The sequence below is a fragment of the Nostoc sp. genome (assembly GCF_036917135.1).
Lineage (GTDB): Bacteria > Cyanobacteriota > Cyanobacteriia > Cyanobacteriales > Nostocaceae > Nostoc.
Genome location: NZ_JBALEA010000077.1, coordinates 1 through 115,343, shown reverse-complemented (window position 1 = coordinate 115,343; position 115,343 = coordinate 1). Strand labels below are relative to the sequence as shown.

Below are 115,343 nucleotides of genomic sequence, written 5' to 3'. Positions count from 1 at the left end.
TAATACCAGGTTATCTGCTGCTTGACTACTATATAACTACGTAATTTCCATGAAGATACTCTTTTGGGGGTAACATAGTGAAACAGCAACGCTGATTTGTACTACTTTACTTAGTCAAATTTTGTTTCACACGTTTTGGGAATATGAGTAAATTAATTCCAGCCATCAGAGTCAAAAACTTCAGCTTATATTACAACACTCAAGAGATAGTTGAAGGCGTGTCAATGGATATTTACCAAAACCAAGTCACGGCAATTATTGGCTCTAGTGGTTGTGGCAAGTCTACTTTTCTTAAATCGTTAAATCGCATGAGTGAACTAGAAGGAGAAGTAAGGGTTGAAGGAAAAGTAGAATTTTTTGGACAGAGTATTTATGAGCGTCGTGTCAACATCAGTCGCTTACGTCGCCAAGTAAGTATGGTTTTTCCGAAGCCAAATCTTTTCCCCATGAGCGTTTACGATAATGTTGCTTATGGGGTGAAGTTAGTTGGATGGCATCCGAAAGCAGAATTAGATGGAATTGTAGAATTTGCCCTCAAAGCTGCTGAACTTTGGGATGAAGTGAAAAATAAGCTGCACAAGTCGGCTTTAGAGCTTTCTGGGGGGCAACAACAAAGATTATGTATTGCCCGTGCTTTAGCAGTCAAACCGAAAGTTCTGTTAATGGATGAACCTTGTTCAGGTCTTGATCCTATAGGTAGCATAAAGATTGAGAATCTGATCAATAATTTGCGCTCTGAGTTGGCAATTGTGATTGTTAGTCACAATATGCAGCAAGTTACTCGCTTATCTGATTTTACGGCTTTCTTTTATAGTAATGAAAATCGCATTACTCAAATGGTTGAATTTGGTACTACAAATAAAATCTTTACTAACCCGGTGGATTCTCGCACCCGCGACTACGTTTACGCCCGTGGCATCCTGCCCGCCCGAACCCGAATATAGGACGGGTGAGGACACCCGTCCCACAAGAAAATTTGGGATGTTTTCTTTATTTGTCAGTCCCTTATATTTATACTCATGTATTTAGTGATCAACATCACGCTTTGCCAGATATTGGTACATCTGCCAACGGGCATCTACCTCAGATTGAGCTTGTTCTAATAAGTGTTTGGCTACATCGGGTTTACTCTTGGTGAGCATTTTGAAGCGATTTTCTTGATACATGGAATGTTCTACCGATTGCGTAGGCGATCGCATATCCAATTGCAATGGATTTTTACCCTGTTTGAGTAACTCTGGATTATGTCGATACAGCAACCAACGTCCTGATTCTACCAGAGTTTTTTGATGATTCATCCCTGTGGTCATATCAATGCCGTGGGCGATGCAATGGCTGTAAGCAATAATCAGTGATGGCCCATCATAAGCTTCTGCTTCCAAAAATGCCTTCAGGGTATGTTCATCTCTAGCACCAAGGGCTACACTCGCTACGTAGACATTTCCGTAGGTCATGGCAATCATACCCAAGTCTTTTTTTGGTGCGGGCTTACCACTGGCGGCATATTTAGCAACTGCTGCTCTGGGCGTAGCTTTGGAAGATTGACCGCCTGTATTAGAATACACTTCTGTATCCATTACCAAGATGTTGACATTTCGACCACTGGCGATTACATGATCGATACCGCCAAAATCAATATCATAAGCCCAGCCGTCACCGCCTACAATCCAGACGCTTTTTCTCACCAAGTAATCTGCAAGGGATTTGAGATTTTGGATACTTCGACTCCTTTCGACTTCTCTACGAGACGCTACGCGAACGCTCAAGGCAAGTCGCTCAGTACAAGTTTTGGATTTTAGATTAGGATCGAAAGTTACGATTTCATCTAATTTCTGCTGCAACAGTTCTATCCTTTCGCGCTGTTCCCAAATGTCAGCCTCAGATTTTTGTTCAGCTTTCAGGATCGACTGGGTAAGGTTTTCATCTATTTCACTCCCCAATTTTTGCAACAATTCCGCCGCAAACTCTGCTTGTTTATCGAGGGAAAGGCGGAAGCCAAAACCAAATTCGGCGTTATCTTCAAATAAATTATTAGACCACGCTGGGCCGCGTCCTTGGGCGTTGGTTGTCCAAGGTGTTGTGGGGAGATTTCCACCATAAATTGAGGAACAACCTGTAGCATTGGCGATGACGGCGCGATCGCCAAACAGTTGTGTTAATAATTTTAAATAAGGCGTCTCACCACAACCTGCACAAGCACCAGAGAATTCAAATAAAGGTTCTTGGAGTTGTTGTTGGCGAATCTGATTTAATTTTAGCGATCGCCTGTCAGGATTAGGTAAACTCAAAAAGAAATCCCAGTTTTTCCGCTCTTGCTCTTGTAATGGCAACTGCTTTGCCATATTAATCGCTTTCTGCAATGGCTCAGATTTACTTTTAGCAGGGCAGATATTTACACAAATAGTACATCCCGTGCAATCTTCTGGGGCAACTTGAATCGTAAATTTTTGATTGGCAAAATCTTTATCTTTTGCACTAGTTGATTTGAAGGTTCCTGGTGCATTGACTAACTCATCCGCTTCATAAGCCTTTGCACGGATGGCACTGTGGGGACAAACCATCACGCACTTACCACATTGAACGCAGACATCCGGCTCCCACACAGGTATCTCTTCAGCAACGTTGCGTTTTTCCCACTTGGCAGTACCAACGGGAAAGGTGCCATCAACAGGTAGTGTGCTAACAGGTAAATCATCACCTTCCCAGATCATGATTTTGCCGAGAACTTCCCGCACAAATTCGGGAGCAGAATCGAGCAATTTTGGATTTTGGACTTCGGCTTCGCTCAGTCGAACGATTTGAGATTTTAGATTATTGATTGTTTGTGGGACATCTACTTTATGCAAGTTGTCTAGGGTGTTGTCTACGGCTTGCAGGTTCATGCGGACAACTTCTACGCCTTTTTTACCGTAGGTTTTGTCAATGGCTTGTTTGATTTTAGCGATCGCTTCTTCCTGTGGCAAGACACCCGCTAAGGCAAAGAAGCATACTTGCATAATGGTGTTAATTCTGCCACCCATGCCACTGTCGCGGGCAACCTGGCTAGCATTGATTACGTATAACTTCAAATGCTTCTCAATAATTTGCTGCTGCACCTTCACCGGCAGATATTCCCAGACGGTATCTGCATTGTATGGACTGTTAAGCAACAAAGTCGCCCCAGGAATAGCAGCCTTCAAAATATCTATGCGTTCTAAAAATCCCCAGTGATGACAACCAATAAAGTTGGCTTGGTCAATTAGGTAGGTAGAGCGAATTGGTTTTTTACCGAAGCGGAGGTGAGAGACGGTTATTGAGCCAGATTTTTTGGAATCATAGACAAAGTAGCCTTGGGCGTAATTGTCGGTTTCTTCACCAATAATCTTGATAGAATTTTTATTAGCCCCAACAGTGCCATCAGCACCTAACCCATAGAACATTGCCCTAACAACGTCATCCGATTCTGTAGAGAAATTAGGGTCAAAGCTTAGAGAAGTGTAAGTAACATCGTCATTAATCCCGATAGTAAAATGCTTCTTCGGCTGGCTTTGCGCGAGATTATCGAAGATACCCTTCACCATCGCCGGAGTAAATTCTTTAGAAGAAAGACCATAACGACCACCGATGATTTTAGGCAGAGGGGAAAGAGGTAATTTTTCATTCTCTCCATGCCCCATTCCCCATACTTCATGGATAACAGCCACGACATCTAAATACAACGGTTCCCCGGCGCTACCGGCTTCTTTGGTGCGGTCAAGAACTGCGATCGCTTGTACACTAGTTGGCAATACTGCAACAAACCTTTCAACATCAAAAGGGCGGTAAAGTCGCACTTTCACTAGACCAAGTTTTTCACCACGGGCGTTAAGATAATCTACTGTTTCTTCGACGGTTTCACAGCCTGAACCCATAAGAACGATAACGCGATCGGCATCCTTGGCACCATAATATTCATAAATTTTGTAATGCCTTCCCGTGCGTTCTCCAAATTCATCCATGATGCGCTGGACAATTCCTGGACAGGCATTGTAGTAAAGGTTAGCGCCTTCACGTCCTTGGAAGTACACATCGGGGTTTTGGGCAGTACCGCGCAATACGGGACGATCTGGGGTGAGGGCACGGCTGCGGTGGGCGAGTATTAGATGATCGTGGATGAGCGATCGCAAATCATCATCTGAAAGCAATTTTACCTTCTGCACTTCATGTGATGTGCGGAAGCCGTCAAAGAAGTGCATAAATGAGACTCGCGTCTCTAGGGTAGCAGCATGAGCAATGAGAGCAAAATCTTGACTTTCTTGCACCGAAGCCGAACACAGCAGGGCAAAACCAGTCGCACGAGCTGCCATCACATCGCTATGATCGCCAAAAATTGATAACGCATGGGTAGCCAAAGAACGGGCGGCAACGTGAACCACAGCGCTAGTCAGTTCACCAGCAATTTTGTAGAAGTTGGGGATCATTAACAATAATCCCTGAGATGCCGTGAAGGTGGTACTCAGGGAACCTGTTTGTAATGCCCCATGCACAGCACCAGCCGCTCCCCCTTCGCTCTGCATCTGCACGACGCTGGGAATAGTACCCCAGAGGTTGGGACGACTTTCTGCTGACCAAGCATCTGCCCATTCACCCATTGCTGAAGAGGGGGTGATAGGATAAATGGCAATGACTTCATTTAATTTGTAAGCAACACGGGCGACAGCCTCATTGCCATCAATGGTTGCAAAGGTTTTGTTCATAAGATGATTTTTGTCCCCGCCTCTAAGCTGGATGATCAGAAGGTGTGAGTAGAAGAATTACAAATAACCAAAATTAGAAAGTGAGCGTATTGTATGCGTTAAAGATTTAGCGGTAGGATTTACTCCGTGATCAAAGGATAATTTATCTTTCAACAAATACTGCATCTATTAATATCTCATCTGCAATCTTGCATCTATTAATATGTATTAATAATGTACTCAACCGCCAAGGTGTGTGGTTGATAAGACTTTAAAGTGATTTATTCTTTTTTGTGGGGTATGGGGTCGGGAATCTCTGATATATTTTACTTAACTGTAAGAAGTCTTTTAGAAAACAATCCGCTTGGGTTAAGAAAAATAGTAGGTTGGTTTGAGCAATAGCGAAACCTAACAAATGGTTGATAATGTTGGGTTTCGTTCCTCAAGCTAACCTACATTAGTTTTAGTTTTTAGCCTTAACCAAAGCATATTTATTTAGAAAGTCAAAATAAAATTACTGTACGAGAAACAAGATGAGCAGTAGTTTATTATGTCCATCCTATTTAAGATTTACTAACAAAATTCAAACCTAATTTTCTATTCAAATATGAGTTCTTTTTTACTTTCTCTGGTAGCAATCTCAGTAATTGGTAGTATTAATCCTAATGGCTTTGCAGTGCAAATTTATCTACTGAGTACACCGAAGCCTGTTATCCGTGCATTAGCTTTTACACTTGGGGAATATATTGGCCTTTTGATTTCAGGACTGTTAATTGCTTGGGGGATGAGACAAGTAATTCAAGAAGTTTTAAATTCTGTTGGCGAGAGTATTTATGGATTACAATTCTTTGCCGGGATAGGACTATTGATTGTAGGATATAACGCACCAAAAATTTTTAACGCTTCTACAAAAACTTTACACCCTCATTCACTCAAGCCACTGCACACTTTTCTCTTAGGTTTTACCATTGTCGCTGTGGAAACTCCAACTGCATTACCTCATATTGCTGCCCTCAAGCAAATGAATGATGCCCATCTTTCAATCCCCATATTTATATTAATTTGGGCATTATACGATTTGATTTTTATCTTTCCATTATTGATAATGGTTGCTGTCTATCTGGTATTAAATGACAAGGCTATTAGTTATTTAGAAGGATTTTATTATCGAATAAATCGTTTGACCAGCAAAATCTTACCCTTTCTTTTGAGTGGAATTGGGGTTTTCTTTATTGTCAACAGTCTCATTCAGTTTTTTAGTTAGATAGTTTTTGTCGCAGTATAATTTAGTTCACTTTTTTGCATTGTCACCATAAAGTTTAACCAAAGGTAAACCTCTATTGGGAATACTACTAAGAAAAAGCTGCTTGATATCGTTAGATTTATATGATAAAAAACAACTCAGTACTGCAATCATGGTTGATATCAATACTAAACTTAGGTGAACACCTATCGAAATAAAAACCAATGTTAACAATGCAAAGATCACAATGCAAATATTAGCCAAAAATTGTACCTTTTCTAGAAAAACTAGAGAATTACGACAACTTGGACAATGCTTTGTATGTCTATGCCATCGGTCATATAGTTGCTCATCACTCAATTGTTTAACACTACCTTCTACACACCCTTGCCATGAAGGACTACCTCCAGCAAATTCGTCTAGCCATTTTCTGAAAGTTATAATACCCACGTCAGAGGGAGAAGGCATAAAGTATGCCTTTTGCCATTTTTTATCTAATGATGACTGATTCACTTCCTGAGAATGCATAGCTGATAAATCTTGGTCACTTAGCTTGTATGTAGATAAGTGCTGTAACCCAGTTTGTAAATCCTTTGGGAGCATCTCATCCCAAAAATTTCTTTTAACTAAACTTCCATCAGAAATAAACTTGCCAATGTATCTACAGTAACCTGGTTGTGTAGGAACAAAATACAACTGAAAAATAATAGTTTTGCCGTTGGGATAACGATATATGGTAGTATTACAAGAGGGTGGAGTAAACTTTCGCATCGCCTCCATATCTTTGTTGAAGAGATTGTAACCTTGATGTTTGAGAGTAAAACCTTCTTGAGCAGATATTTCTCCAACAGATTCAAAATATTCCATAGGCAGAGCTGTTTTAGGTGAAAAAACACCTATTCCTTCATGAAGAAATTCTGCATGAGAAGGATCAAAAGTACTTTCAATAGACACGGTGTAACCAACTGGAACTTCTGTCATGTGCCAGGAGGTGGCAGATATATCTAGTTTAGACTCAGGTATGGTAGCTGGCTGCTTTGAGTTACAATCTTCAAAAGCTGTTAAACTCTCATCTGGCCATACCCAAAGCAATTCTTGGATAACTTGTGTAGGATATGTTGTAACTCTTGACCTGAAACTATCACAAGCAGTTACTTCTGCTTGGCTACCAGCCAACATGGGAATTTTAGTGCATTTCCCTTCACCGTTAAAACACCAACCGTGATGTCTACACATTAAGTTCCCATCTTCAGTGATGGTTCCCATAGATAGTCGCGCCAACTTATGAGGACAAACATCATCCATTACTATCCACTTTTGATTTTTGTCTCTCCAAATCACCAGTTTTTTCCCCAGAAGAGTGATAGGAGTGGGATTCAAAATATCTAAGTAGCTTAAAGGAATAATAGGATACCACTGTTTAGTCCAGGAAAACTGAGTTGTCATAACCAGAGCTAGAAACCTAATTGATACGACTATATTAGTACAGCAAGCTGTTGAACGATTTTTGCTGAATGAATTGAAGGCGTAGGTGTAGCCCGTCGTAGACATCGCTTGCTAATGGATCAACGTAATAATGAGGGCTAGAGACAATTAGTGATAAGCTAATCGGCATTTAAGTTGCATAATAAAGGCGGCTAAGATGCCCACCCCAGAAGATGTTGAGAAAATTTTAATATGCAAATTAGATGTGTTTTAGCTTAGTATACCCCAGAAAAATCTTGATAATTAATTCATAAGGCACCTACTTTTAAACATTAGGATAAAGCTGGCAAAACCAATGAACCAATTCTTAATCTCACTAAACCACAAATACTGAAAATTACTTGCTCATATATATGAGGATGAAGGCGATATCTTTCTGCCGCTATCCGAAAAACCTTGATAGTTCTAATTATATGTTCAAAAAAAACGGAAAACCAGACAAATTGCTCAGAGCAACTTGCTAAAGATCGGTAAAGTTCCGCCACAGTCTACTAGATGTCACTAAATTTTTAATGAAGTTTAGCTATACTTCTTGCTACGTGTGTTAATCTGAAGTACTGACACTACGTTGCTATTTTTTGGTTTCTGTATCTAGCCAATTTTTATTATTAAACTGACATTAAATGTTGAGAGATTGAATTATGAAATCCTCTTCTATCATCTTAGTCGTTGTGATTAGCACACTCGCTCTCCCCCACAGGGCAGATGCCAACCAAGAGAATGTTCCCATGACAACAGGCGATGCTCTGAACGAGCTGTTTCACGATCGCAATCAAGCTGAAGTTTTATTAACACAACCAGCCACGATTAACACTACATGGAATAACTTTATTGGACAGACTAATAATCCAAAACAAACTGCTGAATCAGTTTCACTGGTGCGGGAGCAAGAATGCCCAAAGATTAACCCACTTGAGTTGATCAAGAATCCAGAGGCTTTCTTTAAGCAATGTCAGAACCCAACAAATACCCAAAGTTCTCAAAGTTCTGAGCCAGTTGAGTATCTCAAGGTTCCTAAACTCGATTCTGGTATTAGTGTGACAGTTACTAAGTTTTGATATTGGAACTTTTTTAACAAGAAGGAAATAACTAATTCAGGGTAGTGTAATTTATCTAGATAATTTACGCGAAAATATGGATGAAATATTTATGCTCGCTGCTTTAGCTCAAAGCAGAAAAGCTTTACCGGAATGTTTGCCTAACCCACCAGTCGGCTGTGTAATTACAGATGCCCAAAAGATAGTAGCTCAAGGATACACCCAAGCACCGGGAAAACACCATGCTGAGGCTAACGCACTTCAACAGATTCAAGGACAAACTTTCAACTTCTTGAAAATGTATGTAACTCTTGAACCTTGTTCTTTTCATGGACGCACACCAGCTTGTGCCTTAGCGATCGCTGAAGATAGTCGGATACATGAAATATATGTATCTATACTTGATCCAGACCTCCGCAATAATGGTCAAGGATTAGATATTCTCAGAAAAGCCGGAAAAACAGTTAATGTCGGGTTATGCGCCAATCAGGTGAATGCTTTTCTTAACCAATATCTGCTAAAGTAATGGTTAAAGAGTTAGATTAAAACTTCAAATAGTACCATTTTATCGAAAATCTTTGCTATAAGTCAATCATCTGCATAGATGTGCTTTCGTGTCAACTTAAGGTGAAAGAGAGTCAGCGATAAAGTTGTGAGATGTTGCTTATTTAAGAGTCCTTAAGAATCTCAGATAATTTCCGACTTATTCCAGAACTTAAGAATCTTGTTGGATCAACTACCTACTCCTAAAGGTAAATATTTTCGTTTCAATTAGGATATTAGTGGCGATCGCGGGCGTTCCTGTCTTGCCAAGTATTATCCTTGGTGATAATGTTACCACTGTCACTACTTTTAATTCAGAAAATGTATCCAGGAGTAATTACATTGATAATACCGTATTTAATACAGATGTCTGCGGACACCAGCGCAATTGTCGCAGATATCCGTGTACTAATCATCCTAAATCCCTAACTACAACTATTTGACCGGACTCCTAAAGAAAGCTGTTCTTAAGCAGGAGAGTAGGAAAAGTGCTTTCTTTGATGTTTAGCGATCGCCCACTGCGTACACAGCTTGATATGATTAGATGATCTAGCAAAAAATTAGAGGGAGAAAATGGACATTTTATATTTAATCAATTTCCATTTAATGAGAATTACATTGAACTAGAACCAGACTCTTGAAATTTCCACAAAATAAATATTCTGTGGGTTACTAATTCATAATTATGTTGGCATTGGTTATTTTTAATTGAGGTAATGAAATTGTTGCTTAGTCAATTTTTCGTTTTTCCTAGTAAATATATTGGATAACTAAAGTAAATATAATTGTGTTTGAAAATCTGCAAAGATCCAAGAAAAATAAGTGTAATTACTTCCAAAGATATGCTGATGATCCTTGAGGTAATTGATTTGTCACTGGTGATGATGTTAGTATTAAGGGGTGGGTTGATTTTGGGTTTATTATCTCCAACAATTGACTTGTAATGTATCATAGACCAGAATTCATCAGTATTGCCAATTGATTAGCAGTGTGAAATGGCTATGGGTCTGAATATCTAGACTTGATACCAATAAATTGATGACGTTACAGAGGAGCAAATAACCATGAGCAGCTTAACATCTCCACATACCGAAGTTCAAAAAACGAAGAAAAAAAGTTTAGTCGCAGATAAAAAGCCTCGAGCTACAGATGATATTGTGCGTAGTTATCTGCAAGAGATCGGGCGTGTAGATTTGTTGACTCGCGAACAAGAGGTTATTTTTGCCCAACAGGTGCAGCAGATGATGAATTTACTCGCTGCTAAGGAAGAATTGGCTGTGAAATTAAACCACGAACCCACCCTCGAAGAATGGGCAGTTCAGGTGGAGTTAAGTGTTGAGGTGCTAAAGCAACAGCTAAGTCAAGGACACCAAGCCAAACAGAAAATGATTCAGGCTAATCTCCGCTTAGTGGTAGCAGTAGCGAAGAAGTACCAGCACCGCAACCTGGAATTCATGGATTTAATTCAAGAAGGTACTTTGGGTTTAGAGCGAGGGGTGGATAAATTTGATCCCGCTCTTGGTTATAAGTTTTCTACCTACGCTTACTGGTGGATTCGTCAAGGAATCACACGAGCGATCGCTCAACAAGGACGTACAATTCGTTTACCGATCCACGTCTTTGAGAAACTGAACAAAATTAAGCGGGTGCAACGAGAATTATCTCAACAGTTAGGTCGCGTTCCCACCACTGCTGAAATTGCTACTGCGTTATCTTTGACACCCAGCCAAGTTCGAGAGTGTTTGTACTTGGCCCGTCAACCCTTCTCCTTAGAAGCGCGAGTTGGTGAACAACAAGATACAGAGTTGCAGGACATACTGGAGGATGATGGACCTTCTCCTGAAGACTATGCTGTTGAAGAATCTCTCCACCAAGATTTACAAGACTTGTTGGCAAAGTTGTCTCCCCAGCAGCGAGAAATATTAACCTTGCGCTTTGGTCTAACTGATGGCTATGAACTTTCTTTAGCACAGATTGGCGATCGCATGGGTATTAGTCGAGAACGAGTGCGTCAAATAGAGCAAAAAGCTCTTAGTCTCCTCCGCCGCCAAAAGGAACAAGTACGTAGTTATCTCGCTAGCTGAGGTTATTTTTTGATCATGTCGGGCAATTCAACTCAGGAAGTCACCATGATGACTGTATAAAAATCAGTCATTTTGGGCGAAAATAAACTTAAGTAATCTTTCTCCCAGATTTGATATGAGTACATCAAAGACAGTCCAACAATTACAGGCACAATGGGTGACTTCTGAAAACTTTCGGCCTTATGGACAGGTGATTTTTGCAAGTCTTGATGGCAAAGTTTATGATGGGGAAGATGCCCAATTAAACCTGCAAAACGGGATTCCCCGATTTTATGTTATGCGGTTGGAGAAGAGAGGGCGAAAGTTTCACAAAATTACTCGCCATCAGAAATGCACTCAATGTCTGGGTTCTTTAGAAGGTAAGGATTGGTTAATTGCAGTTTGTCCTCCTGATAATGATGTGAATGAACCAGCATTAGAGGATATTGCTGCTTTCCGTATTCCGGGCAATTGTTTTATCAAGCTACATGAGGGTACTTGGCACGCTGGACCCCATTTTGATCATACATCTGTGGATTTTTATAATTTAGAACTAGCTGATACAAATGTGGTGGATCATTTCACCCATGATTTTCTCAAGAGTCATCAATTAGAGTTTGAGATGGTTTAGGTGAGATTGGCTTATCCAAATTTCTTTGTCATATCATGTCCGGTTAATCAACCTGAATATAAAAATGTTCGTAGTAAGGACTTTAGTCCTGGCTTTCGGGACTGAAGTCCCCACTACAAACTGTTTATTATGGGTGATTTGGCGGACATCATATCATTGGCTAATATTGAGTCACCACCTTGGCATCACTGACACTTAAACATCGTTGAGTATCCCTTGCCGAAAGCAGTCAACTGGCAATTTTGGGTAGTTTCACTCATGCCGATCAAATATTATTATTCAATAATTTTACTAAACTAGGACTTACGCAAAAACCCTCTCAAACTCTCATTTCTCCGTGACCTCTGCGTCCTCTGTGATTCGTTTTCCGTTACCTTTAGCGGATTTGTGGTAGAGGTAAAGCGCGAATCTATCTACCATCAAAGTAATGATTAATAAAACCCGGAAATAACCTATCTTGCTAAAAGCACCCTAGGCCATAGCCTATGCCAATTTATTTTATTCATTGATGCTCCTTGATCGGGAACAATTACATACAGCTAATATCAGGCATTCTCATACATATTATATTATGCAGTTTGTCCTATAGTCTCATTTTTCGTAGTATTGAGAATGTTATAAAATGGGATTAAAAAAAAGAGACTTGTCTAAATACCAATTAGAGTTTATAGTTGTACGGTCTTTCCCTTTGAACTTTCTCGGCAGGTTTATACCATGATTTATTCTCGCAAATTACAGAAGTTTTTTGCAGGTTTTTCTTTATCTATATTACTAATAGCTGATTTAGTAATCATCCAAAAAGCTCCTCCAGCTTTCGCCGAAACTGTAAATTCATCTATCGGTAGTGGTGTGACATTCAGTTGCAATGATAGTGAAGCGACAATCAAAGCCAAAAATGGGTCTAGAGTAGTTAATGGAGCAACAAGCTTTTACATTGGTTATCAGCAATTCTCAAATAACAAAAACCCTATAACTATCCGCTTCAATAATGGCATAAAAACATGGTGCCATACTGATTACGAAACAACAAACGACGATGGTACAGGTTACGGATTGTATTGGGATGGGGGCAATGTTTTATATGGCGTTTACTCTTCTACTGGCAGTCAGTCTGGTAATGATTTTCGCCGCTTTGCCTCTGGGCGTTGGTTGTCTAGCTATGGTAGCGGAGGCGGGCCAAAAGTCGCAGTTATAGCCCGGATTAATCCAGATAATGGCGATGTTTCTTATGCCACATTTTTATCTGCTAAAAAGGCGGATAATGGACAAACAAACTCTTTAGTTGTCAACAACTTATCATGGGATGGCACAAATTTAACTGTGCAAGCAAAATCATGGTGGACTCCCCGTCGCACTGATACAAATTCGATGATTTGCTCTGGTTCATCACCTTATCAATACACAGCAATATTCACTGGTGATTTAACAAGAGTGAACTCAGCTTCGGCAAATACTTGTAGTTAGAAGGTTAGAATTCATCTGTAGGGGCAATTAGTGAATTTCCTCTACAGATGAAAATCAGGGTATTGGCTATTGTTTGCGTAAGTTTTGTAATTTAGCGGAGATAATATAACTTAACTGAGTGCTAATTTTTGCCATTGGGACGCTGAATAATTGTCTCCACTACCCGCCGCTTGGCTTTTGGATCAATACCTACTAAACGCACATACTCACCGCTATATTCTGTTAAAGTTGATTCCAAATTTGAGATTGCATCAGACTCGGCATCAATGTGGCTATGAACACAAGTTTGCCAAGCACCTGTACGGAAGCGGCGCTCATCTACGTGTTCAATGCTAATTTTGTAACCTTGAGATAATAATTGCCTAATTTGAGCTTGTGTATCTAAGCTTAAATGGGTACTCGATGCTTCCTGTTTCTGGAATCCATTAGTTTTTGTTTCTTGGGTTGCACCATTTGACGGCTGACTAATTGGGGTGACAGCAGCAGGTGGTGCAGATTGAGAATTTCTCCCTCGATTTAGTCGATTGTAATCATCAACCAAATGAGAATTTTCCACCCGTTTTTGCTCACCAACGAGGAAGTTACCAGACTCGATTAAGTGAGACAGTCTGAAATCGGGCTTTTTAAATTCTGGTGGCCCTTCAGTGCTGTTAACCACACTCAAGGATACCTGCTCAAAGCCGACTTTATGGATATAGTTGCGGATTTGTTCGTCATAAATGCGCGATCGCAAAGCGCTAAAAAAGTCAATGGATTGATTGACAAAAGTATCAACTAGCTGTTCAACTTCCTTTGCTGAGAGTCCATCTGGTTCAAAAATCCCCTTGACAATTCCCACCTTGTCTTCTCTATTGGGTTCCCAATAGAATTTATCCATCCGTCCATCCCGAATTAACGGTGCATAGAGGGTAGAAAAATCATTACCTGTGACAATAATCGGCACACGATTTAAAGGTGTGGAATCATAGCTTCCCGGTAACTGCACATCTGTGGGATTATCAGCAATATTCATCAGTGTGGCATTCACTAACTGGGTATTTACAGTATATTGAGTGCCTTCATCAAAGCGTCCAGCGCCGGCATCTAAATCGTTAATCATCAGTACACACATTTTGCCGCGTACTTTGATCAGTTCTGCGGTTTCTCGATAGCGCAGCCGAATCAACCGCGCTGGATCTCCCGCATCGGGACTTTCTAATTCGCCGCCTGATACGTGAGTCACTTCGATACCCATTTTCTCGAAGACTAACTCACATTGAAATGTTTTACCCTCACCTTTGCGTCCATGAATTCCCAAAATCAAGGGTACTCGCACGCCAGGAAGCTTTAAAAAGTTTTTAGTGATGTGGACAGCAAGTTTGTCCAAAAATCGGGGAGCGATGTAGTAACCCATGAGTTTGTATGATGAAAAATTAACACTTCTATGGTTAATGTTAAGTTTTTTTGGGGATAGCGATCGCTTTTATCTCTGGTTGAATTGGGGATTGGGGATTGGGGACTGGGGATTGGGCATTGGGGCGTGTTTTCAAACTACTCGTTTAGCCTCTTAATTTTTTAGATCCCCCTAAATCCCCCGATAAATTGGGGGACTTTAAGAGATTCTTAGAAGACTGACAAATAAAAAAATACTCAACTATTTCTTGTGGGGTGGGCATCTTGCCCGCCCACAGCTAAGGGCGGGCAAGATGCCCACCCCACAAGATTGGATAATTTATTTGTTGGAAGTCCCTTAACTGAACCTGATATTACTCATATTTTCTTGCCCAGTCCCCAGTCCCCAGTCCCCAGATAGTTAACCCAACGCGGACTTTAAATCACTTTCCGCGTGTGCTAATGCATCTGGTAATTTACTTGCATCGCGTCCGCCGGCTTGGGCTAAGTTCGGTCTTCCGCCGCCACCACCGCCGCAAATTTTAGCGATCGCACCGATAAATTTACCTGCTTGCAAACCTTTTTTATTGACTTCGGGACTAAAAGCTGCTACTATGCTAACCTTATCTTCTTCAGGAATAGAACCCAGTACCACTGCACCGTTACCGATTTTTTGCAATAAGCGTTCGGCTGCGGTTTTCAAGGATTCTGGATCAACATTTTCTAATTGGGCGACGATAATTCGATGATCGCCTACTGTTTCTGCTGTTTGTAACAAGCTGTCAGATTTGGCGATCGCTAACTGCACCTTTAAGGTTTCTAATTCTTTCTGGCTATTTCTGAGTTCGCTTTGCAGACTTGTGATTCTGTCTGGTAATTCTTCGGGTTTAACTTTAAAGCGATCGCTCAAATCTTTAACTACTTTATCCCGCAGATTGAGATAATCTAGGATTGCTGGCCCTGATACAGCTTCAATGCGCCGCACTCCAGAAGCCACACCAGCTTCTGAGATAATCTTAAAAACGCCAATTTCAGCCGTATTACTGACATGAGTCCCACCGCATAGTTCCATTGATACGCCAGGGAAGTCAATTACCCGCACTTCATCGCCATATTTTTCTCCGAACATGGCAACAGCACCCTTAGCTTTCGCCTCTGCTAAAGGTAATACTTCCACCTTTGCAGTATGTGCTTCGGCAATCCAAGTGTTCACTTGTTCTTCAATTTGTTGAACTTCCTCTGCTGTCAACGCGCGGGGACAGTTGAAGTCAAAGCGCAACCTGTCAAAGGAAACCAGAGAACCAGCTTGAGATATGCCATCATCAACGATTTTTTTCAAAGCCGCTTGCAACAGGTGCGTTGCGGTATGGTTAGCTTGGGCGCGACGGCGACAAGCCGGATCAATTTGGGCTGTAACATTATCGCCTACGCGCAGTGTACCGCGTTCTATGCGTCCGAAGTGAACAAAGAAATCAGATTCTTTCTTCATGTCTTCCACCCGAACAACGATCCCATCACCAGAGATATAACCGCGATCGCCAATTTGTCCGCCAGATTCAGCATAAAATGGCGTTTTGTCAAGAACAATTTGTACCTGTGTCCCTGCTTCTGCTTCTTCTTGGGAAACACCTTCTACTAAAATCGCTTCAACTTTCGCAGTTGCCGCCGATTGGATATAGCCTAAAAACTCGGTAACTTGGATGTGTTCTGCTAGTTTGTCGAGGGAACCTTGCACAGTTAAATCGATGGTTTCATGTGCTGCTTTGGCACGTTCCACCTGCTTTTGCATTTCGATATTAAATCCCGCCTCATCAACTGTCAGATTATTTTCCTCGGCAACTTCTTGAGTAAGTTCCAGGGGAAATCCGTAGGTGTCATAGAGGGTAAATGCACTTTCACCGCTAATTTGAGTTTCCCCTCGCTGTTTCACCTCTTGGATGATTTCTTCTAGAAGTTTTTCGCCTCTATCTAGAGTTCTGAGGAAATTGGATTCTTCCCGTTGCAACTCAGCTTTAATTGCTGCTTCGCGTTGGCGCACATTGGGGTAAGCTGATTCGGAAAGAGCGATCGCAGTTTCAGCAATTTGGGTAGTAAATTCGCCAGAAATTCCAATTAATCGGCCATGACGCACCACCCGCCGAATTAACCGCCGCAACACATAACCCCGCCCCACATTGGAAGCGCGGATTTCGTCAGCAATCATGTGGACAACCGAACGAACATGATCGCCAATGACTTTTAGGGAAGTTTTGGTTTTCTCGTCGCTGCTGTGGTAATCAACACCAGCAATTTGGGCTGCTGTTTGAATAATTGGGAAAATTAGGTCAGTTTCGTAGTTATTAGGCACTTTTTGGAGAATTTGCGCCATTCTCTCCAAACCCATGCCGGTGTCGATGTTCTTGTTTTGCAGTGGCGTTAAATTCCCGGAAGTATCCCGGTTATATTGCATGAACACCAGGTTATAAAACTCGATGAATCGGGTATCATCTTCTAAATCTATATTTTCGTCGCCGCGTTCTGGGTGGAAGTCATAATAAATTTCCGAACAAGGGCCGCAAGGGCCAGTGGGGCCAGATACCCAAAAGTTATCATCTTCGCCCAAGCGTTTAATTCTGGCTACCGGCACACCGATTTGATCGCGCCAAATTCCAAAGGCTTCATCATCCTCTTCAAAAACGCTGACGACGAGATTTTGGGGGGAAAAGCCAAACACTTGTGTAGAGATTTCCCAACCCCAAGCGATCGCTTGTTCTTTAAAATAATCACCAAAGCTGAAATTGCCCAACATCTCAAAAAACGTGTGATGCCGTTTAGTGCGTCCAACATTTTCGATGTCATTGGTGCGGATACACTTTTGCGAAGTCGTAGCCCGCTTAAATTCTGGTGTGCGCTGCCCCAAGAATATCGGCTTAAATGGTAGCATCCCCGCGATCGTCAGCAGCACGGTTGGATCTTCTGGCACGAGGGAGGCACTTGGAAGGATTTGGTGTTCCCGTTGGGCAAAGAAGTCGAGAAATATCTGGCGAATTTCGTTACCGCTTAGGTACTGGGGATTTGAAGACATAGGTGTTTTTAACTTGAGACTTGGGCGTAGCGGCACTAGATAAGTGTATTTTCATAAATAGCTTCATATATTCTTGCATTTTCTTTCATATTACTGCCAGCGAATTTTGCCATTCGGTGAGCAAAATGCAGCGATTAGGACGCTTTTACACCATAACCTGACTCTGGTAGGATGCGCGATTGCATTTCAAGGCTTAACATTAATCCTTAAGAAATACTGTCAAATTCACATACTGAGGTAACAAATGGCACTAAAACTGAAAGTATCAAATATTGCTTGTGAGGGCTGCGCTGAAACCATTACTGAATCTATCCACGTTATGGAACCTGATGCCAAGGTGGATGTCGATGTTAACGCTAAAACTGTCACAGTGGAATCCGCAGCTTCTGAGGAGTCAATCAAACAGGTAATTGTTGCTGCTGGTTACACAGTCGAAGGTTATTGATCAGGTTCTAGCTTTTCACAGAAGTTTACATTGTAGTAATATCTCAGGCGAAGCTCACAAGATTTTCTATATTTATTCCGCCCTTTCTACAGGCGGAATAAAAGTAATTTACCCACTTAGGGGCAGGTTTTGACACTTTTCCTCTTCGCTGACTTATAATTGGAAATTTTTGCCCGATAAATTCGATCTGTAATTGTCGGGGATGTTAGTGCCATCAGCCTACTATTCATAGTAGGTAATAGTCCTATTGTCTATTTGATCCGGATCTTTTTGGCAATTAAACTCTTACATTGATTATTGATCAAAGCCTAATTCTTAAAGAAAAAGGCTGAAATGTTATATGAAAAATAACATTTTTAATTCAATAAAAAAATGGTTTTGACAATTAGATGAAAATTTTTATGTTTTCTTTATTTTTCTACTTAGGAAGAAATTTAGCTCTCTGATGTGATGGTTATGAAAAACTATTTTTTTGGCAATTTAATTAGCAAAATAACACTTAAGAAACTCCAGTAAGGAGTTTTAGGCAACCAAATAATATTCAGTATTTTTACTGTTTTAAAAACAAACTGTAAAGAAGACATTAGTTGTCAGAAGAGGATATTTCAGAAATTGTAGTAGTAAATATAAAGCCTTACAAAGCCTTAAAAGGAGATTTAATTTGAAAAATAACTGTAGAATCTGCATTTGTAAAATCATATATCAAAAAATATAACTCAGCCTAGAATATCATATTTAGTATTAGGTAATAAGTGCAGTAAGTTAATCAAGTCAATCTCTTTAAAGTTGAAATAGGATAAAAAATAAACCAATGAATATTTCTATTCTGATCTTTGGAAAAAATAATTTTATCGCCACACTTCCAGATCAGATCCGTTATGGGACTGCTTATAGTGTAGAAGTTATAGACAATCTGAATCAGGCAGTGTCACGAATTAAAATCACACCTCCCGATATAATACTGGTACAGGCTAGCCTGGATTGCAGTATGGAACTGTGTAGTTGGTTGAAAGACCAGACAAAACTATCGTGGATATACTGTATTCTCTTTGAGGATCGTCCCCAGCTGATGACTGAGAGAAATAAGGGTTGGCACAGGGAATTGGAGATGAGTGCCGCAGCACTAAAGCAAGGAGCCGATGCTTATATTTGGCATCTTATTGAAGAAAAAACAGATCATAGCTTGACAGACTTGACTGCCAATCATGGACTAATACTTGCTCAATTGACAGTTGGCTTGCGGAAAGCACAAAAATACCGAGATTTGATTCGGGCAAATGATATGTTATCTGCGATCGCCTTAGCCGATTCCTTGACAGAATTAAATAATCGCCGTGCTTTAGAATGGGACTTACCCAGGCAAATTAAAAGAGCTAGGACTCAAGAAAATTCCCTGAGTTTGATTATTCTGGATGTAGATCATTTCAAAAAAGTTAACGATACTCACGGGCATTTAGTAGGCGATCGCGTTTTGCAAGTATTATGTCAGCGTTTGCGCCACAATCTGCGCTGTCAAGATACAGCATTTCGCTATGGTGGCGAAGAATTTGTAATTATTCTAGCTAACACTAGCGATGACGAAGCACTATTAGTAGCCCGTCGTCTCAATCGCATCATCAGCGACGAACCATTTGCACTCAACAATAAACTAACAATTAATATCACCATTAGCCTGGGCACAGCCTCTCTCCGATCTGAGGATGATGAGCAAGGAGAGAGTCTGCTGCATCGTGCCGATCAATGTCTGTTACAGGCTAAAAATACTGGGCGGAATCGGGTTATTGACTCGAACTACCTGTCTCATATCCCACATTTGAAAGCTGTTTCTTCTTGAAAGTGGGGAGTGGGGAGGATATACGCTTAAATTCAAGCTAAGACTCCTTCAAAACCTAGTTTGACAAAGTACTAAGCTAATCGGCATTCAAGTTACATAATCAGGGCGAGCTTTTCAGCCCACCCCACAAGAGTTAATTTGATATTTTTTTATTTGGAAGTCCCTTTAATGCTTTTATCTACTAACACAGATGGTCCAGCAGTGACAACCACGATTTTATCTGGGTGGAGTAACTCACGAGCGGCTTGATTAACTTGGTTAAGAGTGACTTTCTGGATTTTATCAGTTAAGGAGTGCAATTCTATTTTATCTAGTCCATATACCTCATTCATCAGAATTCTATCTGTTAATTCTTCTGGGTTTGCCAGAGAAACGTTGTAGTTGCTGATGAGAGTGCGTTTAGCTGTTTCTACTTCCAGTGCGGTAACGCCTTGTTGATGGATTTGCTGTAGTATTTGGCGGGTGCTAGCGATCGCTTTAATGCTATCTTCTGGACTAGTCTGCATTTCAATCAAAAATGTCCCGGCATTCTTCCCGGCTTGGAAGTAGCTATAAATTCCATAGCTCAAACCTTGGCGATCGCGCACTTCTGCACCTAGTCTACTAGATAAGGTATCGCCTCCCAAAATCTGATTCAAGACTAAGGCGGCATGAAACCGAGGATCATAACGGTTAATGCCTGTATAACCCATATATGTAACAGCTTGGGTTTTATCTGCTAAAACTGGGTTTATACTGACTATTTTCTCCGGCATTGCCACCGGGGGATATTTTAATGTGGGTGCTTGGCCGCTAACTTCCCAGTTACCAAACTTATTTTGAATCAGCGATCGCACTTTGTCTAGATCAAAATCTCCCACCAGCGCTAGCACTGTCGTATCTGGACGATAATGTTTAGCTTTGAACTCAATCACATCCTGGTGCTGAATCTGCTGTAAACTCTCCTCTGTGGGAAAGGTATGTAAGGGATGTTTTTTCGGATAAATTGACTGAACAAATATTCTTCTAGCTACTTCTGATGGCTCATCTAATTCCAGTTGCAGATCATTTAAAGTTTGTTGGCGATGCAATTCCAACTCTTTAACTGGAAAAGTACTATTTTTAACAACATCCGCCAATATCTCCAGTAGTATCGGCAAATCCTCTGCTAAACTATCGCCCTCAATATGCACACCTTCGCGGTAGGTTTGAAAGTCTAAACTCGCCCCACGTTCTGCCAAGACTTTGGCAATAGTTAAGACATCCTTGCTATTAGTGCCACTGAGCAAATTCTCTGCCACAAAAGTAGCCAGTCCAGCTTTATTGTCTGGATCAAATTCCGTCCCCGCTTGAATGTGTCCGCTCAGGGTAACGGTGGGAGTACTATGATCTGGTAACAGTAATATCCGCAGTCCGTTAGTAAATTTAAATTCCTGTGGTAATACTTGGGCGATCACATCTGTAGCCAAATCCACAGGTGGTAAGTACTTCACCACCTCAGACAAAAGCACAGGTGCGCCAGGAGAGAAATTTTCTGTAGTATGGGCTGAGTCGGGTTTGTCACCAACTTCTGTTATCAACTTCTGGGTTGGTTCAAAAAAGCCTACTGTCCTGGCTCCTTTTGTCAAGTATTTGTTGATCACAGCGACAACATCCGTCGGCTTCACCAGACGAACAGCAGCCAAATAGAGGTCTGTGTAGCGATAATCACCAACAGTTGTTTCGTCATTGCCCAATCGCATTGCTTGAGAGGTGATATCACGGTTACTCAAAATTACATCTGCTGTTAATTGGGTTTTGGCTCGTTCAACTTCCTCAGATGTCACGCCTTTTTCTGCTACATTAGCGATCGCACTGCTCAACACTGAGTCAATTTTCTTCAAATCTTCTTTAGAACCAGCCGTTACCAACACCTCATACCAGCCAGATTCTCGCAAACTGGTAACGGATGCTGTAACTTCACTAGCTAAACCCGACTCCACCAATACCTGATAAAGTCTAGAATTCCGTCCTTCAGTCAAGATGTAATCCATCACATCCAGCGCCGGTACATCTGGTTGATTTGCATCGGGTAGCGGATACACAACTTGTAACAGCCGCCCTGCTCCTGGTTCTCGCAATATGATGGGAGATGAGGGGGATGAGGTAACAGTATTTTTACTCTTAACTCCTAACTCCTTCTGACTTTTCACGGGATGTGGAAAACCTCTCTCCAAACCTCTCTCCTGCAAGGAGAGAGGCTTTGAATTCTCCCCCTTCCCTGGTAGGGAAGGGGGCTGGGGGGTTAGGTTTCGCGTTTGTTTTTCCACATAGCGTGAAAAGTCAGCTAACTCCTCACTCCTCACTTTCTTTGGTAATTTCCCAAATACTTCTTTAATTGTTTCGAGGGTATTTGCAGTTTGAAAATCTCCAACAATCACTAAGACGGCATTATCGGGACTATAAAAATTGCGGTAATATTTCTGTACCTGCTCAACTTCAAACTTCTCAACATCAGCTTTAGTACCACCTACAGGCAAACCATAAGCATGATTAGGAAACACCGCCTGCATGACGGCGCGGTTGAGACGATATTCTGGGCTATTTTCGTAACCCTGCAACTCGGAAATTACTACCCGCTTCTCACTCGCTAATTGCTCTGGCTCAATCTGGGAATTTTGCATTCTATCTGCTTCCAACACCAAGAGCGCTTTCAGCTTGTTTCGTTCCACAGTACCGTAATATGCAGTTTGATCATAACTGGTGAAAGCATTGGAATCACTACCTAAAGCACTAAACAAACGTCCAAATTGAATCGGACGATTTAGAGTGCCTTTAAACATCATGTGTTCCAATTGGTGGGCAATGCCATTCACGCCCGGTTCTTCGTTGCGTGAGCCAACCTTATACCACACCTGCACCGTCACCACTGGCGCAGTATGAACTTCCTTTGTCAGGACAGTTAGACCATTTTCCAGCACTGTCTTGCAGACATTTTCTGTCAGTGTTGAGGGCATTATTGTTTTTGTTAGCAAGGTTGATTGATATTTTTCTTTGTTAGATATAGCTGGATGTTGGCTATGAGCAGGTTGATCGCTAAAGAAAAAACCGCTACTGGCCATAGGCTTAAAAGTAATAAAGGCAAAGGATATTTATACAATCTAGAAAATCTAATATATATATGTATTTAGCACGTATATGTGTAAATTAATTTACATAAAAAATCTGTTGCCTCAGAAACAATAGAGAAAAACAATATATTAGCAACAAAGGTAATAAAAAAGCTAAATTATGGGAGTTTTGCTAAAACCCGAATGAATTCCAGAGGTAAGCCATCAGTATCGGCGATGAAAGCTACTTCGTAAATGCGATCGCCTATTTGCTGTTGTGTCGGTTCTAATAATACCTTCAAAGGTTGTAATTCTTCGGCTTGACTCTCAGCAGCTACTAATACACGTTTTTGTAAATTTGTCAACCAGCTAGGTAAATCTGGTGTAATCTCAGTTAAATCGAAGGAGAGATGATAGTATCCGACATAATGCTCATCAGCAAAGGCATCTGGGGCTGGTTTGGGTTCGGGAATTTGGATCAGTTCAATTCTGCCGCCCAATCCTTCCATCCAGCAAGCTAGGGTGTAGCCTGTAGTAAAGCGTTCCGAAATTGTAAACCCTAAATGTTCGTAAAAAGCGATCGCTCGATGAATATTGGCAGTCCGAATAGAAGCGTGATGCATAATTAGTCCTTAGTCCTTAGTCCTTAGTCATTTGTCCTTTGTTATTCACTAATGACAAATGACTAATGACAAATGACCATTACTCAAACAACCTGAAATAAGGGTAGCGCACAGGGACACCAGGCTCTTTTTCCAAGTCAAAATTAATCACTTCCCAACAGTCATCTTCTGAAGTATCGGGGCTAAACTCCACCGGTAAGCCGTACAAACGGGCAGCAGTAGCTTCTGGTTGTCCAGCACGCCAAGGTGTGCTGCGTTCCAAGTAGCCACTCATCAATTCCTGATAGCGTCGAGCAATAATTACTCTTGTGGCTCGATAGCCTTGGGTATAGAGCTTGTCTAATGCTTCGTGAATTTCAAAGCGAATACCATCAGGATGAGTATGCTGTCTATACCATTCATTATTCCACCTTCGCCAATTACGCCCCGATTGCAAATGGACTAACTCGCCATTTTTAGGATTAGCTTCAAAGGCGCCATGACGCGAACACAAATAGGTATCTGTAAGTGTCAGCGCCGGAATAGTCTGGCGACAATGGGGACACTGTATTTCCGACCCAAACATCGGGTACTGCAAACCTGGATTCATCATGAAGTGCGTACAAACATAATTTTGTCTTCACCAGCACTAGTGGGTTGGATTTTACACTTCGGCTCAACCACTTTGGGTTCCTTGCTCACTGCTGCATAGACACGGAGTTGCGGCAGGAACATTGTCACTAGTGTTTTCCTCAGCGTAGAGGGTTGACGCTGTGATATCCTGGTTATGCAACCAGCCTCAAAGGTTGGAGTTTCTCCAGTGTTCCTGGGTACTATATTCATATTCTATCGTGTCTACCGCTTCTTACTGGACATCTCCTGATTTTTCTCAAGCTGCCTTCATCGCAGCCAATGCTATTGTTATGGGTTCGGTAAATATAGCAGCAGGGGTGAGCATTTGGTATGGAGCAGTGGTTAGGGGAGATGTAGAACGGATTGAAATTGGCGAATGCACAAATATTCAGGATGGTGTAATTCTACATGGCGCTCCTGGTTTTCCGACAATTTTAGAAGATCATATTACCGTAGGGCATCGCGCTGTAGTACATTCCGCTTACATTGAGCGTGGAAGTTTGATTGGCATTGGCGCAGTGATTTTAGATGGGGTAAGAGTGGGCGCTGGTAGCATTATTGGTGCTGGCGCAGTGGTAACTAAAAATATACCGCCTTTATCCCTAGTTGTCGGTATTCCTGGTAAAGTATTACGCCAAGTAACAGATGTTGAAGCCGCAGAACTGATTGAACACGCGAAACGTTACCAAAAGTTAGCTTTAGTTCATGCTGGTAAGGGTACTGATATTGGTTTTAGCTAGGACTGGGGACTGGGGACTGGGGACTGGGGACTGGGGACTGGGGACTGGGGACTGGGGACTGGGAGAATAAGCAATGCCCAATGCCCAATGCCCCATAATTTAAACATTCTTTACATAGAGGTTGGGAAAAGTTGCCCACTTCAGCTAAAAATGAAAATGAGTGCAGTTGACAAAACTTTAATTTCTACTTAAAAGAGGGGTTCTAGATATGGATATCGATTTCCGTATAGCGATCGTTTTAGCACCAGTTGCCATTGCCGCTAGCTGGGCAGTGTTTAATATTGGTGCTGCGGCTTTAAGACAAATTCAAGGCTTTTTGGATCGGGAAGCCTAAATTCATTAATGGGGTATGGGGCATTGGACATGGGGCATTGGGTTTAATATTCTCCCTCATCCCTTGTCTGCCTCACCCCCAGTTTTTATATTCAATTTTGAATTTTGAATTGATTTCTCACCATTCCCTTCCTTGAATATCGATTCTGTAATACAACCCCTGCAACGCTTTGGTGTCCATCTAGGACTCGATCGCATTGTCAATCTATTGGCAAATCTCGGCAATCCCCATCACCAAGTTTCGGTAATTCATGTTGCTGGCACTAATGGTAAAGGTTCTGTCTGTGCCTATCTTTCCTCGGTACTTACTGAGGCTGGTTATCGTACAGGCCGCTACACTTCCCCCCATTTAGTCGATTGGACAGAACGTATTTGTCTGAATGAACAGCCAATTTCTTCTGAAGAATTGAGTCAATTATTAGAAAAAGTCCAAGCAGTTATTGGTGCTGATGACGAGGAGATCCCCCCAACCCCCCTTTTTAAGGGGGGCTATGTTTCCCCATTGTTGAAGGGCTATGTTCCTCCCTTAAAAAGGGGGGATAGGGGGGATCGAGGTTTATGGGAAAAGTATGGTAAACCAACTCAGTTTGAAGTAATTACGGCAGCTGCTTGGTTATATTTTGCCCAGCAGCAAGTTGATGTAGCTGTTGTAGAAGTTGGACTAGGAGGGCGCTTAGATGCGACAAATGTCTGTTTGGAACCCTTAGTTACGATCATCACTTCTATCAGCCGGGAACACTGGCAGCAACTTGGCCCTACCATTGCTGATATTGCTAGAGAAAAAGCAGGTATTCTCAAACCTGGATGTGCCGTTGTGGTTGGGCAATTGCCACCAGAGGCAGACAAGGTGGTGCGATCGCGTGCTTTAGAATTACAATGCCCACTTTTTACGCCTCAACCCGCCCGTCAAATCGCTACAGGATGGGCAGAGTATGAAACAATTCAAAATTCCAAATTAATTAAATACCCTTTGCCCTTAGCGGGACAGATTCAGTTAACTAATTCAGCCTTGGCTTTAGCTGCTTTAGAAATTCTCCAACAAGCAGGTTGGCAGATTGATGAAGAAGCCATAATTAACGGCATAGCAAAAACTCAATGGCCAGGGCGGATGCAATGGACTACCTGGAACAACCATCAATTATTACTTGATGGCGCTCATAATACCGCCGCCGCCCAAGTTCTTCGCCAGTATGTCGATAGCTTAGACGCAGTTAACCACAAACCCATCAATTGGGTTATGGGAATGTTTGCCGATAAAGATCATACTGATATTTTTACCGCCTTACTGCGACCAGGCGATCGCCTTTATTTAGTGCCAATACCAGTAGAACCCTGGCCAGGTAGAACTTCCGCCGATTTACAGGAATTATCAAACCTAGCTTACAACCTCTGTCCCGAATTAAGCGATCGCCAAATCCATCCAGATTTATTCACAGCATTAGAAGCCGCAACCTCAACCACAGACGATTTAATCGTTTTGTGTGGTTCCCTTTATTTAGTAGGCGATTTTTTACAAATGGCAAATAGGGAATAGGGAATAGGGAACCTGACTTTTCACGGTATCTGAGAAACCTCTCTCTAAATCTCTCTCCTAAAAAGAGAGAGACTTTGAATTTTCCCCCAACACTAGTGGTCTGTCAGAACCAAATTTGTGCATGAGCACCGTGTTTCGACTTCGCTCAACACTCGTTCATCTGTGGGTTGAGCGAAGTCGAAACCCACAACCTTAGACTTGACAGACCACTAGTAGGGAAGGGGGTTAGGTTTTTCATGGCTTTTCCACATAACGTGAAAAGTCAGACAGGGAATAGGAAGACTACTAAACCCAATCGCCAATGCCCCATACCCAGGGACTGACAAATAAAAAAACATCCCAAATTTTTTGTGTGATGGGTGTCCCCACCCGTCCCAGATTTAGGGCGCTCATGTTGCCCACCCCACAAGATGGATAATTTATTTCTTGTCAATCCCCCAATCCCCAATCCCCAATCCCCAATCCCTAATCCCCAATCCCCAATCCCTAATCCCCAATCCCCAGTCCCCAATCCCCAATCCCCAATCCCCAAATTTACCTTTGATTCCACTCTTGCGCCGCATCTTCTACAGCTTTATCTACAGTCTTCTGGTCTAACATTGCTGCTTGCAAGTTCTCGTAAATTGCCTTTTGCAGTTTGTTGAAATCCTTCAAAGTAGGGGTTAATATTTCTGCGTGTTGCAGTTCTTTAGCAGTCATAACTCGCGCTTTTTCGATTATTGAAGCATTAGCTGGAACATCTTTAAAGTAACTATCAGACAGGGCTTTGATTGTAGAAGGTAGGACATTTGCAGCTTTCGCAAAGGCTAATTGATTTTCGTCATTGGTGACAAATAAAGCAAACTTCACAGCGCCATCGGGTTGTTTGCTATCGCGGGGAATAACTATATTCATCACCGCGACATTTTTCTTGCCTGTATCACCAGTGAGTTGAGGTGCTATTCCCGTAGCTTGAGCAATTTTTGGGGCATTATTAGCGATCGTTTTCAGAAACTCTGGCCCAGAAGCTAGAAGCGCCGTCTCTCCAGATTGGTATAAATCGATCGCGTGGCGATGTCCTTGGGTTAAAGCCTCTTTAGGAAGCAACCCTTTTTTATACAAATCTACCCAATACTGAAACGCTGTCTTACCTTGTGCTGAATTAAACGCCGCTTTCCCATCAGCATCTATTAGGTTGACTCCCATTTGCACCAAAGATTCCAGCACCTCACCAGAATCTTGCGGTACGAAAGTCACAAAAAAGGCATATTTGCCAGTCTTATCTTTAATTTGTTGCGCTGCTTGTGCCAATTCTGCGTAGGTTGCAGGGACTTTATTGATACCTGCCTGTTTTAATAAATCAGTGTTATAAATGGTTAACCGTGTGGTCAGATACCAGGGAATCCCAAAACTCTTGCCATTAAGCGTGGAAGATTCCCATATATTCGGCAGATAGGAGGAACGTACATCATTTGGGACTTTTGCATCTAAATCTAACCAGGCATTTCGTCCGGCAAGTTGGGAAGCGAAACCCGGATTCAGGTTAACTACATCAGGTGGCGTTTTTGCGGAGACAGCTGTTAATATTTTGTTCTCCATTGCCGCCCAAGGTACATCGATCCAGTTAATCTTTATACCAGTATTTTGTGATTCAAAATTCGCAATTAGGCTTTTGAAGTAGTCGGTAAATTGAGGTTGGAGTTGCATTGTCCAAAACTCAACAGTTGCCGTTCCTGAAGTAGCTGGTTTTGTACTTTTACTAACATTACCTGTACTGCAACTTACCATCCAACTGGTTAATAAGCCAAGCAGTACCAAAGCAACAAGTTGTTTAAATTTTCGCAATTGAATCATTTTCCCAGTATTTTTACGCTTGATCAGTGTGAAAAGCTTAGACAGAATTGTTGAGATTATAGGCTAAATAAATTACCCGTAGAGACGTAATATATAGCGTCTCTACCACAACAAATTTAAATTTTCAATTTAGCAGTCCATCGGGCACAACTGTGGTAAAAAGTTTCACTAGTCTGTTTAGCAAATCGAAAAAAGGGGTCGGTATTGAACTTGCTCCCGAACGGGTAAATGTAGTTCAGTTACGCAAGCATGGTCAAGGCTTGAAACTAGAAACCTTTATATCAGTACCAGTTCCAGAAGGCATAGTTACCGATGGTCAAATCAGCGACCCCCCAGCAATGGCGCAATTAATCCAGCAAGCCCTAGCTGAAAGCAAAATCAAAACTTCTCGCGTTGCTACTGGTGTACCAGGACGAGATTCCATCGTTCGGATCATACCAGTGCCAGCAGAGTTAGATGACAAAGAACTGCGAGAAATGGTACTGAACCATGAAGCAGGTTTATATTTACCCTATCCTCGTGAAGAGGCTGATGTAGATTATCAGAAACTTGGGTACTTTGTAGATGAAGACGGCATTGAAAAAGTACACGTCCTCCTAGTTGCCACCCGCAAGGAGATAACGGATACCTATATAAGTACATTCGAGCAGGCAGGATTACAAATCGATGTTTTAGAAATTAACAGTTTTGCTCTGATTCGGACTATTCGTGAACAACTGCGACAATTTGGCCCGCAAGAAGCAGCAGTACTAGTTGATATCGAGTTCGATAGTACAGAAATCGCCATCATCGTTAATGGAGTGCCGCAATTTTCGCGCACAGTCCCAATCGGGACTTATCAAATGCAAACTGCCTTAGCAAGGGCAATGAGTTTACCCACATCACGAGATATGGAACTGTTACACGGAATGATCATTCCCCAAACTTCCCTAGACGGCGGAAAAACCGGCGTTACCGAACTCGATCCTGGTATGGCAGCCATATTGAGAGTATTGGGAGAACTAACAGATGAACTGCGCCGTTCCATCGATTTTTATCTCAATCAAAGTGAAAATTTGGAGGTAGCGCAGATTTTATTAGCTGGACCAGGTGGTGGACTTCAACAGCTAGATGAATTCTTTACCCAACGATTGAGCTTGCCAACTACCCAAATAGATCCAATCGGGGCTTTGTCTTTGGAAGTTGACACTGAGAAATATCCACAGGTACAACGCTCTGGTTTAGCGATCGTACTTGGTCTAGGAATGCGGGAGGTATAACAAAATGTACAGCCTAGATGTTAACTTTCTTAAAGACCGTCCAGCATTCCAGAATAAGCCTGACAGAAAGGGAGGAATCAGCCTAAAGTTTCCTACGGGAGATTTGACACTAGTGTATGTGGGAGTTGCAGTAGGTATAGGTCTTCCAGCTTTATTGGGAGTTAGTTGGTGGTTGTTGCAAGGTAAGATTGTTGAATTAGAGGGAACAGTAGCACAACTGGATCAGGAAAGCAAGAAATTAGATACAGAAATCGGAAATCTTAACAAAATCAAAGCCGAGACGACCGCAGTTAAAGGAGAAACCCAAGCTTTAGTCACTGTATTTGATCAGATTCGTCCTTGGTCGGCAATGTTGCAAGATTTGCGCGATCGCATCCCCGCAGCAGTGCAAATTAAGAGCATTAAGCAAATGCCACCAGTTGCAGTAGCCGCAGGTCAGCCACGAAACAATCCCGCCGGGGGATTAGAAATTACCGGATTGGCTCGTTCTTTTAACGATGTGAATGATTTCTTATTGAGCTTACAACAATCTCAGTTTTTGAAGTCTACAGAAACCAGAATTATCACGGCAGGATTAGTAAATGCCCCTTTACCTCCAAGTGTGGGTCAACCTCCTAATGGTGTAATAATTAAGCCCCCACAAGTAGTTGAATACACCATCCAATCGAGCATGAACGATCTTCCCGCTTCCGAATTAATCCGGGAGTTGGAGAAAAAAGGCACAGTGGGGTTAGTGACTCGAATTCGTAGTATCCAACAAACAGGAGTCATTCTAAAATGACGCTGAGTGATGATTTAAATTTTGGCGAACAAGGTGGGGAATTCGCGCAGGAAACGCCAGCATCCCCCGTGGTCTTTGGTATTGCTTTTACACCAAAAATTATTGGGATTTTGGTGGGGGTAATTGGTTTAGCGGGAGCAGGTTATATATTGGTAAGCCTGCTAATGCCAGCTTGGGAAAGCTATCAGCAGCAGCAGGCGAAAACCTCCGAACTGCAAGGGCAAATTCAGCAAAAAAAAGCCAATATCAAACAGATTGATCAAGTTAAAGACGAACTAGCGCAGGCAAAGCAGCAAAAAGTTCAGGTTTTAGGTTTATTTGCTAACGAAAAAAGCTTAGATACATTGTTGTTGGATCTGAACCGCTTAATTGAGTCTGGCAATACTCCAACTTCTATGAGTACGGTGAGAGCCAAACTCAATAAATTTATGCCAGTTTCTCAAAAACCAGAACCAGTTACCGATGGAAGTCTAGGACTACAGGTTGACAACAAGCTAAAACGCAGTAGTTTCAATGCTGAAATTACAGGAACTTATGAACAAACACAATCGATAATTCGTAACATTGAGCGGTTACAACCATTGTTAATAGTTAAAGATTATCAATCAATTTTGGCTCCAGCCGAAGCAATATCTCCATTAGATAAAATGTCGAAACCCATAGGTCCAGCAGCGATTAATACATCATTCCAGTTACAGGTATTGATGCCACTTACTCCAGAAGAAATCGCAGCAGCAGCAGCTAAAGCTGCCCCGAAAAAGTAGCGAGGGCAAATCGAATGATGCCTCCGGCACGCCTGCCGTAGGATGCCCAAAGGGCTGTAGGGCGAACGCGGCTACACAAACAAAGTCCGCCTCCGCGGACTAAGGGAAGATTGAGGGTTTGAAACTCAAAATTGTTTGTAAACAAGGTTTTATAAGGTGAGGAATGAACTGTGAAACAGCTTCACGGTAATAGTTTTATTTTAGGTACTGCCGCTTTTCTATTTTTGGCAGCCCAACCAGTTTGGGCACAAATTAGTCAAGTTACTGATGTGAAGTTAAATCCAGTTGATGGTGGAGTTAGCGTTGTTTTGAAAACTTCTTCAGGTTCGCGCCCCCAAGTTTTCACTACAAAAAGAGGCAAGGCTTTAGTCGCAGATATTATCAATACTCAATTACGATTACCACAAGGTAATACTTTTCGTCAAGATAGCCCAGCACCCGGAATTGCCTCTGTTGAGGTTAGTCAGCTTGATGCCAATAGCATCCGAGTGACGGTAACTGGCAGCAACAACACACCTAGCAATCAACCTGTGGTGCGATCGCCAAATGGAATTACACTCAGCTTTAGCCCATCCCCAGGCACTATAGCATCAGCACCAACGCCAACAGCACCAATATCCACAGCACCAACATCCACAGCACCGCCTGTTACTACCCCAGCCCAACCCGGTCAAAATTCAGGTGTTCTCGTTCCCAACCCCCAAGTCACCATTGACGGACAACCGGCACAACCTGCTGGGCCAGGTCAACCTCTGAGTCAGGCTCCAGCTTTCTTACCTAGAGCCGTCGCCCCACCAGTGGGAGATATTGCTATTTCTGCTACCGATGCTTCTCCTAGCACCATTGACTTAGCAACTCAGGAACGTGTACCTCGTCTAGTGCTGCGAGATGCCCCAGTGCGTGAGGTTTTGTCATTGCTGGCCCGTGCAGCTAATCTCAACCTGGCTTATATCGGAGGTGAGCAAGGTGCTGGTGGTGCTAATGCACAAGCAACCTCTCAAACAATCTCTCTAGATATAGAAAACGAGCCAGTGCAAGATGTGTTTAACTACGTCTTGCGCCTGAGTGGTTTAGAGGCTAACCGCAGTAATCGCACAATTTTTGTTGGGCCGAAACTACCCAATTCCACCCGTGACATGGTTATGCGTAACCTGCGACTCAATCAGGTAACGGTAGGAGTTGCTATCAACTTTTTGGTTGGCTTGGGAGCAGAAAGTGCCATCAGCCGCGAACGACAAGTTACCAGTGTTAGTGCTGTGGCTGTTGGGAATGCAGCTACTCCCATCACCCAAGCTCAGACGACGACGGAAACCAAAGTTGAAACTCAACGCGTTGATTTTAAAGACTCTAACCCATTGCTGAGAGGTTTACAGGCATTAGGAGATGAGCGCACTAATTCTTTGACCTTGATTGGCCCTCCCAGACTAGTTGAGATGGCGATGACTCAACTAACTCAGCTTGATATCCGCCGTCGTCAAGTAGTAGTTAACGTCAAAATTATTGATGTTAACCTCAATAACACCCAGGACTACAACACTAGCTTTTCTTTTGGGATTGGCAACAACTACTTTAGCAATGATGGTGGTGCGGCGTCTTTTAATTTCGGTGGTTCCAGACCAGCTACTGCTTCTGAAGTAGCAAACAGTCTGACTAGTACACCTACAACCGCTAATCCACTTAGTAGCGCAAATATTTTTCTTAACACACAAAATCCAACAACAGGAGCAGTTAGTGCTGGTGTAAACTCTAACCCAACGCAACCAGGACTTTCATCATATACCGCAGGAACTCCAGGAACAGTTACATCTGTACCAACTCAATTTAACCCGGTTACTGGTGTAGCGACTCAATACACTACTCAGGTGACTGGTCAGACCCCTGCTCAATATACATATAGCTTGCCGTCTATTTACCAATTCCCCAAGCGTCTTTTGAGTAGCTTGCAGGCTCAAGTGACAAATGGTAATGCCAAGATTTTGACTGACCCAACATTAATTGTGCAAGAAGGTCAGCAGGCTCTGGTCAACCTGACTCAAGAAGTAGTGGGAAATATAACCCTCCTAACAACGGATACTTCTGGTGGTTCTAGGACAGAAAGAACAATTGAAAAACAAAAAGTTGGCTTAACCTTGAGTGTCAAAATTGATCGAATTGACGATAATGGGTTTGTTTCGCTATCGGTTGCTCCTACTGTCAGCGCTCCTTCAGCCTCACAAGATACAGGAAATGGAAGTATTATTTTAGTGTCTGAGCGATCGCTTACTTCTGGCTTAATTCGCTTACGAGATGGTCAAACGCTCATTCTTTCCGGCATCATTCAAGACCAAGACCGATCAACCATCTCCAAGATTCCTATTTTGGGTGATCTTCCACTAATTGGTGCGCTGTTTAGAAAGACAAATAGATCCAACCAGCGCAATGAGGTGATTGTATTGCTCACGCCTCAAATCATGGACGACTCTGAGAACTCCTCCTACGGCTATAACTACAATCCCAGCCCAGAGGTGCGGCAAATTCTTGAGCGTCGGGGCTTGAAGCTTCCTAGCAAGTAATAAAGATAATGGGTAGGTGAGTCACCTCTAGCAAAGGCTCAGATCCCCGACTTCTTAAAGAAGTCGGGGATCTTTTTATTACTCAGCACAACAGATAGTGTTAGTAGAATTTGCTGATCTGACAATTCAGATCATGTGGAAAAGCCACGAAAAACCTAACCCCCTAACCCCCTTCCCTACGAGTGTTGGGGGAAAATTCAAAGTCTCTCTCCTAAAAGGAGAGAGATTTAGAGAGAGGTTTTCCAGATACCGTGAAAAGTCAGCTTAAAAAGGGGGTTCTCCAAGGGTTAGGCGTATAAAAAAAACTTTTCAAACAACCTCTTAGACCCAAATTTTCGGTAAGCTATTTCCCAATCCCCAATCCTTACTTTTCAGGCGGACAAAGTTGCTGCACTTTTTGAGGAAATTGCCGACATATCTGCTGGAATCCTTGAGGATTAATTTGCCACCAAGCAAATAATCCCAGACTTGTACCTCCCACAAGCAACGCCAAGACTCCCCCCAGCATTACCAAACGTTTACCCCAATTAGGTTTTTTAATTAAGGTTGGTGAGAGTCGTGGGCTTGTAACTGGTTCCTCTGAAAGATCCAAATCTAAATCTAAATCTAGATCCAAATCTAGCAAAGTTTGCGAACTTTCTGTAAAGGAAACTAATTCCTCTTGTTCCTCTGCTTCTTCTTGTATTTCTGCTTCTATAATCTCTTCTGGCAACGCCGGAGTCACAGGTACCAAGTATTCTGGGGAGACACGACAATAAGTGAGAACAACCGACGTATTATCACGCCCATTTTTTTCGTTTGCCAAGTTAATCCAGTTGTGGACAGCATCTTCAACTGTTAGTTGCCCCGTTAAGACGGGTATTGCATAATCTTGCCAAGATTGTTCCACCCAGTTATTATCACTTAAACCATCAGAACAGAGTAGCAATATGCCGTCTTCTTCGAGAATAAATCGCTGAACCTTAAGACGCAAAGATTCTGAATCTCTTGTCCCCAATGCTTGAGTTAAGGCACTAGCATCTGGTCTAAGAAGTGCCTTTCGATACAAACTTTTAGCCAAGCGTACTTCCCGCGTTGCCACATCATCATCTACTGTGAGTCGCTGACAATAATTGCGAGTAATCCAATAGGCGCGGCTATCGCCAACATTAGCCAAGTAAAGTTCATGAGTATTATTTGATTGCCATCCAGTACTTGTCTGCACTCGTTGGGGAACTTGCAGCGCCATGACAATGGTTGTCGCCATGCGCTCTTTGCCTTGGCGTTTTTGTTCGTTATTGCGGGCACAAATTACATTATTTACTACCCGCAAGCTTGCTTCTAATTGTTCCTGCAACAACTCTGGTGGTAGAAATACATTTTGTTCTGTTACCTCCGCTAGTAAAACACGAATTTGCAACTTTACAGACTGCACTGCCAACTTACTGGCAACCTCCCCGCCTTCGTGTCCGCCAATGCCATCGCAAACAATCGACAAGTGAGATAATAAAGGTTCATCTAAATCACTCAAAGCATTGGGGTAGCAAGCATCTTCATTTTGCGCCATAATTGGGCCAATATCTGTAGAGCCTGCCACCTTCAAAACTAATGGCAATTCTGCCGCAGCTGCTAGTAATAAATTATTGAGTTGAATATTAATAGCCTCTAACTCAATTTCAGTTTCACACATCTGCTGAACGATGTTTTGTAACCCTTTAGCTACTGATGTCTTTGCAGACGCTACCCAAAACTGCCAACACTCCCCCAGACTTTGTAAACTCAACTTCTCATCTGCTGGTGTTTGGTAAAGTTCCAACAGTCGCACACACCAACCTTGGACTCTCAAGTTATCTACTAATAGTAAACTGCGGCTAAATCCCAATTCTGATAGAGGTGTCCAAAGTTGGAGAATTTGCCACAGCCAATAAACTTGTCGTACCGCCGTGGCTTGTTCCCATGCCTCAACAATAGTTGGATAGATATTTCCGGTGTCATCTATCGGCACATTTTCCAATAAAAGGATATCAGTTGTATCTCCCTCAAGGTTACTAGCAAACCCATAAGCCTGGGGCAGATGCAACCGCTCCTGATATAACCGTAGATAAGGAATTACTTCCGTTGGCAATTCTTCAGGTACATCTGGCGGTAGTCCTGGTTGAGTATCCAGCCAAATCTGCTGACTAATTACTTCATACCTATCTGCTACCTTTGTGCCTGGTGGGATTTGAGCAGATAATGAGCCAGTAGCCCAAAGATAGCGGTGAACTAAAGGAGTTTGACAACTGGCACAAAGTTTATCTCCCATAGGATTAATGGGGCGATTACAGCGTGGATTTATACAATAAATTATCAGTTGAGTAGAAATCATAAAGGTATAAATTTAAAAAAAAATCAACTCATGAACTTCGATTAACTTTAGCTGGCAATGAATTGAAGGCTAGAATAAACTGGACTTGTGTACCGCTAGCTACACCTTGTTACTGAAATTAATCAAAATTATTGGTAGAAATACCAAGTTTTGCTTTCTGTAAATAACTTACGTCTGGCTGTATCTAATCGTAGAAATGCATTTACGTCAATCTAGAGTTTAGGAATGGCGCTATGCCAAGTTTTACCTTAATCTGGCTTCTGGCAGGAGCGGTTCTGTGTATAACAGAACTGTTCTTACCATCGGCGTTTGTCGCCTTCATGATGGGAATTAGCGCTTTTGTGGTGGCGCTGTTGTCTGGAGTGGGTTTGGGAAGTGTATGGTTGCAAGTTATAGTTTGGCTGTTGCTTTCCACAGCATTAATCGTGCTTTCTCGTCGGTTTTTGCAACCACGACGACGCAAATCAAAAATTCAGGATGCAGTCATAGCTGAAACCTTAACAGAAATTCTGCCTGGGAAAACAGGGCGGGTGCGGTATGAGGGAAATTCTTGGCAAGCAAGATGTGATGATGACAAATTCACCGTACCACCCCATCAAAGAGTTTATGTGGTTAGGAGAGAAGGTACTACTTTGATTGTGATACCAGAAAATCTGTTGAATTCTTAGTTAATGGGGATTGGGGATTGGGGATTGGGGACTGGGGATTGGGCATTGAGAATAAATTAATCTCTACTTCCTCATCTCTCGCACTCTTAACTCCTAACTCCTAACTCCTAACTCCTAACTCCTAACTCCCCTTCCCTTTATTAAAATCAGGAGATTCACAATGGAACAGTTCTTTTTACTCGTCTTTTTAGCCCTTGGTGGTGGTGCTTTAGCAGGAACCGTGAAAGTCGTCAATCAAGGTAATGAAGCTTTGGTGGAAAGATTGGGCAGTTATAACAAAAAACTGGAACCAGGACTAAACTTTGTCATTCCTTTCGTAGATAGAATTGTCTACCAAGGAACTATCCGCGAAAAAGTCTTAGATATTCCTCCCCAACAGTGCATCACTCGTGACAACGTTGGCATTGAGGTGGATGCAGTGTTTTACTGGCGTATCGTGGATATGGAAAAAGCCTGGTATAAGGTAGAAAATCTCCAGTCAGCAATGGTAAACATGGTGCTGACTCAAATTCGCGCCGAAATGGGACAACTGGAGTTGGATCAAACTTTTACGGCTCGTTCCCATATCAGTGAACTTTTATTACAGGATTTGGATGTTGCTACCGATCCTTGGGGTGTGAAAGTGACACGGGTAGAACTGCGAGATATTATTCCGTCTCAGGCGGTGCGGGAATCGATGGAATTGCAAATGTCGGCAGAACGACGCAAACGGGCAGCAATTTTAACTTCTGAGGGCGAACGCGAATCTGCTGTCAATAGTGCTAGAGGTAAAGCTGAGGCGCAAATATTGGATGCGGAAGCTCGTCAAAAATCGACAATTTTGCAAGCGGAAGCTGAACAAAAGTCGCTGGTGATGAAAGCTCAAGCAGAACGTCAGCAACAGGTTTTGAAAGCGCAAGCGATCGCAGAATCAGCAGAAATTATCGCCCAAAAACTCCAGACAAATCCCAATGCCAATAAAGCAGTTGAAGTTTTGTTTGCGTTGGGCTATCTGGATATGGGCGCGACAATTGGTAAAAGCGATAGCAGCAAAGTCTTGTTTATAGATCCGCGCACTATTCCTGCTGCTTTCGAGGGTATGCGCTCCGTGATCTCAAATGGTCAGGTTGATTCTAACGAGTTGTTTTCTAAGCAAATCCCAGGATTAGAAAATAATCGTTCTAGTTAGGAGTGGGGAGTAGTATTGGTGTCAACTTAAGTTAAAACCCTTTCCAAACCTCGTTCCCAGTCTGAGACTGGGAACGAGACAATTACAATTATCTACTGACAATATTTTTCAGCTATTCCTTCTCATAATTCACCCATAGAGGTTAACTTCACTAAAATCGGCATTATCGAAGTCGGCATCAGTCAGGTCGCAGTCTTCTATGTAGTAAATTTTCAAACCCCGTTAAAATATAGTTAATCTTAGATAGTTTCCAATGACAGCCCAAGAGTTAGAAACACAGTTACTATCCCTAACACCAGCCGAAAAGGTTGAAGCAATTCGCATCTTAACCCAAGGTATTAATACCAACAATCATGGAATTACCAAAACCCCTGGTGTAATGGGTGCTGATGCTTGTATTGCCGGAACACGCATTCCTATTTGGTTATTGGTAAGTTATCGACGACAAGGTGCTAAAGATGCTGATATTCTAGATCAATATCCTCAACTTAGTGCAGCCAACCTAGTGACAGCATGGCTCTATGCTGAAGCATTCCCTCACGAAATTGATATGGCTATTGACGAACAAGAAAAAGCTGATGCAATTTTAGATGCTTCTTAAAATATCCTGTTGATGTATGGCAAGGTTGTTAGCAGATGAGCAATTTCCGCGTAAATCGGTAGAATTATTACGTACTTTTGGACATGATGTTATCACCATACAAGAAGCAGGCAAAGCCGGAATTTCTGATGATATAGCAGTTATCATTTACGTGAGGTACACCCGTAGGGGCACGGCATTGCCGTGCCCCTACACCTTGTGATGTAATCTTGTACTGCATCTGAATGGGAACCGCTATATGGTGTTAGAGTTTGCGATATTAGAAAATCGGGCTGTATTAACTATTAATCGTCGTGATTTTTTCAAACTGCATAAGATTAAACCCGAACATACTGGGATAATTGCCTGCAAAAATGATTTAGATTGGAATCGATTATCAACAAATATTGATGCAGTTATTTCTACAGAATCAACATTAACAGGAAAAGTTATTCGCGTTAATCGATTTTCTTCTACAACGCTATAAACTTTATGCGATCGCCTCATATTTCATCTAACCCATTTGATAAAATTACAATAGCTAGTGAAGAGAATGCCATGCCTACGACGGGCTACGCCTAAGCACTAAATTGTCACATTCTTACAGTGATAAAATAATCAAGTTTTGATAAGTTGTAAATTATGACCTTATCTATTGAGCCAACCACAGCACTAAATGTAGAAGAGTTCTTAAAACTACCAGAAACAAAACCAGGAAGTGAGTATTTTAACGGGCAAATATACCAAAAACCTATGCCACAAGGAGAACACAGTACTTTACAAATTGAATTAGCTTCTGCCATAAATCAAGTTGCAAAACTACAAAAACTAGCTTATGCTTTTCCTGAATTACGCTGTACATTTGAAGGTCGTTCAATAGTACCAGATATTGCTGTATTTGAATGGCAAAGAATTCCATTGCTTCCTAATGGAAAAATTACAAATAAATTTGAGATTCCTCCAGATTGGATAATCGAAATTCTCTCACCGGAACAATCACCTAACCGAGTTATCAGCAAAATTACTTTTTCTATTCAAAATGGAGCCAAACTAGGTTGGTTGCTCGATTCGGCTGATGAGTCAATCATGATTTTTGAACCCAAGAAATTACCAGAATTAAAAGAAAAGCAAGATATTTTACCCGTTTTAAATGTTTTAGAAAATTGGCAATTAACAGTTGCAGATGTATTTAGTTGGTTGAGTTTTGTTTGAATCAAGCCCACTTCAGTTTCATTGAGTAATAATTGTTCAACTACATCGCTTAAAGCTTCTCTCCAATACAAAGGAGCGATAACGCTTGTATCTAAATAAATCAACGACGTTCCTCTGTACGCGCATTGATGACAGTTGCGCTCAATGATTCACCCTTAATCGTAAGAGAATCACGAAATTGTTTTATACTTGCTAATCGTTCTTTCTTTTGTAGCGGAGGAACTAAACGAGCTACAGCCTTATCTTGCTCTAGCAAAATTACTTCTTCTCCCCTAGCTACTCGTTCTAAGAGAGATTTTAAATTTATAGCTGCTTCTTCAACGCTAATTCTCAACACTTCATTACCCGCATTTCTCACAAGCTCCCCTGCTCCCTTCGCGGGTGAAGTAATGAGTTATGAGTAATGAGTAAAGAATCTTACTTATTACTCATTACTTATTTAATTAATGAGATGTTGTGAGAAATCCAGGATTACTCCTCTAGATAGGCTTAAGCAGTTCGCATGCAGAAAACATAAGATTGGGTGACTACTGACCAATCTCAGTAGCTTGGTTTACTTGGCATTGGCTGCACAACCCAAAAAACTCTAGGGTGTGGTAAAAAACTTTAAACTTATGGCTGGATTCTAACTGGTTTTCTAAGTCATGAACGGGGCATTGATTAATCGGAATTGAAACACCGCATTGCAAGCAAGTTAGGTGGTGTTTGTCTTGCTGCGCTAGGCTGTAGAGGGCTTCACCGTTAGCCAAATTCCGCACTTGTACCATGCCTTCAAGTTTCAAGGCATCTAGGGAACGGTAAACTGTTGCTAAACCCATACTCTGATTAGTGTTACGTAATTGTACGTAAATATCCTGGGCGGAAATGCCTTTTTTGATGGTTTTCAGTAGGTTGAAAATACGCTCTTGACTGCGGGTGCGTATGGCTCTCATAGACAATTATTTAAATATGCCACTGTAGTTGAAACTGTTAGATGGGCTAATTGATCAATTAACTTTAACCGCTTCGTAATCTTATTTTCACTCAGTTAGAGCATAAAGTTATAGTATAGCGATCGCAGCATTTAGCAAAAGCCCGTGCAAACCAAGTATCTAGCCAAAATTTTCGTGACTCTTCGCCCTTCAGTCTTAGACCCTGCTGGTGTGGCTGTACAATCCGGTCTTAAGCAACTGGGATACGACAACGTTGAGCAGGTGCGGATTGGCAAGTACATTGAACTCACCATCACCTCGACTGAGGAGAAGAAAGCCCGTCAAGACCTCGATCGCATTTGCGATCAAATGCTATCAAATCCCGTAATCGAAAATTACCGCTTTGAATTGATTGAGGTGGAAACACAGACTGGGGTATTTTAGGGATTGGGCATTGAGAATGGGGCATTGGGCATAGCTTATTATCCTCCCCAGTCCCCAGTCCCCAGTCCCCAGTCCCCACTCCCATTGACTAATGACTAAATTCGGCATTGTTGTTTTTCCCGGTTCTAATTGCGATCGCGATGTTGCTTATGTAACTAGAGATTTGCTCTTACAACCAACTCGCATGGTTTGGCATCAAGAAACAGATATTGCTGATTTGGATGTCGTTATTATTCCTGGTGGATTTAGTTACGGGGATTATTTGCGCTGCGGTGCGATCGCGCGTTTTTCCCCTGTGATGCAGCAGGTTGTGGAACACGCTCGAAAGGGTAAGTTTGTCCTCGGTATTTGCAACGGGTTTCAGGTATTAACTGAAGCTGGACTTTTGCCAGGAGTGTTGACTAGAAATCGGGATTTGCATTTTATTTGCGATCGCGTCCCTTTGAAAGTTGAGCGGACTAATCTCTCATGGACGCAAGCTTATACCAATAATGAAGCGATCGCTTTGCCCATTGCCCACGGAGAGGGGCGATTTTACGCTGACGCAGCCACTCTCGCAGAAATTGAAGATAACGGGCAAGTCGTGTTTCGCTATGAAGGTGAAAATCCCAACGGTTCACTGAACAACATTGCCGGGATTTGCGATCGCCGGGGCAATGTTTTGGGGATGATGCCGCACCCAGAAAGGGCATCAGACGCGATGTTAGGGGGTAGTGATGGCTTGAGGTTGTTTCAAGGCTTGCTAGAGAAGGTAGGGGCATTAGGCGGCTAAAGTCAAAATATATAGCAGTTGCTATAGCAGTTATCGTTTACGTGAGGTACACCCGTAGGGGCACGGCATTGCCGTGCCCCTACACCTCTTGATGTAACGTTGTACTGCATCTGAATGGGAACCGCTATATACTTTCTTTAGCTTCTCAACGCGATCGCCTTCTTGATGAATGCTTCTAAGTTTTGGGTAGCAGTGGGATTGTCAAATAGAAGGTTGATTGACAATTTTAGAGCTTCACGAACTGAGTATCGCCAATCAATATCTACGGCTAATCGCACTGCAATCTGAATATATTTCGAGGTATCATCTGCAATTGTCTGTGTTACACCGATAGCTTGCAAGAAACCATAAGAATGACGCCCCCGCATAAACTCACCAGGACAAGTGACAATCGGTAAATGACAGGCGATCGCATCCAGTGTTGTATTTCCACCCGCCCAGTTGAAGGTATCTAAATAAATGTCTGCTAAAGAAAGCAAGTCAAAGTAATCATCACGGGGTAGCACAGGAGAAAATAGACAATAGTCAAGACTATCTAAGCCTACAGTTGCGAATGCCCGTTTCAGACGTTCTTGAGAAATCCCAGAGCGAAGGAACATAAACTGAGCATTGGGAACTTGACGGGCGATTTCTGCATAAATGTAATCGTGGTGCGGCAGATATTTATAGGCAGCTTGACTAGAGATGTAGACGATAGCATCTTCTCGTAATCCAAAAAATAAGCGATCGCGGCGAATTGAGTCAACTTTGATCGCAGGATAGGAAATCCCAACACCAGGCAAAGGTACAAGGCTTTCGCTGTAGTGATATTGCCCATTCACCGGCTCCATCAATTCGCTAGATAAAAAATAGTCAATGGTGGGTAGTCCAGAAGTTACAGGTTGCCCCCAAGCCATACATTGAATTGGTGCTAAACGGAGTCCAGCAATACATAGTGTTGTGGCATCCATTCCTAATTCTGGAAAAATTAACACATCAAGGCGATCGTCAATAACTTGTTGACAAACCTGTTCTAAGTTATTCGGCAAATGATAAAACTTTGTACTATAAGACTGAAATAATTGAGTAACAGCATCAACTTGATGCCCTATGTGATATGAATAAATTTCAAAGTTTTGATTATCTGCATATTTAAGCCAATTTAAGAACAAAACTGTCCCACTCCAGCTACACAAAAAATAGGAAAGATAGCCAACTTTAATTCGTTGATTGTTGCTAACAGATGAAATGGGACGCGCTTGAATCCATTGCGGATAATTTGCCGCCATAATTTGGTGAACTAGCCGTCCATATTGCTGCTGTAATCTCAGATCATTCTTTCCCTGATATGCAAGGAAAAAGTTTGTATGATGGCTGATTCCTCTGAAAGCTTTTTTCTGCTCATCGGGACTATTAAGAGTTATTTCTTGAATCAGTTTTTCTAGCCCATGCTGAAACCAATCTCGGTAAGTATCAATCTCTTCAGGAGTATGATAAGTTTCTGGGAGCATCAGATAGCTCAACATCTTAAATATGTAGTTTTCAGGAAACTTTTCACTAACCTGTTGAGCGAAGTTACGAGCTTCCAGATAGTTCTGGCTTTGCTTTAGGCGAATAATCAGCCAGAAATAGAGTTCTTCTGCTTGAGGACAATTGCTAATGCCATTTTGCAATGTTTCTATAGCCCCTTGCATCTGGCCAGTTTTACACAAAACATCACTTAGTTTCAGATAATAGCTAATCTCGTGTGGACAACTGGATAAATACTTCCTGTAATATGGGATAGCCTTTTCAGGCGATTCACTATTTGTAAAATAGTCACCCCATCTGTGCCAAGATTCTCGCCGAGCCGCTTCATAAATACTTGGCTGTTGAATTTCTGACAAATCACATTTGCGAATTTGTGCAATTTCTTTTTGCTGAATAATGTAGCGATCTTCGTTGTTAATTGGAATATGAAAGTTAATTAATGATTTAATAATAGACCATTGTTGTGTGCTTAACTGACCCGTAAGCCCTACATTCAGGTCTTCAGAGACAGCATCTTCCAAACTAAGTTTGAGAACTGTCTCAAAAAGCAATGAGTTAGCATCATCCTGTAGTTCATCCGATAAGCTTTGGCTGTCAATTAGCAGTGTGATATCTTCTCTAACTGGATGTGTGAAAAGAGTTCTGAGAACATTCATCAAATCTTCTGCGTTAGCGAAGCTCGCCGTTGGCGCAGCCTCTCGAAGATAAGGCATCGCAGTTTCTAAATTAGACCAGTCAGGAAAAATAATAAGATTAATATCTCTTAATTCATTAATTAACATAGCGTTGTAATTCCTAATGACAACTTGCCTTGTGTATAGGCACTACTATATCAATACGGTTCACTTAAGGCTAAAACTCTTTTTTTACGTAGACGCTTCGGCTTCCCGCAGGGTACCGCAGAGGCGCAGAGGACACAGAGATAAGAGAGGGAAGAAATGCTTAACTGAACTGTATTGACTACTATATATGTTTTTACAGCAATGTCATCAGTAATACCAAAATAAAAAGATCCCCGACTTCTTCAAGAAGTCGGGGATCTGAGCCTCTCGACATTTGCAGATCAAATATGATTCTCAAGGCTATTTAACCGCACATAATATCACTCTAATTGCCCAAGTGAGCGCCCCGATACAACAATGAAACCCACAGAATCAAGCCTCAGAAGCGGCTGACGAATTCCCTCTAGAATGGCTGCATTTAAAGCAGTTTCTATCCTCAATTCTTCAGCTAGTGTCTGATCCCAACTTTGCTGATTTAGGCGCAGACGTAATTGTTCTACTCTGTTACCTAATTTCTTTTGGGCAACATTAGCGCAACTTTGGCATAAGTCAATAAAATCGGGACGATTGGCGAGTAATTCTGAAGAAGTGTTACGCACTTGATAGCAAAAGTTTTGCCATTTACTAGGGTCAACAAAATCGTCAATAATTTCTAAACGCTCTTTTGCTAAGTTGTAATCTCGTCCTTGATTATTGTTTTTATCTTTATATGGACGTTGCAGAATACTTAAGAGCGCTTTATCCTCAACAACAGATATTAGCTCATTACGACCATCAACATAGATAGTTTCGATAATTGGCGGAAATAGAGCATCAACACGTCGCTGCAAGTTTTTGAATTGAGAATTATCTAGTTTGTTATCTATTAAAACTTGTTTGACAATTCTTAAATTTGCCTCGACTACATAATTGCATTGGAAACCAAACCACTCCTTCCCTTCTTTAGCATCCCAAGATGCATCAGTGCGCCACATCGCAAAGGCTTCACCTCGATCATCCCAGTTTATATAGTTCCAGAGGGATTCGACAAATCCTTCCCCAATCCGAAAGAGTTTAACACCAGAATTCTGATTTGCTACCCGGCGATTATAAGTACCGAATTGGTCTAGATAACTATCAGCAAAACGGTTTTTCAACTCATTTATCGGCACCAAGGTACGCGTTGTTGGTTGATAACGTCGCATCTCTGATGAATCTGGGTTATTCATTGCCCTGAATCCTAAAGCGTCACAAATCCAACCTTCAATTGCTCGTTTAATTTCTAAATGACAAGCATCGTAATTATCTAAATCTTGAAAATACTGGGTTGCAATTTCATCGTTAGCGTCAATTTCATCTAAAGCATTTTGTTCGCTAATTTTGGATATTTCCGCTTCAATTTGCTCTTGAATTGGCAAAATCGCTTCCAACAATCCAGCCCCACTTGATTCAAACAAAACTGTTTCTAATTCTGCAAGTTTCTCATCCACATAAAACTGTAGACTGGCAATTGATTGTTGGAAAATACCAAACCCATCTTTTAATACTTTATACCAAGCATTGTGAGGGCTATCTTCTAAATAGGGGCCAATTAAGGCACAAGATTGGATGCCAATTTTGCTGCCAATGCGGTCAAGTCTGCCAATTCTTTGCTCTAATTGATTAGGCGACCAAGGAAGGTCAAAATGAATTAACCAATCGGCAAACTGGAGGTTACGCCCTTCTTCTCCAGAGCGATCGCAGACTAAAATAAAACAGTTTGAGTTATTCTTAAATCTATTTAAGCCTTCCTCAACTTTATCTGGTGATTCTCCAAACTGATGGCTGGCTATTGTCTCTGCACCAAAGGTATCAGACAAATAGCGGACAATTTCTGCACAACTTTGCACAAAACTGGTAAATACAATAAATTTTGGCAGAATATCCCCAGTAATTGGCCTCCGAATTCTCTGCTGTATTCTCGTGATGAATTCCTTTTGATTCTTCCGAACGTTTGCGGGAATTTTAAAGTAAGTACCTAGCTGATTCAGCAGCACTGTTTTCAAACTTTCCGTCCGTTGTCCGTCCTCTTGAGGTTGACGAATAATTTTTAGTAAGGATTGCAGAATCTCTTCTTCCCCTACAAATTTGGGGGTTGTAGTTAAGATGCGAAGATCATCTTCTCTAAACTCCTGGATGAGTTTTGTATGAGGCTTACCAGTTAACCGGGCGGTAATTACCTGCTCTAAAATGCCTAACCAAGTACCAGAAGCTAAGAAAAACAGCAGAAAAATTTGCTGAAATTGCTTTTCACGGGGAGCAACACTACGCCACTGATTGAGGAGTTCGTGAATATCAGGCGATCGCTCGTCTAAATCATACTCTTCTTTGGGCGTAAAGTTGCGGTCAAATATCACATCTTCCACTGCCGCGCGACGGTTGCGAAGCATTCGCCGGTGTAGTCGATAGATATCGCTGACATGAACGCGAATCCCTTGGAGGATTTGCTCTTGCTCAGTAGAATTTGCTTGTAAACAATTTTCTAAATCATCCGCCAGCTTTAGTAAATACTCATCCTCAGCAAAGAGGTTTCGCAATTGCTGCAAGTTGCTTTTCAAAACCAGAGGTTCTGCACCTTCTTTAAAAGAAAGCAAAAGTTTACCAATTTGCTGACGGCTGGCAATTTTGGCGCGAAAACCTTCTAAATCACCAAGTTTATAGGTTGTGGGGTCCAGCAAGTGCAACATGGCCAGAAAATCTTGCTCATGATTGAGAACCGGAGTGGCAGATAATAAAAGTAAGCGATCGCTTTTATGAGCAAGTTCTTTGCAAGTCTGAAAACGCTGGCGTACTGTTGCATCCTTAGAGGTTGCCATTGCTGCAATATGATGGGCTTCATCTAAAATTAAGCAGCCTATCCTCGCTTTCAGGTTGATTTTATGGATATCTTCAACCGCCAGCACCGCTACCCGTTTGCCAAAATGGGAGATGTAAAATTTGTTTTCTAATTCCAGGCGCCATTGTTTGAGCAAATATTGCGGAACTATCACCACCGCCCCTTTTTTCGGCTCATCAAGGAGGAATTGACGGAGAATCGCACCCGCTTCGATGGTTTTTCCGAGTCCCACCTCATCTGCTAGTAAGTAGCGCTGAATTGGGTCTTCCAGCACCCGCCGGACGACTTCAACTTGGTGAGGATAAAGATCAATGTTTGCTGAAATGAGTCCCGTCATCCCGCGACTCACAGCCCGTTGCTGAATCAAGGATTTCACGAAAGCCAATCTTTTGTCGTGGAAGTAGGGCGTTTCGTGACCCTTCATTGCTAGAGTTTGAATGGGGTCGGTGTTGGGTAAATTGCAACGAACGTAAATGTCTTCTTCAGTAGCGATCGCAGTTTTCTTATCTGGTAAATCGATTTGATACATTTCTGTATCTTCATCCCAGATGAAAACCCTGCCAACTATCCATTTGTCCTGGGTTGGAAACTTAATGTAGCATCGAGCTTGGGGTTCAAGCTTGACTTCAGAGAGGGAATTTAAAGGTAAAGTTTTTTGAAGACGTTGCCCTACTGAGCAGAAATACTCAACGGTCGCATTGGCATCAGATATTTCTGTAACTTTTCCGATACCCAAAGAGTTATTCTGGGACTGTACCAATAAACCAAGCTTAATCATAGATCCAGTCCCCTGAACACACTAAAAGAACCTTCCAGACTAGTTTTTTAGCCTATATCTGGCAGTTTTGTCGATCAACATTATAGATAATAAACTGGTATTACAGTTTTTGTGATGGCGATCGCTATGCTTTGATAAAGATACAAAGCTCATTCAAAGTCAGCCAATTTGTATTTTTACCTAAGAATACTGACTTGGGAGTATAAATTCACCTTCCGATTGATAGACTCAGGAAGTAGTTGAGGTTTCATTTAATTTTATCTGAGATGATTATGTAGCGCCATAGATTCATACTTTGCCTTGATAACACCACAATCCAATTAAAAGCACGTACTTTTATTTATTATGAAAAAAATTAGAGACAACACAATTAAGTTAAATCAATTTTTAAAGTTAATGGGTATAGTGCCAACTGGAGGGCAAGCTAAACTAATGATTCAAGGTGGCGATGTCCAAGTAAACGGTATGCTGGAAACCCGACGAGGGCGGCGACTAGTACCGGGCGATAAAGTCACAATACAAGGACAGACTTTAGAGGTGAATTTGAACAACAATGAACACGAAGATGTAGTAATAAATTTTCCCGAATCAACCGAGTAAAGGATTTTTATCCCAAATTTAAAAGTTCCTCTTTTTCCTTGTGAGTAATGCTACAAATTTCCAACAAAGTTATTATCCCACAGAGTGATATTGAAATCACTGCGATTCGTTCGCAAGGAGCAGGAGGTCAAAATGTGAATAAGGTTTCCACCGCGATTCACTTGCGTTTCGATATTGTGGCTTCATCATTACCCGATTATTATAAACAACAGCTTTTAAAGCTGAACGATCGACGCATCACCCAGGAAGGAGTTGTCGTAATCAAAGCCCAAGAACACCGAAGCCAAGAGAACAATCGGGAGTCAGCATTGAAACGACTTCAAGAACTCATTCAAAGCGCAGTTGTAGTGACAATAAAACGCAAACCCACCAAACCAACTCGCAGTTCTCAAAAAAAGCGCCTTGACTACAAAAGTAAGCGCGGACAGGTTAAGTCTAATAGAGGGCAGGTGACAGATTGTTGATTCATCGAATACTGACATATAGCAATCCTAAATCATTCGTGAACAACGAGAACCCCGACTTCTTAGAGAAGTCGGGGTTCTGAGTCTTGTGATTTTCGCAAATCAAAGAGGATTGCTATATAGGACTAATATTTGATTTCTGAAAAAGCTCAGTAAAACTCGGAAAACCTAATTCCCTATTCCCTACTCCCCACTCCCCACCTACGTAGATAATTTCAAAAATCAAATACGATTGCTATATATAATAATTGTTTTGTGAACTAAAAATTAAATAATCGTAACTATTGATAGTATTAATACAAATCAAATATCGAAATATGTATTTATCTTAATGAAAAATATCCCATTTTTTGGCATAATAATATTTGAATATTTACCTACTTTAGAAAAAATACCTAAGTTTCAGTTATTTAGTGAGTAATAATTATATTTATTCGGCATTAACACACTGAAGACTAATAGAGCTAAACTAGATAAGAATAAAAAATTAGTAGTCACAATATAATAAATATTAACAGAATGAGTTTTTGATAAATTTCATCACAGACCAAATACTTTTTTATAGTCAACTTTAAAGAGAATACATAGATGCCGATAATTGGACATATCAACTACAAAAATTACTACCCATGAGTTCCCGCGCACTGCTGTTAGTAAATCGTCATGCCCGCCAAGGGCAAAAGGGTCTGTCGGAAGCGATTGAATACCTGAAGACACTCGGACTTGATTTAATTGAGGAGTCTACAGAAGATCCTAAACATCTTGCTGAAGTTATATTTCGCTATCAGCATGAAGTTGATTTAGTAATCATTGGCGGAGGAGATGGCACTCTCAATGCCGCAGTAGATGCTTTAGTTGAGACTCAGTTGCCTTTGGGAATCTTGCCTCTGGGAACTGCTAACGATCTAGCGAGAACTTTGGAAATCCCCAATTCTCTTAGCGAAGCTTGCAAAATTATTGCTTATGGCAGTTTACACCGCATCGACTTGGGATGGGTGAATGGCAAGCACTTTTTTAACGTTGCCAGTCTGGGATTAAGTGTAAAAATTACCCAACGACTTACCAAAGAAGTCAAGCGCCGTTGGGGAATATTTGCTTATGCCGCCACTGCATTGCAAGTGATTTGGGAAGCAAGACCTTTTACTGCGGAGATTATAATCAACGGTGAATCGGTTCGCGTCAAAACAGTGCAAATTGCCGTGGGTAATGGTCGTTATTACGGCGGTGGTATGGCAGTAGCCCACGATGCCACAATCGATGACCAAAGGCTAGACCTTTATAGCTTGGAGATTGAACACTGGTGGCAGATTATATTATTACTACCCGCAATGCGAGAAGGGCGACACATACATTGGCAGAATGTACGTTCTCTTCAAGGTCAAGGAATAGAGGTGTATACTCGCAAACCACGCCCTATCAATACAGATGGTGAAATCACTACCTACACACCTGCTCGTTTTCGGGTTATACCTAAAGCAATAGCTGTTTTAGTACCTCCAGTAATCACAAATTAGGAGTCATTAGATTTTAGATTTTCCTTCAATTCAAAATCTAAAATTGGCAGAGTTAGAAGTTATTCTCCTTTATTGCTAAGTGGGAACTCGCATCAAGTCACGCCAAATGCATCTGAGATTTTCTCAAGATATCAAGTCCCTGTTGCAACGCCTAGCTGAACAACCACTCACTCTAGGTGATATTCTGGCAGAAACCTCAGAACGAGGGTTCAGCCTAGTAATTACATTATTAGTTTTGCCCTTTTTGTTTCCTATGCCACCGGGATTAGCTGGCCCTTTTGGTGCTGCTTGTTTACTATTGTCAGTGCAAATGCTTTTAGGGAGGCGATCGCCTTGGCTACCAAAAAGAATCGCTAACTACAAATTCCCTCGTCCCTTCGCCCAGTTGCTTTTGCAAAATTTGGGGCGTCTTACCAAAGTTTTCCAGAAAATAGCCCGTCCCCGATTGCCAAAAATAGCCCAGAATCCTTTGATTTGGCGAATTAATGGGTTTTGTATCTCTTTATTAACAGTATTATTAATATTACCAATTCCGTTTACAAATCCTATCCCGACTGTAGGTATTTTACTTTTGACTGTTGCCACCATCGAATCTGACGGTTTATTAATTTGCATCAGCTATGGTATTACTATTTTGATTGCCTTGCTATTTGGATTTATTGGTTATGCGGTGTGGTTAGCTCCCAGTTTGCTACCTTCTATATTTAAATAATAAAAGCCCTCAACTTTAGGTTGGGGGCTGTAATTTATTAGGGTGCATCTACCATTTATTAATCCGCTTGATTGATTGCCATATCCGGGAGAATTAGATTTCTAATAACGATTCTGTGAGAGGATGTTTCAACCCACATTCTGCACCCTGAACTGGCACAAGTGAGAGAAAAGCCAAAAAGGGGGAGAATATACTAGATATAAATGCTCACGATGGGTGCTGAAGCCTTTGCTGACTGTGTTATACCAATTCTGTATGAAGATGCGCTAAACCATATTTAACAGTAAACCAAAAAGTTTTTCCCAAAGAGCATCGCTAATTTAGTCTACGTATTTTAAAGTGCTATACAATACTAAGCTGATAAATAATGCTTATAGTATCCTGAAAAATTTCTAAAAATGAAATGATGAGAGTAGTGTGTAGCATATTGACTGAAAAAATTGAGCGTTTCATCAGAAGAACTGGCAATAACCGCCTCAGAAACCCTTGATGAGGTTATTGAGTGTTTAGTAGAAAATTTTTCTGATTCTCAGGGGGGATGTGACCAACAAACTTTATTTGAAATTCTAATTAAGGCAGCTAGTAGTGGAGATAGTATTGAAAATACAGCCAAATTATTAAAGAACGTTCCCACAGCTAATGATATTAGATATCATCTCAATAAAATCAAAAACTTTGAGGAATTAGAGGCGCAAATAAATCAAGCGCTGAAAAGTCGAATTCCTTTAGGATTGAAAAAAGGCTCTTTAAAAATAGCGATTGATTTAAATTTAATTTGTTATTATGGTAAGCCAACATCAGAGGAATCAGCATAGATATATCGAAGTCAAGCCAAAGCTGGTACTCATTCATTTTACGCCTATGCAACTTTATATGTGATTACTAAGAATAAGCGTGTAACCCTTGCAATTAGGGGTGTTCGCCAATTAGATACTAGTGTTGCTCTGATTACATATTTATTAGCAGAACTCGACTCTCTCAAAATAAATGTGAAGAAACTCTATTTAGATAGAGGTTTTTTTAATACTCCTGTAATCCGATGGTTGCAGGCACTAGATATTCCCAATCTTTAAACCTGCTATCAAGACCGGAAAGAAAGAAGGAATAAAGCAATTTTTAAAAGGCAGAAAAAGTTATAAAACTACTTATACAATAACTAGGGATAAAGATGATTCAGTTACATTTGATTTATGGATTATTTGTAAATATCGAAAGGGAAAGCGTAATCAGCGTGGAGTTCAATACTTTGTTTATGTTGCTTACAAGGTAAAAACAAATTTAGATTACATCTATCAAGATTATCGAAAAAGATTTGGGATTGAAACTAGTTATAGACTGAAAAACATTTGTCGGATTAAAACTAATAATAAAAATCCTGTCTTGAGATTACTATTTGTTGGTATATCCAATATCTTGTTAATATTTGGGTTAATTTACTTTGGCTCAGAATCAGCCGAAAAAGGAAGGGTAGTCGATTAATTTATCGCACACTTTTTGTATTAAAACAAATGTTAACATTTTTATCTCAAGCTATTGAACGGAAATATCAAGTCGTTGAAAGCATCTATATTCCATCAGGTTAATATTGACCATTTTCGGCTAGCTAATCATAAGTAATCATAATCTATAATGTGTCTGCTAGTCAGAATACTCTGTTTTTCTAAGTATAATAAGCTACATTGCGTCTAGCGATTGCTCTTCTCTCAAAAACTTTTTGGTTTACTGATGATCATCTTTACGAAATTGACCGAATCTTTGTTGTAATCATAATTGTCAATGTAACACTACTCAATTAGATTATGGATAAAAATACAGAAACGCTCTTGGATGCTGCTACAAGTCTTTTTGACAACAAAGTAGTAAAAAGCGGGAAAGTGATTACTAAAACTACTGGTGTTGCAACGGCTGCCAGTATTGTTATTGGTAATACTGCAACTTCTTTAGCAACCCAAGGAACGCTTGCAAATCTAGCGAGTGCTGGTTTTACTGCTCTTCCTACCCTTCTTGGCGGTGTAACTCCTATAGGTACGGCTGTTGCTGCTACAGGGACAGTAAGTGCTTTAACGGCTGTTGCTTCGATTGCAACTCCTTTAGGATGGGTCATAGGAGGTGCTTGGAGTGCATATCGAATATACCAAATTTGTAAAAAATAATAAGTAGCTTACACAACCTGTCAATGGGGTATTAGTAGCATCCTAACAGAAAACGGGGATGTGTGACTCGTTTTCTGTTCTAATGATTCTCATACCCCAATAAGGGTGGAGGTATACATATAACTACATACATAAATACAGGCTCTAAAATGCAATTCCTAAAAACTTTATCCATTCTTGATTTTTTAATATAATAATAACTTATTGATTAAGGTATATAAAGTAACTTAGCTATACTTAGTAATTGAATGAGCATAAGCCTTGGAAAAAACTTTGTGATTTACTGTTTAAGTACAAGAAAGAAAAACGAACCGCAAAGTCCGCAAAGGACACAAAGAAAGAAGTTAAAAGGGTTTCGCGTAGCCTCACAAAGAAATGGTATTAGGGACTGACAACAAATAAATTATCCAATCTTGTGGGATGGGCATCTTGCCCGCCAATAGCCAAAGGCGGGCAAGATGCCCACCCCACAAGAAGTAGTTGAGTATTTTTTTATTTGTCAGTCCCTTAGTGCAAGTTTCATCACCCTGCGGGTTCGCAGTTCCTACAATAACTCTGTGATGGAAAACAACCGTTGTCGATCTATTTTTTGAAGCTTGATTTTTTCAGCGTAGAAAGCCTGATAATAGGATTGATAGCGCTCTGGTTCAACTTCTGGATCGGTTTGTTGCCATAGTTCCAAAAAGTGACGATAGCGTTTTTCCAGCATCACCAAATCCATGCAAGCGATCGCAGCTTGAACCACTTGCGGAGTCCGAAGTATTTCTTTCTTCCATTTCTCGTTCAGATGAAACAGATGGGACACTAATCCCAATTCTTCAGACGCTTCTAAGTATCTGTTTTGCAACGTTGATATTAAATCTAGCTGTTCCATCGCTGTTTCTAAAATCTGTTGCCATAAAAATCGGTGGTGGGAAAGGCTAAATTGCAAATCTCGCTCTTCTAGTTCGTCAATAATCCCTTGACGCTGTTCAGGACAATGTAAGTAAATCCGCAGTAATAAGGCTTCTGCGTGTTCTAAAAGACTGCGTTCTGTGGGGAGTGGAGAGTCGGGACTTGTACTGAGCGACTTGTGCCGAGCGGAGCCGAGGTAAGCCGAAGTAGTCGGGAGTGGGGAAATGACACCTCCCCATGCTTTCTTGGCTGACACAGGTTTAGAGTATGTTGCCGCAGCCGGAGCAATTTGAGTTAACAGATTTTCGACTCGTAGGGGTATAAGTCTGGTATCTCCCAAACTGAGTATTTCTGCACAGTAGGAAACATAATAGTTACGTGTATCACTGTTAGCTATATTTTTAAGTAATTTAACTAATTGCTGAGTTACTTGCTGAAAATCAGTAGCCTGTCTTAAGTCACGATCTTTAATAATTTCTTGAATCTGCCAGTCTAGCCAAAGTGGGGCATTTTTTAGCAGTTCTCCATAATCTTCTGGGGTGTGGCTATGCAAATATTCATCAGCATCTTTGCCATCGGGTAAATTAAGAATCTTTAGCTGAACTTCGCCTTTGTATGCTAGATCGGCAATTTCGCCGATCGCACGTTCGGTGGCATTAGTTCCGGCTTTATCAGCATCAAAGTTGAGTACTAATTGTTTTGATTCGGTGTAACGTAATATTAATCTGACTTGTTCTAAGCTTAAAGCTGTACCCAGTGAGGCGACGGCGTTATTAATACCAACAGCGTGGAGAGCGATCGCATCAAAATATCCCTCTACCACCACGGCTTGATCGAGTTGAGAAATTCCACCTTTGGCTTGATCGAGGGCAAATAATGTTTTACCTTTACTAAAAAGTTCCGTTTCTGGTGAATTCAAATATTTAGGTTGTTCATCAGTCAAGGTTCTACCACCAAAGGCAATGACGCGCCCTTGGACATCACGAATGGGAATCATTAAGCGATCGCGGAATACATCATAATAACCGCCTCCTTCCTTACGTGGCTTAATTAATCCCGCTTTTTCCAGTATTTGCGCTGGGTAATGTTTATCTTCCACTAGATAACGATGGAGAGTTTCCCAACCTGCCGGGGCATAACCTAAACCAAATTGCTGTATAGTTTCTTCTTTGAGTTGGCGGTTAGATTGCAAATATTTAATTGCCTGTTGCCCTTGGGATTGTCTCAGGGCGTGTTGATAAAACTGTGAGGAGGTTGCCAGAACTTCGTACAACTGCTCACGCAAAGATAGCTGACGCTGTAATTCTTGGCGTTGTTCGGGTTCGAGAGTTTGCACAGGTACTTGGTAACGCCGTGCTAAATCCAGCACCACATCAGCAAAAGAACGCTTTCCCAACTCCATCACAAACTTAATGGCATTTCCCCCAGCTTGACAGCCAAAGCAATAGTACATTTGCTTGGTTTGGCTGACAGTGAAACTGGGAGATTTCTCATCATGGAAAGGGCACAAACCGACAAAATCCTTTCCACGTTTGCGTAAAACTACGTATTCCGAGACGACATCTACAATATCAGCCCGTAGTTTAACTTCCTCAATTGTGTCTGGGTGCAAGCGGGGGATTTGCATGGCTTTGTCATTAGTCATTGGTCATTGGTCATTGGTCATTGGTCATTGGTCATTGGTCATTGGTCATTGGTCACGAACTTTGGAGAAATACCAAAGGACAAATGACAAAAGACTTCTGATCGCTATTATATTCTTGTTGCTAGACCAAGAAGATGTATAGAATTGCTTACGCTTAATTTTACCAGAGGAAATACTGAGAATGGGACGTATCTTTATATCGGCTGCTCATGGAGGCAAAGAAGCGGGAGGAATCGATGCAGGTGCGATCGCAGGTGGTACAACTGAAGCTAAAGAAATGATTCTCCTACGGGATTTGATTGTCACGGAACTAAGAGCGCGGAATTTAGAAATTTTAGCAGTCCCTGATGACCTCAGTCCCACCCAAACTATCGCTTGGATCAATTCTCGCGATCGTCGGGGTGATGTCGCCCTAGAAATTGAATCTAATGCAGCTAACAGCCCTTCTGTGCGTGGGGCTAGCGTCTTCTACATCTCTAATAATAGCGATCGCAAAAGCAATGCTGAACAGCTGCTAATGGGGTTGTTGCGCCGCGTACCCCAATTACCGAATCGGGGAGTCAAACCAGATACAGATAGTGGATTAGGTAGTTTAGTATTCTGTCGCCAGACAACGCTTCCAGCTTTGGTGATGCAAGTGGGGTTTCTCACCAATCCAGAGGATCGGGCTTTGCTGCAAACTCGTCGCCGCGATTTTGCTTTGGGAATTGTCGATGGACTAGTAACTTGGAGTCGGGTAATTGACCCCACTCCCGGAACTCCGGCAGAAGCAAATTATCCGCCAATTAATATTAATATTAATGGGCAAAGTTACACAGAACAAGGGGTTTTAGTTAATGGGAATGCTTACATCCCCATTGATTTAGTAGACCTTCTACGGATTGACCTTTCAAAAGCAGCTAATGTCAATCGAATTACTTATCACAAAATAGTTTATGTCAAAGCGATCGAACTGCGAGATTTTAAGGTTGCAGTGAGTTGGGATGCGGCAAATCGGACTGTCAGCTTGCGATCGAATTTGGTGGTTTGCCCCGGTCAATTTGACCGAGTGATGTCAAACGGTAATACTTCAGAAATACAGTTACAATTATTTTTGAGAAATAATAATGAAAATGCTTTGGCAAAGTTTCCTGACATTCCCAAACTTTATCGGGAAGAAGCAGGTATAGAGGGAGTTAACTATGATATTGCCTTTTGCCAAATGTGTGTAGAAACTGGATTTTTACGGTTTGGTGGTGATATTAAACCTGAGCAAAATAACTTTGCTGGCTTAGGTGCCATCGGTGGTGGTTCAGAAGCTGCATCTTTTCCAAGTGCCAGAATTGGAGTGAGGGCACACATCCAACATTTGAAAGCTTACGCTAGTTTAGAACCTTTGGTACAAGAAGTAGTAGATCCGAGATTTCGCTTTGTGACACGCGGAATTGCAACCTTAATTGATCAGCTATCGGGGCGGTGGTCAGCAGATTTGGATTATGGTACGAAGATTTCAGCAATGCTAAAACGATTATATGAATCAGCAGGACTTCTTTAAGTTACGCAAGAATTTTCAAGTTCATCAATTGTTGTTAGAGAAGGGAATTAAAGAAGAGTTTCCTTCTTTGCGAGAAATTGATAAACTTATAGAAAATCAGCTACTGAGTATGTCGAATTTGTCAAATAATAATCCAATTGCAACCAAGTATCGAATTGATGAAGCGCTGCAAATATTGACACAATTGGGCTTGGACTTTACCAAAGAATTGGGTCTAAAGCCCCGTGCTTCACGCAATGCTTTAAAGTAATGAGTAAGGAGTAATGAGTAATGAGTGGATGAAAAATGGGTATTTACTCATTACTCATTACTTATTACTCATTACTCCTTCTTAAGAGCGCCTTTAGGTCGGTGAGGATGTCAAACGGGCACAGCTTAACAAAAAGTCAGCTTTAACTCTTCTGAATTCTGACTTCTGAATTCTTCTTCAATAATGATTTTGCCCCTCCTTTTACTTCTATGGCTTTTTTGGCAAACCTCTGAAATACTGTAAATTTCAGTTGGTGTTGAGTTAAAAAAGAAACATGAAAATCATTAAACCCATCACCAACTGGTTAGAAACCCGCGCCTGTGCCCCTGCTTATGGCGGTTGGATACTAGCAGGAACCGCTATTTGTTTTTTTGGAGCAGGTATTAATACGATGGCTGGTTGGCTGTACGCCATTAGCGGCATTAGTTTTGCCCTTTTAGGTGTAGCAGCTATCTTACCGCCGCGATCGCTCACAGGTCTATCCATCAGCCGCCATCCCATACAACCTGTGTCAGCAGGCGATGATCTAATGGTGGAATTAGAAATTCGCAATCAGACACAGCAGCCTGTAAGTTTGTTGCAAATTGAGGATATGCTGCCCTTCGTCTTCGGAAAACCAGTACAAAAGGCAATCGAAACAATTCCTAGCCAAGGCAGTTACCGTTGGGTATATTACCACCCGACTCAGCGCCGGGGCGTTTATCGTTGGCAGACAGTCGAGCTGGGTTCTGGTGCGCCTTTGGGATTGTTCTGGTGTCGCCGTCAACGTGATTGTGCTGCCACAGCGATCGTCTATCCGACAGTGTTACCCTTGGCTACCTGCCCCCTAGTAGACGAAATGGGGCAAGAAGAGAGCAAAAGGGGCGATCCTCGTGGTAGACCCTTGCAGACAGCGACAACGGGGCTGGTGCGATCGCTCCGTCCTTACCGCATCGGAGATCCTACCCGTCTGATCCACTGGCGAACTAGCGCCCGCTATGGCGAGTTAAGGGTGCGAGAGTTAGAAATGGTGACAGGTGGACAAGAAATAATTATTGCCCTCGATAGTGCTGGCAATTGGGAAGAAGAAAACTTTGAGCAAGCAGTAATTGCCGCAGCTTCGTTGTACTTTTATGCACATCAACAGCAATTAGAAGTGCAACTATGGACAGCATCAACAAATTTAATTAAAGGCGATCGCTTTGTTTTAGAAACCTTAGCAGCAACTACAGCCCTAGAAGATGCCAGTTCAGTAGTTCCAAAAAGCTATCCCTTGATTTGGCTGACTCAAAACCCCCTGAGTCTTACTACCCTTCCTCAAGGTAGTCGTTGGGTTTTGTGGCCAAATATTTCTTCACCAGCAGAACCAGAGGTTATCAATAGGGATCATCCTGGTATAGTTTTGCAAAGCGATACAGCACTGCAACCCCAACTGCAAAAAACATTAAATTCGTATTAATCAATACCTTCGGCAAAAAACACATCCTAGAAGCTTATGGGCGTTATAACATAGGTAATTCAGCAAATTGTCCTAATCAAACACCATCATTTTAGGATTTAGGGACTGACAAATCAAAAAACATCCCAAATTTTTTTGTGGGATGGGTATCCCCACCCTTCACGGATTGAGGGCGCTCATGTTGCCCACCCCACAAGATAGATGGATAATTTATTTCTTGTCACTCCCTTAGACGGGTCACAGCTTCCTTTGTTGATCAGAATAAATCAACCTTTTGACTTTTAAAGTCTGCCTCAAGATACAACTTGAATTTTGATTAGCTTAGAAGTTAAGTTTGTGTGATTTCCTAGATTGTCTCTGATCCCAGCACACCTAGAGATATCAGCCTTCCAGCAAAGTTAAAACAATTTGAGCAAGCAAGGTTGGGGAAATACACCCAGTAATCCCCACATGAGGCTAAGGTACAATGCAAAGAAATATTTAAATTATGAGCGACGGATTCCAAATGATCACATCAGAACATAACACAAAATCCAGCGATAAAAGCCTAGAGGCAATGCGGCATTTTTCCGAACAATACGCCAAGCGTACTGGAACCTACTTCTGTTCTGAACCTTCTGTTACCGCAGTTGTGATTGAAGGACTAGCCAAACATAAAGACGATCTAGGTGCGCCTTTATGTCCCTGTCGCCACTATGAAGATAAAGAGGCTGAGGTTCACGCCACATATTGGAACTGTCCCTGTGTGCCCATGAGAGAACGCAAAGAGTGCCATTGTATGTTGTTCCTTACTCCTGATAATGAGTTTGCTGGAGAAAAACAAGAAATATCTCTCGAAACAATTAAAGAAGTACGAGAGAGCATGGGATGAGCGAAATCATGCCCCAAGAGTTTTGGCAAGGTGTAGAACAGTTCAATTCTGGTCAGTTCTACGCCTGTCATGACACTTTAGAGGCTTTGTGGATTGAAGCTGGCGAACCGGAAAAAACCTTTTATCAAGGCATTCTCCAAATTGCTGTGGCACTCTATCATCTGGAGAATCGCAACTGGCGAGGTGCAGTAATTCTATTGGGAGAAGGCGGCAATCGCCTGCGGCGTTACCCATCTAGTTACGGTGGCGTTGATGTAGATGAGCTATTGAGTCAGAGCGCAGCATTGTTGACGACATTACAACAAATAGGGCAAGATTTGATTGCCACTGGCGATCTGGGTGCAAATAAAGTCTTATCTTTGCCTAGAATTGTGCTAACTACTGATTAGACATCTCCGAAAAAGAATTGTTTTGACGTAGCACTGCTACCTCTCTACAAGGGTTCTGGGCAAGGCACAATTCATCAATTGTGCTTACCTCATTTTCACTCAGATGTCAATTTCCTGAAACCTTGAGGTTGGGGATAGCGTCACTATTTCAGCCAGTAGTTATCGTCAATCACTCCAGATTGGATATTTCATATCTGGAGCAAGTACTTGAGATAATTACAGGACTTACGCAAACAATAGCCGAAAAGAATGATTTTGAAGTAGGGGCAATTCATGAATTGCCCCTATGGCCTGTAGTTTTGCATAATTCCTAAATTAGAATACAAGCTGAAATCCTGAATCCTAAACTGCTATGATGCCCTGCTATCAATTGCCTTTATCACAGATGCGTCGCTTTGGATTAGCTTTAATGCTGCCAGTTGCACTCTTGGGCGCTTTTGTTTTCCCTAACCAAGTGCAAACCGCTACTGCACAAACATCTAAAGAAAATCGCCCCCTGACTATCCGCGCTGATGTGCAAGAATATGACTCCAAAAATCAAGTAGTCACCGCTCGCGGTAATGTGCAAATGTTGTATCCGGCTCGCCAGATTCAGGCAACGTCTGCCCAAGCACAGTATTTTAGTAAAGAACGCCGAATTGATTTCAGTGGCAATGTCTATATTTTGCAACAGGGTGGTAACAGTATTCGGGCAGAGAAAGTAACCTATTTAATTGATGAAGGGCGATTTGTCGCTTTACCCCAATCCAACCGTCAGGTAGAGTCCATCTACATGGTGCAGGAATCAGATAATGATGGACAAACTGCGAAACCTGCCCCAAAAACACCGGCATTCAAACCTGCTAATTAGCATTTACCACCAAAAAAAGGTGCTGACAGCGTGAAAATTGTTTTAGAGAATATTCACAAATCTTACGGCAAGCGGTTAATTGTCAATCGTGTTAACCTTTCTGTTGCTCAGGGCGAAGTTGTTGGTTTACTAGGCCCCAATGGGGCTGGTAAAACAACAACCTTTTACATTGCCACAGGTTTAGAAAAACCCAATCAAGGAAAAGTTTGGCTGGGTAGTCTGGATGTTACGGGAATGCCAATGCACAAAAGGGCGCGATTGGGTATTGGCTATTTAGCACAAGAAGCAAGTGTTTTTCGCCAACTGTCGGTAGAAGATAATATTCTGTTGGTGCTAGAACAAACGAATGTGCCACGATGGGAGTGGCCAAGACGACTCACAACTTTACTGCGGGAGTTTCGGTTGGAAAAATTAGCTAAGAGTAAAGGAATTCAACTTTCTGGTGGTGAGCGACGACGGACGGAATTAGCGAGGTCTTTAGCTGCTGGACGAGAAGGTCCAAAATTTTTACTTTTGGATGAACCATTTGCGGGAGTTGATCCGATCGCAGTTTCAGAAATTCAGCAAATCGTGGCACAACTGCGCGATCGCGGTATGGGAATCTTAATTACAGATCATAATGTCCGCGAAACCCTGGCCATTACCGATCGCGCCTACATCATGCGCGAGGGACAAATCCTCGCTTTTGGCGCTGCTGACGAACTCTACAGCAACCCCCTCGTGCGACAGTATTATTTGGGGGATAACTTTCAAGTCTAAATTAACAATTATTTAGTTAATAATTTCAAAGGATATTTTGATTGTTTATTTTTCACTATGAATTTCTTAGTTAATTCTCAGCTATTGAGAATTTAATTTTGATATTAAACATATATTTGACTTTACCAGAGTTGCCAATATTTAACTTTTTAAGTTGCTTATGATATCAAAGAAACTCACGTCTTTCAACAGTATCTATTCGCTGTTGCCTTTTACGATCATGGATCGCTACCTTACCAGCGAATTGTTAGCGCCGTTTTTCTTTGGTGTCGGAGCTTTTTCATCACTTGGTGTCACCATTGATGCTGTATTTGATCTCGTCAGAAAAATCGTAGAATCGGGGCTACCCATAGACATTGCTATTCAAGTTTTTTTGTTAAAATTTCCCAACTTTATCGTTTTAGCTTTCCCCATGTCTACGCTGCTGGCGACTTTGATCACCTACAGTCGTCTTTCTAGCGAGAGCGAATTAATCGCCCTGCGTGGTTGTGGGGTCAGCGTCTATCGCATAGTGCTAACTGCTGTGATGTTAAGTCTTGTGGTTACAGTAATGACATTTGTGTTTAACGAACAAATTGCACCAGCAGCAAATTATCAAGCGACGATGACTTTGGATAAAGCCCTGAAATCAGACAAGCCAATTTTAAAACAGCAAAATATTTTCTATCCTGAATACCAGGATGTTGCCCAACCGGATGGTTCTAAGAATCGGATATTGACACGCTTGTTTTACGCTGACCAATTTGATGGTAAACGGATGACAGGGTTAACGATTGTAGATCGCTCAACAAAAGGTCTGAATCAAATTGTCGTATCAGAATCTGCCCAGTGGAATCCTTCTCAAAACGTTTGGGATTTTTACAACGGTACGATCTATTTTGTCGCTGCCGATCGCTCTTATCGCAACATCGTTAGATTTGAACACCAACAACTGCAACTACCGCGCACGCCATTAAGTCTGGCAGAAAAAAGCCGAGACTACGGTGAGATGAATATTTCTGAATCACTACAGCAACTAGAAGTGGAACTTCTCGGTGGCGATCGCCAAAAAATTCGGAAACTGGAAGTGCGGATTCAACAAAAAATCTCGTTGCCCTTTGTATGTGTAGTTTTTGGGTTAGTCGGTGCAGCGATGGGAAGCATACCCCAGCGAACTGGCAGAGGTACCAGCTTTGGGATTAGCGTCATAGTTATATTTTCGTACTACTTAATTTTCTTTATTAGTGGTGCGATCGCGCAAGCAGGTGTCCTCTCTCCTTTTATGGGGGCTTGGTTGCCCAACTTCCTTTTTTTGGGAATAGGTCTATTCTTATTGATACGAGTTGCCAAACGGTAAATTGAGATAGCAGGGAGCAGAGGGAGTGAGGGACAAGAATTATAACCAATGCCGCATCCCCCATGCCCAATGCCCAATACTTCGACTCCTTTCGACTTCTCTACGAGACGCTACGCGAACGCTCAAGGCAAGTCGCTCAGTACAAGTGCCCAATACTTCGACTTACCTCGGCTTCGCTCGGCACAAGTCGCTCAGTACAAGTGCCCAATGCCCCCTCATCCCCACACTTCAATTACGGATGATAATTTCGACATTCCGGTGCATTTGGGTTTTCCTTGCAATATTCTTCAAAAGAGACTTTGGCTGATACCATACCCTCAGATTTCTGATGAGCGGCTTCTGCCTGGAGTTCTTCTACTTCATCCCACGCAGCTGCACAGGTTTTAGAATAAGCACCTTGTTCGGTGCAAATAGCACGAGCCTGTTCAATTGCTTTTTGAATTCTCTCCTCCAGCAGTAGCGCTGTTGGCGCTTCTACAAAGTCGCTTTTGGTCAAAATGTCGGTAATGGAGATGATACCCAACAGCTTGCCTTGAATCACAGGTGCGCGATGAATACCAGTGTTAGCAAATAACCGCGCTACATATTCCACACCCAAATCAGGATTGACCACAATGCAGGGCTTGCTCATAATTTCGTAAACCCGCACTTGCTTTGGGTCTTTACCGTAGGCTGTTACTTTATAGACAATATCCGTTTCTGTAACAATGCCATAAGCATCATTGTCATAGCGACGATCCACAACCAGCGCCCGCAATGCTTTTTCCTTCATCAGCCCCACCGCCTCAGCAACTGTTGCCGAACCGCGAATGGTAACTACATCTTTGGTCATGATATCTTCAGCTTTCATCATTGGTGTAGTCTCCTGGTTAATAGTTCGGTGCAGTACAGCGCCCTCATGGACGTATCGAAGTATGCAACCTATAGTTTGCTAACTAGAAAGTAAAAAGTTGAACTTTTACCCAGCTACAACAATAAATTAGACCAGTTGTTAACTGCTGATGTTATCCAATGTGACCAATGCCCAAAAACTAGTCATAAATTGTGATAATATCCCAGCAAGGAACCTAGTGTGACCTAGGTGGCGTTCGATGTAAGCCAAAGTATTTTTCACTGCGGTAACGCAACCATACCCTTAGAACTTGGGGAATCTGATCTTTTTGTTCCTTGCTGAGGGTGTTGTAAAGAACTAAGGCGCGATCGCGCTCACCCCGACAAGCAGCATTATTATGAGCATCCCAATAGCTGCGAGCTACTCGAATTCGCCGACAGACTTCTTTAATCAGCGCTTCTGGTGTAAGTGGAGCCTCCTGTTTTGCCATATTCAGATGCTATAGGTTTCTCATATCATCTTAGCGAGTCTGACTCATCTTCACAATTGCAACTAATACCAATCAAATAGTTCACTAATGACGAGCAAGTTTCAGCCTAAATTATTCAACACCATAATAGCCATATTTTGATGATAGGTTGGGTGTTTAACTATTGCTATACGTTTGGTTCTTTGCTGCAATGCAGATAATTTGAATTAACCCATCCTGACAAACCATTAATTCTAGTATTAGACCCTTGAATTACACTTACATAAGTCCAGATACCTTCTTGTTTCTTCAATAAAACATTATTTCCATTATGAAGACCAGGCGTAAGCACCATCGGGAGATTGACGCTTACACCCAACAAATTTGGGCTTTATCTTCTTAAGTTGATACCAATATACAGGTGTACACCCCTACAGCCGATTTATGTGTTGCTAAAATTTTGTTAGAGAGTGTTATATCATGCCCGCTTGATTACTTAATAAACCCAATACAACGAGAAAAGCAAGTTCAAGTTTATGCTGAAGAATTGGAAGACAGTCATGAATTTACCTACCTAAAGAGGGTTAACAGAAATAAATTTAAATGTTAAAAATAGGATTTGTGTTGGTTGATTATAGTTACATGACGGGCGCTATTTTTAAACCTACATCTTGCTTAAGCAAGATATTTTTAGCTAAAAAAGTTAGTTTGCTAATTGATATAATCCTCAAACCAGATCAATATGAAACGACCCAGCTATTTTCAAAATCATTCCAAAAACTCTTTAAGAGAAAAGTATCATCTTTACAAAGGCGAAAAATTGAACTGGCTTCAAGTAACTCTTCGGCTTGAAAGGTCAATTATTTCTATTATTCTTCCTTGGGTAATTTTTTGTACTGCCTATGGAATTTTAATATCATTTTTGAATTATTTAGGATTACCAATAGCATTTTCAGATTCCAACAAAATTCTTACTAATGCTGTTTTAAGTTTTAATATTGGTTTCACATTACTATTAGTCTTTCGGACTAATACAGCCCATGATAGATTTTGGGAAGGTCGTCAACTATGGGGAGCTTTAGTTAATACATCTCGTAACTTAACTCGTGGAATTTGGATAATAATTAAAGATAAGACACCGCAAGATAGATTAGAAAAAGAGTCAATACTTCGGTTAGTAACTGCTTTTGCAGTTGCAATGAAGTTACATCTAAGATCAGTCCCTTTAGATACTCATCTGGCATCCTTAATGTCTGAAAAACAATATTTACAACTCCAAGATACTAATCATCCTCCACTACAAATTGCTTACTGGATAGGAGATTACTTGCAGAATCAGCATGATCGGAATCGTCTAAATGTCTATCAACTGACAACTCTACATAACTGCGTAGATGATTTAGTAGATATTTTAGGTGGTTGTGAACGCATTTTAAAAACGCCACTGCCTTTGATATATACTATTAAACTTAGACAACTGTTATTAATTTTTTGTTTGATATTACCTTTGGAAATTGTTGACTTTTTAAATTGGTGGACTGGTCTAGTAATGGCTTTTGTAAGTTTTACATTATTAAGTATTGAACAAATTGGCTCAGAAATCGAAGAACCTTTTGGGCTTGATCCCAATGACTTACCTTTAAATGCGATTTGCAATACAATCTCAAACAATGTTGAAGAATTAATCAGGCTTGCTTCTAACAATGTTCGTTCTTCCTAAATCTATAAGGGACTTACAAGAAATAAATTATCCATCTTGTGGGGTGGGCATCCTACCTGCCCTAAAGGTTGGACGGGTGCGGACACCCATCCCACAAGAAAATTTCGGATGTTTTTTATCTGGTTATTATTGCAAAATGGTTTGCCTCACTTCAATTGGTTCACCCGTCAAGCTAAAAGGGCGGACTTCGGTGATTTTTACCTTCACTAATTGCCCTTGAAGTTCTTTGATGTTGCCACTAAAAAATGTCAAACGATTACCGCCAGTGCGTCCCATCACCTGGGTTTGATCTTTAAGATTTTGGTCTTCTACTAAAACTTCTTCAATGCGTCCAAAGTAACGTTGCGATCGCTCTGCTACTTTCAAGTTTCCCAAATGATTGAGCCGTTGCAGGCGATCGCTTTTAATTTCTTCACTCAGCTGATTGTCCCACAAAGCGGCGGGTGTCCCTGGACGCGGTGAATATGCTGCTGTATTCAACATATCAAAGCCAATATCTTCCACCAGTTTCAGGGTATTTTCAAACTGTGCTTCTGTCTCCCCAGGAAAACCGACAATGGCATCGGCACTAATGGAGGCATCTGGCATATACCGCCGAATGGTATCGATAATCCGGCGATATTTCTCATGGGTATAACCCCGCGCCATCGCCTTTAAAAGTTCATTATCCCCAGATTGAAAGGGAATGTGAAAGTGTTTGCACACCTTGGGTAACTCAGCACAAGCCTGAATTAACCTCTCCGTAAAATAACGGGGGTGACTGGTAGCAAATCTTAGCCTTTCAATCCCCGGCACATCATGCACGTAATAAAGCAAATCTGTAAAGTTTTGCAGATGCCGACCTTCTGGTGTCACTCCCGGTAAATCTCTACCGTAAGCATCAATATTTTGACCGAGTAAAGTAATTTCTTTGTAACCTTGCCGTCCTAATTCTGCCATTTCAGCCCGGATAGCTGACGGCGTGCGAGATTGTTCGACACCTCGCACATTGGGAACTACGCAATAGGTGCAGCGTTCGTTACAGCCGTAAATCACATTCACCCAAGCTGTCACTGTACTATCCCGTCGCGGCTGGGTGATATCTTCAATAATGTGAACTGCTTCAGTTGCTACAACTTGGTTGCCCTCAAACACCGACTCCAACAAATCTTTGAGGCGGTTGGCGTGTTGTGGCCCCATTACCAAGTCTAATTCTGGCACTCGCCGTAACAGCGCTTCTCCTTCTTGCTGGGCAACACAACCAGCAACAATGAGAGTTAAATCAGGCTGCTCATGTTTGCGCTTCGCTTGTCTGCCGAGGTAGGAATATACCTTTTGTTCCGCATTATCCCGAATTGTGCAGGTATTGTAGAGAATCACATCTGCATGATTCGGGTCTTCACACCATTCAAAGCCCATATCTTCCAAAACGCCAGCCATGCGCTCTGAGTCAGCTTTATTCATCTGACAACCGAAAGTAGTGATGTGGTAGTGGCGTTTAGAAGTGGTCATGGGCAATTCTGCTGAATCAGCGTAATGTATATAGGGTTTCTTTCTATTCTATAAGTTTGAAATGCCAATACATTAATACCTCTCTAAAAAGTCCCAGATATCAGAGTATTTTGGATTTTTTAACACCAGGTTTGCACAACATGACCCTTTAACTGTTGTCCTAACCAAGGTGTATTTTGTGAAAGTGTATAAAGACTTTTCCGTTCAACTTTCCAGGTTTGCTGGGGATCAAATAAAGTCAGTTCTGCTGGTTGATCAGGTGCGATCGCACTGACTTTTTGCCCTAAACACTTGGCTGGACTGGAACTCAATGCCCGCCATAATTCTAAAGCTGTAAATTCTCGACTTTCAACGAGATACTGCCACAGCAAAGGTAATGCTAATTCTAAACCAATTGCTCCGGGTGGTGCTTCGGCAAAAGCTTGGACTTTTTCTTCGTAACTGTAGGGTGTGTGGTCAATGGCGATCGCATCGATCACACCTGCACGTACCCCTGCACGCAACGCCGCCACATCACGAGAATTACCTAAAGGCGGGTCTAAATGCAAGCTGGTGTGATAACTCTTAACTGCTTTGGTATCAAGTAAAAGGTGCATCCAGGTGGTGCTGGCGGTGATGGGTAAACCAGCTGCCTTCGCTGAGGCGATTAATTCCACACTGCGAGCTGTGGAGACACGCATGATATGGACTGGTGTGCCGATTGTTGCAACCAATTCTAGCATTGCGGCGATCGCAGTAGTTTCAGCACTGGCGGGTATTGGCGGTAAACCGAAACGGAGAGCATCTGACCCTTCTCTCATTACACCATTTGCTGTTAATTGGCGATCGCTAGGCCAAAATGCTACTGGTTTACCCAAGGGCTGGAGATACTCTAACACTCCCCGCACCAACGCCAAATTTTCTAAGGGTTTACCATCCGTAAAACCAACAACTCCAGCAGCCGCTAAATCTGCCAATTCCGTCATCTGTTTCCCAGCAACATCTAAGGTGATAGCACCCCAAATATGAAGCAGGGGGAGAGGAGAAACAGGGGGAGCCAAATTAATTTTCTCCTTCTCCCTCATTTCCTTCATCTCCCCACGTCTTTTTTGCTGCAACTGTGCCACAAGCGCGGGGTTATCAATAACTGGGGATGTATCGGGTAAAATGCTAACTCTGGTAAAGCCGCCAGCAGCAGCAGCTTGTAAGAAAGACAAAAGAGTTTCCCGTTCTTCAAAGCCAGGTTCACCAGAGTGGCTGTACAAATCCACTAACCCAGGGCCGAGAACTAATCCCTGACAATCTCTGATTTGAGTATCAGAACTGATATCAGAAATGTGCGAAGCCACTGCTTGGATATAACCATCAGCAATCAGCACATCCAAGAGTTCATCGATTTCAGAAACTGGGTCAATCACCCGTACTTTTTGTAGCAGTTCCGTCATAAAAATTAGGAGTTAGGGGTTATGAGTTATGAGTTAAGTAGGTAGGCATAATTAAACATAAAATAAAATCCTAGTTCGTAGTCAGCAATTCATCGCTCAAAGCAAGGATTATCAAGACTAAAGTCCTTACTACAAACTTGAATTTATTTTTCACTCCTAACTCCTAACTCCTAACTCCTCACTCATAACTTTATTACAATGCCCCTGCTGCTGTTTTATCTAGTACACCTCCACCCAAATGAGTGGTGATGTTCATCGCTTGCAATACTGGTAAACCATCGATACCAGAAGGGTAGTCAATAACACTGACTGCGCCATTTCCCTGGCGAAAATTCCAGAAATTTTCTAGCGATAAACCCAGAATGTGACAAAGCAAGGTTTTATTAGTAGCGTCATGAGCTACTACTAATACAGTTTTAAATTGATTGGTTGATGCAGCTTGCACAATTGATTGCCAAGCTGCAACGCTGCGCTCCCACACTTGTTGCAAATTCTCCCCTTCAGGCATTTGCACTTGGGCTGGTACTATCCGCCAGCGCTGTAACTCTCCCGGAAACTCCTGCTCTATCTCTGTTTCTAATTTTCCTTCCCAGAGTCCGTGACTGATTTCTCTCAAGCCATCTTGCAATTCTAACTTTACATTCGGATGTTGTTTTAAGATAATTTCTGCTGTTTCTTTCGGACGTAGCATTGTGCTAATGCAAGCAAAATCAATCGCTACCTCTTGGAGAAATTCACCTGCTTTTTGCGACTGTTGTCTACCGTTGTCATTGAGGGGGACATCAATTTGTCCTTGAAACCTGGTTTGGCGATTCCAGTCGGTTTCACCATGACGCACTAGCAACAACCGTACTCCTTGATGATCTGGTCGCAATGAGGGTAGAGTTTCTCCAGTGTGTTGTGTCTGATTTAAGGACTCTAATTGGACTGGTTCGCCCAATCCCCCAGCAAAATTTAGTACAGTGATGCCACAGTTAGATTGCTGTATTGAATGGTAGCGACTTGGAGGGATGGATAGCGCCGTGCTAATGAGGGCGCGATTAATTCCGTTATGTCCCACTATGAGAATAGTTTCGCCTTGATGCTGAGACAAAATTTCTTGCCAAAACTGCCGTGCTTGTTCGTATAAAGCAAGAACGGGAAAATGTTCTCTTGTCCCTTGTGCATCATTAAGCAACATCCGCAGTTCATCGGGGCGTTGATGCCAAGTGCGGTAGTCTTCGGCAAATTTTTGCTTGACTTGGGCAGTCAGTAGTGCTTCCCATAAAGGCAGGTCAATTTCTAGCAGCAAATCAGAAACTTGGACTACAGCAGATTGTTCCGAATGAGTAGCTAACTCACTATGGATAATATCTGCTGTGTGTTTCGCCCGTTGCAAGGGACTGCTGTAAATCGCATTAAATAAAATATTACTGAGGGCTTTGCCTACAAGACTTGCATCGTTACGACCTTTTTCGGTTAATGTTGACGCATCAGTGCGTCCTTGGATACGCCGCTCGGTGTTATAACCACTTTGACCGTGACGCACAATGATGACACGAGTCATCTCAAAGCCCTCCTCTATCTAGACGATTAATTCTACTGCAAAATGATTGCAAAATTATCGACTAGGGAACAGGGATTTTGTTAGGTGCAAAATTTTATTCTCGTAGGGGAGACAGGATGGGCAGCAAAAACCCTCATACATAAGCTAATCAGCATTCATTTTTCCACAATGATTCGCTTGTAGTGAGGGCTTCAGCCCTGCTTTTATGCAATTTAAATGCCAATTAGCTTAACACTAAAGTGTTTACTACAAACTCCCTTAAACCGTCATCATATATGTGAGTGATGGAGTAATAGCTTTGTTTTATTCTGAAATGCGCCCAGCACACAGACTGCTGATTGTAAAGCGAATAAGACATCTATGCTCAAAACTACTACGTCAACCTTTATACCTAACTATTCCCTCCTGATATCTAAATGTACTTGCAATCCATCATTGTCACTCCCCGACTGAGCTGGTGTTAAGAAAACAGAAGTGTCTGGCAGTGATAATGATTCGTTAAAGTCGATTTTGACTGGAGTTTTATTGTCTCTTCTATTATTGTTGGAAATGCTTGCTGGATTAGTTTGCTCAAAAAAGCTTTTAAAGTCATTTTTGGCTGTTCTACTATCAATTCCAACTAGAGAATTACCAGTCGCTCTGTATTCTCCTCCATTTAAGCTCGATACTGGTGACTGTGCATATACATGGCTTCCTAAGGTTGCAAAGGCTGCCGTAATCCCCAAGAAAGCAATAATTTTGGTGTTCATTTTTTTATCCAAATTATCTTTAATATTGCTTGTCTTTATTATCTGGGCAAATTATTTTAATTAACTCTACCTTTGGGTTGTGTAAGAATAATTGTATTAGGTATATACTTAGATCGTCAATACTTGATGCTGTTTCTGACACTGCCAAGCTATTATAACTTTGGCATTTATTTATACAGCATAATTACCTCACTCAGTTTTCAAGTGAGGACTAGCCCTTTGAAGGTGGGTAAAAATTTTGGTCAAAGAATCCCTCATTACTCTGTGTTCTCTGCGCCTAACAAGGTTAGATAAATTACTTTTAAACCGCAGAGGCACGGAGAGCGCAGAGAGGAAATCAGAGATTTTCTGAGTCACCTTGAAAGGGCTAATAATAGGACTTACGCATTGACAGGAAAGAGCAAATATGGTTGATTTGAAAAACCACATTTGTCGTAGGGGCAATTCATGAATTGCCCCTACCGTGCGGGTTTACAACAATCAAAGAATAATTCATAAAAACCGGAAACGACGTATTTACCTTGATACACAACATAATTCTTTTGTACGGTGCGTAAGTCCTAGATAATATAAAAAATGGGTGAAGTGGTTTTTCCCGCTACCTATTAATTGTTCCTGCTCACCAGCATTGCCTTTTCAGAACTACCGAATGAAAATTTACAACCATTTATATCAAATTATAATTACATTTCTGACTTTCCCCACTACTGCTTTGCTGCAAATATTACGGCGTAACTACGTGATATTATCGTTGATCGTGGAACTAAATTTCATCGCTGCTACTCCAGCAATGGCGGCGAATTTATCTGGCGATTTACTCAAGCAACCAGCTACAGAAATTACAATTAGCTTGGGTAATTCAGCTAATGAACTCAAGTTTGAACCAAATCATCTGGAACTACTCGCTGGCAAACGCTATCAACTACGGCTTACCAATCCCAGCCAACTGAAGCACTATTTTACTGCTAAAGATTTTGCCGATGGCATCTGGACACAAAAAGTCCAAGCAGGCAAAGTAGAAATAAAAGGAGCCATTCACGAACTAGAACTCAAGCCAGGTGCTGAGGCAGAATGGGTATTTGTACCCCTCAAATCTGGTACTTATGGCTTGCGTTGTCCAATACCGGGACATACGGAAGCAGGTATGACTGGAGAGATTGTCATCAAGAATTAAAAATTATTCGACTCAGTATTTGGCAGAGGTCTAATGTTTCAATTAAGCATAATTGAACTAAGTCCCATAGTGTGCGGCGAAAAATAATTTCGGGCGATTTTGATTCAAGTCCAACACATTAGGAGTACGGGAATGTGTTATTGTATATACTTTAGAGGCTAAACTGGAAGAATCCCTATCAGGGATTAAAATAACTTAAATTATAGATATTATTTCTCAAGTAATCTAGAGAAAGCATTGATACTTCAACGGCAGAGCCAGTAGTAATTATTAATTTCCTATGAACATTTTCAGTAACTTACTTTCTCAAACAACTCAGCCTGGAACATCGAAAAAACAGCGCCGAGGAATTGAAATTAAATCGCCGCGTGAAATTGAAATCATGCGGCAATCAGCGAAAATTGTGGCAACTGTCCTCAAAGAAATTTCTGAGCTAGTAAAGCCAGGAATGACTACGGCTGATTTGGATACTTATGCAGAAAAACGTATCCGCGAAATGGGTGCAACACCCAGTTTTAAAGGATATCACGGTTTTCCAGGTTCTATCTGCTCCAGTATTAATAATGAAGCTGTACATGGCATTCCTAGTCCCAAAAAAGTGATTCGTGTGGGGGATGTATTAAAAGTAGATACGGGCGCTTATTACCAAGGCTTTCATGGTGATTCTTGCATTTCAATTGCTGTCGGTGAAGTGACCCAAGAAGCTGCAAAATTAATTCGCATAGCAGAAGAAGCTTTATATAAAGGCATTGAACAAGTAAAAGCCGGTGTATACTTACTTGACTTAGCTGGAGCAATTGAAGACCATGTGAAAGCTAACGGTTTTAGTATAGTCGAAGAGTTCACTGGACACGGTGTAGGTCGTAACCTGCATGAAGAACCTTCAGTATTCAACTACCGTACCCGCGAAATGCCAAATGTTAAACTTCGTGCGGGGATGACGCTGGCAATTGAGCCAATTTTAAATGCGGGTTCTAGACACACGCGGACATTATCTGACCGTTGGACAGCTGTCACTATGGATAATTCTTTGTCGGCTCAGTTTGAGCATACAGTATTGGTGACAGAGACTGGTTATGAGATTTTGACTGATCGTTCTAAGTTGTAATTGTTAGTTATCAGTCTTGTCCATCTCTGCTATCTGAATGAGAACCGCTAAATAATAATACTATCTAATTGGTGAAAATTCGCGGTTTCCAGATCCCCAAGTTATTTAATAAGCTGGGGATCTAATTCTAATTTTTAACAACTGATTTATGATTGCTATATTTGACTGATAGCCTCATAGTTAGTTTTATAAATAGAAAGCATCTCTTTAGCTTGTACAGAGACAGATGTACTCTCTGGAATAGCTTCTAATAAGTTGATTGCTTGTTCCCATTTATCTTGTGCTTGCTGCCGATTTAGTTGTGAATAAGGTGAATTATCAACAAATAAATTAGCTTCTATTGCTAGTTTTTGGGCTGATTCTAAGTTTGCTAAGGCTTTGTGTTCAATTAACACTCTTTGACTGATAGATTTATAGTTAATCTGATAGTAAGCTAATTTATTCTTTGCCTCGTCATAAACTGATGCTTCATGAGGAATACTATCTAACAAGATTATTGCCTGATGCCATTTGTTTTGTGCTTGTTGCCAGACTTTTAGAGGATGGGGCGGATTTTGAACCAGAGAAGCAGCCTCCATACCGAGTTTTTGAGCAGATTTAAACTTAGCAAACCCACTTCCTTCTTGAGTTAAACTTAGACTTATCTGCTGCAATTGTGGACTTTGCTCTTGAAGTTTCCAACTACCAAAAGTTAAGATTAATAAACTTGAGGCTATAATCAAAGCTGAACGGACTATTTTTTGTGTCGAAAACTTTGGTAATATTTCTACTTGCTGGCTAAGAATTGGTTTTTTACTACTTTCTTGTTCAATCCTTTTTAGGGCTTGTTCTGCCTGTCCACTTAAAATTTCACTTTGAATAATTAGGGTAGCAATTTCTTCTTTAAAAAACTCACAATCATTAAGGATATCTGTTAATTCTTGAAAATCATTTTCACTCGATATAATTAATTCATGGTCATCATCTAACCACTCTAAAGCGAAGCCAGATTTACCATAAAAAGCAGAGACTCCTAATAAAATATTTAATAAACTATGACTAGTTTTAATAGTATTAAAAATATAATTTAATCTTTCCTGTAACTGTAATAGGTCTTTTTGGCAATTTATAATTTCTTGAATTTGACGTTCTAAAACATGAGAGTTGCTCAAGTGTAAGTTGATCTTTAAGCTTTCAGAAATTACTTGAAACCTCGTGGGTAAACTTGGATGGCTAATATCAAAATTAAGTTGGTTGACCAACTTAATATCACTGAGAATATCAGCAGCTATTGCCTGCAAAAAGTAACCCCATTCAATCCAAGAATCAATTTTTGGTTGTAAATCAGTTAATGAGACTTTAGTTTCTGGGTTGCCAAATTTTTCGGCGATCGCTGGATCTACTAATTTGACGCTAGGTATCAACAAACTAGCTCCTGTGGCTATTCGAGGAAGTGTGGCGATCGCCGAATTTTTGATGCGATCAAATCTCAATTCTTGAGCGATTAATTTTTTAATATTTCGTAGTTGTTCTTGAGCATTATTGATCAGGATAATTTGTTCCATGATTTCATTAGAATCGCCAATAGTCAGTTTTAGACTCTGAATCAGTGTCGGCAATTCACTAACAAGTATTTCTAGGTTAGCCATAAATACCCCTTGGGGATTTGTCGAAAGTTTATGCGAAACAATTAAAATGGCTTGAGTGAGAATATAACCACGCCTGTTGCATCTGAGCATCCTAGTTGAGTAAGAAATTTTAGGAGCTATAAAATGTATAATTCCCATAAATCCTGCTAAAGTAACAATTTCAGTTGAAAAATTTCAGAGAAAGACAAAATTACCCATTCACTAACCTATGAATGAAGTTGATTTAGCATTTACCCCAGCACTAGAGTTGGCGCAATTAATTCGTCGCCGAGAAGTATCACCACTAGAATTGGTGGAAATATATTTAGAACGGATTGGGCAGTTAAATCCCCAATTAGGAAGTTATTTTACGGTGACGGCAGAATTAGCGATCGCAGATGCCAAAGCCAAAACAGAATTATTGACAACTACCTCAGAACTACCGCCATTTTTTGGGGTGCCGATTTCCATTAAAGACCTCAACGCTGTAGCCGGTGTTACCTGTACTTATGGAAATCCGGCATTACTGAACAATATCCCTAACTATGATGACGGAGTTGTAACAAGGATTAAGCAAGCTGGATTTACTATTCTCGGTAAAACAGCTACTTCAGAAGTAGGTTCATTTCCATACACTGAACCTACGGGTTTTCCCCCAGCCAGAAATCCGTGGAATTTAGAATACACCCCTGGTGGTTCCAGTGGTGGCGCGGCGGCGGCGGTAGCAGGGGGATTATGTGCGATCGCTCAAGGTTCTGATGGCGGTGGTTCCATTCGGGGTCCTGCGGCTTGTTGTGGTTTGGTGGGAATTAAGCCATCCAGGGGTAGAGTGAGTAAAGCACCTGTAGGCGAACGCCTTGCCGGAATTGCCGTTAACGGGCCGATCGCTCGGACTGTGGCTGATGCTGCTGCCCTTTTGGATGCCATATCTGGCTATGTCACAGGCGATCCTTACTGGTTGCCAGATCCCGAACCATCATTTCTCGCCGCCACTCAGACAAAACTCGGTGCTTTGCGAATTGCCTTTGACACTAACATTTTTCCTTTGGGAGAGGCTGACGCGAACTGTCAGCAAGGTGTCCGCCAAACAGTCCAGTTATTAGAACAACTCGGCCACCACGTTGAACAAAAATCCCCAGATTTGAGCAGTTTAATTGAACCATTTCAAATCGTTTGGCAAGCTGGGATAGCTGCGGCGGGACTTCCTGTTGAAGCCTTGCAGCCATTGAATCGCTGGCTATTTGCACGCACCGGTTCCGTAGCTGATTATCTGCAAGCAGTTTCTCAAATGCAGATAGTGGCACGGCAGATTGTGGCGTTTTTCGATACGGTGGATGTGCTGGTATTGCCAGTTTATTTACATTCACCCATCCGTGTAGGGGAATGGGCGTCGCTGAGTCCAGAAGAGACATTCCAAAATATTGTTCAATGGATTGCCCCTTGTCCAGCTGCAAATGCAACTGGACAACCTGCGATCGCAATTCCTGTAGGCTTTGATAGTAATGGTTTACCCATAAGTGTCCAGCTAATTGGTAAACCTGCGGCTGAAGCTACCTTGATCAGCCTAGCAGCACAATTAGAAGCGGCTAACCCTTGGATTCATCATCGTCCAGCCTTGGCAATATCGGGCTAATCATGTAGGCATCTCTGGAAAAACTTTCGCAAATTATTGTGTTTGCAGGTTGAGAAACAGCAGACAAATTTACATCCTCCCACCCTTTCAAGGGGTGGGATTCTCAGAGCAGTAAATATAATGATATTATTCTTATTTTTATTCAACTTTTTTTTGTTTAACTTTAACATAGTCCCGAAAGTCATTTATTGTTAGTTCATCGAGCCATTGATTACGTTCTTTGGTATAGTCACCATAGCCCACTTCTAACTGCTGTAAAAATCTCAGCGTTCCTGCTACCCCTAAAGCATCAATTAGGGCTTTATATCCTTGCTGTCTAATCTCCATCGATTTCATTGTTTTCTTCTTCTGTTTGCAAAATATTCATTAACCAAATCGTCGGATTTTCGGCTTCTATTTTTAAAATATTTTGAAATTGCTTTGCTTTCCTGACAAGGCGATCATCAGTCGTTAAAAATATATCTGCTTCTCCCACTTCTGCAAAAGCTAAATGTAACGCATCGTGAAACTTGAAGCTAAACTTCATTAATTCTTCTGCTCTCAACTCAATATTTTCGGTTGATTGGATATAAATATTTGCTACATTTAGGATTTAGTTAACTTGTTCTTGTTTAAATGAGTTTGAATGTTGACTAACCTCAAATTCGATAATATCACTATTCATCAATATCCATTTGCCATCTTCGCAATTTTGAATAATCTCCGTTACTGCTTCAGCCTCCATACGAATCCGAAATTGTTCTAAATCGTCTAGGGTTCGATTCAGACAACAAACATCGAGATAAATTTTGTAAATTTTACTCATACTGCATACAAACTATCTATTAATCTTCTTCATTCTCCTTAATGGCTATTACAATTTCTTCTGGGTGTACAGTGGCATAAACTCAAGCGTTGGTTAAGTCAGTTGCAGATAGAGTTGGATAGTCTTTCAAAAGTTGAGCTTCGCTAATACCCAAATTCCGAGCATTAACTAATACCCAAACAGGAATACGGGTTGCTGTAATACACGCATCGCCACCACATACCCCTGGAATTTTCTCAATTCCCCGCTAAGGATTGCCTAAGCTTTGAGCTAGTATTTGAATCGCCTGTGCTTTCTCGTTTGGCGTTAAGGCAAGTAGTTCTGGTTCCAACCTTTGAAGCGTCATAGCATTACTACCAACCCATGATAAAAGACTGTATTCAATATTTTAACTCTGGTATATCAATGAATAACTGATGGGTAAAGATTGTTCGTAGTTTGCGCTGTAGCGAAGACAGGACAGACTACGAACTGATGAAATTAAGTTGCCCGATCAATTTTTTGCACTTCTTGATCAGATAGTTTCACATTGATGGCTTGTATTGAGTCTTCAATGCTGGAAATCTTGCTAGCACCAGGAATTGGCAAAATAGCGGGGGACTTGGAACGCAACCACGCCAAAACGATATTATACACTGACACGCCTTTTTCTTTAGCTAACTGAGCGATCGCAGAAATATCTTGCAAGTCCTGATGGCGACGGCTACCACCAAAGGGACTCCAAGGCAAAAAGCTCAATCCTTGCTGTTCGCAATATTTCAACACGCCATCATTTTCTGGCTGTCGTTGCCAAGGGCTGTATTGATTCTGCACTGAGACAATATCTAGCACATCCTGCGATCGCTTAATTTGTTCAACGGAAAAGTTAGAAACTCCCACAAACCGAATCAAACCCGCCTCCACTGCTTCTTTAACTGGTGCAAGAGATTCTTCAATGGTGTAATTACTATCGGGTGCATGGTATTGCCAAACATCGATGGGTTTAGCACCACCCAACGCTTCAAAACTGACGCGAATTGTTTGGCGTAAATGTTCTGGGTTGCCGTTACTTGTCCAACTGCCATTGGGACGCATCAACCCGCCCTTGGTTGCCACAATCACTTGGCTAACATCACCTTTGTAACTACTAAGTGCCTTGTGAATTAACCGCTCATTGTGATGCTTCTCTGACTCATCTTTGCAGTAAGAATCGGCAGTGTCAATAAATGTAATGCCCAGATCGAGGGCACGATGAATAACTTCGATTGATTGCGATTCGGGAGGGCGATTAGAAATTGACATAGGCATACCACCCAAACCGATCGCACTCACAATGATACCAGTTTTTCCTAGCTGTTTGGTTTCCATGATTCTAGCTATAGCTTTCTGTCCCAATTATCTATCAGTTAGGCATTCATCATAAATCCTCCCTAGTACTCAGACTTGGTGATCGGTAAATGGGTGACGAGGGGAATACTCTACTCAGGGGTTAAGTATTCTATACACAGGTATCGATGAAAATTGTAGAGGAAACCCGTACCAGATTGCAGCTAAAGCATCGACCACTCAGCTATTGGTTTAGTGGCTGGTGTATTTTTACTATGTTTTTAAGCTTTTTGATTTACTGCTTAGTTTTTGATTATGCTTCAGTTAGTCTCAGTTGCATTCGACCTTCATCAAACCAAATTAACTGTGAATTGAAGCGGTTTAATTTGCTGGGAAGTATGGAGAAATTCAAAATATTTGATCTCCAGGAAGCATACATCCTGACAAAGACTGGTAGTAAAGGGAGCAAAAGCTATCAAGTTATGATTGTGACTCCATTTGGAGATTTTGCCCTGCTATCGCATATTAGCTATCAAGAAGATGAGGAAATTGTCTTAAAAATCAATAATTTTATCAACTCTGAGCAAATTTCCCTATTAGTGCAGCAAAATCAGCAAAATTATCTATTTTTATCAAGTTTATTTATATTATTTGTAATGCCGATCGCTGCTTATTTTGCCACATCACCTGCAACTACTTGCACTTTCTATAAGAGTATGGATAAGGTATTTATCGAACGGAAAAGTTTGCGTGGCAATCAAATTATCGAACATCCACTAGCAAGCATTCTGCGTTTTGATATCCAAGAACAGCAATATAAAAACTCCAAGGTTTATCGGGCTGTAATTATGCTGAAATCTGGCGAGGAAATTCCAATTAACCCACAATATACTGATGAAAAGAGCATCAGATATGCAGTTTCTAGAATACTCTCATTCCTGAGAAACTAAAAAATTACCCGCTCTCAGTGCCTCAGCACCCTCAGAGGAGAAATCAAAAGTTCAGAAACCTATAATTTTTTGTGCGCGATCGCTTGACATCTCCACCCTAAATCTGATAAACCCCAAATTGGGTTATAAAATCCGCCCAGGTTATAGCCGCAACTTCAGCATCCTGAAGTCGTCCGACTCATAAACACAACTTAGTCAACTACAAATACCCACTTTGTCGGTTTGTCTATTTAAGCTATGTTTGGTAAATAAAATAAGTAGCCAGTCTATATGAGCGGCTGTTATTCCACACTTGACATAAAGCATTGTGAGTGCAAAACGTCTACCAGAAACCATTGCCCATGTCAGAATTACCCGCCAATCCTGGCAACACGGCTTCCTTGAAGGCGAAGTGAATGCGGGTGAGTTTGAGTGGCATTTCCAGTGGCATTTTCGCCGGGGAGAACTTGCTGTCAAACCTTCCCAAGGCCGCGCCTTAATCAAAGAACCCCTTGGTCGATTCTTGGAGCAACAAGATTACCAGCTAGAGCCTGGAGGAGACTATGCTTTTACTATTCGGGCGGAACTTTAAAAGTTAGGAGTTAGGAGTTAAAAGTTAGGAATTTGGAGTTATAAAGATATTAACTCCTCACTCCTCACTCCTCACTTCTGATTCTGTGAGGCGATTTAAGTATCTTTCGATTAAGAGGATGGCAACAATGTCATCTATCGGTCTTGGTGGCTGTCGCAGACCCTTTGGTAATAGCTTTATTAGCCCTTTGGGTGGGAACATTTGCCAATAGCGATCGCGGGCTTCTAAGGTTGTGTACCGCTCATCCACTAAAATAATACTCAGGGGGTCTGTCAATTTCTGATATAATTGCTGTCTCCACTGCTTGGCTGTAGTTTGGTCGCCCATAACCATCAAGGAAATGGGAAAATTTTGACGCAGTATCTCAATGGTAGCGATCGCCTCTTTTGCTAGCACAACCTGATGATAATACAGTTGCCGATCCAGTCCCATCACCGCTACACCACACTTATCTCGACCTGGATCAAACCCCAAAATCACTGGTTGCGTTGGTGAAAATTCACGGAAATTCATAATAAATTCAAAACTAAAAATGTTCGCATAGCATATTTTAGGATTAAATGCAATCACAGCAACTATTTTGGCTGCTGTTCAATATGTTTGAATCTTACTAATAAAATTTTACGAGTCGTGATGCCCAGAGCAAGGGTGTTTCCAACCGGGGATATAAATGAAGGGGGGAGTATGTCAATCCGTTTATTCTCTGCTCCCCAAGAGAAAAATTTGGTCAGCTGTCAAATTCAACTCTGTGAACGTTGGGGACAGAATGCGCGAACCTTGCCGAAACTGGCTAACTTGATACTCATCCTCAATCAACTGGTAGACAGAGATAGTCGGCTGCTTGGGGTTGCCAATCAACCCTCGCCCACCACGTGCTTCATAGTCCACAATCCAGTATTCAGGAATACCCATTTCCTCATAGTCAGCAAGCTTCTTGTGATAATCGTCACGCCAGTTAGTGCTGACAACTTCAACAATCAATTTTACGCTCATAGCATTCTCAATGATTGACTCACGCTCCCAACGAGGTTCGCTACTTATAACGTCTTGATCTAAAACAATAATGTCCGGCTCATAGCCAGATTTTTCATTGGTAGGCTTGACAATCGATTCTCTGGGAATTGTCCAAATACCCCGCTTAGACATTTGGATGATGGTTAGGACTAATTCTTCTATGAGAAAACCAGTCACAATTGAATGCTTCCCAGTCGGTTTTGGCATCTCGACAATTACCCCATCGTGTAGTTCGTAGCTACTAAGAGAGTTTTCTGGTAGCCACTCGATAAATTTATCGAAGGTTACTTGTAAGGTTTTGACTTGAGTCATATTTAAGTACTAAAAATAATTTGTCCGTTGACTATTGCTACTAATTTTACTCTCAATGGACCGGCTGTATAAGTGTCCTCTGCTGCGATCGCTTTGATCTCCAAGGGTTGATTATACTGTCTTAATTGGGTGACAAAGCGGAGAAAAGTCCCTTCTACTTGGACATTTTCGACAATTCCGGCATTTCGGGCCCGAAATTGAGAAGCGGAAATCAGTATTTCTAGGCGCTGCTGTAACTGATAGGATGTCATAGTTTTGGAATCAGTAGTAGTTGTAGCCAGCACCGCGCCTCCCGAAAAAACCAGTTGATTCCGCGCTATATCGGTGAAAAATTCTATCTGCTTTTCTCCCCTGACGTAATTACCAGCTGAGAAAATTCGCAGTACATATTCTTGGCCATCGCCAATCTGCTTGCTCAATTGCTCAACTCTATCCTGGGTAACGCGCAGGAGTTCTACATTGGCGGGATTTGCCCCAGGTTCGCTTAATTCGAGGTTAGCATTCCGATTGGCTTCTTGTAAAAGTTGTACCACCGCCTGACGAGCAGCAGTCGGTTTGGTAACACGAATTACAGCAGCAGACAGAACTTGACCGCGAACTAAGGCCAGCTTACCTAGACGCAGATCGCGGTAAGATTGATAATATTTTTCCAGCCTGGCAACTTCCAGTTCTAGTTGCTCTTGTTGTACTTCCAACTCTTTGAGACGCGATTCCCGTGTGGCAATGACTTGCTCCCGCGATGTAATTTCTACATTCCGCTTTTGAATTAGTTGATCCAGTTGGGCGATTTTTTGATCGCGTTGTTCTATGGCTTGTTGACGGTTAGCAAGTTCGCGATCGCGTTTTTCAATGGCTGTTTTGGCTTCGTCAATGGCTTTTTTCGCTTCTACATACAGTCGTTGGCGTTCTGTCTTCAGTAATTCAACTGCCGCTTGTAACTCCTTTCTCTGGTCGTAAACGCTCTGCAATTCAGCGATGGCTTTCTGATACTGAGTTACAACTTGTTCTAGATGCCCTTGAGTGCGTTGGAGTTGAGTTTGGGTTTGGGCTTGTTGACTAATGGTGCGATTCAACTGGGCTTGTGTTTGCCTCTGTTTGGCATTCACTGCCTGCAAAGATTGATTAATTGCTTGCAAGTCTTGTTGTGCCTTTGTTTGAGCAATTCTTGCCTGACTTAGCTCACCCTCTACTTGACTTTTCTGAGTTTCTGCGGTTTTTAGCTGTTCCCGCTTCTGTCTGAGGTCTGTTTGAATATCTTCTAACTCAAAGACTCCCTTTCGCAAGCCTTCGTCAGCAGCGAATAAAATCCCTAGTGTTGATGCTGAAATCAAACCACCCGTAAAAATTGTTACTACGACGGCGGTGTTTTTTGGACGAAGCTTAAAAAGTGAGAGGCGGGCTTTGCCAACTCGTGTGCCGATGCGATCGCCCACGGTGGCTATCACGCCTCCCAGAATTAAAATTGCAGCGATGAGGATGTATCCGGTGGTCATCTTTAGCTACCGAAATCCTTCCAGATACAGCCTACTACTTTTAAGCATTGTCTGGAAAGAAGTGGAAATTGGCAATAGCTGAAATTACTCAATTTTAGATTTCCCTCTAGCTATTAGTGTGATTTTTCAAAACACAACACGCGCCGATTCCCCTTTTTCCAATTGTTTTTATGTGAATTGCCTACTTAAGGTAACAGGTTTATGCACAGTAATCTTCTTTTTGTGGATAGAAATCATCTTTTTTTCACGTAAATCTCCCAGTAGCCTAGTAACAGTAACACGAGTTGAACCAATTGCCTCTGCGATCGCTTGATGAGATAACTTCAAATCAATAGTGATCCCATCTGCACAAGGAACGCCAAAATCTCGACAAAGAATTAACAAAAAACTCACCAACCTAGAACCCATATCTCGGTGAGCGAGAGTTTCAATCATCATCTCTGTTTGTAAAATGCGCGAAGACAGACCTCGCAGCATTAACATTGATAATTCAGGATTTTCCTTGAGCGCTACCTCCACCTGTTCAATTGGTGCTGACAGTAATTCCGCAGGAGTAAATGCAACCGCATGGTAAAACCGATCCGACTTATTTCCTGTCAGCAATGACAATACACCAAAAACACTATTTTCCCGCAGCAACGCTACCGTTATTTCCTCTCCTGCCTCGTACACCCTGGAAAGTTTAACAGCACCTTTCAAAAGAAAATAAACTCGTTCGGCAGGATCGCCAGGAAAAAAGATCGTTTTATTGCGTTCAAACGTTTCCACAACTGGCGGAAACGCCCCGGTCGCCATCTGACGAAAAACATTTGCTAGGGCTTTATCTTGTGTCACGATCATCTCCCTTCCCCTACCCAATGCCGGAAAAACAAAAACTGATTACCTAAGAATACACCCGAAAAATGAATAAAGCACCCTCAACCTTTCTGTACTTTCCTATACTCCAACTAATCTCTTCATAACTCTTTGTTTATAATGATACATAATTGTTGATCCTTTCAGCTACTAATTGTTGATAAGTAGTTCCAATAGCTGTATTCAAAAGGTTTTTTGAAGAACAAATAAAGATATCTTCAGAATATCTTTATGAAAAATCAAGATTTTTACACGCAGCAAACACCCTTAGCAATATTCATTTTTGCAAATTCTCTATAAAACAAAGACAAAACGTGCGTCAGATTCTAGTATGCTCCTAATGATCGATCGCATTAACAATTTTTATGCTAAATTTGACCGGAAAAAATGCCCTTGTTACAGGTATTGCCAATAACCGCTCGATCGCCTGGGGCATCGCCCAACAGCTGCACAAAGCCGGAGCAAACCTCGGTATTACCTACCTGCCGGATGAACGCGGCAAGATGGAGAAAAAAGTCGCGGAATTGGTAGAACCCCTTAACCCCAGCTTATTTCTTCCCTGTAATGTCCAAAATGACGAACAAATTCAATCTACCTTTGAGACAATCCGCGATCAGTGGGGAAAGCTAGATATCCTGATCCATTGTCTGGCCTTTGCCAGCAAAGACGATTTAACTGGAGATTTTAGCCAAACCTCTCGTTCTGGCTTCAATACGGCCTTAGAAATCAGTACCTATTCACTAGTGCAGTTAAGTGGTGCAGCCAAACCTTTGATGACAGAGGGAGGTAGTATCGTCACCCTGACATATTTAGGTGGTGTCAGAGCAATCCCCAACTATAACGTTATGGGAATTGCCAAGGCGGGGTTAGAAATGAGTGTGCGTTACCTGGCTGCTGAACTAGGGCCACAAAACATCCGCGTCAATGCCATCTCCGCAGGCCCAATCCGCACTTTGGCATCTTCAGCAGTGGGTGGGATTTTGGATATGATTCATCATGTAGAAGAAGTAGCTCCCCTACGACGCACTGTTACTCAGCTAGAAGTTGGCAACGCTGCGGCTTTCCTGTGTAGTGAATTATCCAGTGGCATTACCGGACAAATTCTGTATGTAGATGCAGGATATGAAATTATGGGAATGTGACGCGATAAAGTTAGGAGTTAGGAGTGAGGAGTTAAGAGTTATAAATTTTTAACTCATAACTCATAACTCATAACTTTTAACTCTTTCCATTCCCTATGCAAATCAGCCAAATTAATTCAAACTCCGATCGCTTAACTCAAACCCCTCGGATTGCCACTGTTCACCGCACCACTGGTGAAACTAGTGTGCAAGTCACCATCAACCTCGATGGTAGAGGAACTTGCACAGCAGCAACAGGCATTCCGTTTTTGGATCACATGTTGCATCAAATTGCCTCCCACGGGCTGATTGATATAGATGTCCAAGCCAAGGGAGACTGGGAAATTGATGACCATCACACCAACGAAGATGTAGGCATTACCTTAGGGCAAGCTTTCAACCAAGCACTAGGCGAGAGAAAAGGTATTGTCCGCTTCGGTAATTTTCTTGCACCACTAGATGAAGCGTTAGTTCAGGTGGCGCTAGACTTTTCTGGACGTCCTCACCTCAGCTACGGCTTGCAAATTCCTACTCAGAGGGTAGGAACCTATGATACCCAGTTAGTGCGAGAATTCTTTGTGGCTTTGGTGAACCATAGCCAAATGACACTGCACATCCGACAACTGGATGGTATTAATTCCCATCACATCATTGAAGCGACATTTAAAGCCTTTGCAAGGGCAACTCGGCTGGCGGTGGAAATTGACCCCCGTCGTGCTGGTCTAATTCCCAGTTCTAAGGGTGTTCTATGAAAGGAGTTGGGCATCGGGCATTGAAAAGAGGCAGAGGTGCGGAGGGGAAAGACTTTCTGCCACTTCTCTCCTACTCTCCCAGTACCCAGTAACCAGTACCCGATAATTGACACACCAGCAGTTGATGGTTATTATCAGCCTACCGGGTAACTTCTAATTAACATCAAGCTGGTAAATAGTGATTTAACCGAGATGAAGTCTGTTGCAGATGACCCTGATTCTCAACTTAATACAACCGACACTCCGCCAGTAGTCCTAACTTCTGAGTTGCGAAAAGTCTATCGCACCGGTTTTTGGCTAAATCAAAAAGTCGTATCTCTCAAAAACTGTTCTTTAACGGTTTACAAAGGCGAAACCTTTGGGTTGCTAGGGCCAAACGGTGCTGGTAAAACCACTCTTTTAAAATTATTGCTGGGAATTATTCATCCCACATCTGGACGGGGATCTTTGTTGGGTAAGCCAATAGGCGATCGCAGTGTTAAGCAACATATCGGCTATCTGCCGGAAAATCCCTATTTGTATGACTATCTCACTGGTTGGGAGTTTTTGCAGCTAGCTGCTGGGCTATTCCAAATTCCCCAAAGTGTCCAACGCCAACGCATTCCCCAACTGCTGGAATTAGTGGGTTTATCCCAAGCCGATGCCCGTAAAAAGCTGCTGCGCCGCTATTCTAAAGGAATGCTACAGCGTGTTGGTATGGCACAGGCGTTAATTAACGAGCCAGATTTGGTTTTTCTAGATGAACCGATGTCCGGGCTTGATCCGGTGGGACGCTATCAAATGCGGGAAATTATTCTGGCGCTCAAAGCCGCCGGTAAGACGATTTTTTTCAACAGCCATATTCTTAGTGAAGTAGAACAAATTTGCGATCGCATTGCCATCCTCGCTCAAGGTGAATTAATTTGCTCTGGTTCCCTCAATGAACTCTTAGGCGGAACAAACACATATCACGTCAAAGGTCAAGGTGGTGATTGGGAAATTCTCCAAAAATGGATACCCACTCTCAGATTTGAACCTGATGGTTCCTGGCAAGGTACACTACAAAATGATTACTATGATTTTCTTGCCAGTCTTCGTCTCATGGAGGGTAAAATTATTGCTATGAACTTATCGCGTCATTCCCTAGAAGAATTTTTTATGGAACAAATCACAAATAAAAAATAACTCCCTTAATTAGTCTTGTTGCCAAATGCTAAATTGTCCCTTGCCTTGAAGAAGAAAAACCAAAATTTCTACCTTTTTGAGTTATCTTTGCTCAAACAAACCCACAAAAAATAAAATTCTGGCCTTTTTTAAAGTTATTTGTAATTAGTCAATAAAGTTGTTCCTAATTTTGTTAGTCTCTTACTAATATAAAACACATTTAACTTGCATATTAAAATTTTCTCAATATCTTGTGGGATGGGCAACATGATCGCCCTAATTATGCGACTTGAATGCCGATTAGCTTACTCGTCGCGTATTTAAAATCACAGTAGACTTCAGAAATTAATTATGCATTGCCCGAAATCCTTGGTACGCAAAATTAATGTAGCCGAAGGCTTACCATTCGCCTAGCGTCTCCGTTAGCAGAAGGGTATTGTGCCTACCTCATTTTCTCTCATATCTCTAGTTTAAATGTCATCAAATTAACTTTGGCAATAAAATTTTATTCATAAGTACTTGATTTAGATAAAATACAATTTATTGTATAAACTGCATTTATTTGCGTAAGTCCTTTACTTTTTAAGCATTGCTCTATTCAAGCAGCGTTAACTTTAAGTTAACTTCATTAAAAATTTAAATACAATAAACAAATTTCCTCCCGAAAACCACAGTTTTCTAGGAAAATAAGAGTGTCGGGGAACTTGAATACTTAGGTATAGTCAAAAGAAGAATGTTTAGACAGTACTTTATTGATCGTAGTTTCAGAGTCTCAGGTAAATATGCTTAACAAAAGTTTGTCTAAATTCCTAATTCAGCCAGTTGTAGGTGTGGCTTTCTTAACTGGTGTCAATACCGCCGTGTCATCTGTCAGTCTAGCTCAGGGACAACCATTACCACCAACGACACAATCACCAACGACACAAACACAATTAAATACTAATTATTCATTAGGAGGCGGGGATCTCATCCGTGTAAATGTATTTGAAGTACCCGAATATACGGGTGAATACCAAGTTCCCCCAGGTGGAGCAATCAACCTACCTTTAATTGGCAGTGTGTCAGTCCTCGGTTTAACAACTGAACAGGCTTCTGATGAAATTGCTAGAAGATATGCTCGCTTCCTCAAACGCCCCTTAATCTCAGTAAATCTTCTATCGCCTCGTCCCATCAACATTTTCGTTGCTGGAGAAGTGACACGTCCCGGAGCTTATACTCTCAGCTTGAGCGGAGGAGCCGGCAACAATCCAGGCGTACAATACCCCACTGTATTAGCCGCATTAACAACAGCGCAGGGAGTGACTTTAGCTGCGGATGTGACTCAAGTTCAATTACGGCGTAAAATAGGACCATCTTCAGAGCAAACCGTCACCGTCAATTTGAAGGAGCTCATCCAAACAGGCAGGTTATCACAGGATATTACCTTGCGGGATGGAGACACTATAGTTGTGCCAACTGCAACCAACTTCAACGTAGCAGAATCCCGCAATATATTTGCAGCTAACTTTGCCGCCAGCCAAACCACACCCCGCACAGTAACAATTATTGGTGAAGTTAACCGTCCGGGTTCCTATCTTGTCACCCCAGGCAACACAGATGCTCAGGCTCAGGCAGGCGCAACCACTAACAGTGGCACTGCCAGTCCTACTGGTCTACCAAATGTGACGCGGGTAATTCAACTAGCTGGCGGAATTACAGGACAGGCTGATGTTCGTAATCTCAGACTACGCCGACCTACAAGAAATGGCTCAGAACAGGCTATAGATATTAATCTTTGGCAACTATTGCAGAGTGGTGACGCCAATCAAGACATCATCGTACAAGACGGAGATACAATTGTTATTCCCACGGCAACTGAAATCAACCCCGCAGAAGCTACTCAATTAGCTACCACTACTTTGTCTCCTACATACATTCAAATTGGTGTGGTCGGTGAAGTTAAAAAACCAGGGTTAACACAGGTTCAGCCGAATAGCTCTTTAAATCAAGCTATACTTGCTGCTGGCGGATTTAATGATGCCAGAGCTAGTAGTAAGGCAGTTGATTTGATTCGCCTCAACCCTAATGGTTCTGTCACTAAACGTGTAGTAAAAATTGATTTCTCTGCTGGGATTAATGAGCAAACTAATCCCATACTCCGTAATAATGATGTTGTGGTAGTCAATCGATCTAGTTTAGCTACAATTGGTGATACCACAGGCACTTTAACTGGACCTCTAGGTGTTATCTTTAGTCTTTTCAACTTGTTCAAATAGTTTAAGAGATAGATGCAAATTGGGGGGCGTTGGTCAACCCTCTTTGTCCCTAAAACTGCACTATCCTTGAATCAAAGTTCAATAGTTAAGGGATAATATAGCAATCCTAAATTATTCGTAAGAGATAAAAAAGCTGACAAGCTGATCTCCATATTTTCTCACGATTTAATTTAGATTGCTATAGAAAACAACTACAGACTCAGAATGGGAGTATTAAATTAACTCTTATACTGCCTTTCCAGAGCAAGAGTAAATGATACGTTTAAATATCAAGCCTAGAGTCGCACTCTTACAGAAAAGCCAGCTACACGTAGCGTCTGTCTGCGACACGCTGCGCGAACGCAGAGAAGGCATCGCTTCCTATAAAATTGTGTTTTCTATCCGCTATTTTTATAAACTTTTTAAGTAACACTACTTATTTACAAATGCTTTTGACTCTAAATCTCTTACTAAAAATTCTTAATGTGCATTAATAGGCTTTTGCAAACCTTGTTGTAGTACTCAGATTTATTGCGATAATGAGAATATTTTAGAAGGTGGAGACAATAAAAGCTAGTCTCTGCCTGATTTTTTGTGATGTAGTGATTCTTATTATCATAAGAATTATTTAAGTAAATTAACTTATTGATGACAGATATACTATCTTAACCACATACACCGCCTATACACAGTAAAATGATGTCGAATTGAAAATGAGGCCATTTGTACGGTTGCTTGATCTCCATTAATGGGGTAACTCTGGATACTGATAATTTTTTTTCAGTGCTTTTACTAGATATTTTCCATTTTTTGGAACACAAGCTAAAAAGGCATTTCAGTCATATTTACGCGAAAATCCGCAGGTGTAAACCTAAAAAACCGTGTATAAACTTACAAAGGGCAGTCACACCACCGTATCCAATACTGAGTTACGAACTAAGGCTAGAGTTACTGACTGTTGACAATTAAGTTTTTGCAACATACCCTATTTTTTCCCTATGATGATTCATGGTTTCGGTTTTCTTAGTTTGAGCGCATCTCTTGTACTTCCCTGGGTATTAACAGGTCTGGTTCAAGGACAGAGAATAACAGATTCTTTAGTTAAAGATGTTCGTCAGTTATCCACTGTTCAAGAAATACCACTACCTAGCCGCAAGCTAATCAGCCAGGTTTCAACTGCGACAACATATTATGTTAGTGGTATCGGAAACGACAAAAATCGCGGACTATCTACCTCATCCCCCTTTAGGACAATTCAAAGGGCAGCAAATCTTACCAACCCTGGGGACACCGTACTTATTATGGACGGAGTATACAATAATGCAAGCCCAGTTGGAACGGTACTAGATATTAAACGCTCTGGAACTGCAAATGGATGGATTAGGTATAAAGCATATCCTGGACATAAGCCGCAACTTAAGCACAATGGATGGCATGGAATTTGGATTCACAATGGAGCGTCATATATTGAGGTCAATGGGCTGGAGGTTGTAGGGAACAATAGGCATATAACCCGTGATTATGCGCTGAGTGAGAAGAAGAACAGAAAAAACCCACTGACGAATGGAAACGGCATAACCATAGATGCAGATAACAATCTTCGCTCTCACCATATACGTATTCTCAACAACAAGGTACACGATTGTGGAGGGGGAGGCATTTCAGCGATTGAATCGGACTATCTGACATTGGATAATAACAAAGTGTTTAATAATTCCTGGTACTCAGTCTTTGGCTCTAGTGGCATTTCACTCCTCAACAATTGGAATTCTGACAATGGCAACAGCCAGAAGTACAAGAATTTTGTGACCAGAAACGAGGTCTACAACAATCAAATGTTAGTTCCCTGGATTCAGAACGGAAAGTACCAAGACGGTAATGGTATAATTGTTGATCGTTCAAGAAATAATGCGCCTGGTTCGACATTGAATGCGTATCAAGGACGTACTTTGATTGCTGACAATATCTCATATAAAAATGGTGGTTCGGGCATTCATACCTATGAAAGTGATCATGTTGATATTATCAACAACACAACTTATCTGAATAACCAGACTGCGGGAATTCTGTACGGGCAAATCATGAGTAATTATTCAGCTGATATTCAGGTTGTCAATAACATCCTTTATTCTGCGCCTAACAAACCTATAAACCTGAAGAATAAAAGTACCAACGTTACTTTTAACTACAACCTCTACAACAACAATGGTTATAGTGTAAATGTTGTTGGACCTAACGATATTATGGCAGATCCACAGTTTATTAATGCCTCGATTGGTGACTTTAGACTGAAGCGCACGAGTCGGGCAATCGATAGTGGTTATAAGTCGAATTATATGTCAAATAATTTGAAAACCGATTTTCTAGGCAACCCTCGTTTTTCTGCTTCAGGAATCGATAGAGGGGCATACGAAATGCAAAATTAGTTAAAAATGACCTTCGCCAATTTACGAAGATTGGTAAAGGTGAGTTAATAGTATTGTATCGGGTTGTATGGCAAAATAATGATTTATATAGAGTTTTTGTCTACAACCCATTCTTGTAACCCACATTCCGAATCTGATAATGTTAATTGCTATCTAAAAATAAAAGTTACGTTTTCCCATAACAGATATTAACAATTCAAAATTAAATACATTTAAGTCGGGGATTACCCCGACTTAAACTGATTCTACATATATATGTAGGGGTCTTAAACCCTTGGATTTTGGATAAACCAATTACCTAGATGCTTGTGCGATAATGTCTTTTCTGGAGTAAATGGTTTATTGATATCTCTTCAAGTAGTCCCTAAACTTTGGAGGGTTTATTTTTTTGCCAGTCCCTTAAGCTCTTTTCTTAACTCCCTTGGTTTAAAATACTCGTGATCATGATATAAATAACTACTAGATTCATTTTTATGAATGATTCCATTCACAACTAAACCTAAGACGTTGTAATTAGATTTCTCTAACATCTCTTGAGCAGCCTTAGCACTGTTAGAATCAATTACGCCAGGTCGGGCTACTAACAAAATCCCATCAGTCATTTGGCTTAAAGCCAAAGCATCGGCTGCCAAAAGGAGGGGAGGAGCATCAATAATTACAAAATCATAGTTATGTTGAGATGAGAAGTTTTCAATTAATGATGCCATCCGTTTTGAGTCAAGCAAAGCAAGTGGGTTGATAGGTCTATCTCCAGCAGTTAAGACATCAAGATTATCCATTACTTTAGATACAGCAATGTTAAATTCAACCTGACCTACAAGAACCTCACTCAAACCAACTCCATTACTTAGTTGCCAGAGTTCATGCTGAGAAGGAATTCGCATATCTGCATCAATTAGTAAAACTTGACGTCCTAGTTGAGCGATCGCAGCTGCCAAATTAGCTGAAACTGTAGACTTGCCTTCTTTCGGAACTGCACTAGTTACCACAATAGTTTTGAGCGCTTTATCTGAACTCAGGAATTTCAGATTGGCTTGAATCATTCGGTACATTTCGCTAGTCAAAGAGTAAGGCGTATCTCTAACAGCAATTACTTGAGTCGTTGATTCTAGACTGGAATAACGGGAGCGAGGCTTGGCTTTAATGGACAAAGGAACAATTCCTAGCAAAGTATATTTAAATACATCTCTGACTTCTTTAAGTGTTTTTAGAGATGTATCTCTCAGTCCGAGAAAGAGAACAGTTGTGGTGGCTAAAAATAAACCGAGCATTACTCCTAACACCAAAACGATAATTTTCTTGAGCAATACTGGATCTTTGGGCACTGAAGCCTGAGCAATAATTCGGGAACTCGCTGTATTTGTATTCTCCGCTAACTGTAATTCTTGAACCTTTTTTAATAAAGTTTGATATGTCGATTCTGCAACGTCAACTTTCCGTTCTAACTCACGCTGATTTTGTGCCAGTTGTGGTATGAGTTTCACCCGCTTTTCGTAGTTGTAACGTGAATTATACAGAGAGGAAAGTCTTTTAGTTAAGCCAAAGCGCTGTATTTCTGACTGCAGAAAACTTTGTATCAGGCTTTGTCTTAGTTGTCCAATCTGCAATAGGTTCTCTGAAACCTGTGTTTGATTGCCAACAGTTTGACCAATTTGCTGTTGCAGGAGAGATTTTAAATTAGCTTTTTTTGCTTCTAGGTTCATGACTACGGGGTTGTCATCTAGGAAACGGCTGCGCTCAACCGCTAACTGCCTGTCAGTGTCTTGAAGTTGTGTCAGAACTCCCTGTACGGCAGGTGACTGACTGAGGGCACTCACTGCCATCGCTTCCTGAGAATTTAGCTCTACTTTTTGGCGCAGTTCATTGGTTTGGGCATTTACCTCATCCAACTGAGCCTTAACAGTATTCATCTCATTATCTAGATTTCCAATAGTCGCAACGGCTGTTTTTGTCTCCTCTGATAAATCTGCAATCTGATTCTTTTGTTTAAATATACGTAGTGCTACTTCCGCATTATCAACAGCAGCTTGAGTTTTAGGAAGTTGCTTGGCCATAAATTGACGAGTTGCTCCTGCCTCAGAGCGATTTGTCAGAATATCATTTTCTAAATACAAATTCATTATTGTGTTAACCACTGCCGCTGCTTCTTCGGGGTCATGGCTGGTATAGCTAATTCGTACTACATCTGTGCCACTAACAATTTTCACGATCAGAAGTTTTCGTAGCTTTTCTACTTCTAGAGGTTTACCTTCATTATCTTTAAGTCCTACTTTGTCTATTGTTTTCTGCAATAAAGTAGGTGAGGAAATAACTTCTACTTGAGTGTTTATAGGATTTTGAGTTGCTAGCAGGGATTTTAAATCTCCTGCATCTTGTGCTTCACTGTTAGTAGGTAAAAGTTCAGATCCTACTAGTTTAAAAGAAGGAATTCTAAATAACAGTTTTCCTTCGGCTTCATAGGATGGCTTCATGAATTGTACAGCTATCACACTGAGGATAACTGTAGCTGCAAATATACTGGTAGCAGGTAGCCACCATCGTTTCAATATCAATAAGTAACGACTAAGGTCTAAATCAATAGATTCTCTAGATTCCATAGATTTTTCTGACATAAATCTTCAAAAGTATATGTTTTAAGCAAAAAACTAAAAATTGACTTAGATCACTCACAAACCAGTACAATTGACAAGCAAGACTGATATGATTTTACAATATAAGTTACAAATTTAGTTCACATTTGGGCACAATTCTACCACAGTGTTCTATTTCCTTCTATTGAGCAAAAACTTTGGTATCTTTTGGATTCCAGGTGAATTAAGGGTGTTCTAATTATACTGCAATAGCATAAATGAACACTTTAGCACTCACTTAATAGTGATTCTTAAATTTGAAGTAGCTAACTAGCTTTGCCAAATTTTATCATAAGCCTCTAACAGTTTCGGAGCTTGATATTGCCACTCAAGGATCTCCTCCATTCTGCGTCGCCCCTCGGCTCCTATCTTTTCTCTACGTTCAGGAGCATCTAGAAGCTCCAAAATTTTCTCCGCAAATTCGACCTCATCATTAGGCTTGGCATAAAGAGATGCCTCCTGTGCAGAACGTCTTCCCTCTCGCAAATCAAACTGGACAATTGCTTTTCCCATCGCCATGTATTCGAGGATTTTATTCATGGTGCAGTTTTCGTTATAAGCAGATGTTGGAGAGGGTTCTACACAGACGTCGCAACTTGAAAGCCGCTCTAGAAGTTCTTCCCCTTGCTTAAACCCTGTAAATTCCACGAACTCAGTCACTTCTAACTCTTTAGATAATGCCTTGAGTTTTTCAGCCGCAGGTCCACTACCAATTAGCATAAAGTGAATATCAGAGCGATTTTTTTTCTTGACAATGTAATATACCATTCTCAGAAGATAATCGATTCCCTCTGGTTCCCCCATGACACCCATATACCCGATCAAATAGTTTCTACCTCTACGGTAATTAGGGTTCGGGGGCATTCGGTGGAAGCGCGAAAGGTCAGGCGCACTACGAACTACAAAAACCTTCTCTGCTTTCTTGTGCCCACGCTTAAGAGCGACTTCTCGGTGTGACTCGTTCGTTGAAATTACTATGTCTGCTGTGGCATAGGTCAAGCGTTCAGCCCAGCGTAATCCATGATAAAAAATATCGCGCCGTTGATACTTAGCTTCATACATCTCCGGACTCAGGTCATGATGATCAAAGATAACCCATCTGCCATGAAATAATTTAAACCATCCTGCTACTAAGAAAAGTAAATCTGGCGGATTACAAATATGTATAACATCAAAACCACGCTCTCGCCATACCCTTTGAGCTAGACGAAATTGCCAGTTAATAGCCCAACTGTACTCTCGGAGATAGCCAATGACTGAACTTTCTTCCGGTGGTAGAGGATGACGGTAGATGTGAATCTGCTCAATAACTTCATAGTCTTTTTCAAAACCATTACCTGTCGGTGAAATGACGCTAACTTCATACCCAGCTTTTTGTAAAGTAGTTGCTTCCATCCATACCCGCCGATCAAACGGAACTGGCAGATTTTCAACGATAATTAGTACTTTCTTCGGTGATGCCATCATAATCCCAATTTTTAATTAGTTTAGTAAAACACTCACTTGTCAATTCTAAAATCTACCTTCATTGGGTAACTTCTAGTCATACCTGGTGTGGGGTTAATAAGGTACATATCTGCATCTTCATAGCTTACAGTCTTCTAGTTATTGGCTGTTTACACTCACATTATCATCTCTATTTAAGACTGAACGATATAAATCAAGGAAAGAAACCCAATGATTTTTTATATCTAGAGGAAAAACACTTGTTCTAGCCTTCGTTCCTAGAGAAAGCCTCAAAGCCTCATTTTCAATCAAAGACTTAATAGCATCTGATAACTGCTGAACACTACCTTGATTAACGATTAATCCATTTTCAGATTGAGTAACTATCTCAGGTATACCTCCTACTGGTGTAACTATGACTGGTAACTCCCAAGCCATTGCTTCTAGCATTGCTAATGGAAGACCTTCGTTGTAAGAGGGTAAGACAAAAACATCTGCTTGACTTAGAAGAATATCACGTTCATCTGACCCGATCCAGCCAGGCAATTTTATATAATCTTCTAAATTCAAATTCGTAATTAAATTACGTGCTTTTTCTATATCTCCATCTCCTGCCATAATAATATTTGATCTAGTTTTACATTCAGTAGGCAAAAGAGAAAAGGCTTTGATCAAATCAAATGCTCCTTTGCGTTCACCAATTCGACCTAGAAAAAGTAAGTTCACTTTGATGGAGACTGAACGATGTGGAACTTCGGCAGGAATTTTTACTGGATTATAAAAAACTACAACTTGTTCGGGCTTCAGACCAAGATTTTCTATATAGAAGCTTTTCCAGCTTTCGGATAATACAATTAACCGTTGACACTTGCAAAATACCCAACTTAGCAGCTTCTGTATCCAATTAGCAAGCCCAGCGTAAAAAAGATGAAATTGACTACCATGAGCATGTATAACTATTGGCTTGCGAAATAACCAAGCTAAAAATGTCATAATTGCTTGTCGTAAAACACTGCCACGCTGTGAAATTTCAAGTTGAACAATATCAACTTCTTCCATTATTAACATCGACAGAAACTTCGCCACAGCTTTCAAAAACACCATGATTTTGAGTGCTATGGCTCCTTCTTCGTGAGTAATAATGTGAGATATTTGTACTTCAGAAGGAGCATACTCCAAAAAAAGTTTCTCGTAACCAGAAATACCACCCTGCTGGAGTAAGCTAGGACCTAACATGATAATTTTCAGAGTATTAGTTCGATACATAAGCTGTACTTTTTCAACAATTGGTCTATTTTGATTAATATACCAGTAGAAGAATCAAAATTTATCGTTTAAATTTACAAGAGTCAAACCTATGCTTGCCTTTTTTTAGTTGGCTTGCATCTTTTCCACAATATACAGGAAATCTATTGATTCTATATTTCACAAATTTGCACGTGTAGAAAGTTTACTTGATAATACTGCTGATACATAAAGTACCCATTCAAGATTATTTTGCTCTAACAATGAAGTTTCAGTTAGATTTGAAAGGATAGTAAAGGTAAAATAAACTAAAAGCCATACATTTTCAGATTTTCCATTCCACCTGATTAAATATATAGCCCTTAAGAAATTAATAACGAATCCAATTATAAAAACCAAGATTCCTAGTATACCCAGCGCTAGCCAGAGATCCAGAAAACCATTGTGAGCATTAGGAACATCCCATTGTACCGCTTGTAAAACAATAGAATACTCACTATTCCCCTCTGTCCAGAAAGCTTTATAGCCATATCCTAACCACGGTTTTTTCGCAATCATCTGTAACACAACAGGCCATAATTCCGAACGTCCAGTGAGCGTTGTGTCTTTACCTACTGAGCCTAAAATTGTATCAGCTTCTGAGATAAACCAGGCATAAAAAGCTATGCCAATGGTTGACAGGAACGTCAAAATAGGTATCATTACTTGATACTTTAAATTTAATATTCGATAATATATAAGAAACGCTGCTGTAATGATTATCAAATTACCTACAGATGTTGTTGATTTCGATAATAAGACAAGTACTCCAGAAGTAAGATAGCCAAGCCATGAAACCCACCGATTTTCTTTAGTAGTCATAGCAAGGAAGAAAAATATTGCTGCACCAAGTACAAATGTCTTGCCAAGAACATTTTTGGTTGGGTATATTCCTCGCCAAGAACTATCATTCATACCATAGTGTGGTAGGAGTATAGCAAACAAGAAACACATTACTGCTGAGATGCCAAGCATACATGCACAGAGCTTTAGTTGCTCCTTTAAGGTGTAGCGTGAAGCTAAATAAAGTCCAAAAATACTTGTCCCTAACAGAGCAATAACCCGACGTACAGTAGTGTCTGGATCTGAAGACCAAAAACTAGAAAGCGCACAAACTCCAATCAATGCCCAAGTAGACTTATCTTTGCTAAAAACGTAAGTAGCCTTCTTCCAGCGTAGAGCAATCAATGAAAGGCTCACTATATAGGTAATAGTATAAAGTAATCTAAATATAGTTCTATCACCCTCTTTTACAGTAAAGCCATCTGTCAGAAAAGGGTCTAATGGAGTTCCTGAATAGAGCATCAAGCAAGTGAACGCAAGTATTAGTTCGGCAGAAACTAAAATTTTCCTCATTTTTTATAATATGTATCATTATGTGTACATATAGAAAATAGATTCAGCAAGTCAGGCATTCGTGGTTGTTAGTCTAAGTTTATTTTGGCAAATAGTTTATTTCTTGGATTTGTAATTATGATGTTTTTTAAATGCCAAAGTAGTGAGTTAAATTGTATTAATTTCTCGTTTTTATGGTTTTTTGATAAACTTCTACAGTTTGAGCCGCAATATTTGACCAATTTAAATCTTGCTGACAACGAGCCAGTGCCGCAGTTTGCATCCGTTGTTGCAAACTGCGATCGCTTAACAAACAAATTATCGCATCAGCTAGGGTTCGAGCATCACAGGGTGGAACTAGCAACCCATCTTTTTTATGCTGAACTATCTCACTCAATCCCCCTACCTCAGAAGCTACAACCAGGGTTCCCATTCCATAAGACAAAGCTGCTACACCACTTTGAGAGGCTTCGATGTATGGTAGAACTGTTACTGTGCTGCGTTGAAATAGATTACCTACTTCTTCAGTGGGAATAAAGTCGTTGATAATCTCATAGCGTTTTTCATCATAACCATTAGGAAAATACTGCCTTACGCTTTCTCCCCTTCCAGCAATAATGAGCTTGACTTCAGGTATACATTCAGCAATTAAGGGCATAGCTTCAAGCAAATATTTCAATCCCTTATAGGGCAATATGCGTCCAAAAAATAGCAATGTATATGGCTCACGGGCTTGAATATTCTGATTAACTCGACGCCGATACAAACTACCAAGTTCCCCATGAGGTAAAACATTGACTTGCTCTTGAGATATACGAAATTGTTCAATTAGAATATTTTTTAGTTGTTGAGTATGGACAATCAATTGTTGGGAACGGTAGAAGCCAATACGTCTAGTATACTCTGAACCAAATGCAGTGATGTTATCCCCTGGGTGACGGAATACATCGTGGATAGTTGTCACCAATGGTGGCATCTTATTGAGTAACAAAGTCCAATCGTACCAAGGATCGTTAGTTTCTTGTACATGTAAAACATCTGGCTGTATGTCTTTGATGATATTCATCATAGTGACCATAGACAATAGGTTGCGGGGGTCACGAATCCGTGGTTTTTTAAAGCTAATGACGCGGATACTTGAATCAAGGACATTGCTACAGTTATGTGAGATTTTTTCTGGATGAATAAGCGTTAAATCAACATATTTAACTAGACTGTTTGCTAATTCAATGGTGTAGTCTTCAAAACAAAAATGTAAGAGAGCGACTTTAATCATAATTAAAATAAAGTTATATTCTCATTGGAATCATTTATTCAACCAATTTTGATGCCTTACTGGTAGTATTTCATTTCAAACAATTACTGCTCTCTCAAAAGCTTCATCCACAAAAAACGGAACCCACCAAAGGCACGAATGCCCATATAAATCACAAATAAAACATAAGCACAAGTTGAAATAATTAGAGTTAATATAAAGTCTAAGCTAATTTTTTGCAATAAGATGAATACAGGTAGCATAAAGATACTTATTAGTAAGGGCCGCCGCATAATTCGCCATAAATTTAATGAAAATAGGCGAGTATAGGTGAAATAAATAAACTGGCTAAAACCAAGGATAGCCATTAATAATGCCATTAAAGCTGCACCTACTAAATGATATTGCGAAACTAATGCCACACCTAACAAGCTCCCTAATGAAGTGGTTATTACCACCTCACGTAGGTTTACTATTTCAAAACCATTGGCTACAAGTAGATAAGAAAGTGAGCGTGAGAACGGCAAGAAAATGAGTGACGCAGCAGTTAAGCTAAGGGCCATATTTGCGTCAGCAAAGCTCTTATCATAAATAAAAATTAGTAAATCTTTCCCAAACAATAACAGTCCAAGGAATAATGGTAATGATATTATTAGTAGGACTTCAATAATATTTTCAGTTATCTGCCTCTGCTTGTCCCGTCCTTGCTCTACTGCCTTTGAAAATCTGGGAAATATTGCTAAAATTATACTGTTACAAATAATCAAAAATGGTTGTAGTAATTGTATTATTCCGCCAAAGAGGCCTACTAACAACTCACTTCCTAGCAATGAAAGAACCAGGATTTGAATTCTGCCACTGATTACAGCTAGTGCTTCAATAGCAAAAAATGTACGCGCACTTTTGATTGTCTTAAATACAAAACTTCCATCAATCTGCCATTGTATTTTAACTAACGGGATGATAAAGATCCATTCAATTATCAGAATTAGTGTTTCTGAAAAACATAGGATCGCCCCCAAATATTCAATTCCATATTTAAGTTGCATCGCCCAAATCATTATTATTAGGCGCAAGATATAAATTGGAACTGTAGAGAGAGCAATCAGATGCATCTTTTCTTTTGCTTGAAAAATTGCCTCTGTGATGTTGGAAAGGGCAAAGGGAATGATCGTTAAGCCCATGATATAGCAAACAGTCGAGGTTTTGGAACTATAGGGAAGTAAAAACACTACAATCACCAACGCCCCGTAACTGAAGAAACTAAATATTAACTGTAACCAGGTGCCACTGATCAAATAAACTGGTGTTTTTTCCGGATCACGGGCTAGTTCTCTGGTAAACAATGTCTTTAGACCCTGTGAAGCAATACCCACAAAGATAAAGTAGTAGCTATACGCTAGTAGATACTGTCCTAAAGCCTCAGCTCCGAGACTACGAGCAATAGCAGCGGTTAATACAAAAGTTGTAATGCTTTGCGCTAACCGATTGAGTATCATTGAGAGGGAATTACTCAGGAATTTGTACTTGTCTACCATTTTTAAATTCTTAATTCAGCTTAATTCGTTCATTTTGATTGAATCACCAATATCGATAAATCTCATAACTTATCTTTTCTGATGCATAGTCAGAAGTTTTTCTAAGTGTTCAATACTTACAATCAATTAACACGAGTCCAGCAGAATAATGCAATGAAAATGCATTGTTGTTTGGCTTCTATCATCGCACGCTTGAGTGTACCGATATCACAATATTTTCTTAATTAACAAATACTTTGAGTAGTGAATGCTAAAGTTTTTATCGCAATTAAGCAGGTAGTTAATCACTCAGCCATTTGTATTTTTTCTAACAGAGAAAGCTAAATTTAATGCCGCAAAAATTCCATTTAAAAGTGCAATACTCGTATAAATACGTAAACAACATAATTATTGCTGTCCAGTAGATATGATTGATTTTGTTTTGATCAACCTAGTATGCACCTTCTTTTTTCAAAACTACCATAACTGTTTTGAGCAGAATTTCAAAGTCTAATCCCAGGGACCAATTTTCAATGTAGTTAAGATCAAGATTTATTACTTGTTCAAAATCTAAAATATCTGAGCGACCTGAGACTTGCCAAAGACCTGTAATACCAGGTAAAACTTCATGTCTAATAAAATGATGTTCAGAAAATTTATCTACATCTCTAGTAGGTAAAGGGCGAGGTCCTACTATACTCATTTGTCCAAGGATAACATTAAAAAGTTGAGGTAATTCGTCTAAGCTGTAACGACGTAGAAACTTCCCAACACGGGTAACGCGAGGATCATCTTTAATTTTAAAGATAATTCCATCTTTAGTTTCATTTAAAGCTTCTAATTCTTTCTGTAATTTTTCTGCATCAGACCTCATGGTTCTGAATTTCCATACTTTAAACTGTTGACCATGCAAACCTATACGTGTTTGCCTGTAAAATACTGTGCCGGGAGAATCGATTTTTATAGCTATAGCTATAGCTATGTAAATAGGGAATGATAACATTACAAATAAAGTTGCGAAACAAAAATCACAACTACGCTTTACCCAAAAATCCTTACCTGTAATTATCGGACAATCCAAACTAAGACAAGGCATTCCCCCTATTTTATTAAATTCTACGTTTTTATAAATTGGTTTTAATTCCATAGGCAAAATATGTACTTGGATGCCAGATGCTTGAAATAACCAGCATAAAAACATTCTATTTTTTAGAGCATCCCAAGATATAAAAACTTCTGTTACGCCTAATTCATTAAGTTGATTTAATGTTTGCTGACGTTTATATCTGTCTAATGAACTAGCATTTGCCGTTCCAGATACAATGTAATGCTTTTCTTTTTTTATAAAGCTCGCAATCTGGTCATGATCTTGAGGATCACAAATAATAAATACAGAAGAGCGAACTATTTTTTTCTGCTTACGCAAATATTCAAGAGCAATGTTGACACCATATCTACCAGTACAAATAAATAATACACTTAGGAGCCAAGATAATAATATTAATCTTTGGTGTGTAATATCAACAACTGGTTTATACAAAAAACAAACAAGGATTATTAATCCATGAGCAAAAGTTAGGGATTTGATAATATTGAAATAGTCATAGCGGTTTTGACCTTCTCGATAAATACCTTCTAGAGCTAATGATCCTATTTGAATCCCAATAGTTATTAAAATCGGTAAATAATGACTCTGTATATACCAAGTAAAATCCCCATAGGAAGACTCATATCCAGCTAAAACCCAAGCTAAGGATAAAAGAATATAGTCTACTAAAAACAATGTTGTTAATCTTAACCACCACGATCCCTTGCGTACAATGACAGACGCAGATGCACGTAAATCTGAAGGCACTTCACTCAACTTATTTGTTGCAATGCTCTGATTACTCATAGTTAGTAACACTTGGTGTAGTTAAAATTTGATGAAAACCTATATAATTAGGATGTCTGACATTTTTCTCTCAAAGGAATCTGTCCTTTATAGTCTACTATTAACCATTATCTCTAGACTAAACTTCAAGTTCTTGATCAAAAGCATATTTAAAGATTATTTTGAGTGTTGCTACTACCCGAATGCTTAAATTTTATTGAAGGGTAGCATCCAATTTAGTCGGGATATTTCGAGCTTTGATCCCAAGTAAAGGATTTGTTGGTGAGTTAAGTTAATAAATTCCTGACATTAATAATCAAGGAGGTCAGGTAAACAAACAATATTATGTATGCTTTATCATCTGTGTAATAAATAACCTAACTCGGTTATTAAAGTTCCATTGCAGATTTATACTAAATGGTATATCTTCGACAATAACTGTACCATATTTAGCTAGAGTAATTCGGTTTTGCTTAGAAGTTATTTTGTTTGTTTACGCATAATTACTGATTAACAAAACTTACACAAACAACATATAACGAAATGAATCAAAAGTTTGATTATTGTTACAAAACTTTACATAGCCGAATATCGTGGTTGAAGTTGAGTCAGCTTGATGGGCATCTCTAGAAAATTCGTCACCGATTAATGAATATAAATTCTAATCTCTGATTTCTATGAGTACTGTCATATCAGCGTTGTAGACATTTTTACCTCATGAGAGAGTCACGTCGCTTCTCTACGAGACGCTCCGCGAACGCTCCAAATTCAAAATTCAATAATTTTTGATCCCCATAAATAAATTTAGTTGCTCTGTAAACGGACTTCGTATTTCTTGCGCTGTGCGACTCGTTATACATACATTTTTTTGCTTCTCCATAAATAAATTTAGGGGCTTGTATCATGAGTCGTTTTCGCTCAGTTTTTATGTAAATAAAGATCAACGAGGCTAAAATGTTCTTTTTTCATACTTCTTGCCTTATTCCAATGACAAATCTTTATGCGGACTTGACTTGAAAATGCTGCTAGCGATAGTGGGGCGTTTAGTCCGTGTTCAGTAAAAATACCAGTGCTAAACCCCAGTTTAATACGGTCGTGGATATTAAAATTTATACAGTTTATCGTTGCTACTTAATTATTTAAGCAAATTATAATTACGCCTTTACATGATTTTTATATATAAAGAGACACAATGAAGATTTGGTAATAATTATTTTTTCCTTCAGCAAATTTACTTGAAAAAGGATAAGATTTTCCAGTGTTGTGTTTGTAGCTGAATCTAGTTAGGTAAAGAAAAAAACCTTTACTTGTCAACTTAAAGGTAAAGCTGCAAATCAAATGGTTGTTATTGGCTAGTACCTTAAAAAAGGCAATCACTCATTTTTTGGCTTAGATTTTATTTTAAAGTTGTACCTAAAAGCAATATGCTCGGTAAAACATCGTTACTATTATGTTAAGTATAAATCGATTATTTAGAGCCTTACATACCAATTCTGTTGGAAAAGCAAAAGTCGTAACCCTTTGGGGGAAGGGAGTTACGGTCAGTTTCTAGTTATCAAGACTAGCTAGCCTTTGTTTCTGTAGCCCCAGACTTCTATCCTAAGGGTGTTAATGTGCAGCCTCATATAAAATTTGGTACATAACTGTACATAGAATAAATTAAAAAATGGCATTTCCTGATGGAGTTGATATATATTAAAATGCAGATAAATAGCCAGACTTCTGAGTGTGATCAAAATATTCCGTTAAGTACCTTAACTAACATCATCGGCACTCAACTTCTACAAAAATGGAATGGCACTGACGCAGGGGATCATCAGGAACTGTGCATCCATGAAATGTTTGAGATGCAAGTAGAGCGATCGCCCCAAGCAATTGCGGTAGTATTTGAAAATACACAACTTACCTATCAGCAGTTAAACCAACGGGCGAATCAACTAGCTGACTACTTACGTGGTTTAGGCGTTGGGCCTGAGGTACTTGTGGGAATTTGCCTAGAGCGTTCCTTGGAGATGATCGTCGGACTACTGGGAATTCTGAAAGCTGGAGGTGCCTATGTGCCTTTAGATCCAGCATATCCCTCAGAACGTTTAGCCTTCATCTTGGAAGACACTCAGACACCAGTATTGTTAACCGTAGAAAAATTTGTTAGCAGCTTACCAGCGCATCAGGCACAGGTGGTTTGTTTAGACTCAGACTGGCAAGGGAACATTCACAACAGCCAAGAAAATCCTGTAAAGGAAACGACGGTTGATAATCTGATCTACGTAATCTACACATCTGGTTCTACAGGACAGCCCAAGGGTGTAATGATCCCTCATCGTGGGATTTGCAATCAACTCCACTGGAAGCAAACAACCTTTGGATTAACTCAGCAAGACAAAGTTTTACTGACTATTTCTTTTAGCTTCGACCCCTCAGTGTGGCAGATATTCTGGCCATTGTGCTTTGGGGGGCAATTGATCATGGCTCGTCCTGGTGGTCATCAAGATACTGCCTACCTTGTGAAGGTGATTACTGAGGAGCAAATCACGGTTTTGGCCTTAGTACCTTCCATACTCCGTGTTTTACTGGAAGAGAAAGGAATTGAAAATTGCCGATTTGTCAGGCATATTACCTGCGGTGGTGAGGCTTTACCTGGCGAACTCATAGAACGCTTTTTTGCCAAATTAAATTTGGACAATGTTCTGCATAATTGCTATGGTCCGACAGAAGCTTCCATTGATACCACTTTCTGGAGTTGTCAGCGCGGCACCAATTATGCCATTGCTCCCATTGGTCGCCCCATTACCAATGCAGAGATTCACATCCTGGATGAAAATTTGCAGGCTGTGCCTGTTGGGGAATCAGGTGAACTGCACATTGGCGGTATTGCTCTAGCGCGAGGTTATCTTAACCGTCCAGAATTGACCAGAGAAAAGTTCATTCTCGACCCTTTTAGCTTTGAAAGAGGGGCACGCCTTTACAAAACTGGGGACTTAGCACGTTACTTGAGCGACGGGAATATCGAGTTCCTTGGTCGCATTGACCACCAAGTGAAAATACGTGGCTTCCGAATTGAATTAGGAGAAATTGAAGCCATATTAGGTCAACATCCGGCACTGATACAGAATCTAGTTATAGCCAGAGAGGATGTTCCTGGGGACAAGCAACTCGTGGCATATATTGTGGCCAGTCCAGAGCAAATCCCTAGCCAGGTTGAATTGCGTCGCTTTTTGGAAACTCGGCTACCTGAATACATGGTGCCTAGTTTCTTTGTATTTTTGGACACCCTACCATTAAATCCCAACGGTAAAATAGATCGTCGCGCCTTACCTGCACCGGATACATCTAATATTAAGCTGTCAACTAACTTTGTTGCACCTCAGAATTGGAGAGAAGAAGTCTTAGCTAGCATCTGGGCGAAAGTTTTGCGTCTGGAACAAGTAGGTATCCACGACAATTTTTTTGAATTGGGAGGTCATTCCCTGCTGGCGACTCAAGTAATGTCTCGGGTTCGCCAAGCTTTTCGGATAGAAATACCGTTGCAACTCTTATTTGAGAATCCCACGATCGCTACTTTAGCTCAAGCGTTCGCCCAAAAGGAGAGTCAAGAAAATGATCCTCAGAATCAGACTATTCCCCAAATAGCCAACCGAGAGTTAGCCCCTTTATCTTTTGCCCAGCAGCGAGTGTGGTTTTTGCAGCAGTTGCAACCCGATAGCCGAGCATATATCCTCTCCAATGCAAAACGCTTAACGGGCAAGTTAAATGTGGATGTATTGCAACAGTCACTAGATGCGATCGTTGTCCATCATGAGGCACTGCGAACAAACTTTATGACATCACTTGATGGTAGCCCCATACAAGTAATTGGCACACCTCGGTCAGTGGAACTCAAGGTAATTGAGGTAACACAAGAGCAAGTAGAATCTCTCCTAAATCAAGAGGCGCAACGCCCCTTCAACTTAGAAACTGACTTGATGCTGCGAGCTACTTTGCTCCAGGTAGACGAACAGGAGCATATATTACTGTTGGTGATGCACCACATCGCTTCAGATGGCTGGTCAATAGGCATTTTCTGGCAGCAGTTAGCAGAACTTTATCAAGCCTTTTTGAGCGGTAAACCTTCGCCCCTGGTAAAATTGCCTATTCAGTATGCCGATTTCGGTGTCTGGCAACACCAATGGTTATCGGGTGAAATACTCTCAGGCCAAATCAACTACTGGAAAACTCAGTTAGCAGCCGCTAATACTGTATTAGAATTACCAACCGACCGACCACGGCCAGCAGTCCAAACTTACCAGGGATCAGTGCAATCCCTGGTGCTACCCCAGAGCCTGAGTGCATCGCTAAAAGAACTCTCCCATCAGCATGGTGTCACCCTATTTATGACATTACTGGCGGCTTTTGGCACAATATTGCACCGCTACACTGGGCAAGAAGACATTCTCATCGGTTCTCCCATTGCTGGTCGCAACCAAGTTGAAACCGAAGGGTTGATTGGGTTTTTTGTCAATACCCTAGCCATACGCACTAATCTTTCAGGCAACCCAAGTTTCCGGCAGTTACTTAGTCAAGTTCGAGAAGCAACACTAGGAGCATACTCCCACCAAGACTTGCCCTTCGAGAAGCTAGTAGGAGAACTACAGCCAGAGAGGGATCTGAGCCACTCACCGTTGTTTCAGGTAATGTTTGCCTTTCACAATACCCCAAGGGAACTCTGGGAACTTCCGGGATTGACCATTACCCCTGTAGAAGTCCATAGCGGCGCAGCAAAGTTCGAGCTTACCCTCGATTTAGAAGAAACTTCAGAGGGGATCAAAGGTGGAATTGAATATAACACAGACTTATTCGATGAGACAACGATCGCTCGAATGGTAGGGCATTTCCAAACTTTACTTGAAGGTATCGTTGCCAACGCCGAACAGCATATTTCCGATTTACCTCTATTAACAGCAGCCGAGCGGGATCAGCTACTTTTAGAGTGGAATAATACCCAAACTGACTACGATTTATCTGAATGTCTGCACCACTTATTTGAAGCGCAGGTAGAGAAAACACCAGATGCGATCGCTGTAAAATTTGCAGACAAGCACCTTACCTACAGTCAGCTAAATAGTCGCGCCAATCAACTAGCAAACTACTTGCAAACTTGTGGAGTCCAGCCAAATGTACTCGTAGCCATTTGTGTTGAGCGTTCCTTAGAAATGGTAGTGGGGTTATTAGGGATTATCAAAGCTGGTGGCGCTTATGTACCGATTGATCCCGAATATCCTCAAGAGCGCATAGCATATATGCTAGGCGATTGTCAAGCCGCAGTGCTATTAACCCAAAGGAGTTTAGTTGATCATCTGCCTACAAGTAGCCAAAAAGTTTGTCTGGATACCGATTGGGAAACAATCTCCCAACAAAGTAATCGTAATCCCAATTCCCGCGTTAAGCCTCTAGATTTAGCTTATGTAATTTACACCTCTGGTTCTACTGGCAAACCAAAGGGCGCAATGAATACCCATAAAGGAATTTGCAATCGCTTACTATGGATGCAAGATGCTTACAAACTAACTGAAACTGATCGCGTTCTGCAAAAAACCCCTTTTAGTTTCGACGTTTCAGTTTGGGAGTTTTTCTGGCCGCTATTGACAGGGGCGCGTTTAGTCATGGCTCAACCAGGCGGACAGCGAGATGCGACTTACTTAATTAACACCATTGTTCAAGAGGAAATTACAACACTGCATTTTGTCCCCTCGATGTTGCAGATATTTCTAGAAACCAAAGGACTAGAACGTTGCAAATCTCTCAAACGGGTGTTTTGTAGTGGAGAAGCCTTACCAATTGACCTCCAAGAGCGGTTTTTTGAAGGGATGGAATGTGAACTACACAATCTTTACGGCCCTACCGAAGCGGCAATTGATGTGACATTTTGGCAGTGTCAAAGAGAGAGTAACTTAAAAAGTGTACCAATTGGGAGAGCGATCGCTAACACTCAACTTTATATCCTCGACTCCCATCTCCAACCAGTTCCCTTAGGTGCCAACGGCGAACTTTATATTGGTGGTGTGGGAGTTGCTAAAGGCTATCTCAACCGTCCAGACTTAACAGCCGAGCGATTTATTTCCCATCCCTTTAACCAAGGCGAAAAACTTTACAAAACTGGAGACTTAGCCCGCTATCTTCCCGATGGCAACATTGAATACATCGGTAGAATCGATCACCAGGTAAAAATTCGTGGTTTCCGCATCGAACTTGGAGAAATTGAAGCTTTATTAGCACAACACCCCGCCATACAGCAAACTATTGTTACAGCGAGAGTTGATAATTCAGGAAACCAGCGACTAGTCGCCTACATCGTTCCTCACCCAGAACAGACACCAAATATTGAGGAACTGCGCCACTTCCTCAAACAGCAACTACCAGAATATATGGTGCCGAGTGCTTTCGTTTTACTAGACACCTTACCCCTAACCCCCAACGGCAAAATCGACCGCCGCGCCTTACCAGCACCAGACTCAACAAGGCTTGATTCTGAAAACACCTATATAGCTCCCCGTGATGAATTAGAATTCCAACTAACCAAGATTTGGGAACAAATTTTAGGTGTCGGGCCTATCGGTGTCAGGGACAACTTTTTTGAGCTAGGAGGACACTCGATATTAGCAGTAAAACTGTTTTGGCAAATTGAGAAGGCATTTAGTAAAAATCTGCCTCTAGCGATTCTGTTCCAGTCAGGTACTGTAGAGGCTCTAGCCAAAATTATCTCCGAAGAAGATATAGCAGCAACAAACAAGACTTTAGTAAATACCTTAGAGAAATCAAAATCTAGCTGTTTATCCCTGGTAGAAATTCAACCCAACGGTTCCAAGCCACCTTTTTACTGTATTCACGGACTAGGTGGAGAAGTCTTGGGTTTCCGTGAATTGGCATTGCATCTGGGATCAGACCAACCATTCTACGGACTACAGCCACAAGGGTTAGATGGACAACACCCCTTCCATACGCGAGTTGAAGACATGGCAACTCACTATATTCAAGAAATCAAGACTCTTCAGCCCAATGGCCCTTATTTTCTGGGAGGTTATTCTTTTGGAGGTGTAGTTGCTTTCGAGATGGCTAAACAACTCCAAGAGCAAGGCGAACAAGTTGGTATTCTGGTTCTATTTGATAGTTGTCGTTTAGGTTATAGCTGGCGAGCGCCATTTATCAAGCGACTTTATTTGCATTTAAATAATATCGTTCAAGAAGGGCCTGCCTACCTTTGGAAAAAGACTGTGAGATGGAGCTATTGGCGTAAGCAGCATTTCCAAAATACATATAACCGTTACTTGGAAGAGGTAGTTAATTTACCTGAAACTGACAAGCATTTAAAGAGCATAGATGCTAATATTCAAGCGGGTAGAGAATATATTTTTTCACCTTACCTTGGTCGAGCTGTCCTCTTGCGAACAGAGGATAAAAATCGGGACGAAGCTATAGGCACAAAATACGATCCTCAATTCGGCTGGGGCGACCTAGTGGCTGGAGGATTGGATATCCATTATATTCCTGGATCTCACCTTGACCTACTTAATGAACCCAACGTACAAGTGTTAGCCGAAATATTGAAAAATTGCTTAACCCAGGCGCAGTCCCCAAAGAATTAATTTGAACTTTTCCCTTAGTTCAGATTTCGACAGCAATGGTCATGGGGATTGGGGATTGGGGATTGGGGATTGGGGATTAGGGCGTGTTTTCAAAGTCTTAGATCCCCCCCAACCCCCCTTTTTAAGGGGGGCGAAGAGTCTGTTAAAATTCCCCTTAAAAAGGGGAGCCACTGCGGTCTTGGGGTCTCCCCAAGTAGAGCAAGTGGCGTAGATTTGGGGGGATCTAAAAAGTTAGAAGGCTAAACAAATAGTTGGAAAACACGCCCTAGGGATTGGGGACTATTAAGATAAGTATGTGGATTCAGACCCCAACCAAAACAATCAAGGAAGTTCTTGCCCAGTACCCAGTACCCAGTACCCAGTACCCAGTACCCAGTACCCAGTACCCTTTTAAGATTTGAAGTTGGTAAGCAATCCACAATCTAGTAATGCTATATAGACGATTTGGACGTACAGAATTACAAATGCCCGTGTTTTCGTGCGGGGGCATGAGATATCAGTTCAAATGGCAGGATGTTCCCAATCATGAAATTCCTGCTGATAACCAGGCGAATCTCGAAGCGACTATTAAAAGGGCTGTGGAAGTTGGGATTAATCATATTGAAACTGCCCGTGGTTATGGCACTTCCGAAATGCAATTGGGGAGAATATTGCCCAAGTTTCCCCGTGACAAATTGATTGTTCAGACTAAAATCAGCCCAACGGCAGATGCGAAAGAATTCCGTCAGACATTTGAACAATCATTGAAAAATCTTCAGCTAGATTATGTTGACCTTTTAGGGTTGCACGGCATCAATCATGCTGAGTCCTTAGATGATAGCATCCGTCCCGGTGGTTGTTTGGAAGTAGCCCAGCAGTTGCAAGCAGAGGGGAAAGTTAGATTTATTGGCTTTTCCACACACGGCTCAACAGATATGATTGTGCAGACAATTAATACTAATCAATTTGATTATGTGAATCTGCATTGGTACTATATTAATCAATGGAATTGGGCGGCAATTGAAGCAGCTAAACGCCACGATATGGGGGTGTTTATTATTAGTCCATCTAATAAAGGAGGTTTGTTGTATGAACCTCCACAAAAATTAGTAAATCTTTGCGCTCCTTTGAGTCCAATGGTGTTTAATGATTTGTTTTGTTTGAGTCATCAAGAGGTGCATACCCTGAGTGTGGGAGCAGCAAAACCAGAAGATTTTGATGAACACCTGAAGACTTTAGAGTTAGTAGACCGAGCATCATCAATTTTGCCACCGATTTTAGCAAAGTTGGAGTCAGAAGCGATCGCTACTTTGGGAGAAGATTGGGTAAAAAACTGGCAAACAAATCTACCAACCTTTGACCAAACCCCTGGTGAGGTAAATATTCGGGTGATTTTGTGGTTGCGGAATTTAGCGATCGCCTACGACCTGTTAGAGTACGCTAAAATGCGCTACAACCTCCTTGGTAATGGCAATCACTGGTTTCCTGGCAACAAAGCTGATCGGCTAGACGAATTAGACTTGCTACAATACCTCGCCCGCAATCCCCACGCCGATAAAATACCAAAAATTTTGGCACAAGCCCATCAGATGTTGGCGGGTGCAGAGGTGAAACGATTGTCTCAGAGTTGATCTTTAGTCACTTAGAATATTTGATGATATACTAAGTGACTAAATCTCAATAGTTAGTTAATCAAGTTGGCTAACAAAAATGAAATCTGTATTTTCGCCAAAATCCAAACAAATAGAATTACCTTTACAGTTAGTAACTTATCAAAATAAATTCGCTTTCATCGATTTATTTGCTGGTATTGGTGGATTTAGAATTGCTTTACAAAAACTAGGTGGTCAATGTTTAGGCTATTCTGAAATAGACAAACAAGCTATAAAAATTTATCAACAAAATTTCATCAGCTACTTAAACAAAGATGAAATTGAATTAGGAGATATAACAAAGATTAATGACCTTCCTTCTGATGTTGACATAGTGGTTGGTGGTGTTCCGTGTCAACCTTGGTCAGTCGCAGGTCGTTTAAAGGGATTTGAAGACCCAAGAGGAAAGTTATGGTTTGATGTAATTAGACTAGTCAATAAAAATAAACCTAAAGCCTTTATATTTGAAAATGTCAGTGGATTAGCAAGCCCTAAAAACGTCGAGAGTTTGGAACTAATTGTACATGAATTAGAAAGCATCGGATATTGTGTTAAGTGGAAAGTCCTCAATGCTTATGATTTTGGTTTACCTCAAAATAGAGAGAGAGTTTTTATTGTTGGAATTAGAAATGATCTGGAAAAATGCCAAGAGTATAAATTTCCTATTCCTTTGAACATTCATCCAAAAGTTTTCGATATATTAGATGATATTAAATCTGCAAAAATTATTGAAAAAGTCAAGTTATATCATGTCCGTATAAATAGTTATGATTCCCATAGTCATTGCACCCCACCCCCAACCCCTAAGAGCTTGCGGGGAGGGGAGACAAAGTGTAGCTTTGGCGGTGTGGGGTTCTTCGGGTTTAATAAGTAATCAAGCGGACATGATATTAGATCGACATACCTTATTTAAAGGTATGATTCCACCATCAAGAACGAGATTTCAAAAAGATGATGAATTAAATGATTTCTTCATTTTTTCTGATTTAAGAAATGGACATACAACAATTCACTCTTGGGATATTATAGAAACCAGTGATAGAGAAAAAATGATTTGCTTAACTCTTCTAAAACATAGAAGAAGTAAAAAATATGGAGAGAAAGATGGTAATCCCTTATCTTTTGATAATTTTAAAGAAATAATATGTGATATAGAGATAAATGAATTAAATAAACTAGTTCAAAAAGGAATCTTCCGATTAACTGCTGATAATAAGCATGAATTTGTTAATTCTAAAAATATGACAGGTATTAATGATATTTATAGAATTATTTTACCTACTGCTGATATTATGCCAACTTTAACTGCTACTGGTGCTAAAGACTATATAGCAACAGTATCAATTCATGCTAGCGATCCAGATGAGTATAAAAATATTTTCTTAGAAAAAATTTATACACAGAAAAATTTTATCCCAATACAGCGCTTCCCGCTATTATGCAATACAGTTTTCTCCTTGCCCCTCTTTTAGCATAGCTTTCAGCTTTGAGGATGTACCTCATAGCTGCCGTAAGTGCTGTAACGGCGAAACACGCTTGTAAATTACAAGGGTTCCCGAAAAATTTTGAATATCACGAAAAAGATGATATTGCTAGAAAACAGTTTGGTAATGCTGTTCCTGTACCTGTTGTTGAGTATGTAGCTAAAGAATTGCTGAGTATTCTTCATATTTAAACTAATTTTGGTAAAAAATATCATTAAATTCTGCGGCAAAGTTTTCTTGTCCTAACTCAACAAAAAGTGCCTTTAATTGCTCAAATGTATTTTCAGTTCCAGAACAAAAATCCCAAAATTTATTTTCAACCCATATATCTTGAGCGATATCTAGAGGAGAACTAGATAACTTACCTTTTTGTATTTCATACCAAGATTTTGAAAAAGGATTAAAAGGAATAGCAATACGAGCTTTTAACTTAGCATTTGTATCTTTAGCAAGTCGATAAGCATACCACTGTAGCATTTGTTTGTTAAACTTTTGAAAATCACCTTGATTTGGCTGTGCAGTTTTTATATCAAAAAGATATTCAATTCCGTCCTTAAATAAATGAATATCAACTCCAGTTCCCGATGGAGGAGATTTATAGATGTAGGCGGCGATATCTTGGGGATTGGTTTTTGCCGCAACGTTTTTTAGCCTGTCTATACATTCCTCTGTTGAAACTCTCCTGTTATTAGGCTTATTTTCACGTTCATAAACTAATTTATCCAGTTCATTCTGCAAAGCTGGAGGAAACGGAGTTGGGACTAATATCTTATCTTGGATAATTTCAAATCCATTTATTTCAGCTAATATTTTAGATATAGGTTCCCAAAAAGTTGTTCCTAGACTTGTTTCTAATCCACCGATGAGAGAACGTATTCGTCTTTCTTTAGGAAAAATATCATCTAATACTTGGTACTTTTTGTCTTTTGTCTTCTTAAAAAGTTTCCTAATTGAAGTTTTCAGATTTTCCTTGATTCTTTCTTTAAGATAGTCATCCATAATTCAATTGTTTGATGTTCATTAGGGTGGGCAACAGGGCAAACGCATCTAAATATTGAGAGCCTGAATCAGGGTGAAATACACCAAGACTCAAACTACATAAAGCTTTGAGGAAATGAAATCTCACTC

92 protein-coding genes and 3 pseudogenes are annotated in these 115,343 nt (G+C 41.0%); 55 read left to right on the top strand and 40 right to left on the bottom strand.

The window, feature by feature from the left end; genetic code table 11:
- The first annotated feature begins 143 nt into the window (after nt 1-143).
- Complete coding sequence (locus V7K50_RS25005) at nt 144-944, top strand: phosphate ABC transporter ATP-binding protein (protein ID WP_334964811.1); 801 nt, start codon at nt 144-146, stop codon at nt 942-944.
- Nucleotides 945-1,025: 81 nt separating this feature from the next.
- Here the strand turns inward: V7K50_RS25005 and nifJ are convergent, their stop codons facing one another.
- Nucleotides 1,026-4,715, bottom strand: a complete 3,690-nt coding sequence (nifJ, locus tag V7K50_RS25000; protein WP_334964809.1) for a pyruvate:ferredoxin (flavodoxin) oxidoreductase — start codon at nt 4,713-4,715, stop codon at nt 1,026-1,028.
- 586 nt (nt 4,716-5,301) lie between these two features.
- Between nifJ and V7K50_RS24995 the strand changes: the two genes are divergently transcribed.
- Nucleotides 5,302-5,958, top strand: a complete 657-nt coding sequence (locus tag V7K50_RS24995; RefSeq protein ID WP_334964807.1) for a GAP family protein — start codon at nt 5,302-5,304, stop codon at nt 5,956-5,958.
- A gap of 27 nt (nt 5,959-5,985) precedes the next feature.
- Here V7K50_RS24995 and V7K50_RS24990 read toward each other — a convergent pair whose 3' ends face one another.
- Nucleotides 5,986-7,383 (bottom strand): aromatic ring-hydroxylating dioxygenase subunit alpha, encoded by a 1,398-nt coding sequence (locus V7K50_RS24990; RefSeq protein ID WP_334964805.1) that lies wholly within the window; start codon nt 7,381-7,383, stop codon nt 5,986-5,988.
- A gap of 680 nt (nt 7,384-8,063) precedes the next feature.
- On the opposite strand from V7K50_RS24990, the gene V7K50_RS24985 reads away from it, so the two are divergent.
- The 5 genes from V7K50_RS24985 to V7K50_RS24965 all read left to right on the top strand — a co-directional run bounded on the left by V7K50_RS24985 (nt 8,064) and on the right by V7K50_RS24965 (nt 13,160).
- Nucleotides 8,064-8,480, top strand: coding sequence for a hypothetical protein (locus tag V7K50_RS24985; protein WP_334964803.1), 417 nt, complete (start codon nt 8,064-8,066; stop codon nt 8,478-8,480).
- Between the two features lie 76 nt (nt 8,481-8,556).
- The gene (locus V7K50_RS24980) at nt 8,557-8,985 is read left to right on the top strand and encodes a bifunctional diaminohydroxyphosphoribosylaminopyrimidine deaminase/5-amino-6-(5-phosphoribosylamino)uracil reductase RibD (protein WP_334964801.1); all 429 of its coding nucleotides are present in this window, start codon (nt 8,557-8,559) and stop codon (nt 8,983-8,985) included.
- A 1,081-nt stretch (nt 8,986-10,066) separates the two neighbouring features.
- The gene (locus V7K50_RS24975) at nt 10,067-11,086 is read left to right on the top strand and encodes an RpoD/SigA family RNA polymerase sigma factor (RefSeq protein ID WP_334964799.1); all 1,020 of its coding nucleotides are present in this window, start codon (nt 10,067-10,069) and stop codon (nt 11,084-11,086) included.
- Nucleotides 11,087-11,201: 115 nt separating this feature from the next.
- Complete coding sequence (locus tag V7K50_RS24970; protein ID WP_334964797.1) at nt 11,202-11,696, top strand: ureidoglycolate lyase; 495 nt, start codon at nt 11,202-11,204, stop codon at nt 11,694-11,696.
- A gap of 714 nt (nt 11,697-12,410) precedes the next feature.
- Nucleotides 12,411-13,160 (top strand): hypothetical protein, encoded by a 750-nt coding sequence (locus tag V7K50_RS24965; RefSeq protein WP_334964795.1) that lies wholly within the window; start codon nt 12,411-12,413, stop codon nt 13,158-13,160.
- 121 nt (nt 13,161-13,281) lie between these two features.
- On the opposite strand, the gene V7K50_RS24960 is transcribed toward V7K50_RS24965, so the two are convergent.
- Nucleotides 13,282-14,553, bottom strand: a complete 1,272-nt coding sequence (locus V7K50_RS24960) for a ribulose bisphosphate carboxylase small subunit (RefSeq protein WP_334964793.1) — start codon at nt 14,551-14,553, stop codon at nt 13,282-13,284.
- Between V7K50_RS24960 and V7K50_RS24955 the strand changes: the two genes are divergently transcribed.
- Entirely contained in the window at nt 14,552-14,710 is a 159-nt protein-coding gene (locus V7K50_RS24955) for a hypothetical protein (RefSeq protein ID WP_334964792.1), read from the top strand. The two genes, V7K50_RS24960 and V7K50_RS24955, sit on opposite strands and share 2 nt — an antisense overlap.
- A 242-nt stretch (nt 14,711-14,952) precedes the next feature.
- Here the strand turns inward: V7K50_RS24955 and alaS are convergent, their stop codons facing one another.
- Nucleotides 14,953-17,595, bottom strand: coding sequence for an alanine--tRNA ligase (alaS, locus tag V7K50_RS24950; RefSeq protein WP_334964790.1), 2,643 nt, complete (start codon nt 17,593-17,595; stop codon nt 14,953-14,955).
- Nucleotides 17,596-17,839: 244 nt separating this feature from the next.
- Here alaS and V7K50_RS24945 point away from each other — a divergent pair, with 244 nt between their 5' ends.
- The gene (locus V7K50_RS24945; protein ID WP_190958176.1) at nt 17,840-18,040 is read left to right on the top strand and encodes a heavy-metal-associated domain-containing protein; all 201 of its coding nucleotides are present in this window, start codon (nt 17,840-17,842) and stop codon (nt 18,038-18,040) included.
- A gap of 811 nt (nt 18,041-18,851) precedes the next feature.
- Nucleotides 18,852-19,874: a GGDEF domain-containing protein gene (locus V7K50_RS24940; RefSeq protein WP_334964782.1), complete on the top strand. Its 1,023-nt coding sequence runs from the start codon at nt 18,852-18,854 to the stop codon at nt 19,872-19,874.
- Nucleotides 19,875-20,023: 149 nt separating this feature from the next.
- Here the strand turns inward: V7K50_RS24940 and V7K50_RS24935 are convergent, their stop codons facing one another.
- The 4 genes from V7K50_RS24935 to V7K50_RS24920 form a co-directional block, all read right to left on the bottom strand.
- A complete protein-coding gene (locus V7K50_RS24935) occupies nt 20,024-22,849 on the bottom strand; it encodes a M16 family metallopeptidase (RefSeq protein ID WP_442944665.1) in 2,826 nt (941 codons plus the stop codon).
- Between the two features lie 272 nt (nt 22,850-23,121).
- Nucleotides 23,122-23,565 (bottom strand): VOC family protein, encoded by a 444-nt coding sequence (locus tag V7K50_RS24930; protein ID WP_334964778.1) that lies wholly within the window; start codon nt 23,563-23,565, stop codon nt 23,122-23,124.
- Nucleotides 23,566-23,644: 79 nt separating this feature from the next.
- Nucleotides 23,645-24,157, bottom strand: coding sequence for a TIGR02652 family protein (locus V7K50_RS24925; protein WP_334803403.1), 513 nt, complete (start codon nt 24,155-24,157; stop codon nt 23,645-23,647).
- Entirely contained in the window at nt 24,154-24,285 is a 132-nt protein-coding gene (locus tag V7K50_RS24920) for a hypothetical protein (RefSeq protein WP_334803404.1), read from the bottom strand. The genes V7K50_RS24925 and V7K50_RS24920 overlap by 4 nt, the downstream gene beginning before the upstream one ends.
- Nucleotides 24,286-24,395: 110 nt before the next feature.
- On the opposite strand from V7K50_RS24920, the gene V7K50_RS24915 reads away from it, so the two are divergent.
- The 3 genes from V7K50_RS24915 (at nt 24,396) to V7K50_RS24905 (ending at nt 26,784) form a co-directional block, all read left to right on the top strand.
- The gene (locus V7K50_RS24915) at nt 24,396-24,917 is read left to right on the top strand and encodes a gamma carbonic anhydrase family protein (protein WP_334964776.1); all 522 of its coding nucleotides are present in this window, start codon (nt 24,396-24,398) and stop codon (nt 24,915-24,917) included.
- Nucleotides 24,918-25,125: 208 nt separating this feature from the next.
- Complete coding sequence (locus V7K50_RS24910; protein ID WP_292747505.1) at nt 25,126-25,251, top strand: photosystem II protein Y; 126 nt, start codon at nt 25,126-25,128, stop codon at nt 25,249-25,251.
- Nucleotides 25,252-25,383: 132 nt separating this feature from the next.
- Nucleotides 25,384-26,784 carry a bifunctional folylpolyglutamate synthase/dihydrofolate synthase gene (locus V7K50_RS24905; RefSeq protein ID WP_334964774.1) on the top strand — a complete coding sequence of 467 codons (1,401 nt, stop codon included), beginning with the start codon at nt 25,384-25,386 and terminating at the stop codon, nt 26,782-26,784.
- Nucleotides 26,785-27,318: 534 nt separating this feature from the next.
- Here V7K50_RS24905 and V7K50_RS24900 read toward each other — a convergent pair.
- Nucleotides 27,319-28,617, bottom strand: a complete 1,299-nt coding sequence (locus V7K50_RS24900; RefSeq protein ID WP_334964771.1) for an ABC transporter substrate-binding protein — start codon at nt 28,615-28,617, stop codon at nt 27,319-27,321.
- Between the two features lie 152 nt (nt 28,618-28,769).
- On the opposite strand from V7K50_RS24900, the gene pilM reads away from it, so the two are divergent.
- The 4 genes from pilM (at nt 28,770) to V7K50_RS24880 (ending at nt 33,973) form a co-directional block, all read left to right on the top strand.
- Nucleotides 28,770-29,876, top strand: a complete 1,107-nt coding sequence (gene pilM / locus V7K50_RS24895; RefSeq protein ID WP_334964769.1) for a type IV pilus biogenesis protein PilM — start codon at nt 28,770-28,772, stop codon at nt 29,874-29,876.
- A gap of 4 nt (nt 29,877-29,880) precedes the next feature.
- Entirely contained in the window at nt 29,881-30,657 is a 777-nt protein-coding gene (locus V7K50_RS24890; RefSeq protein ID WP_334964767.1) for a PilN domain-containing protein, read from the top strand.
- Nucleotides 30,654-31,421: a pilus assembly protein PilO gene (locus V7K50_RS24885; protein ID WP_334964765.1), complete on the top strand. Its 768-nt coding sequence runs from the start codon at nt 30,654-30,656 to the stop codon at nt 31,419-31,421. Before V7K50_RS24890 ends, V7K50_RS24885 begins: the two co-directional genes overlap by 4 nt.
- Nucleotides 31,422-31,591: 170 nt before the next feature.
- Nucleotides 31,592-33,973: an AMIN domain-containing protein gene (locus V7K50_RS24880; RefSeq protein WP_334964762.1), complete on the top strand. Its 2,382-nt coding sequence runs from the start codon at nt 31,592-31,594 to the stop codon at nt 33,971-33,973.
- Nucleotides 33,974-34,337: 364 nt separating this feature from the next.
- Here V7K50_RS24880 and V7K50_RS24875 read toward each other — a convergent pair whose 3' ends face one another.
- The gene (locus V7K50_RS24875; protein ID WP_334964760.1) at nt 34,338-36,320 is read right to left on the bottom strand and encodes a protein phosphatase 2C domain-containing protein; all 1,983 of its coding nucleotides are present in this window, start codon (nt 36,318-36,320) and stop codon (nt 34,338-34,340) included.
- A gap of 233 nt (nt 36,321-36,553) precedes the next feature.
- Between V7K50_RS24875 and V7K50_RS24870 the strand changes: the two genes are divergently transcribed.
- A complete protein-coding gene (locus V7K50_RS24870; RefSeq protein ID WP_334964757.1) occupies nt 36,554-36,988 on the top strand; it encodes an NfeD family protein in 435 nt (144 codons plus the stop codon).
- A gap of 160 nt (nt 36,989-37,148) precedes the next feature.
- Nucleotides 37,149-38,156, top strand: coding sequence for an SPFH domain-containing protein (locus V7K50_RS24865; RefSeq protein ID WP_334964755.1), 1,008 nt, complete (start codon nt 37,149-37,151; stop codon nt 38,154-38,156).
- Nucleotides 38,157-38,285: 129 nt separating this feature from the next.
- Here V7K50_RS24865 and V7K50_RS30835 read toward each other — a convergent pair whose 3' ends face one another.
- Complete coding sequence (locus V7K50_RS30835) at nt 38,286-38,372, bottom strand: pentapeptide repeat-containing protein (RefSeq protein ID WP_442944664.1); 87 nt, start codon at nt 38,370-38,372, stop codon at nt 38,286-38,288.
- Nucleotides 38,373-38,409: 37 nt separating this feature from the next.
- Here V7K50_RS30835 and V7K50_RS24860 point away from each other — a divergent pair, with 37 nt between their 5' ends.
- The 3 genes and pseudogenes from V7K50_RS24860 (at nt 38,410) to V7K50_RS24850 (ending at nt 39,948) form a co-directional block, all read left to right on the top strand.
- Nucleotides 38,410-38,757, top strand: coding sequence for a DUF433 domain-containing protein (locus tag V7K50_RS24860; protein ID WP_334964753.1), 348 nt, complete (start codon nt 38,410-38,412; stop codon nt 38,755-38,757).
- Between the two features lie 16 nt (nt 38,758-38,773).
- Nucleotides 38,774-39,223: pseudogene (locus tag V7K50_RS24855) on the top strand (DUF5615 family PIN-like protein).
- A 155-nt stretch (nt 39,224-39,378) separates the two neighbouring features.
- On the top strand, nt 39,379-39,948 hold the full coding sequence (locus tag V7K50_RS24850; protein ID WP_334964751.1) for a Uma2 family endonuclease: 570 nt from the start codon (nt 39,379-39,381) through the stop codon (nt 39,946-39,948).
- A gap of 100 nt (nt 39,949-40,048) precedes the next feature.
- On the opposite strand, the gene V7K50_RS24845 is transcribed toward V7K50_RS24850, so the two are convergent.
- Nucleotides 40,049-40,306, bottom strand: a complete 258-nt coding sequence (locus V7K50_RS24845; RefSeq protein WP_334964749.1) for a type II toxin-antitoxin system Phd/YefM family antitoxin — start codon at nt 40,304-40,306, stop codon at nt 40,049-40,051.
- 169 nt (nt 40,307-40,475) lie between these two features.
- Nucleotides 40,476-40,880: a Fur family transcriptional regulator gene (locus V7K50_RS24840; protein WP_334964747.1), complete on the bottom strand. Its 405-nt coding sequence runs from the start codon at nt 40,878-40,880 to the stop codon at nt 40,476-40,478.
- Between the two features lie 144 nt (nt 40,881-41,024).
- Here V7K50_RS24840 and purS point away from each other — a divergent pair, with 144 nt between their 5' ends.
- Entirely contained in the window at nt 41,025-41,303 is a 279-nt protein-coding gene (gene purS, locus V7K50_RS24835) for a phosphoribosylformylglycinamidine synthase subunit PurS (protein WP_334964745.1), read from the top strand.
- Nucleotides 41,304-41,394: 91 nt separating this feature from the next.
- Nucleotides 41,395-42,075, top strand: a complete 681-nt coding sequence (purQ, locus tag V7K50_RS24830; RefSeq protein ID WP_334964742.1) for a phosphoribosylformylglycinamidine synthase subunit PurQ — start codon at nt 41,395-41,397, stop codon at nt 42,073-42,075.
- Between the two features lie 137 nt (nt 42,076-42,212).
- Here the strand turns inward: purQ and V7K50_RS24825 are convergent, their stop codons facing one another.
- Nucleotides 42,213-44,366, bottom strand: a complete 2,154-nt coding sequence (locus tag V7K50_RS24825) for an O-linked N-acetylglucosamine transferase, SPINDLY family protein (RefSeq protein WP_334964740.1) — start codon at nt 44,364-44,366, stop codon at nt 42,213-42,215.
- 320 nt (nt 44,367-44,686) lie between these two features.
- Nucleotides 44,687-47,998, bottom strand: a complete 3,312-nt coding sequence (gene dpdE, locus V7K50_RS24820) for a protein DpdE (protein ID WP_334964738.1) — start codon at nt 47,996-47,998, stop codon at nt 44,687-44,689.
- A gap of 345 nt (nt 47,999-48,343) precedes the next feature.
- Here dpdE and V7K50_RS24815 point away from each other — a divergent pair, with 345 nt between their 5' ends.
- The 6 genes and pseudogenes from V7K50_RS24815 to V7K50_RS24785 all read left to right on the top strand — a co-directional run bounded on the left by V7K50_RS24815 (nt 48,344) and on the right by V7K50_RS24785 (nt 53,441).
- Entirely contained in the window at nt 48,344-48,598 is a 255-nt protein-coding gene (locus tag V7K50_RS24815) for an RNA-binding S4 domain-containing protein (protein ID WP_334964736.1), read from the top strand.
- Between the two features lie 47 nt (nt 48,599-48,645).
- On the top strand, nt 48,646-49,062 hold the full coding sequence (arfB, locus tag V7K50_RS24810; RefSeq protein WP_334803192.1) for an alternative ribosome rescue aminoacyl-tRNA hydrolase ArfB: 417 nt from the start codon (nt 48,646-48,648) through the stop codon (nt 49,060-49,062).
- A gap of 629 nt (nt 49,063-49,691) precedes the next feature.
- Entirely contained in the window at nt 49,692-50,576 is an 885-nt protein-coding gene (locus tag V7K50_RS24805) for a lipid kinase (protein WP_334964734.1), read from the top strand.
- A 106-nt stretch (nt 50,577-50,682) separates the two neighbouring features.
- Entirely contained in the window at nt 50,683-51,288 is a 606-nt protein-coding gene (locus V7K50_RS24800; protein WP_334964732.1) for an exopolysaccharide biosynthesis protein, read from the top strand.
- A 431-nt stretch (nt 51,289-51,719) separates the two neighbouring features.
- Nucleotides 51,720-52,871 (top strand): annotated as a pseudogene (locus tag V7K50_RS30830) (ISH3 family transposase).
- A 216-nt stretch (nt 52,872-53,087) separates the two neighbouring features.
- Nucleotides 53,088-53,441, top strand: coding sequence for a hypothetical protein (locus tag V7K50_RS24785; RefSeq protein ID WP_334964726.1), 354 nt, complete (start codon nt 53,088-53,090; stop codon nt 53,439-53,441).
- A 544-nt stretch (nt 53,442-53,985) separates the two neighbouring features.
- Here the strand turns inward: V7K50_RS24785 and dnaG are convergent.
- Nucleotides 53,986-55,962, bottom strand: a complete 1,977-nt coding sequence (gene dnaG / locus V7K50_RS24780; protein WP_334964978.1) for a DNA primase — start codon at nt 55,960-55,962, stop codon at nt 53,986-53,988.
- Between dnaG and V7K50_RS24775 the strand changes: the two genes are divergently transcribed.
- The 9 genes from V7K50_RS24775 to V7K50_RS24735 all read left to right on the top strand — a co-directional run bounded on the left by V7K50_RS24775 (nt 55,961) and on the right by V7K50_RS24735 (nt 63,407).
- Entirely contained in the window at nt 55,961-56,122 is a 162-nt protein-coding gene (locus tag V7K50_RS24775; RefSeq protein WP_334964724.1) for a hypothetical protein, read from the top strand. The two genes, dnaG and V7K50_RS24775, sit on opposite strands and share 2 nt — an antisense overlap.
- A 39-nt stretch (nt 56,123-56,161) precedes the next feature.
- Nucleotides 56,162-57,514 (top strand): hormogonium tapered terminus morphoprotein TftA, encoded by a 1,353-nt coding sequence (gene tftA / locus V7K50_RS24770; protein ID WP_334964722.1) that lies wholly within the window; start codon nt 56,162-56,164, stop codon nt 57,512-57,514.
- Entirely contained in the window at nt 57,492-57,764 is a 273-nt protein-coding gene (locus V7K50_RS24765) for a hypothetical protein (protein ID WP_334964720.1), read from the top strand. Before tftA ends, V7K50_RS24765 begins: the two co-directional genes overlap by 23 nt.
- Before the next feature lie 274 nt (nt 57,765-58,038).
- On the top strand, nt 58,039-59,202 hold the full coding sequence (locus tag V7K50_RS24760) for a DUF58 domain-containing protein (RefSeq protein WP_334964718.1): 1,164 nt from the start codon (nt 58,039-58,041) through the stop codon (nt 59,200-59,202).
- Between the two features lie 505 nt (nt 59,203-59,707).
- Nucleotides 59,708-60,073, top strand: coding sequence for a ferredoxin thioredoxin reductase catalytic beta subunit (locus V7K50_RS24755; RefSeq protein ID WP_334785402.1), 366 nt, complete (start codon nt 59,708-59,710; stop codon nt 60,071-60,073).
- Entirely contained in the window at nt 60,070-60,462 is a 393-nt protein-coding gene (locus V7K50_RS24750; protein ID WP_334964716.1) for a DUF309 domain-containing protein, read from the top strand. Before V7K50_RS24755 ends, V7K50_RS24750 begins: the two co-directional genes overlap by 4 nt.
- A 352-nt stretch (nt 60,463-60,814) precedes the next feature.
- Nucleotides 60,815-61,312, top strand: a complete 498-nt coding sequence (locus tag V7K50_RS24745; protein WP_334964714.1) for an LptA/OstA family protein — start codon at nt 60,815-60,817, stop codon at nt 61,310-61,312.
- A 30-nt stretch (nt 61,313-61,342) separates the two neighbouring features.
- Entirely contained in the window at nt 61,343-62,071 is a 729-nt protein-coding gene (gene lptB / locus V7K50_RS24740; protein ID WP_334964712.1) for an LPS export ABC transporter ATP-binding protein, read from the top strand.
- Between the two features lie 220 nt (nt 62,072-62,291).
- Nucleotides 62,292-63,407: an LptF/LptG family permease gene (locus tag V7K50_RS24735; RefSeq protein WP_334964976.1), complete on the top strand. Its 1,116-nt coding sequence runs from the start codon at nt 62,292-62,294 to the stop codon at nt 63,405-63,407.
- Between the two features lie 232 nt (nt 63,408-63,639).
- Here the strand turns inward: V7K50_RS24735 and V7K50_RS24730 are convergent, their stop codons facing one another.
- Entirely contained in the window at nt 63,640-64,260 is a 621-nt protein-coding gene (locus V7K50_RS24730; protein WP_334964710.1) for a CP12 domain-containing protein, read from the bottom strand.
- A gap of 214 nt (nt 64,261-64,474) precedes the next feature.
- Nucleotides 64,475-64,729: a Precorrin-3B methylase gene (locus V7K50_RS24725; RefSeq protein WP_334964707.1), complete on the bottom strand. Its 255-nt coding sequence runs from the start codon at nt 64,727-64,729 to the stop codon at nt 64,475-64,477.
- A gap of 721 nt (nt 64,730-65,450) precedes the next feature.
- Here V7K50_RS24725 and V7K50_RS24720 point away from each other — a divergent pair.
- Nucleotides 65,451-66,428 (top strand): bestrophin family protein, encoded by a 978-nt coding sequence (locus V7K50_RS24720; protein ID WP_334964705.1) that lies wholly within the window; start codon nt 65,451-65,453, stop codon nt 66,426-66,428.
- A gap of 126 nt (nt 66,429-66,554) precedes the next feature.
- On the opposite strand, the gene miaB is transcribed toward V7K50_RS24720, so the two are convergent.
- From miaB to V7K50_RS24700, 4 genes are all read right to left on the bottom strand, one after another.
- The gene (gene miaB, locus V7K50_RS24715) at nt 66,555-67,919 is read right to left on the bottom strand and encodes a tRNA (N6-isopentenyl adenosine(37)-C2)-methylthiotransferase MiaB (RefSeq protein ID WP_334964703.1); all 1,365 of its coding nucleotides are present in this window, start codon (nt 67,917-67,919) and stop codon (nt 66,555-66,557) included.
- A 119-nt stretch (nt 67,920-68,038) separates the two neighbouring features.
- Nucleotides 68,039-69,343 carry a dihydroorotase gene (locus V7K50_RS24710; protein WP_334964700.1) on the bottom strand — a complete coding sequence of 435 codons (1,305 nt, stop codon included), beginning with the start codon at nt 69,341-69,343 and terminating at the stop codon, nt 68,039-68,041.
- A 193-nt stretch (nt 69,344-69,536) separates the two neighbouring features.
- The gene (locus V7K50_RS24705) at nt 69,537-70,889 is read right to left on the bottom strand and encodes a histidine phosphatase family protein (protein WP_334964698.1); all 1,353 of its coding nucleotides are present in this window, start codon (nt 70,887-70,889) and stop codon (nt 69,537-69,539) included.
- A 395-nt stretch (nt 70,890-71,284) separates the two neighbouring features.
- The gene (locus V7K50_RS24700; protein WP_334964696.1) at nt 71,285-71,638 is read right to left on the bottom strand and encodes a hypothetical protein; all 354 of its coding nucleotides are present in this window, start codon (nt 71,636-71,638) and stop codon (nt 71,285-71,287) included.
- A gap of 649 nt (nt 71,639-72,287) precedes the next feature.
- On the opposite strand from V7K50_RS24700, the gene V7K50_RS24695 reads away from it, so the two are divergent.
- Nucleotides 72,288-72,812 carry a cupredoxin domain-containing protein gene (locus V7K50_RS24695; protein WP_334964694.1) on the top strand — a complete coding sequence of 175 codons (525 nt, stop codon included), beginning with the start codon at nt 72,288-72,290 and terminating at the stop codon, nt 72,810-72,812.
- A 280-nt stretch (nt 72,813-73,092) separates the two neighbouring features.
- Entirely contained in the window at nt 73,093-73,920 is an 828-nt protein-coding gene (gene map, locus V7K50_RS24690) for a type I methionyl aminopeptidase (protein ID WP_334964692.1), read from the top strand.
- Between the two features lie 155 nt (nt 73,921-74,075).
- Here map and V7K50_RS24685 read toward each other — a convergent pair whose 3' ends face one another.
- Complete coding sequence (locus V7K50_RS24685) at nt 74,076-75,548, bottom strand: hypothetical protein (protein ID WP_334964689.1); 1,473 nt, start codon at nt 75,546-75,548, stop codon at nt 74,076-74,078.
- Nucleotides 75,549-75,756: 208 nt separating this feature from the next.
- On the opposite strand from V7K50_RS24685, the gene V7K50_RS24680 reads away from it, so the two are divergent.
- On the top strand, nt 75,757-77,160 hold the full coding sequence (locus V7K50_RS24680; RefSeq protein WP_334964687.1) for an amidase: 1,404 nt from the start codon (nt 75,757-75,759) through the stop codon (nt 77,158-77,160).
- A gap of 138 nt (nt 77,161-77,298) precedes the next feature.
- Here the strand turns inward: V7K50_RS24680 and V7K50_RS24675 are convergent, their stop codons facing one another.
- The 5 genes and pseudogenes from V7K50_RS24675 to V7K50_RS24655 form a co-directional block, all read right to left on the bottom strand.
- On the bottom strand, nt 77,299-77,487 hold the full coding sequence (locus V7K50_RS24675) for a hypothetical protein (protein WP_442944661.1): 189 nt from the start codon (nt 77,485-77,487) through the stop codon (nt 77,299-77,301).
- Nucleotides 77,477-77,704, bottom strand: coding sequence for a hypothetical protein (locus V7K50_RS24670; protein ID WP_334964683.1), 228 nt, complete (start codon nt 77,702-77,704; stop codon nt 77,477-77,479). The genes V7K50_RS24675 and V7K50_RS24670 overlap by 11 nt, the downstream gene beginning before the upstream one ends.
- A 48-nt stretch (nt 77,705-77,752) precedes the next feature.
- On the bottom strand, nt 77,753-77,965 hold the full coding sequence (locus tag V7K50_RS24665) for a hypothetical protein (protein ID WP_334964681.1): 213 nt from the start codon (nt 77,963-77,965) through the stop codon (nt 77,753-77,755).
- 19 nt (nt 77,966-77,984) lie between these two features.
- Nucleotides 77,985-78,311, bottom strand: a pseudogene (locus V7K50_RS24660) (DUF433 domain-containing protein).
- Nucleotides 78,312-78,445: 134 nt separating this feature from the next.
- Nucleotides 78,446-79,312 (bottom strand): aldo/keto reductase, encoded by an 867-nt coding sequence (locus tag V7K50_RS24655; protein ID WP_334964679.1) that lies wholly within the window; start codon nt 79,310-79,312, stop codon nt 78,446-78,448.
- A 146-nt stretch (nt 79,313-79,458) separates the two neighbouring features.
- Between V7K50_RS24655 and V7K50_RS24650 the strand changes: the two genes are divergently transcribed.
- A complete protein-coding gene (locus tag V7K50_RS24650; RefSeq protein ID WP_334964677.1) occupies nt 79,459-80,220 on the top strand; it encodes a hypothetical protein in 762 nt (253 codons plus the stop codon).
- A gap of 307 nt (nt 80,221-80,527) precedes the next feature.
- A complete protein-coding gene (locus tag V7K50_RS24645) occupies nt 80,528-80,791 on the top strand; it encodes a DUF3146 family protein (protein ID WP_118171445.1) in 264 nt (87 codons plus the stop codon).
- A 57-nt stretch (nt 80,792-80,848) separates the two neighbouring features.
- Here the strand turns inward: V7K50_RS24645 and V7K50_RS24640 are convergent, their stop codons facing one another.
- The 4 genes from V7K50_RS24640 to ntcA form a co-directional block, all read right to left on the bottom strand.
- Nucleotides 80,849-81,304, bottom strand: a complete 456-nt coding sequence (locus V7K50_RS24640) for a pre-16S rRNA-processing nuclease YqgF (protein ID WP_334964675.1) — start codon at nt 81,302-81,304, stop codon at nt 80,849-80,851.
- A gap of 183 nt (nt 81,305-81,487) precedes the next feature.
- Complete coding sequence (locus V7K50_RS24635; RefSeq protein ID WP_334964673.1) at nt 81,488-82,117, bottom strand: Uma2 family endonuclease; 630 nt, start codon at nt 82,115-82,117, stop codon at nt 81,488-81,490.
- Nucleotides 82,118-82,119: 2 nt separating this feature from the next.
- Nucleotides 82,120-83,610 carry a DUF3084 domain-containing protein gene (locus V7K50_RS24630; protein WP_334964671.1) on the bottom strand — a complete coding sequence of 497 codons (1,491 nt, stop codon included), beginning with the start codon at nt 83,608-83,610 and terminating at the stop codon, nt 82,120-82,122.
- Between the two features lie 168 nt (nt 83,611-83,778).
- Nucleotides 83,779-84,450: a global nitrogen regulator NtcA gene (ntcA, locus tag V7K50_RS24625; protein WP_322678644.1), complete on the bottom strand. Its 672-nt coding sequence runs from the start codon at nt 84,448-84,450 to the stop codon at nt 83,779-83,781.
- A 380-nt stretch (nt 84,451-84,830) separates the two neighbouring features.
- On the opposite strand from ntcA, the gene fabI reads away from it, so the two are divergent.
- The 5 genes from fabI (at nt 84,831) to V7K50_RS24600 (ending at nt 92,141) form a co-directional block, all read left to right on the top strand.
- Nucleotides 84,831-85,607, top strand: a complete 777-nt coding sequence (fabI, locus tag V7K50_RS24620; protein ID WP_334964669.1) for an enoyl-ACP reductase FabI — start codon at nt 84,831-84,833, stop codon at nt 85,605-85,607.
- Nucleotides 85,608-85,702: 95 nt separating this feature from the next.
- Nucleotides 85,703-86,338: an imidazoleglycerol-phosphate dehydratase HisB gene (hisB, locus tag V7K50_RS24615; RefSeq protein WP_334964667.1), complete on the top strand. Its 636-nt coding sequence runs from the start codon at nt 85,703-85,705 to the stop codon at nt 86,336-86,338.
- A gap of 192 nt (nt 86,339-86,530) precedes the next feature.
- Entirely contained in the window at nt 86,531-87,502 is a 972-nt protein-coding gene (locus tag V7K50_RS24610) for an ABC transporter ATP-binding protein (protein ID WP_334964665.1), read from the top strand.
- A gap of 761 nt (nt 87,503-88,263) precedes the next feature.
- Nucleotides 88,264-89,736, top strand: coding sequence for an SLBB domain-containing protein (locus V7K50_RS24605; protein ID WP_334964663.1), 1,473 nt, complete (start codon nt 88,264-88,266; stop codon nt 89,734-89,736).
- Nucleotides 89,737-90,713: 977 nt separating this feature from the next.
- Nucleotides 90,714-92,141, top strand: coding sequence for a right-handed parallel beta-helix repeat-containing protein (locus V7K50_RS24600; protein WP_334964661.1), 1,428 nt, complete (start codon nt 90,714-90,716; stop codon nt 92,139-92,141).
- A 380-nt stretch (nt 92,142-92,521) separates the two neighbouring features.
- Here V7K50_RS24600 and V7K50_RS24595 read toward each other — a convergent pair whose 3' ends face one another.
- The 7 genes from V7K50_RS24595 to V7K50_RS24565 form a co-directional block, all read right to left on the bottom strand.
- A complete protein-coding gene (locus tag V7K50_RS24595) occupies nt 92,522-94,753 on the bottom strand; it encodes a GumC family protein (RefSeq protein ID WP_334964659.1) in 2,232 nt (743 codons plus the stop codon).
- 288 nt (nt 94,754-95,041) lie between these two features.
- The gene (locus V7K50_RS24590; protein WP_334964657.1) at nt 95,042-96,238 is read right to left on the bottom strand and encodes a glycosyltransferase family 4 protein; all 1,197 of its coding nucleotides are present in this window, start codon (nt 96,236-96,238) and stop codon (nt 95,042-95,044) included.
- A 138-nt stretch (nt 96,239-96,376) separates the two neighbouring features.
- Nucleotides 96,377-97,453, bottom strand: coding sequence for a glycosyltransferase family 4 protein (locus V7K50_RS24585; protein WP_334964655.1), 1,077 nt, complete (start codon nt 97,451-97,453; stop codon nt 96,377-96,379).
- Nucleotides 97,454-97,642: 189 nt separating this feature from the next.
- Nucleotides 97,643-98,857 (bottom strand): O-antigen ligase family protein, encoded by a 1,215-nt coding sequence (locus tag V7K50_RS24580; RefSeq protein ID WP_334964653.1) that lies wholly within the window; start codon nt 98,855-98,857, stop codon nt 97,643-97,645.
- 157 nt (nt 98,858-99,014) lie between these two features.
- Entirely contained in the window at nt 99,015-100,112 is a 1,098-nt protein-coding gene (locus V7K50_RS24575; protein ID WP_334964651.1) for a glycosyltransferase family 4 protein, read from the bottom strand.
- 83 nt (nt 100,113-100,195) lie between these two features.
- Nucleotides 100,196-101,629, bottom strand: a complete 1,434-nt coding sequence (locus V7K50_RS24570) for an oligosaccharide flippase family protein (protein WP_334964649.1) — start codon at nt 101,627-101,629, stop codon at nt 100,196-100,198.
- 430 nt (nt 101,630-102,059) lie between these two features.
- Entirely contained in the window at nt 102,060-103,502 is a 1,443-nt protein-coding gene (locus tag V7K50_RS24565) for a sugar transferase (RefSeq protein WP_334964647.1), read from the bottom strand.
- A 1,679-nt stretch (nt 103,503-105,181) separates the two neighbouring features.
- On the opposite strand from V7K50_RS24565, the gene V7K50_RS24560 reads away from it, so the two are divergent.
- The 5 genes from V7K50_RS24560 (at nt 105,182) to V7K50_RS24540 (ending at nt 114,406) form a co-directional block, all read left to right on the top strand.
- Nucleotides 105,182-111,100, top strand: coding sequence for an amino acid adenylation domain-containing protein (locus tag V7K50_RS24560; RefSeq protein WP_334964645.1), 5,919 nt, complete (start codon nt 105,182-105,184; stop codon nt 111,098-111,100).
- A gap of 428 nt (nt 111,101-111,528) precedes the next feature.
- Nucleotides 111,529-112,710: an aldo/keto reductase gene (locus V7K50_RS24555; protein WP_334964643.1), complete on the top strand. Its 1,182-nt coding sequence runs from the start codon at nt 111,529-111,531 to the stop codon at nt 112,708-112,710.
- 79 nt (nt 112,711-112,789) lie between these two features.
- Nucleotides 112,790-113,605 carry a DNA cytosine methyltransferase gene (locus tag V7K50_RS24550; RefSeq protein WP_334964641.1) on the top strand — a complete coding sequence of 272 codons (816 nt, stop codon included), beginning with the start codon at nt 112,790-112,792 and terminating at the stop codon, nt 113,603-113,605.
- Nucleotides 113,606-113,648: 43 nt separating this feature from the next.
- The gene (locus tag V7K50_RS24545) at nt 113,649-114,203 is read left to right on the top strand and encodes a hypothetical protein (protein ID WP_334964639.1); all 555 of its coding nucleotides are present in this window, start codon (nt 113,649-113,651) and stop codon (nt 114,201-114,203) included.
- A gap of 20 nt (nt 114,204-114,223) precedes the next feature.
- Nucleotides 114,224-114,406 carry a DNA cytosine methyltransferase gene (locus V7K50_RS24540; RefSeq protein ID WP_334964637.1) on the top strand — a complete coding sequence of 61 codons (183 nt, stop codon included), beginning with the start codon at nt 114,224-114,226 and terminating at the stop codon, nt 114,404-114,406.
- Nucleotide 114,407: 1 nt separating this feature from the next.
- Here V7K50_RS24540 and V7K50_RS24535 read toward each other — a convergent pair whose 3' ends face one another.
- The gene (locus V7K50_RS24535) at nt 114,408-115,214 is read right to left on the bottom strand and encodes a TdeIII family type II restriction endonuclease (RefSeq protein ID WP_334964635.1); all 807 of its coding nucleotides are present in this window, start codon (nt 115,212-115,214) and stop codon (nt 114,408-114,410) included.
- Nucleotides 115,215-115,343: the final 129 nt, after the last annotated feature.

Excerpts from the sequence above, each read along its gene's own strand:
- V7K50_RS24665 (WP_334964681.1), bottom strand. The coding sequence starts at position 77,965 with ATGAGTAAAATTTACAAAATTTATCTCGATGTTTGTTGTCTGAATCGA.
- V7K50_RS24680 (WP_334964687.1), top strand. The coding sequence starts at position 75,757 with ATGAATGAAGTTGATTTAGCATTTACCCCAGCACTAGAGTTGGCGCAA.
- V7K50_RS24775 (WP_334964724.1), top strand. The coding sequence starts at position 55,961 with ATGGCTTTGTCATTAGTCATTGGTCATTGGTCATTGGTCATTGGTCAT.
- miaB (WP_334964703.1), bottom strand. The coding sequence starts at position 67,919 with ATGACCACTTCTAAACGCCACTACCACATCACTACTTTCGGTTGTCAG.
- V7K50_RS24870 (WP_334964757.1), top strand. The coding sequence starts at position 36,554 with ATGCCAAGTTTTACCTTAATCTGGCTTCTGGCAGGAGCGGTTCTGTGT.
- V7K50_RS24785 (WP_334964726.1), top strand. The coding sequence starts at position 53,088 with ATGGATAAAAATACAGAAACGCTCTTGGATGCTGCTACAAGTCTTTTT.
- V7K50_RS24600 (WP_334964661.1), top strand. The coding sequence starts at position 90,714 with ATGATGATTCATGGTTTCGGTTTTCTTAGTTTGAGCGCATCTCTTGTA.
- V7K50_RS24840 (WP_334964747.1), bottom strand. The coding sequence starts at position 40,880 with ATGAGAGCCATACGCACCCGCAGTCAAGAGCGTATTTTCAACCTACTG.
- map (WP_334964692.1), top strand. The coding sequence starts at position 73,093 with ATGAACATTTTCAGTAACTTACTTTCTCAAACAACTCAGCCTGGAACA.
- V7K50_RS24635 (WP_334964673.1), bottom strand. The coding sequence starts at position 82,117 with ATGACTCAAGTCAAAACCTTACAAGTAACCTTCGATAAATTTATCGAG.
- fabI (WP_334964669.1), top strand. The coding sequence starts at position 84,831 with ATGCTAAATTTGACCGGAAAAAATGCCCTTGTTACAGGTATTGCCAAT.
- dpdE (WP_334964738.1), bottom strand. The coding sequence starts at position 47,998 with ATGATTAAGCTTGGTTTATTGGTACAGTCCCAGAATAACTCTTTGGGT.
- V7K50_RS24695 (WP_334964694.1), top strand. The coding sequence starts at position 72,288 with ATGAAAATTTACAACCATTTATATCAAATTATAATTACATTTCTGACT.
- V7K50_RS24675 (WP_442944661.1), bottom strand. The coding sequence starts at position 77,487 with ATGGAGATTAGACAGCAAGGATATAAAGCCCTAATTGATGCTTTAGGG.
- V7K50_RS24555 (WP_334964643.1), top strand. The coding sequence starts at position 111,529 with ATGCTATATAGACGATTTGGACGTACAGAATTACAAATGCCCGTGTTT.
- alaS (WP_334964790.1), bottom strand. The coding sequence starts at position 17,595 with ATGTCTTCAAATCCCCAGTACCTAAGCGGTAACGAAATTCGCCAGATA.
- V7K50_RS24685 (WP_334964689.1), bottom strand. The coding sequence starts at position 75,548 with ATGGCTAACCTAGAAATACTTGTTAGTGAATTGCCGACACTGATTCAG.
- V7K50_RS24995 (WP_334964807.1), top strand. The coding sequence starts at position 5,302 with ATGAGTTCTTTTTTACTTTCTCTGGTAGCAATCTCAGTAATTGGTAGT.
- V7K50_RS25005 (WP_334964811.1), top strand. The coding sequence starts at position 144 with ATGAGTAAATTAATTCCAGCCATCAGAGTCAAAAACTTCAGCTTATAT.
- V7K50_RS24765 (WP_334964720.1), top strand. The coding sequence starts at position 57,492 with ATGAATCAGCAGGACTTCTTTAAGTTACGCAAGAATTTTCAAGTTCAT.
- purQ (WP_334964742.1), top strand. The coding sequence starts at position 41,395 with ATGACTAAATTCGGCATTGTTGTTTTTCCCGGTTCTAATTGCGATCGC.
- V7K50_RS24640 (WP_334964675.1), bottom strand. The coding sequence starts at position 81,304 with ATGAATTTCCGTGAATTTTCACCAACGCAACCAGTGATTTTGGGGTTT.
- V7K50_RS24605 (WP_334964663.1), top strand. The coding sequence starts at position 88,264 with ATGCTTAACAAAAGTTTGTCTAAATTCCTAATTCAGCCAGTTGTAGGT.
- V7K50_RS24900 (WP_334964771.1), bottom strand. The coding sequence starts at position 28,617 with ATGATTCAATTGCGAAAATTTAAACAACTTGTTGCTTTGGTACTGCTT.
- V7K50_RS24760 (WP_334964718.1), top strand. The coding sequence starts at position 58,039 with ATGAAAATCATTAAACCCATCACCAACTGGTTAGAAACCCGCGCCTGT.
- V7K50_RS24985 (WP_334964803.1), top strand. The coding sequence starts at position 8,064 with ATGAAATCCTCTTCTATCATCTTAGTCGTTGTGATTAGCACACTCGCT.
- V7K50_RS24965 (WP_334964795.1), top strand. The coding sequence starts at position 12,411 with ATGATTTATTCTCGCAAATTACAGAAGTTTTTTGCAGGTTTTTCTTTA.
- V7K50_RS24815 (WP_334964736.1), top strand. The coding sequence starts at position 48,344 with ATGAAAAAAATTAGAGACAACACAATTAAGTTAAATCAATTTTTAAAG.
- V7K50_RS24550 (WP_334964641.1), top strand. The coding sequence starts at position 112,790 with ATGAAATCTGTATTTTCGCCAAAATCCAAACAAATAGAATTACCTTTA.
- V7K50_RS24800 (WP_334964732.1), top strand. The coding sequence starts at position 50,683 with ATGCATCTGAGATTTTCTCAAGATATCAAGTCCCTGTTGCAACGCCTA.
- V7K50_RS24745 (WP_334964714.1), top strand. The coding sequence starts at position 60,815 with ATGATGCCCTGCTATCAATTGCCTTTATCACAGATGCGTCGCTTTGGA.
- V7K50_RS24585 (WP_334964655.1), bottom strand. The coding sequence starts at position 97,453 with ATGTTAGGTCCTAGCTTACTCCAGCAGGGTGGTATTTCTGGTTACGAG.
- V7K50_RS24730 (WP_334964710.1), bottom strand. The coding sequence starts at position 64,260 with ATGATGAAAGCTGAAGATATCATGACCAAAGATGTAGTTACCATTCGC.
- V7K50_RS24825 (WP_334964740.1), bottom strand. The coding sequence starts at position 44,366 with ATGTTAATTAATGAATTAAGAGATATTAATCTTATTATTTTTCCTGAC.
- V7K50_RS24945 (WP_190958176.1), top strand. The coding sequence starts at position 17,840 with ATGGCACTAAAACTGAAAGTATCAAATATTGCTTGTGAGGGCTGCGCT.
- V7K50_RS24910 (WP_292747505.1), top strand. The coding sequence starts at position 25,126 with ATGGATATCGATTTCCGTATAGCGATCGTTTTAGCACCAGTTGCCATT.
- V7K50_RS24750 (WP_334964716.1), top strand. The coding sequence starts at position 60,070 with ATGAGCGAAATCATGCCCCAAGAGTTTTGGCAAGGTGTAGAACAGTTC.
- V7K50_RS24720 (WP_334964705.1), top strand. The coding sequence starts at position 65,451 with ATGAAACGACCCAGCTATTTTCAAAATCATTCCAAAAACTCTTTAAGA.
- V7K50_RS24595 (WP_334964659.1), bottom strand. The coding sequence starts at position 94,753 with ATGTCAGAAAAATCTATGGAATCTAGAGAATCTATTGATTTAGACCTT.
- V7K50_RS24655 (WP_334964679.1), bottom strand. The coding sequence starts at position 79,312 with ATGGAAACCAAACAGCTAGGAAAAACTGGTATCATTGTGAGTGCGATC.
- V7K50_RS24865 (WP_334964755.1), top strand. The coding sequence starts at position 37,149 with ATGGAACAGTTCTTTTTACTCGTCTTTTTAGCCCTTGGTGGTGGTGCT.
- V7K50_RS24755 (WP_334785402.1), top strand. The coding sequence starts at position 59,708 with ATGATCACATCAGAACATAACACAAAATCCAGCGATAAAAGCCTAGAG.
- V7K50_RS24885 (WP_334964765.1), top strand. The coding sequence starts at position 30,654 with ATGACGCTGAGTGATGATTTAAATTTTGGCGAACAAGGTGGGGAATTC.
- V7K50_RS24925 (WP_334803403.1), bottom strand. The coding sequence starts at position 24,157 with ATGATGAATCCAGGTTTGCAGTACCCGATGTTTGGGTCGGAAATACAG.
- V7K50_RS24575 (WP_334964651.1), bottom strand. The coding sequence starts at position 100,112 with ATGATTAAAGTCGCTCTCTTACATTTTTGTTTTGAAGACTACACCATT.
- V7K50_RS24545 (WP_334964639.1), top strand. The coding sequence starts at position 113,649 with ATGATTCCACCATCAAGAACGAGATTTCAAAAAGATGATGAATTAAAT.
- nifJ (WP_334964809.1), bottom strand. The coding sequence starts at position 4,715 with ATGAACAAAACCTTTGCAACCATTGATGGCAATGAGGCTGTCGCCCGT.
- V7K50_RS24805 (WP_334964734.1), top strand. The coding sequence starts at position 49,692 with ATGAGTTCCCGCGCACTGCTGTTAGTAAATCGTCATGCCCGCCAAGGG.
- V7K50_RS24570 (WP_334964649.1), bottom strand. The coding sequence starts at position 101,629 with ATGGTAGACAAGTACAAATTCCTGAGTAATTCCCTCTCAATGATACTC.
- arfB (WP_334803192.1), top strand. The coding sequence starts at position 48,646 with ATGCTACAAATTTCCAACAAAGTTATTATCCCACAGAGTGATATTGAA.
- V7K50_RS24930 (WP_334964778.1), bottom strand. The coding sequence starts at position 23,565 with ATGCATCACGCTTCTATTCGGACTGCCAATATTCATCGAGCGATCGCT.
- V7K50_RS24565 (WP_334964647.1), bottom strand. The coding sequence starts at position 103,502 with ATGAGTAATCAGAGCATTGCAACAAATAAGTTGAGTGAAGTGCCTTCA.
- V7K50_RS24630 (WP_334964671.1), bottom strand. The coding sequence starts at position 83,610 with ATGACCACCGGATACATCCTCATCGCTGCAATTTTAATTCTGGGAGGC.
- V7K50_RS24935 (WP_442944665.1), bottom strand. The coding sequence starts at position 22,849 with ATGCCCTCAACACTGACAGAAAATGTCTGCAAGACAGTGCTGGAAAAT.
- V7K50_RS24970 (WP_334964797.1), top strand. The coding sequence starts at position 11,202 with ATGAGTACATCAAAGACAGTCCAACAATTACAGGCACAATGGGTGACT.
- V7K50_RS24980 (WP_334964801.1), top strand. The coding sequence starts at position 8,557 with ATGGATGAAATATTTATGCTCGCTGCTTTAGCTCAAAGCAGAAAAGCT.
- V7K50_RS24850 (WP_334964751.1), top strand. The coding sequence starts at position 39,379 with ATGACCTTATCTATTGAGCCAACCACAGCACTAAATGTAGAAGAGTTC.
- dnaG (WP_334964978.1), bottom strand. The coding sequence starts at position 55,962 with ATGCAAATCCCCCGCTTGCACCCAGACACAATTGAGGAAGTTAAACTA.
- V7K50_RS24975 (WP_334964799.1), top strand. The coding sequence starts at position 10,067 with ATGAGCAGCTTAACATCTCCACATACCGAAGTTCAAAAAACGAAGAAA.
- V7K50_RS24705 (WP_334964698.1), bottom strand. The coding sequence starts at position 70,889 with ATGACTCGTGTCATCATTGTGCGTCACGGTCAAAGTGGTTATAACACC.
- V7K50_RS24860 (WP_334964753.1), top strand. The coding sequence starts at position 38,410 with ATGACAGCCCAAGAGTTAGAAACACAGTTACTATCCCTAACACCAGCC.
- V7K50_RS24735 (WP_334964976.1), top strand. The coding sequence starts at position 62,292 with ATGGATCGCTACCTTACCAGCGAATTGTTAGCGCCGTTTTTCTTTGGT.
- V7K50_RS24540 (WP_334964637.1), top strand. The coding sequence starts at position 114,224 with ATGTACCTCATAGCTGCCGTAAGTGCTGTAACGGCGAAACACGCTTGT.
- V7K50_RS24940 (WP_334964782.1), top strand. The coding sequence starts at position 18,852 with ATGAATATTTCTATTCTGATCTTTGGAAAAAATAATTTTATCGCCACA.
- V7K50_RS24725 (WP_334964707.1), bottom strand. The coding sequence starts at position 64,729 with ATGGCAAAACAGGAGGCTCCACTTACACCAGAAGCGCTGATTAAAGAA.
- V7K50_RS24890 (WP_334964767.1), top strand. The coding sequence starts at position 29,881 with ATGTACAGCCTAGATGTTAACTTTCTTAAAGACCGTCCAGCATTCCAG.
- V7K50_RS24955 (WP_334964792.1), top strand. The coding sequence starts at position 14,552 with ATGAGTTTGTATGATGAAAAATTAACACTTCTATGGTTAATGTTAAGT.
- ntcA (WP_322678644.1), bottom strand. The coding sequence starts at position 84,450 with ATGATCGTGACACAAGATAAAGCCCTAGCAAATGTTTTTCGTCAGATG.
- V7K50_RS24875 (WP_334964760.1), bottom strand. The coding sequence starts at position 36,320 with ATGATTTCTACTCAACTGATAATTTATTGTATAAATCCACGCTGTAAT.
- V7K50_RS24580 (WP_334964653.1), bottom strand. The coding sequence starts at position 98,857 with ATGAGGAAAATTTTAGTTTCTGCCGAACTAATACTTGCGTTCACTTGC.
- V7K50_RS24535 (WP_334964635.1), bottom strand. The coding sequence starts at position 115,214 with ATGGATGACTATCTTAAAGAAAGAATCAAGGAAAATCTGAAAACTTCA.
- V7K50_RS24960 (WP_334964793.1), bottom strand. The coding sequence starts at position 14,553 with ATGGGTTACTACATCGCTCCCCGATTTTTGGACAAACTTGCTGTCCAC.
- V7K50_RS24650 (WP_334964677.1), top strand. The coding sequence starts at position 79,459 with ATGAAAATTGTAGAGGAAACCCGTACCAGATTGCAGCTAAAGCATCGA.
- V7K50_RS24990 (WP_334964805.1), bottom strand. The coding sequence starts at position 7,383 with ATGACAACTCAGTTTTCCTGGACTAAACAGTGGTATCCTATTATTCCT.
- tftA (WP_334964722.1), top strand. The coding sequence starts at position 56,162 with ATGGGACGTATCTTTATATCGGCTGCTCATGGAGGCAAAGAAGCGGGA.
- V7K50_RS24610 (WP_334964665.1), top strand. The coding sequence starts at position 86,531 with ATGAAGTCTGTTGCAGATGACCCTGATTCTCAACTTAATACAACCGAC.
- V7K50_RS24590 (WP_334964657.1), bottom strand. The coding sequence starts at position 96,238 with ATGATGGCATCACCGAAGAAAGTACTAATTATCGTTGAAAATCTGCCA.
- hisB (WP_334964667.1), top strand. The coding sequence starts at position 85,703 with ATGCAAATCAGCCAAATTAATTCAAACTCCGATCGCTTAACTCAAACC.
- V7K50_RS24700 (WP_334964696.1), bottom strand. The coding sequence starts at position 71,638 with ATGAACACCAAAATTATTGCTTTCTTGGGGATTACGGCAGCCTTTGCA.
- V7K50_RS24560 (WP_334964645.1), top strand. The coding sequence starts at position 105,182 with ATGCAGATAAATAGCCAGACTTCTGAGTGTGATCAAAATATTCCGTTA.
- V7K50_RS24710 (WP_334964700.1), bottom strand. The coding sequence starts at position 69,343 with ATGACGGAACTGCTACAAAAAGTACGGGTGATTGACCCAGTTTCTGAA.